Below are 87,779 nucleotides of genomic sequence, written 5' to 3'. Positions count from 1 at the left end.
CTTTTTTGCCCCCCCGCGCTTTTCCGGCCAGCGGTGCGCCCCCACACCACCCACACCCCCCCCAAACCCCCCGGGGGCCCCCCCCGCCGCGGGGGGGGGGGGGGGGGGGGGCCCCCCCCCCCCCCCCCCGGCCGAGGGCGGAGCCAATGGCTGCTCTACGGATAGGCCGTCAGGTTGGCCACATTGGTGCTGGAGTTGGACGGGCCTCCGGTGTTGTTGATGACATGGCTGATGGTGCCGGTGCCGCCGAGGGACACGGTCACCATGCTGGTGAAGCGGACGTTGGAATTGTTCGGGGCCTCGATGGCATGTGCGGCCACGACACTCGGGTTGACGTTGAAGTAGCAGTAGCTGCCCAGGCCGTACGCCTGGTGGCTGGTGACGGAGTCGGCGACCTTGTAGGCGGCGTAGCCCTGAGTGGAGCCGTTCATCCAGGCCGCTTGGTTCGGTGGGTCGTACGGCATCTCGTTCTGGTAGAAGTACGTGCGGCCGCCGTTGCCGTTCCAGACGGTCTGGTACTTCTGGAAGTGCTCGACGAACAGGCCGTACATGGTGACGTTGTCGCCATTGACGATCAGGCCGGTGTCCGCAGTGTTGCTGGTCCAGCCGACGCCGCTGCCGTGGTCGGCACGCCAGATCCACATGTGGTCGCCGATCACGTTGTCGCTGTTGACGACGAGGCTCGTGGTGGCCTTGCCGACGCCCGCGCCGCCGACGCGGAAGTACACGTCGTGCAGGGAGGTCGGGTCGGCCGCGTGCGAGGCGGACGCGTTCGACGGCCCGACCTCCATCAGGCTCGGCGAGTTGGTGGTGCCCGCGTCGAAGAGCAGGCCCGCGACCTTCACGCCGTCGACGTCGGCCACCTTCATGGCGGTGATGCCGTTGTCCGGGACGAAGGTGGCGAGGCCCAGGCCGAGGACGACGGTGTCGGCGCGGTTCACCTGCAGGGTCTGGTCCAGGTGGTAGACGCCCGGAGTGACCAGCAGGTTCTTTCCGGCGGCGAGAGCGGCATTGATCTGGGACGCGGTGGCGCCCGGCTTGACGACGTAGAAGGTGTCCAGGGACAGCGAGCTGCCCGAGGGGCCGCCCGCCCAGCTGGTCGCCGTGGAGTTGGACCGCAGGGACGGTACGAACACCTGGTAGGCGCCGTTGCCGTCGACGTACAGGAACGGCTTCTCCCGGCTGACCGGGGTCTGCGCGACAGTGGTGTCGGGCGGGCTGGGGAAGCTGGTGCCCGGAACGCCCTGGCTGCCGACGAAGACCATGTTCCAGTTGGATCCGGTCCAGCTGCCGAGCTGGGAGTTGCGGGTCAACCACTGTTGCTGGCTGCCGGAGTTGACCTGGCCGTCGACCTTGCTGTCCGCGATATAGCCGCCGCTGGACCAGCCGCCGTCGTCCAGGGCGAGATTGCCGCGCAGGTGCATACGGCGGTACGACGCCGCCTGCGAGACCGCCCAACGGTCGCTCCCGCTGGTCGGATTGACCGACAGGTTCTCGGCGCCGCGCCAGAAGTTCTGGGTCGCGTTGCCCTGGAACCAGTCCGCCTCCGCGTGCACCGCGCCGTTGATCGTCACCGCGTCGGGCGACAGGCCCAGGCCCAGCACCTGGGTGTAGAAGCCGACGTTGACGTCGGCGCTGTAGGCGCCGGGCTTGAACAGCACGGCCTGGCGCTGGGAGCCGAACTGGTTGGTCTCCTGCTGCTGGAAGATGCTGTTGAGCTTGCTCTGGATCGTCGAGGCGGACATCGAGGGGTCGAAGACGGCGACGTTCGGGCCGAGGTCGGGGTTGGCCGTCGACGGGGTCACGGGTACCACCTGGAAGCGCTGGGCGGCGGTGCCGTTGCAGGTGTACTGCACGAACTGCACGCTGTCGGCGGTCGAGGCGCCGGGGTCGTCGAGGCACTTGCCGCTGTTGCGGTTGACGAAGTGGTAGGCGCCGCCGCCCTCGTCGACGGGCAGCCACTGCTGGTTGGCGCCGCCACCGTAACTCCACAGGTGCACCGGCGCGTTGTCGGCGTTGGAGACGTCGGCGACGTCCACGACCTGGCCGGTGGCATTGCCGTTGTTGATCCGGACGTAGCCGTCACTGGTGGCGGTGAAACTCCATTGCTGGGCGGTCGAGTTGTTGCAGGAGTACTGCTGCACGACGGTGCCGTTGGCGGTGCCGGCCGCCTTGGCGTCGAGGCATCGGCCGCTCGCGGCGTTCATGACGGTGGCGAAGCCGGTGGGCAGGGCGGTGGTGGCAGCGTGCGAGGGGGCCGCGGTCAGCAGGGACGTGGCGGCAACGGCGAGCACGGTGAGGGCCGTTGATCTGCGGCGCCGGGGGAGGAGTGGCACGGGTTCTCCTTGCGGGAAGAGTGGGGGGTCAGCCGGTGTACGCGGCGAGGACTCGGGTGTAGTCCCAGTCGGACTGACCCACACCGGAGCAACTGTCGGCGGGGCCGCCGGTGCAGGGCCGGTCGCGGTTGACGGACCAGAACGTCAGCCGTGCGAGGTGGTGCTGCTGGGCGTAGGCGAGGATGGTGCGGAAGTCGGCCACCGTCACGGTCTCGTTGTTGTCGGTGATGCCGTTCATGGACGAGATGCCCATGTCCCGGTAGGCCTGGTCGTCGCTGTAGCCGTAGGCGTTCTTCAGCGCGTTCTTGAGGCCCTCGGCCGCCTGTGTGGTGAGGTTGCCCATGTTCTGTCCCGCACCACCGAAGTCGAAGGGCATGATGGCCCAGGCGTCGACGGTCAGCCCGGAGGAGGCGGCCCGGTTGATGAGACTCGTGTCCGGCCCGCTCTGTCCGGTGCCGATGGTGACGTACACCTTCAGGCCCGCGTTGTTGGCCTTCACGGTCTTCAGCGCGTCGACCGTGCGCTGCTGGACGGTGGGGTTGCTGTAGGCGTCCGCTTCGAGGTCGATGTCGATCGCCTTGAGACCGTAGGCGTTGATCACCTTCTGGTAGGCGGCGGCGAGTTCGCCCGCACTGGAGCAGGAGCTCTCCAGCTTGTTGCCGCTGTAGCCGCCGAAGGACGGGATGACGTCGCCGCCGTTCGCCCGGACGGTGTTGATCGTCTGCTGGTCGACGCCTCCGGTCAGCGCCCGGCCGCCGTCCCACTGGGGGTTGCAGTAGCCGTTGCTGAGCACGAAGGCGAGGGTGAAGTACTTGACGCCGGTGGCGTTGGTGACGGTGGTGGGGCTCGGCGGACTGCCCCAGCCGTTGTAGAGGTACGGCGCCACGGCCATCGGAGCGGAAGGGGTGGTGCCGTCGCCGGGGGCGGGCGCGGTCCACTTCTGGTTGGCGCCGCCGGTGCAGCTCCAGATCTGGGCGCGGGCGCCGTTGGCGGAGCTGTTGCCCGTGACGTCCAGGCACTTGTTCGCCTGCGGGTTGACGATGTCGTGCGCCGCGGAGACGGTCCACTTCTGGTTGGCGCCGCCGGAACAGGTCCACAGCTGGGCCCGGGCGCCGTCGGCGGTCGAATTGCCGGTCACGTCAAGGCACTTGCCGAGGGCGCGGAGTGTGCCGTCGCTGCCCACGGTCCACTGCTGTGCGGCGGTGCCGTTGCAGTCGTAGAGCTGTACGGCCGTGCCGTCGGCGGAGTTGGCGCCGGCGACGTCGAGGCACTTGCCGGCGAGGCCGGTGATGGTGCCGGTGGCGGCCTGCGCGGGTGAGGCGGTCAGCAGGCCGGTGGCGAGGGAGAGTGCGGTGAGGGAGACAGCCGCGGGGAGAGTTCTGGGCATGAGCACAGGGGCCCTTCGTGGGGGATGAACAACGGAGGCTGCGTTCACCTCGTGAACGGCGAGTGCGCCTCACGGTGCGTGGCTGACCCGTGAACCTAAAGGTATGGACCACTTCCGTCAAGAGGTGAAGTAAGCAGTGAAGGAAGTGGGTTGCGGCATCTGGTCGAGCTGAGTGCGAGGGTCTGGCCCATTGGACCGTCCGATTCGTTCGAGCAGGTCTCATGCGCGTCCACTGGAGTGCAGGTCCTATATGATTTTACGGATCCACTCCGAACCTGCGTGTACCGCTCCAGCTCACCGTTGCCGCCGGGTAAATCCCGTGCCAGTGAGGGGCTTTCGCGAGATTCTCTCCGCTCGGTCCCGACGTGGACCTTGACGGGACAGGCGCGGCTCCCTCAGGCTCACGGCAGTGAAATCCTATCTGATTACGAGTGGGGCGCTGCCATGAGCCGTTGCAGAACCGCCGCGTCAGCCGCCGTCATGCTGGTGTTTCTGGCCATCGCCCCAACGGCCTGCACCATCAAGAACTCGGACGAGCCGGCCGCCGCCGGCGCCGACACCGCGCGGACCGGCAGCGGGACGGCCGAGCTGGCCGATGGTTCGGGGACGAAGGTCGCGCTGGTACCGGGCGGCGCCCACCCCTACTTCCAGCCCTGGAAGCAGGCCGGCGCGGAGGCGAAGAAGACGCTCGGACTGGGGGACGTCACCTTCGACGAGACCGCCGAGTGGGACCAGCAGAAGCAGAACAACCTGCTCTCGACGCTGGCCGCCCGCGGCTACAACGCCTTCGGCATCTTCGGAGTCTCCCCGACCGACATCAACACCACTTTCGCCGACCTCAAGTCCCAGGGTTTCGCCGTGGCCTCGCTGGCCTCCTGTCCGGCAGGCGACACGAACGAGGCGGACTTCTGTCTCTCGACCGACGTCGAACTCGCCGCGTACAAGGCCGCGCAGTCCGCCATCAAGGCCATGGGCGGCAAGGGCGCGCTCGTCCACCTGACGGGCAACAACGTCGACGCCAACACCCAACTGCGCAAGAGGGGCGTGGAGAAGGCGGTGCGGGAGACGGGCGGCAGGGTCACTCTGCTGCAGACGATCACCGACATCGACACGGATCTCCAGACCGCGCAGAAAGCCGTCTCCGACCTTCTCGCCGCCAAGGGCGACCAGATCAAGGGCCTCGTCTCCACCGCCTACAACCCGGCGGTCGCCGCTGCCGAAGCAGTGCAGGAGTCCGGCTCGAAGGCCAAGGTCGTGGCCATCGACGACGACGCCAAGATCCTCTCCTCGATCAGGAACGGCTCCGTGGCCGCCACCGTCGTACAGAACCCGGTCGGCCAGGCGGAGATCGGCACCTGGGCGCTGGCCCTGCTGCAGACCAAGCAGTGCACCATGAAGCACCCCGGCGAGATCATCGACTCCGGCTCCTTCGTGGTCACGAAGGGCAACGTCGACAACTACGACAGCGCGCGCAAGGCCAAAACCGCCGCACTGAAGAAGCAGTTCGCCGACGACGTCCTCTCCTGCGGCTGACCGCCCCCGGCACGAACCACGGAAGGCGGCACACACGCATGACCATCATCACCTGCGCGACGGCCCTACTGGCCGACATCGACGTGGAGACCGACCGCACCGACGCGGTGCAGTCGTTCGTCAAGCAGGAGACCGTTCTCGTCACGCTCACCACGGCCGACGGACTCGTGGGAACCGGCTACGCCTACACGATCGGCACCGGCGGGAGTTCGGTGCTGGCGTTGCTGCGGGACCACCTGCTGCCCCTCCTGGCCGGCCAGGACGCCCGCAACGTGGAGGGGATCTGGCAGTCCCTGTTCGCCCACACCCGCGCCACCACCACCGGAGCCGTCACCTCGCTGGCACTCGCCGCCGTCGACACGGCCCTGTGGGACCTGCGCTGCCGACGCGCGGGCGAGCCGCTGTGGCGGCTGGCCGGCGGTCACCGCCAGGAGACACCCGTCTACGACACCGAGGGCGGCTGGCTCCATCTCGGCACCGAGGACCTGGTCACGTCCGCGCTCGCGGCGAAGAAGGCGCAGTTCTCCGGCGTCAAGATCAAGGTCGGCAAGCCGCATGTCGCGGAGGACGCGGAGCGCCTCGCTGCCGTCCGAGAGGCGGTCGGCCCGGCGCTGCACATCATGACGGACGCGAACCAGTCGCAGTCGCTGTCCTCGGCCGTGCAACTCGCCGCGGCCCTCGAACCTCACGACCCCTACTGGCTTGAGGAACCCATGCCCGCGGACGACATCAGCGGCCATGCCCGGCTCGCCCGCTCGACCAGGGTCCCCATCGCGGTCGGCGAGTCCATGTACTCGCCCATGCAGTTCCGCTCCTACCTGGAGGCCGGCGGCGCCTCCGTGGTGCAGGTCGACGTCGCCCGCGTCGGCGGCATCACACCGTGGCTGAAGGTCGCCCACCTCGCGGAGACCTTCAACGTCCAGGTCTGCCCGCACTTCCTGATGGAGCTGCACGTCAGCCTGGTCGCGGCGGTGAGCAACGGCGCGTACGTCGAGTACATACCGCAACTGCGCGCGGTGACGCGGGCCGAACTGGTGCTGCGGGAGGGCCGTGCCGTGGCGCCGGATGTGCCCGGCATCGGCATCGACTGGGACATGGACGCCGTGGACGACCGGAGGGTCGCATGAAAACGGCCGTCATGGAGACCGCCAGTCACACGGAGGGCGCCCGCCCCACCCACCGTCTGCCGTTCTGGGTGAACCAGCGGCTGGGACTGCTGGTGCTCGTCATCGCCCTCGCCGCCCTGTTCGGCGCGGTGCGCCCGGCCTTCTTCGACGCGCGGCTGGTGCTCTTCCCGCTGTTCAGGGACATCTCGACGCTGACCGTGGTGGCACTCGCGCAGATGGTCGTGCTCTCCGTCGGGCACATGAACCTGGCCGTGGGGCGCATGGCAGCCTTCGGCGCCTTCGCCGCCGGGTTCGGTTACGACCGGCTCGGACTGCCGCTGCCGTTGGGCCTGTTGCTGTGCGTGGTGGCCGGCTGCGCCGTCGGGGCACTGACCGGCTGGATCATCGCCCGCACGGGCGTGAACTCCTTCGTCGTGACGCTGGCCATGGACTTCGCCCTGCTGGGGCTGGTCTCCCTCCTGTATTCCTCCCACACCGACAACGCAGCGTTCACCACGCGACCGGACGGACTGTCGGAACTGCGCTCCTACTCACTGGCGGACATCTGCGTCGGCCCCGTCTGCGGCTCACCGGCCATCCCGCAGCTGGCCCAGTTCACCGTGCTCGCCCTCGTCGGCCTCGGCTTCCTCTACGCCCGTACCCGCATGGGCCGCGAACTGCTGCTGACGGGCGCCAACCCGGCCGCCGCGGAACTGTCGGGCATTCCCACCGGGCGCAGGATCGTCCTGGCACACGCGCTGTCCGGGCTCCTCGCCGCCCTGGCCGGCTTCATGGCCGCCGTCGGCACCGGCACGTTCAGCGCCTCGATCGGCGCCGACTTCATGCTCCCGTCGTTCCTCGGCGCGGTGCTCGGCGGCACCCTGCTGACCGGCGGTGTCGTCTCCGTCGTGGGCGCCCTGCTCGGTACGTCCCTGGTCGGTGTGATCCGCAAGGAACTCGATCTGCTCGGGGTCGGTCTGGAGAGTCTCAACATCTGTCTCGGCTGTGTGCTTCTGCTGGCCCTGTCCGCGGACCGGGTGCGCACCGTCGTGTCCTATCGCAAGGTGGTGCGCTCCACATGACGACGCTCCGCGACACCTCAGAGGCGGTCCTGCGACGCTTCTCCCAGTCCACGACGATGACCTTGCTGTGCGTGGTCGTCGTCGGCTACATGGCCCTCGGTATCGCCTCGTCCGGCTCCTTCTTGGAAGGGTCCTCGCTCCGCACGTTCCTCCAGTACCTCGCCACACCCATCGTGATCGGCCTGGCCCAGATGGTGGCCCTGTGCGTCGGGCAGCTCAATCTCGCCGTCGGCGCCCTGGGCGGGTTCACCGCCTGTCTGATGGGCGTGCTGATGGCCGATCACGGGGTGCCCGCTTTCGTGGCCGTACTGACCGGCGTGGCCACGGCCACCCTGATCGGCCTAGTAACGGGTGTGTTCATCGTCGCCACCCGCATCAACGGCTTCATCGTCACCCTCGGCACGATGACCGTCCTGCTCGGGGCGCAGTACCGGCTCTCCGGCACCCGCACCATCGACGGGTACTCCGCCGCACTGCGTGACCTCGGCCGCTCCGCGCCGCTGAACATCCCTCTCGTGTTCCTCACCGGGCTCGCCGCGGCGGCGCTGCTCGCCGGGTTCATGTACCGCACCGTCCCCGGGCGGCGGCTGCTCGCGGCCGGCGGCAACCCCCTCGCGGCACGGCTGTCGGGCATCTCCACGGACCGTCAGATCGTCGTCGCGCACACTCTGTCCGCACTGCTCGTCGGCATCGCCGCCGCCCTGGCCACCGCCTCGCTGCCCGGCGTCAACCGCAGTGTCGGCGGCGACTGGCTGCTGCCCAGCTTCGCGGCCCCGATCATCGGCGGCGTCGCGCTGACCGGCGGGTCCGTGGCGGTGCTGGGGACCGTGCTCGCCGCGTTCGTCATGCGGCTCATCGACACCACCCGGGCCCAGTTCTCGCTCGATCCGAGCTGGGTGAACTTCCTGATCGGGTTGGTTGTTCTGGGCACGGTCGTCGGCGGCCGCATCCACCAGACCCACCTGGAGAAGAAGGGCAGAACGCCCGCCCTGTCGACGACTGCGGGAGGCACCCCATGACCAACGTCCTGCTGGAATGCGAGGACATCGTCAAGGTCTTCCCCGGAGTACGCGCCCTCGACGGCGTGGGCCTGAAGCTGACCGCCGGTTCCGTGCACGCCCTGCTGGGGGAGAACGGCGCGGGCAAGTCCACCCTGATCAAGGTGATCACCGGCGTTCATCCGCCCGACGGCGGCCGACTTCTCCGGCGCGGCGAGGAGATCCACCCACGCTCACCGCTGGAGGCCACCCGGGCCGGCATCGGCGTCGTCCACCAGGAGCGCAACCTGATCCCCGGGTTCACGGTCGCGGAGAACATCACCCTGCAGAGCCCGCCCTCGTGCCGGGGCCTGTTCGACCGCGCGGCCATGACCGCACCCGCCGAACGCTGCCTGGCCGAAATCGGCCTGGACCTCGACCCGCACCGGCCGGTGCGCGAACTGTCCGTCGCCCAGCAGCAGTTGGTGGAGATCGCCAAAGCCCTGCACACCGAGAGCGAGGTGCTGCTGCTCGACGAGCCCACCGCCTCCCTGTCCCCACAGGAAGCGGAACGCCTCTTCGACGTCGTCCGCCGACTCACGGCCCGCGGCAGGTGTGTGGTCTTCGTCAGCCACAAACTGGAGGAGGTCTTCACCCTCTGCGACACCGTCACCGTGCTGCGCGACGGCCGCTCGGTGCTCGAATCGGCCCCGCTTGCCGACCATGCCCAGGACGACGTGGTCACCCTGATGGTCGGCCGCGCCCACTCGGTGGCCGACATGCCCTCGCGCACGGTCGACACCACCGCCGAACCGGCCCTCTCCCTCTCGGGGTTGTCCACCGCGTCCGGCCACCGTGACATCAGCCTCGACATCCGCCCCGGGGAAATCGTCGGCCTGTACGGCTTGGTCGGCGCCGGCCGCAGCGAAGTGGTGAAGGCGGTGTTGGGCCTCGACCGGGTCACGGGCGGTGAGATCAGGGTGCACGGCGAGAACGTGCGGATCGGCTCCCCGAGGGAGGCCCTCCACACGTACGGCATCGGCTACTTGACCGAGAACCGGAAGGAGGAAGGCGTCTTCCTGGAGCAGCCCGTCGTCCGGAATGTCACCGTGACGGTGTGGCAGAAGCTCGGCCGTTTCCTCGGCGACATCTCGTCCCGACAGGAGAAGGCGGTGGCCCGGGACCTCGTCGACCGTCTCGGCATCCGCGTCTCCGGCCTCGACCAGAATGCCGGTGAACTCTCCGGCGGCAACCAGCAGAAGCTGAGCCTGGCCAAATGGCTCGCGGCCGACACACGGCTGCTGATCGTCGACGAGCCGACGGTCGGGGTCGACGTGCGCACCAAGGACGCCTTCCACGAGCTGATCTGGGAACTGACCCGAGGCGGTCTCCCCATTCTGCTCATCAGCAGCGACCTCACCGAGATGATCAGGCTGGCCGACCGGGTCGTCGTCATGGCCGACCACCGCATCCGCGGCGAGGTGGACAACGACCACGACTACGACCGCATGAGCGGGAAGATCATCCGGATCATCCACGACCGTGCGACCTCGGCCGTGACCGCGAGGAGCGGTGCCGCGTGAGGCGCGTCGCCCAGGTGATCCGCGTCCCGCCGCACAGGGCGGACGCCGAGGAGACACGGAGTTGCCGGCCGCCGTGAGCTGCCGGGCCCACATGGGCGACCTCCTCGGGGCCCGCGGCGAGCGTGCTCACCCGGCCGCTCCGAGCCGGACACCGGCGGCCGGGGTCCGCGTACGGTCTGAGGTCGTCGACCGTCCACGACGTCCAGTCGGCTTCGGTCACCCTTCCCGAGAGCCTGCACACTGTCGACCGGCACAGACGCCGGTTGACCGAGCGGGAGGGTGGTCGAGCCGGTCGTCGCTGGTTTCACCGCTGGTCGAACCGGCTCAGCTGGCGCTCCAGACTGCGGGTCAGATGCTCGGTCATCGCCTCGGCGGCGAGTTCGGCTCTACGGCGGAGGATTGCGCGCAGGATGCGGTCGTGCTCGTTCAGGGTCGGATCGCCCGCGTCCTGCACGCTGCTGAGGCGGAAGACGTGCAGGTGCGCGTGGAGCCGCTCCACCGCGTCCGCGAGCAGCGGCCGGTGGGCGGCTTCCGCGACGGCGTCGTGGAAACGCTGGTCGAGTGCGGCGAAGTCGCGGTAGGAGGCGTACGGCCCCGTGGTGGGACCGGGGTGGGCCTGCATGGCCTCCAACGTCGCCTCGATGGCGTCGAGTTGACCTTCGTCGGCATTGCGGGCGGCCAGCGCCGCGGCGCGCGGCTCCAGGAGCAGCCGCATCTCGAACAGCTCCTCCACTCCCTGGCGGGTCAGCAACTCGGTCGCCCGGTACCCGGACAGCGATCGCTTGACGACCAGTCCGTCGGCCTCCAGTCTCGCCAAGGCCTCGCGCACGGGTGTCGGTGAGACGTTGAGCGTACGAGCCAGTGCTTCCATGCCGACCCGTGCGCCCGGGGCGATCTCGTGGTCCATGACCATGGCCTTGATGTCCTCGTAGACACTGTCGGACAAGGCCTGTCGAACCGGCGGCGTGGCCGGCTCACTCACCCGGGCCGAGCCGGCGGAGACGGACGGGTCGTGCGCCGACATCCGGCTCTCCTCGTTGCTCAGTGTGCTGCGGCCACCAGCAGTTTAGCGATGCGGGGCAGGACCGTTCGGGCCGCGAGACCAAATGACGGCCGGTTGCAGAGGGGAGACCGGTGGTGCCGATGAGGTAGGTGGCCAGGTGGGCGTCTGCCGGGTCAACCGGTCCTGTGACACCAGCGCGGTCCGATCTGTTCCCACTCCCTGCCCCAGGCGTCGATACGGCGCCGGTCCAGACGCCAGCGAGCCGCCGCGCCGACGCCGTACACACCGCCCGCGAGCGCCAGCGCCGCGGCCATGCCCATCAGGGCCGCCTCGAAGCCCGCCTCCACGGGGCCCGGCGGTTCGGTGGTGAGTCCGCCCTTCGCGTCCAGCCACACGACGACGTGGGCTCCGGCCTTCTGGCCGGTGTCGACCAGTGTCCTGCCGGTGCGGGCCGTGCCGTCGGGCAGCGTCCAGCGGACCTTCGCGAGGGCCCGGTCACTGCTTGCCCCGGCCGACGCGGTACCAGGAACGTCGGTCAGGAGTAGTGCCGACGAGGAGTGGCGCTCGGCGCGTTGCCGGGTGAGTACGTTGTCGCAGGCGTGGGCGGTGACCAGGCCGACGATCGCTCCGCCCACGGCGATGACCATCCACATGGCCAGCACGATCCACGCCTCCACCTTGTCGTCGTGGCGGCGCAACGGGCTGCTCCTCCACCGCCAGAGCCGCTTCCTCCCACGCTTGCCGGTCATCGGTCCGCACCTCCTTCTCGTGGTCCGGTACAACGGTGCCGCCCGGTGAGTCGTCGTGCGATGAGCCGGTCAGGCATGACCAGGGGGCCGACCGGGTCCTACCCCTTTGCGGGGAGGGGCCGTTCAGCCCCGCGCCGCTCCAAGCCGTGGGCGGGTCGGCCCGACGGGGAGGCCACAAGGTCGGACAACTCGGCGCACACCTCGAAGACGCCCGCCAGACCCACAGGACGGAGCATCCGCAGGAGACCCGGACTGTCCGTGACCAGGCGCAGCCGCCCGTGACGGGCGGTGACACGGTTGCGGGCGCGGCAGAGCATCCCCAGCCCGGAGCAGTCGATGAAGGTCACGGCACTCAGGTCCACCACCAGGTCGGGGTGCCCTTCGGCGGTCAGCGCGTCGAACCGTGCCGACAGCGATCCGACCGCGAACAGGTCTATCTCCCCGTGCAGCGCCACGACGGTCCTGTCGGAGACGGTGGGCACCGTGTGGATCCGCGCGGGGACGGAGTGCGTTTCGGCCATGGTCAATGGAAACCGGAGGCGCCGGGCGTGGAGTAGAGCCGTTCGGTCCAGTCGACCCAGGGCCATGTGGGCCGGGTGGGGTCGCCGCGGCTCGCAGGGAGCGGTCACGGGATCCCGTCCGGCACCCGCCCCTGGAGCACCACGCGAAAAGGGCTGTTGTCCGGCTTGGTCGGGACTGATGGCCCTTAGTCCGTCGCCATGTGCCGCGAAAGATGGACTTGCACTCCTGTACCGCTGCACCCGGCGGCGGACGACGGGCCGAGAGACGGTTGGCTGATGTACCCCAACGACGGATTCCGCGAACTCGACCGGCACGAGTGCCTGCGGCTGCTGGCACAGGCACCCGTCGGCCGGATCGTTCACACCCGCCAGGCCCTGCCGGCGGTCCTGCCGGTCAACTTCTGTCTGGACCAGGACGGCGCCGTGCTGTTGCGCACCTCGGCCGCCTCGGAGCTGGCCGGCGCGATCGACGGCGCGGTGGTCGCCTTCGAGGCCGACGAGGTCGACGCGGCCGCCCACTCCGGCTGGAGTGTCGTCGTCACCGGCGGCGCCATGGTGGTCACCGACCCCGCCGAGCAGAAGCGTCTGGCCCGTACGGGCCCCCGCTCGTGGGTGGCCTCACCGGACGAGATCTTCGTCCGCATCGAGCCGGAGTTGGTGACCGGACGCGAACTGGTCGCCGGACGCACCTTGTACGGGGTGGACCTGGACCACTCCGGCTGAACGGGGGCGACGGCCTCCTGGCATGGGGACCGGACGGCCCTGCACAAAGAGGCCGTACGGCGCCCGGTCTGGTTCCGGGGGCCCCTGCACCGGGCGCTCACGCGGGACGAGCATCGGGCTCGGAGCCGTAGTAGGACCCCGCGAACCGCCCGGCGGCGTACGCGTCCCGGTCCCGACGGCCCCCTTTCGACCGCACGACAAGGGCACGGCACAGAAGGGAAACGGGACCATGACTCTCCACCACGTGACCGTCGGAGTGGACGGCTCACTGCTCGCCGTGCGGGCACTGGACCGGGCCGCCGACGAGGCCGCACGCCGCCACACCGAACTGCGGGTCGTCTGCGCCGTATCCGACTGTGACGAGGCCGGGCCGATCCTGGCGTCGGCCGTCGCCCGGGTTCACGGACACCACCCCGGTCTGCGGGTGGTGACCAAGGCCGTAGAGGGCTCCGCCGTGCGGGTGTTGACCGATGAGAGTACGTGCGCCGCCCTCACCGTCGTGGGCACGCGGGGGCTCGGCGGGGTCGCCGGCACCCTGTTCGGCTCGGTCAGCCTGCGGCTCGCCGCGCACGCGCACGGTCCGCTGATGGTCGTACGTGAGGACCACCCGTGCGACAAGGACACCGCGTCGTCCGGTGACGGACCGGCAGTGCTGCTCGGGCTGCAGAGCGACTCCGACGTGGAGGCGGCCGCCTACGCGTTCGCGGAAGCGGAGCGCCATGGCGGGCAGTTGAGTGTCCTGCACGCGCAGAACCACCGTCACATCACCCCCGAACTGCCCTCGACGCTCCCCGCGACCAGCCCCGGCCAGCAGCGCATGGCACGGCGGGACCGGGCCGAGGGGGCCGTACCGCGCTTCAGCCTCTCCCGTCTGCAGGAGCACCATCCCACCGTGAGCGTCGAAGCCCGCACGGTGCGCAGGAAGCCTTCCCACGCCTTGCTGGAGGCGACTCGACAGGCCGCCGTCGTGGTGATCGGCGCCCACCACCGGACGGGTCGCCTGAGCCCGCACCTCGGCCCGGTCGCGCACACCCTGCTGCATCGCTCGCACTGCCCGGTCGTACTGGTGCCCGCGCACCGGTGACGGCCCTGGCGGCACCGCGGGAGCGGCTGTGGACATAGCCTCGTCCATGTTGTCGGCGCACAGGTGAGTGGGCCGCACGGTTCCCCTGACGTCTCGCCGCCTCGGGGAGGAGCGGGCCGAGCGCATGCTGAGGGAGGTCCGGGTCGCCTTGAGGCACCGGCAGGGGGATGTCGTGGTCGGGCGCAGGAACCGTGGCGCCTCGGCGGCCGGCTCGCCGATCGGGTCCGTGACGTACGAGCTGCTCCGGCACAGGAGCCCCCGTGGCCGTCGTACCGCACGACTGACCGGGGGCCTGGCCGCGACCGCCGCCCCGCCCGCGCCGGCCGTGCTCAGCCGGCGGGCGCCAGCCGGATGCCGGTGATCAGGTCTGGATGGATGCGGACCGCGTAATCCATCGCACGGCTCACCCAGGGCCGCAGCAGCGCCTGGTAGCGGGCCAGGTCCCCGGCGTCGGTGACCAGTCGGGCGTAGCCGGTGACCACCACGCTCCAGCCCAGATGGGTGACGGGGTCGATGGCGTCCGCCTCATAGGCGACCACCACGCCCGGAGCCTCTGTCTGGCGGGTACGGGAGGTCAGGGCCGCGGCCTCGTGGGTGCGGATGACGATGTCGCCGTTGTCGAGGACATGGTTGACCGGCCTGACGGTCGGCAGAGCATGCTGCGTGAAGACGACCCTTCCGAAGGAGACGGTACCGAGCAGCCACAGAGCCTCCGCGGAGTCGAGCTGCACGCTCTCGCGAGGGCCCGGCGGGACCGGCTGTGCTTGGTCGAGTGCCATGGGCGGCTTTCCGTGTGTTCCCGTCTACGGGGTGGTTGTGTGCGATCAGATCAATCGAACGGGGAGGGCACCCTCCGCACTAGGGCCGTTCGGGCCTTACCCGGGGCCCGGTGGGCCCTTCATGAATCACCCCTTCCCTCCGCTGCGGGCCGAACGTTCCTGTGCCCCGCCCGGTAGGGCCGATGCCGGACCGGTCCCGTCGAGCACACGCCGGGAGTGCACCCCGGATGGGGCCGGGCACCCACGACACCTCGCTCACGATGGACGGGCACCGGATCGCCGTCACCGCCGAGCGCGACCCCGCCCGGCTCGCCTGGGGCGACCTCGGTGTGCAGGGGCACGGAAAGTGCTGCTGTCCGTGCCCGGCAAGGACGTGGACACGACCGTGGTCATGGGCGTCGACGAGGGGCGTACGACCCCGACCACCACCAAGTGGTGTCCTACGCGTCCTTCGCCACCCACCGCGTGGCCCCGATGGTCAGGGTCCTCGACGCCGACGGGCCGCTGAAGGGCGTCCTGCGGGTGTCCGACGCCCCGATCGTCTCCCGCGACATCGTGGGCGACACCGCGTCCTGCGTCCTGGACGCGCCGCTCACCCAGGCGCACGGCGAACTGGTCGAGGTGTTCGGCTGGTACGACAACGAATGGGGCTGCACCAACCGGCTGTTCGACCTCACCGAACACGTGGCCGCCGGGCTCACCGGCCGCTCACCGCCTCGGGGGACGTCGAACCAGGCCGGATTCCGTTTCCTCCCCGCGCCCGGAACGTTACTGTGACCGGACAGCCGCCTGTCGGCACGGCGCGGGATGATCGGGAGGATCACCGGTGGCACGCTCCGAGGAGTCCGGAGAGGCTCGTGTGCGGCTGCCCCAGCTGCGGCTGGACGAGCTGCTGGAGGAGCTGCAGGCCCGGCTGGACGCGGCTCGCGGCACCCGGGACCGGGTGCACAGTCTGCTGGAGGCGGTGCTCTCGGTCGGCCGGGAGCTGGAGCTGGAGCAGGCGCTGCACAGCATCGTCGAGGCCGCCGCGGTCCTGGTCGACGCCGAGTACGCCGCGCTCGGCGTGATCGGCCCCGACGGAAGGCGGCTCTCCGCCTTCCACACGATCGGGGTGAGCGCCGAGCAGATCGCCGAGATCGGCCCGTACCCCGAAGGCCACGGCATCCTCGGGGAACTCATCCGCAACCCCGAGCCGCTGCGGCTGACGAAGATCTCCGAGCACGCGGCCTCGTACGGATTCCCGGCCCACCACCCTCCGATGAACACCTTCCTCGGAGTCCCCATCCGGGTCCGCGACCAGGTCTTCGGCAATCTGTACCTGACCGAGAAGAAGGGCGGGCTGCAGTTCGACGAGGAGGACGAGTCGGTCCTGTCCACCCTGGCGGTGGCGGCCGGCGTCGCGATCGACAACGCCCGCCTCTACGAGGACTCCCGGTTGCGGGAACGCTGGCTGCAGGCGAACGCCGAGATCACCCACAGACTGATGTCCGGCGGCGAAGGGACCGAGGTCCTCGGGCTGATCGCGGAGCGGGCCGGTGAGATCACCGGATCGGCGCTGGCCGCGGTCGGGTTGCCCATGGAGGGCACCGGGTCGCTCGCCGTGGAGATCGCCGTAGGGCTGGACGCCGAGGCGCACCAGGGGCTCGTGCTGTCCCTGGACCGGAGCCTGATGGGGCTGGCCTACTCCGGGGCCGCCCCGGTCACCAGCGCGGATGTCGGCCACGACGAACGGATCTCCCTGGAGCCTCCTCGCTTCGGAGGACTCGGTCCTGCCGTGGCGGTGCCCATCGGCACGGGTGACGCCGGTCCGCGGGGCGTGCTCCTGCTGGCGCGGGAGGCCGGTCGGCAGCCCTTCTCGGAGACGGAGACCGAGACCCTGCAGGGCTTCGCCGCGCAGGCCGCCGTGGCGATGGAACTGGCGGAACGACGCCAGGACGCCGAGCAGATCGCGGTGCTCCAGGACCGCGACCGCATCGCCCGGGACCTGCACGACCTGGCCATCCAGCGGCTCTTCGCCACCGGCATGACGCTGCAGAGCGCCGGCCGGTTCATCGAGCACGAGGAGGCCGCCGAGCGCGTGGTGCGCGCGGTGGAGGACCTCGACGAGACCATCAAGATCATCAGGTCGACGATCTTCGGACTGCGGGCGCGTGACGGAGGCGCGGGGACCGGCCTGCGGGCGCGTGTCGTCAGGGCCGTCGGTGAGGCGGCCCCGGTCCTCGGCTTCGCGCCCAGTGTGCGCATGGAAGGCCTGATCGACACGGAGGTCCCGAGGGAGATCGCCGATCACGTGATCGCCGTGCTCTCCGAGGCCCTCACCAACGTCGCCCGGCACGCGCGGGCCCGACGCGCCGATGTGGCCCTGGAGACCGACGGCCGCGAGGTACGGCTGACGGTGACCGACAACGGGGTGGGCATTCCGGCCGAGGGGCGCCGCAGCGGACTGCGCAACATGGCCGAGCGGGCCGAGCAGCTGGGCGGCTCGTCGACGATCGACTGCCCCGAGTCGGGCGGCACTTCGCTGGTGTGGCGGGTGCCGGTGGGGGAGCGGTGACCGGTCGGCTGAACGGGCGGCGACCTCAAGTCGGGCCTCACGGCAACCCGTTGTGACCGGGCGGCCCATCGTCGTCCCCAGTTCACCGGACCGCGTTGCTGAGCGGGACTCCGGACGGGAGCCCGCACCGGCTCGGACGGAGGACAGGGCCGCGGCACGTGGGCGACCGCCGCCGGCGCCACGGATCCGGCGGTGAAGCCGCCGAAACCGCTGAACGCACGACTTCCCGACACCGGCAACGCGGCCTGCCGCACGCGGTGACCAGTCCTCCGCGGTGGACTGCGCGATCTGGTCGGCGCTCAGGTAGATCTGCGGACACCGCTCGTCGATCCGGTCCATCGCGTCGCGCAGACCACGCCGCGCCCGGTGGAGGGGCGCCGCCGGCTCCCGCAGGTCGGACTCGTCGGGGGACAGCCTCTCGTCGGCGTGCACCAGCCGCGGCGGCAGTCCGCGTCGCAGCGCCTCCCGGGCCGCCCAGTCGGAGGCGGCCCGGGAGGCCGCCCAGTCGGAGGCGGCGAGGCTCACACGTGGACCGGCCGGTCCTACGGCAACGGGGCGCAGCACGGCCGACACCTCCCGGATCGATGCACACGCGGTCCGCTCCGGCACGGGCCCTCCGCTCTCGGCATCCGTGCGCGGAGGGCCACGTGGCCTCGGCGAGGGGCCGAAGGGCGTCATCCTCGCTCGGGCCATTGAGGTGGTTCAGCGCGCGGCCGGTACCGCCGTACGTCGGGTCAGCGCCCGCCGTACCTCGGTCCCGGTGAAGACCAGCGCGCCGGTCGCCACCGCAGCCAGCAGCAGCAGGCCCACCGCGTAGGAGCCGTACGAGCCGTACAGCGAGCCCATCACCAGCGGCGGGACGAAGCCGCCCAGGCCGCCCGCGGCGCCGACCATGCCCGTCACGGAGCCGGTGCGGTCGGGCGGGGCGAGCAGCGCGACGAGGGCGAACGTCGCGCCGCTGCCGGCGCCCAGCGCGGCCGCCATCGCCAGGAAGGCGACCGTGCCCAGCGGGGACAGAGACGGGGTGGCGGACTGCACCAGGGCGCCCGCGACGACCAGCGCCAGCGACCCGGTGAGCACGCGGGCGGGGCCGACGTGGTCCGAGAGCCAGCCGCCGACCGGCCGCATCGCCACCGCGAGCAGCACGAACCCGGCCATGCGGTTCGCCGCGTCGGCCTGGGCGAGTCCGTAGCCGTTCTTCAGGTAGGTCGGCAGATACACGGAGAAGGCGACGTAGCCGCCGAAGGCCACCGCGTACAACGCCGACGCCTGCCAGGTGACGCCGAGCCGCAGGGTGGCCGCCAGCCGGGTGCTCAGCGGCTCGGTCGGCACCGTGCGTTCCGGGGCGTCCCGCAGCGCCAGAGCGGCCACGACGGCGTAGCCGACCAGGACCGCGGCGGTGATCAGGAAGGGGGTCGCGACGCTGTGGGCCTTCACCAGCTTGACCGTGCTCAGTGCACTGATCGCGGTGCCGCCCATGCCCATCCCGAACAGGCCGATGGCCAGACCGCGCCGCTCGGGCGGGAACCAGGCGTTCACGAAGGGCACCCCGACCGCGAACGCGGTCCCGCCGATGCCGAGGAAGAAGCCGCCGATCAGCAGCGCCGTGAGTGAGGAGTTCCCGGCAAGTCCCAGGTACAGCAAGGGAATCACGGTCGCGGCCGAGACCAGCGGGAACATGATCCGGCCGCCGTACCGGTCGGTCAGCGCCCCCACCGGAATGCGGCCCAGCGAGCCGACCACGACCGGCACGGCGACCAGGAGCGACTGCTGGAAGGCGGACAGTCCGAGGGAGTCCTTGAAGCGTGGGCCGAGCGGGCTGATCAGTGCCCACGCCCAGAAGTTGACGGCGAATCCGACAGTGGCCAGGGCCAGCATCAGCCACGCCCGCCCCGGGACCGGGGCAGACGGCGTCTGTTGCGGGTTCTTCGACGGCTGGAGCATGGCTCAAGTCCCTTCTGGGGGTGGGTGACTGAAGCCAGACTTCTGGATCACCCCGATCCGTGGCGTGGGCCGAAGGCCCTCGTGACACGGCCGGTCGGGCCCCCTCCGGGGCCGTTCGGCCCAGGGCGGTGCGGTCGCGACCCCGCATAGCGTCCCGGTCCATGGAGAACGAGAAGACGGCACGGGGTGCCGAGAGCTGGCCGCTGGCCACGCGGCGCCTGCTGACGCGCCGTGAGGTGTCGGCGGACGGCCGGGCGGTGTTCGGCGATGCCGACCCGAAGTGGGAGGGCTTCTACCGGGACCGCTGGGCACACGACAAGGTGGTGCGCTCCACGCACGGGGTGAACTGCACCGGTTCCTGCTCCTGGATGGTGTACGTCAAGGACGGCATCATCACCTGGGAGCACCAGGCCACCGACTACCCCTCGATCGGCACCGACTGTCCCGAGTACGAGCCGCGCGGCTGCCCGCGGGGCGCTTCCTTCTCCTGGTACACCTACTCGCCGAGCCGGGTCCGCTACCCGTACGTGCGGGGCGAGTTGCTGAAGCTGTGGCGTGAGGCGCGGCGCAGGCTCGGTGACCCGGTCGCGGCCTGGGCGGAGATCACCGGCGACCCCGCGAAGGCACGGGCGTACAAGCGGGCCCGCGGCAAAGGCGGTCTGGTGCGCGCCGACTGGGACGAGGTGAGCGAGCTGGTCGCCGCCGCCCATGTGCACACCGTCAAGACCTACGGACCGGACCGCGTGGCGGGCTTCTCCCCGATCCCGGCGATGTCGATGGCGTCGTTCGCGTCCGGGGCACGCTTCATGTCGCTGATCGGCGGCACCCTGCTGTCCTTCTACGACTGGTACGCCGACCTGCCGATCGCCTCGCCGCAGGTCTTCGGCGACCAGACCGACGTACCGGAGGCGGCCGACTGGTGGAACGCGGGCTACCTGATCATGTGGGGCTCCAACATCCCCGTCACCCGCACCCCGGACGCGCACTTCCTGACCGAGACCCGCTACAACGGCACCAAGGTCGTCGCGGTCAGCCCCGACTGCGCCGACAACGTCAAGCACGCCGACGAATGGCTCGCCCCGCACCCGGGCACCGACGGCGCGCTGGCCATGGCCATGGGGCACGTGATTCTGCGCGAGTTCCTGGTCGACCGCGAAGTGCCGTACTTCCAGCAGTACTTGAGGACCTACACGGACGCGCCGTTTTTGGTGACCCTACGCGAACACGCACACGGACTGGTCCCCGACGGTTTCCTCACCGCCGCTGATCTCGGCCGGGACGACGAGGAGCACGCCGACTTCAAGACCGTCCTCCTGGACCGGGCCACCGGAGAACCGGTGGTCCCGGGCGGCTCGCTCGGCTTCCGCTGGGGGGAAGCCGGGCGAGGCCGATGGAACCTCGAACTCGGTGACGTGGAGCCTGAGTTGAGCCTGCTGGAGCGGGCCGAGGAAAACGTGGAGATCGTCCTGCCCCGCTTTGACGAGGGCGCCACCGAGGGCGGCTCGACCATGGTGCGCGGTGTCCCGGTCCGCAGGATCGGCGGCCGTCTCGTCACCACCGTGTTCGACCTGATGCTCGCCCAGTACGGTGTCCACCGCCCAGGCCTGCCGGGCGGCTGGCCCACGTCGTACGAGGACGCGTCGCATCCCTACACTCCGGCCTGGCAGGAGACCGTCACCTCGGTCCCGGCCGAGCAGGCGGCGCGGATCGCTCGCGAGTTCGCCCGCAACGCCGAGCGCACCCAGGGCCGTTCGATGATCGCGATGGGCGCCGGCACCAACCACTGGTTCCACTCCGACACCATCTACCGTGCTTTCCTGGCCCTGACCACGATGACCGGCTGCCAGGGCGTCAACGGCGGCGGCTGGGCGCACTACGTCGGCCAGGAGAAGATCCGCCCGATCACCGGCCTGCAGCACCTGGCCTTCGCCTTCGACTGGCAGCGACCCACTCGGCACATGGCGGGCACCTCGTACTGGTATCTCAACACCGACCAGTGGCGCTACGAGGCCTTCGGGCCCGATGAGTTGGCTTCCCCGCTCGGTGAGGGCCGGTTCACCGGCAGGTCGACCGCCGACTGTCTGGCGCAGGCGATCCGTCTGGGATGGACTCCCGGCCACCCCGGGTTCAACCGCAACCCCCTGGACCTCACGGACGAGGCAGCGGCCGCGGACCGCCCGGTCGCCGACCACATCGTCGACGAACTCAAGGCCGGACGGCTGCGGTTCGCCGCGGAGGACCCCGACGACCCCGCCAACTTCCCGCGTGTGCTCACCGTGTGGCGCGCCAACCTGCTCGGCTCCTCCGGCAAGGGCAACGAGTACTTCCTGCGCCATCTGCTCGGCACCGACGCCGCGGTCCGCTCCCAGGAGACACCTCCCGAGGGCCGCCCCCAGGACGTGGTGTGGCGGGACGAGGCACCCGAGGGCAAGCTCGATCTCCTGGTCACCATGGACTTCCGGATGACCTCCACCGGCCTGCTCGCCGACGTCGTCCTGCCGGCCGCCACCTGGTACGAGAAGGACGACCTGTCCAGCACGGACATGCACCCCTTCGTGCACGCCTTCACCCCGGCCATCGCCCCGCCCTGGCAGGCCCGTACCGACTACGACGCCTTCCTGACGATCGCCGACCGGTTCAGCGAACTCGCGCGTGAGCACCTCGGCACCCGTACCGACGTGCTCGCCGTGCCACTGCTGCACGACACCCCCGACGAACTCGCCCAGCCCGGCGGGGTCGTACGGGACTGGAAGGCGGGGGAGTGCGAACCGGACCCCGGCCGCACCATGCCGAAGCTGGTCACCATCGAGCGGGACTACCCGGCCGTCGCCGAGAAGATCCGCGCGGTCGGCCCGCTCCTGGACCGGCTCGGCACGACGACCAAGGGCGTCACCGTCCAGGTCGGCCCCGAGATCGAAGACCTGCGCCACCGCTGCGGCACCGTCCGTGAGGGCATCGCCGAAGGCCGCCCTTCGCTGGCCACCGCCACCCAGATGTGCGAGGCGATCCTGGCCCTCTCGGGAACCACCAACGGCCGGCTCGCCACCGAGGGCTTCCGTCGGCTCCAGGAACAGACGGGCAGCGAGGGCCTGGTGGAGCTCGCGTCCGAACGCGAGGCCGAGCGCATCACGTTCGCCGACACCCGCACCCAGCCGCGCGCGGTGATGACCTCCTACGAGTGGTCGGGCTCGGAGACCGGCGGCCGCCGCTACTCGCCGTTCGTCATCAACACCGAGCACAAGAAGCCCTGGCACACCCTCACCGGCCGCCAGCACTTCTTCGTCCAGCACGACTGGATCGCCGAGCTCGGTGAGCAACTCCCGGTCTACCGGCCCCCGTTGAACACCCACCGGCACTACGGCGACGAGCACCTGCACGAGGACGGCCGGGCGGAGGTCACCGTCCGCTATCTGACCCCGCACTCGAAGTGGTCCATCCACTCCGAGTACCAGGACAACGCCTACATGCTCGCCCTCTCCCGCGGCGGCCCGGTGATCTGGATGTCCACCGCCGACGCCGAGAAGATCGGCGTCAAGGACAACGAGTGGATCGAGGCGTACAACCGCAACGGCGTCGTCGCCGCCCGCGCGGTCGTCACACACCGGATGCCCGAGGGCACCGTGTACATGTACCACGCCAAGGACCGCACCGTGAACGTCCCCAAGACCGAGGTCAGCGGCAGGCGCGGCGGCATCCACAACTCCCTGACCCGGCTGCTGCTCAAGCCCACCCATCTCGCGGGCGGCTACGCGCAGTTCACCTACGCCTTCAACTACTACGGCCCGACCGGCAACCAGCGCGACGAGGTCACCGTCATCCGCCGCCGCTCCCAGGAGGTCGACTACTGATGAGGGTCATGGCCCAGATCGCGATGGTGATGAACCTCGACAAGTGCATCGGCTGCCACACCTGCTCGGTCACCTGCAAGCAGACGTGGACCAACCGCACGGGCGTCGAGTACGCCTGGTTCAACAACGTCGAGACCAAGCCCGGCGTCGGCTACCCGCGCCGCTACGAGGACCAGGAGCAGTGGAAGGGCGGCTGGATGCTCGACAAGCGGGGCCGCCTGGTCCTGCGCTCGGGTGGCCGCGTCAAGCGCCTGCTGTCCCTCTTCTCCAATCCGGACCTGCCCGCCATCGAGGACTACTACGAGCCGGTCACCTACGACTACGACAACCTGGTCAGCGCCCCGGCCGGCAAGGACATCCCGGTCGCCCGCCCCCGTTCCGTCCTCACCGGCAAACCCACCGCCATCACCTGGGGCGCCAACTGGGAGGACGGCCTCGGCGGCGCTCCCGAGAACGCGGGCGGTGACCCCAACCTGAGCGGTGAGTGGGCGGAGAAGGTGAAGTTCGAGTTCGAGCAGACCTTCCTCTTCCACCTGCCCCGCCTGTGCGAGCACTGCCTCAACCCGGCCTGCGTGTCGGCCTGCCCGTCGGGCGCGATGTACAAGCGAGTCGAGGACGGCATCGTCCTGGTCGACCAGGACCGCTGCCGCGGCTGGCGCATGTGCGTGACGGCATGCCCGTACAAGAAGGTGTACGTCAACCACGCCACCGGCAAGGCGGAGAAGTGCACCTTCTGCTTCCCGCGCATCGAGGCCGGCCAGCCCACCGTCTGCTCCGAGACCTGCGTCGGCCGACTGCGCTACCTGGGCCTGCTGCTCTACGACGCCGACCGCGTCGGCGAGGCCGCCGCCAGCCCGGACGTACAGGACCTCCTCGACGCCCAGCGCGGCGTCTTCCTCGACCCGAACGACCCCGAAGTACGGGCCGCCTCACGGGAGTCCGGAATCCCTGAGGACTGGCTGGAGGCGGCCCGCCGCTCCCCGGTGTACGACCTGGTCATGCGCTACAAGGTGGCGCTGCCGCTGCACCCGGAGTACCGGACGATGCCGATGGTCTGGTACGTGCCCCCGCTCTCCCCGGTCCTGGACGCCGTCACCGGCGCGGGCGGCGACCAGGACGACCCCGACCACGTCTTCGCGGCCGTCACCCGGCTGCGCATCCCACTGGAGTACCTGGCCGAACTGTTCACCGCCGGCGACACCGACGTCGTCGCCGGCGTGCTGATGAAACTCACCGCTCTCCGCTCCCACATGCGCACCCGCACCCTCGGTGAGGAGGCCGACGAGAGCGCGTTGACGGCGGTCGGGCTCACCCCACGCGAGGCCGAGGACCTGCACCGGCTGCTCGCCGTAGCCAAGTACCAGGACCGGTACGTCGTCCCGGCCGCCCACAAGGAGGACGCGGCCGCGCTGAGCGCGATGGAGAACCGCTGCCCGGTGGACTACGGCGACGCGCCGTCCGAACGCCGGGTCCTGCTCGGCATGCCCACCCTGCGCCGTTCGACCGACGGAGGCCACCCGTGAGCCCGCTCCCCGCCACCATCCCGGCGATCGTCCGCACCCGCATCCGCGCTGCCTCCCGCCGCCGTACCGTGCCGACACCCGAGGAAGCCGAGCGCCGCGCCCTGCAACTGCGGCTGCTGTCGTTGCTCCTGCAGTACCCGGACAGCGAACTGACGTCCCGCAGGCGGCAGTTGGCCGCCGCTGTGACCGCCCTCCCGCCGTCACCCGCCGCCACCGAACTGACCGCCTTCATGGCCTGGTTCACGGCAGAGGAGCCCGAAGCTCTGGAGCGGCACTACGTCGAGACGTTCGACCTGCGCCGCAAGAGCAGCCTCTACCTCACCTACTACCTGCACGGCGACACCCGCCGCCGCGGGATGGCCCTGCTCGCCCTCGCCCAGCGCTACCGGGCCGCCGGCTGGGAGATCGACGGCGGCGAACTGCCCGACCACCTCCCGGTCGTCCTGGAGTTCGCGGCGCTCGGCGGACCCGGACGCGGCGAGGCACCCCTTCGGCAGCACCGGCGCGGCCTTGAGCTGATCCACCATGCCCTCACGGACGCCGGCTCCCCCTATCACCACCTGCTCGCCGCCCTGAGCTCCCTGCTGCCGCCACCCACCGAGGCGGACCTCGCGGCCGTCGCGCAACTCGCCGCCGAGGGACCGCCCGCCGAGGACGTGGGCCTCGACCCCTACGGCAGCGGCGAGTTCGCCCCGCCCGGCACCTTCACCCCGCCCCAACAGGCCCCGCCGACCCGGGTCCCGCCCGCACGTCAGGACGACAGCCGATGAACACCTCCGCCGCCGACCTGCTGCTGTGGGTCGCCTTCCCCTACGTCTGCCTGGCTGTCTTCGTGGTCGGCCACGTCTGGCGCTACCGGCACGACCAGTTCGGCTGGACCACCCACACCAGCCAGCTCCTCGAACATCGCTGGCTTCGCTGGGGCAGCCCGCTCTTCCACCTCGGCGCGTTCGCGGTCATCGCCGGACACGTGGTCGGCCTCGCCGTGCCCGCCTCCTGGACCGAGGCCGCCGGCGTCTCCGAGCACACGTACCATCTCACCGCCGTCTGGCTGGGCTCCGTCGCGGGCGTCGCCATGGTCGCCGGGTTCGGCATGCTGTGCGCCCGACGGCTGCTCACCCGCAGGATCCGGCTCACCACCGACCGCAGCGACAAGCTGCTGTTCCCGCTGCTGGCCGGCACCGTGCTCCTCGGCATCTCGGCGACCGCCACCCACAACGTCTTCGGCGGTGGTTACGACTACCGCGAGACCGTATCCGTCTGGTTCCGCGGCGTGTTCACCCTCCAGCCGCAGCCGGACGCGATCAGCGGCGTCCCCCTGCTGTTCCAACTCCATGCCCTGACCGCCTGTCTCCTCTTCGCCGCTTGGCCCTTCACCCGCCTCGTGCACGTGTGGAGCGTCCCGCTCGGCTACCTGGTCCGGCCCTACCTGGTCTACCGGCGGCGGGCGGACGTGGTCCGGGTCGGCAGGCCCGCGCCCGGGGAGATGCGGTGATCGGTGCCGGGTGCGCATGCGGGTCGTCGCAGAAGTGCCCACAGGGGACCCGTATTGGGGCCACTCGGCCCATGTCCTCCCCGCGCCCGTGACGGAGCCTGAAGACAGGCCCCCACGCACCGCGCGACCGTAGGAGGACACCATGTCCGCCACCCCGCACACCGTGAGCGATGTGATGACCCCCACCGTGGTCGCCCTGATGAGCGGCGCTCCGTTCAAGGACATCGTGAGGACGATGAGGCAGTGGCGGATCAGCGCCCTGCCCGTGCTGGACGACGAGCGGCGGGTCGTCGGCGTCGTCTCCGAGGCCGATCTGCTGCTCAAGGAGGAGTTCCACGTAGGCGCCCTCGATCCCAAGACCCGGATGAACCGTTTCGCCGACCTCGCCAAGGCCGGTGCGAGGACCGCCGGGGAGCTGATGACGGCTCCCGCGGTCACGGTCGCGGCCGACGCGACGCTCGCCCAGGCCGCCCGGACCATGGCGCGGTACGGGGTCAAGCGACTGCCGGTCGTCGACCGGACCGGTCGGCTGCAGGGCATCGTCAGCCGCCGCGACCTGCTCCAGGTGTTCCTGCGGGACGACGAGGACATTGCCCGGGAGGTGCGCCGCGACGTCGTCGGGCCGCTCTTTCCCGATCCCGTCGAGCCGATCCAGGTGCATGTGCGCGACGGGGTCGTACGACTGACCGGCCGGGTCCGCAACACCGCGTCCGTACCCGTCGCCACCCGTCTGGCGCGGGCCGTGGAGGGCGTGGTCGACGTCGACTGCGCGCTTGCCGGACCGCCTCGCGTTCCGGACCTGGACCCGGATCTTCCCGACACCGGGGACCGCCCGGACCCGAAGGAGAGCCGGACGGCCCGCTGACCGGTGCTCGTGGTGCCGCGGCCGGGCGGACGACGCCGGCCCCGTGGTGCTGGCCGACGGCCCCTCGGCGGCGGCCCGCGCCGCGGCCGAGTTCACCTTCGCCGAGGCCGCGCAGCGGGGCGTGGAGCTGGTTGTGCTGCACACCCGGGGGCGCGGCGTCGGCACACAGGTGCTGTCGAAGCTGAGGGAGGAGCACCCGGACGTCAAGGTCAGCTTCCGAAGGATCAGTGGCCGTGCCCGCCGCGCCGCGACCGAGATCGGCGCCCGGGCCCAGCTCGCCGTGGTGGGCGTACGCGGGCACACGGGCTTCGTGGACGTCCTGTCGGGATCGGTCGGACGGGCGGTGCTGCGGCACGCGTCCTGCACCGTCGCCGTGGTCCCGGCCGGAGGCGTGCGGGCCTGAGCCCCGTACGGGGCTCAGCGCGGTGCCGACAGCGGGTCCCACTCCAGCGTCACCGCACGACGCGGAGAGGCCGGTCCTTCAGGGCCGTGGCCCGGACGGACCACCATCTGCGCGTGCGCTCGCCCGTCCTCCGGCCCGTGGACCAGTTCCCCGCGAAGGTCGGGCCACTCATGGCCTGATGCGGCAGCGAGGCCCGCACGCCGTGGACCGTGGCGGCGTCTGTGTCATGTCCTCGGCCGGGCGCCTGGCACGCATGCCTTGCGATCGCACGCTCCCCGACGCTCGTGCGCGCTCGTGCCGGGGCCCCATGACGGCGCGCGCTGATCCAGTGGCGGACATGACACAACGGGCGCTCCGCTCAGCGCCCGTGCGGGGTCCCCGGCTCCGGCTGCTCCAACTGCGTGGCGATCACCGCGGCCTGCACCCGGCGCTGGACGCCGAGTTTGGCCAGCAGCCGGGAGATGTGGTTCTTGACCGTCTTCTCCGACAGGTACAGCCTCTTGCCGATCTCGCGGTTGGTCAGGCCGTCTCCGATGAGCGCCAGGATCTCGCGCTCGCGCGGGGAGAGGCTCGCCAGCTCGGGCGCCACCTCCGGAGCCCCGGCCGGCTCCGCGCGCAGGGAACGCATCAGCCGGGCCGTTGTCGCCGGGTCGAGCATCGACTGGCCCGAAGCCACCGTGCGCACCGCCGAGACCAGGTCCGACCCCTTGATCTGCTTGAGGACATAGCCGGACGCTCCGGCCATGATCGCGTCCAGGAGGGCGTCCTCGTCGTCGAACGATGTCAGCATCAGACAGGCCAGCTCCGGCATGCCGCTGCGCAGCTCACGGCAGACGGTGATGCCGTCGCCGTCCGGGAGCCGCACATCCAGCACGGCCACGTGCGGCCGCACCGCGGGGGCCCGTACGAGGGCGTGCTCCACGTTCGCCGCGTCGCCGACCACGCTGATGTCCGGCTCGGCGTCAAGCAGGTCGGCCAGACCGCGCCGGACGACCTCGTGGTCGTCGAGCAGGAAGACGCGGATCGGGTCCTGCGCTGTGAAGGTGCGTGCCTCGGTCATGTCGACCCCTTGTTCCCCGGGTGTGAGACGTACGACGAACGCCTGTGCTCACGATCATCACTCGCCGGGGCCGGTCGCACTAGGGCCGACCGGCCCCACTCCGACCATGGCGCACCTTGAGAAATGGGGGAAGGGCACGGCCGAGCGCCGGGTCAGACCGAGGGCGGGGCCACTGCGTCGAGGGCGAACCGCACGTCCACCACCCCTTCGACGGCCCGGATCAGACGTGCCGCCACGGGCACCAGGGAGGTGTCGCGGACCCGGCCGCCGAGGGTCACGACGCCGTCGCCGACCTCCACCAGCACGGTCGAGTCCGGTGCGGGGAAGAGGTACGCCACCACTTCCCGGCGGACCTCCTCCGCGATCTCCTCGTCCTCACGCAGGAACACCTTGAGCAGGTCGGCACGGCTGACGATGCCCAGCAGCCGGCCACCGTCGTCGACGACGGGCAGCCGCTTCACGCGGGCCCGCACCATCTCCCGCGCGGCCTGCGCGAGGGTGGCGTCCGCCGACACGGCGAGGGCGGGCGAGGTCATCAGCTCGGCGGCCGTGACCGATCCGGCCTTGCGGAGGTCGGACAGCCTTCGCAGCTGTGTGTACCGGTCGGGGTCGCTGTCGCGGAACTCCTCCTTGGGCAGTAGGTCGGCCTCGGAGACCACCCCGACGACCCGGTCCGCGCCGTCCACCACGGGCAGTGCGCTGACCTTGCGTTCCTGCATGGTCCGCACGATGTCCTTGAAGGCCGCCCCGCCCTCGACCGCGGCGACGGGAGTGGTCATCACGTCGCTCACGACGTGCGGGGATCCGGTCGTCATCGCAGACCCCCGCTGCCGTAGGGGCCGTACAGGTCCAGCAGCCGGGTGCGGGCCGCGCGCAGCCGGTGCGCCACGACCTGGCCCACCCAGCCGGCGACGCAGAGGCCGAACTGCGCATCCTCCCGGCACGCCGCCCGCACCGCCTCGGCGTCGAACTCGTACGCCCGCAGCGGGGTCACCGTCTCGGCGCCCAGGTGCCAGGCGTGCGGGGCGAACAGCCAGGACCAGCCGACCAGGTCGTTGTGTCCGAGGGACTCGATGACGGCCGCGCGGCGGCCGGGCACGCGCATGTCGAGGTCGACCGCGCCGGTGCGGATGATCCAGAACCGGTCCGCGCGGCCGTCCTCCTCGAAGAGCCGGGTGCCCTGGGGGTACGACACCTCGTGGGCCATCCCCATCAGCCGCTGCCGATGCTCGGGGGACAGCGCCCGCGGCATGCTCGTCGTCACGGGAGCGTTCATGGCGTGCCTCCAGTAAGGCGTACGGAACTGCCACCCCCAGCGTGTGCCCGGGTCACGGCACGGACCATGGGCCACCCGGCCCCACCGGCGGGCCACCTGGCAGGTCCTGTCCCCGGACGTCATCGGCCGTGGAATGCCCGGGACAGGACCGGATCAGGGGCCGACCGGCCCCCGGTCCGCACCCGGACAGCCCATGGGAGCGCGGCCCGTTCCGGTGGACGCTCGAAGTGCAGACAGACCTGGAAGGGATTCCGCGATGACGCACGACGCGCTCAGCAGGCCCACGGTCCACGCCCTGCTCGCGGGCGCGGTCCAGAACGAGGTCTTCGGACCGCTGGTCCTGTTCGGCCTCGGCGGCAGGGCCACGGAGGTGCTCGCCGACCACGCCGCACGGCTCGCCCCGCTCACCGACCACGACGTGCACGAACTGATCACTTCCCCGCGCTGTGCCCCGCTGCTGTTCGGCGCGGACGGCGCGGACGGCGCGCGGCCCGTCGACCTCGAAGGCCTTGAGCAACTGCTGCCGAGGCTGTCCCGGATGGCGAGCGACCTGCCGCAACTGGCCGAGGCCGACTCCAACCCTGTTCCCGCGACACCGGGCGGAGTCACCGTGCTCGATGCGCGCGTGCGCCTGCCGCCCCGCAGGCCACAGGACCCCAATCTGCGCCGACTCCGCTGAGGCTGAGGAGGAACACCATGAAGCACAACAAGGTCGGCTCCGTGATGATCACGGACGTCGTCCGCGCCGAGTACGCGACGCCTTTCAAGGAGGTGGCCCGGCTCCTCGGTGAGCACCGCATCAGTGGGCTGCCGGTGGTCGACGAGGACGACAAGGTCATCGGAGTCGTCTCGGAGACCGACCTGATGATCCGTCAGGCGGCGACCCCCGACCCCTACGAGCCCAGGAAGCACTCCCGGCTCGCCGCCCTGACCCGTAGGGGCAGGACACGGGACGCGAAGGTCAGGGCTCGCACCGCCGGTGACCTGATGACCACGCCGCCCATCACGGTGTACGCCGACAACACCGTCGTCGATGCCGCCCGGACCATGGCGCATCACCACATCGAGCGGCTGCCCGTCCTCGATGAGGAGAACCGGCTCGTGGGCATCGTCACCCGCCGCGACCTGCTGAAGGTGTTCCTGCGGCCCGACGCGGAGATCCGCACCGTGATCCTCGAAGAGGTGCTGCAACGGGCGCTGTGGCTGCCGCCGCACAGCATCGACGTCTCCGTGGTCGAAGGAGTGGTCACGCTCGCCGGCCGGATGGAACGCAAGAGCGAGACGGAGATCGCCGTCTCCATGACCCGTCAGATCGACGGGGTGGTCGGGGTCGTCGACAAGCTCGTCCATCGGCTGGACGACTCGCACCTGCGGCCGGACCAGCCGGCCTTCCACGGGGTCGCCGACGACTGGCTGCGCAAGCTGTGAAATGAAGGGAGGCGAACCGCCATGCCCGCAAGCGTGTTGGTCGCCTACGGAACGAAGAACGGATCGACGGCGAGGATCGCCGAGGCGGTGGCCGACGTCCTGCGCAAGGAGGGCGTCACCGCCGAGACGGCACCCGCGGCGACCGTTTCCGACGTCACACCGTACGGCGCCGTCGTGATCGGCGGCGCCCTGTACGCGGGGCACTGGCACAGGGACGCCCGCCGTCTCCTGCGCCGGCACCGCCGCGACCTGGCCGAGCGGCCGCTGTGGCTGTTCAGCAGCGGCCCGCTCGACGCCTCGGCCTCGGAGAGGGACATCCCACCCGTGCCCGGCGTGCGGCGTGCCCTGACCCGGCTCGACGCCCGCGGTCATGTCACGTTCGGCGGCTGCCTGGAGGAAGGCGCCAAGGGGCGCATGGCCCGGATGATCGTGCGAAGCGGAAAGGGCGGAGACTTCCGCGACTTCCCCGCGATCGAGGCGTGGGCGGCACGGATCGCCGACGAGCTGCTCAAGGAGCGGAAGCCGACCTGACAGGACAACCTCGTCGACGGTTGGTGCACCCGGTCGTCGTCGCCGTGGAAGCGCCGTACGGTCGTGTCGGCCTCCCGGCCGACGAGGGGTCCGCGGCGGCGACGGTGGGGGAGAGGCCGGTGCCGAACTCGCTGTCGGCGCCTTCCACGGCGTAGACGCCGGCTGTCCGGCGTCCAGTTCGAGGCGGTGCACGCGTCCGGGGGTGCCCGGGTGGGGGCGGCTGCGTCCACGACCACGGCGAGACGGGCGCCCACCCACAGACCGAGCAGCCGCTGAACGGACCTGTTCGCCGGGCCGACCCGCCCCGCGGGGGGCTCACGACGGCACAACGGCGACCGGGCAGCGGGCGGCGGCCAGCACGGATCGTGCCGTGCCACCCGAGCGTCGGCCGAGCACCAGCAGCTCCGCGTGCGCGGAGACGTGGCTCAACGCCTCTGCGGGAGGAAAGAGCAGGACGTCCTCCAGAACGTCCACGTCCGGATACTTCGTCCGCCACGGCCGCAGCGCGTCGGACAGCAGTTGGACCTCCTGGTCCTCCCAGCCGGCCCGCTCCTCCTCCGGGACGGCGAAGGGCCAGTCGCCGGCCTCCTCGGGCAGCGCCCAGGCGTGCACCGCCCGCAACCGCGCCCCGCGCACGAGGGCCGCCTCGAAGGCGAACGCGACCGCGGGGCCCGCCGGGTCGCGGGCGTCGAGGCCGAGCGCGACTTCGCCGTGGAGACGCGGGGGAGCCTCGGGGACGAGCACCACCGTGCGGGAGGACGCGGCGGCCGCCACCCGCCCTTCGGCCGTGTTCCGCCCCAGGACGACGATCTCCGCGTCGGCCGGAACGTCGTACTTCACCACGCGCAGTGCCGCCCCGCGCAGTTCGGCCTCCCGGGTCGCCCAGTCGACCGCCGCACGGCCCGCCGCCGACCCGTCGTCACCGGCGATGACCACTCGCTCCATGCCGAACCGCCTTCCGAACCGATGGGACCACCACCGTGCCCGCCGGCCGTCGGTACGGGGAGGGACCGAACGGACCCGGTTGCGGTCCCGGCGGCCCCTACCCGGCGAGCGGCCCGAGAAAGACGCTGACACCGACAGCAGTCAGAGCGCAGGAGGTGCCTGTGTACGAGATCGCCCACGGCAGGTCGGGCACGTCGGTCCGGCCGGACCTCACCGATGACTGAACACGGCCACGGGGGAGAGGCCCTGGGCCGGGCGGACGGCGGAGCAGGGCCGTACGGCCCCCGCCGCGGCCCTGGTCGGCACTCCTCAAGGCAAGGACCACTCAACAGGATCGGAAGTGGAAGACGCATGCGCGCAGGAACGAGCATGAGAGGGAACCGGCGATGACCGTCACCGTGACAGCAGACAACCGGACGGCCGGCGCCTGGCGAGGCTTCGCGGGGAACGGATGGCGCGAGCGCGTCGACGTCCGCGACTTCATCCAGGCCAACTGCACGCCGTACGAAGGCGACGCGTCGTTCCTGACCGGCCCCACGAACCGCACACGCCAGGTGTGGGAGAAGGTCGGCGCGCTGTTCCCCGAAGAGCGCCGCAAGGGCGTGCTCGACATCGACACCGCCACCCCCTCCACGATCACCTCGCACGCCCCCGGCTGGATCGACCGCGACCGCGAACTCGTCGTCGGCCTGCAGACCGACGCCCCGCTGAAGCGCGCGATCATGCCGAACGGCGGCCTGCGGATGGTCGAGAACAGCCTCAAGGCGTACGGCTACGAGCCCGACCCGTTCGTCACGCGGGTCTTCGGCACCTACCGCAAGACCCACAACGACGGTGTCTTCGACGCCTACACACCCGACATGCGCGCCGCCCGCAAGGCCGGCATCATCACCGGGCTTCCCGACGCCTACGGCCGAGGACGGATCATCGGCGACTACCGGCGTGTGGCCCTGTACGGCACGGACCGGCTCATCGAGGCCAAGAACGCCGAGCGGGCCCTGCTGGACGGCCGGCCGTCGTCCGAGCACGTCATCCGGGACCGGGAGGAACTCGCCGAGCAGATACGGGCGTTGGGCGAGCTCACCAGGATGGCGGCCACGTACGGCTGTGACGTCACCCGCCCCGCCGCGACCGCCCACGAGGCCGTGCAGTGGCTCTACCTCGGCTATCTCGCCGCCGTGAAGGAGCAGAACGGCGCCGCGATGTCCCTGGGCCGCACCTCGACGTTCCTCGACGTCTACCTGCAACGGGACCTGGCGGACGGGCTCCTCGACGAGACCCGCGCCCAGGAACTGATCGACGACTTCGTGATCAAGCTGCGGATCGTACGGTTCCTGCGCACCCCCGAATACGACGCCCTGTTCTCCGGCGACCCGACCTGGGTGACGGAGTCCATCGGCGGTATGGGAGCCGACGGGCGGACCCTGGTCACCCGGACCTCCTTCCGCTTCCTGCAGACCCTCTACAACCTCGGACCCGCGCCCGAACCCAACCTCACGGTGCTCTGGTCGCCCCGACTGCCCACCGGCTTCAAGGAGTTCTGCGCCCAGGTCTCCATCGACACCAGCGCCGTCCAGTACGAGTCCGACGAGCTGACCCGCCCGCGCACCGGCGACGACACGGCGATCGCCTGCTGCGTCTCCGCCATGGCGGTGGGACAGCAGATGCAGTTCTTCGGCGCCCGCGTCAACCTCGCCAAGGCCCTGCTCTACGCGGTCAACGGCGGCAGGGACGAGATGACGGGCGCTCAGGTGGCGCCCACGGCACCCGCGTTGACCGGGGAGTACCTGGACTACGAGGAACTGTCGGCGGCCTACGATCGCGTCCTGGACTGGCTGGCGCAGACGTATGTCGACGCCCTGAACGTCATCCACTACATGCACGACAAGTACGCGTACGAACGCGTCGAGATGGCCCTGCACGACCACCCCGTGCACCGTTTCATGGCCTGCGGCATCGCCGGCCTGTCCGTCGCGGCCGACAGCCTGTCCGCCGTGAAGTACGCGCGCGTGAAGGTCTTCCGGGACGCCACCGGACTCGCCGTCGACTTCCGCACCGAGGGAGACTTCCCGGCGTACGGCAACAACGACGACCGCGCCGACAGCATCGCCGTAGGACTGGTCGAGTCCTTCATGGCGAAGGTGCGCAGGCACCCCACCTACCGGGAAGCCGAGCACACCCAGTCCGTGCTGACCATCACCTCGAACGTCGTCTACGGCAAGCACACCGGCAACACCCCCGACGGCCGCCGTGCCGGACAGCCCTTCGCACCCGGTGCCAACCCGATGAACGGCCGCGACCGGCACGGGGTCGCCGCCTCGGCGCTCTCGGTCGCCAAGCTGCCCTACGAGCAGGCCCGCGACGGCATCTCGCTCACCACGACCATCACCCCGGAGGGACTCGGCCACTGCCCCGGAGAGCGAGCGGGCCACCTGGTCGGCATCCTCGACGCGTACATGGCGGCGGGCGGTTTCCACATGAACGTCAACGTGCTGGACCGCGCCACGCTGCAGGACGCCATGGAGCACCCGGAGAAGTACCCCGACCTGACCATCCGCGTCTCCGGATACGCCGTCAACTTCGTCCGCCTGACCCGCGAGCAGCAGCTCGACGTGATCAGCCGCACCTTCCACGGAACGCTGTGAGCGCGATGGCGACCACCGGCCGGATCCACTCCTGGGACCTGTCCACCGGCGTGGACGGTCCCGGAACCCGGTTCGTCCTGTTCACCTCCGGCTGCCCGCTGCGCTGTCTCTACTGCGCCAACCCCGACACCTGGCACATGCGCGACGGCAAGGAGACGACCGCCGACGAGGTGATGGCGGAGATCGAGAAATACCGGCCCTTCATCACGACGGCCGGCGGCGGGGTCACGATCACCGGCGGCGAACCCCTCCTGCAGCCCGCCTTCACCGCCGAGGTCCTGCGCCGCTGCAAGGAGACAGGACTGCACACCGCTCTCGACACCTCGGGCTTCCTCGGCGCCCGCGCCACCGACGAACTCCTCGCCGACACCGACCTGGTCCTCCTGGACATCAAGTCCTTCGACGTCCCGACCTACCGCCGGCTGACCGGCGGTGGAGAACTGGCACCCACCCTGAACTTCGCGACGCGTCTCGACCGGCTCGGCGTCCCGATGTGGATCCGCTACGTCCTGGTGCCGGGATGGACGGACGATGCGGAGTCCGTGGAAGGGCTGGCCCGCTTCGTGGCGGGACTCGGCTCGGTCGACCGTGTGGACGTACTGCCGTTCCACAAGCTGGGCGCCGCGAAGTACGACGCCCTGGGGGTGCCGTTCGCGCTGTGTGAGACCCCGAGCCCGGCACGCGAGTCGGTCGAGCGGGTGAGGGAGCAGTTCCGCGCGCACGGCTTGACGGCTCACTGAACTGCCGCCACCGCAGGGCTCACTGGCTCACGGACCGTCAGGTCGGCGTCGAACGTCCGGCGGCAGGTGTCCCCGGGACCCGTCCGCCCGACCCCAACGGCCTCTGAAGGAAGGGCCGTTCGGCCCAGCGTCCACAGACCTTCGGCATCCGGTGCCGACCGTTGCGGGCGACGAGAGTAAGCCGTGTCAGGCAATGCCCCGCCCCTCGAAGGGAATGACGACCATGGCCGTGCACGAGCACCCTCACCGGAGCCCGGGCTTCCACCTGCCGTCCATCCGCAGGAACCGGACCGCCTCCGCCTCCGAGTCCGCCGTGTCGGCACGCACCGACACGCACACCGCTCGGGCCTATGCCTTCGCGTCTCTGCGTCTGCTCACCGGGTTCGTCTTCCTGTGGGCCTTCCTCGACAAGACCTTCGGCCTCGGCTACGCGACCCCCACCGGCAAGGGCTGGATCGACGGCGGCTCGCCGACGAAGGGTTTCCTGAGCTCGGTGGCCGCCGGGCCGATGGAGTCCACGTTCCACTCCTGGGCGGGCGACACCTGGGCGGACTGGCTGTTCATGCTCGGGCTGCTCGGTGTCGGTGTCGCGCTGATGGCCGGCGTGGCACTGCGGTTCGCGGCCGTCGCGGGCACCGTGATGATGGCGCTGATGTGGGTCGCCGAGTGGCCGCCCGCGAAGCATCTCTCGGACGGCTCGCCGAGCATGTCGACGAACCCGTTCGTGGACTACCACCTCGTCTACGCCGTCGTCCTGATCGCCCTGGCCGCCGCCTCCGCCGGTGACACCCTCGGGCTCGCCAGGGTCTGGGCCAAGCTCCCGCTGGTTCGCCGCAGCCGCTGGCTGCGCTGACCGTGGGAGGCACGGCGGGCCCCACCCCGGCGCGGGTCCGCCGTGCCGAAGACCGGACTGGGCCGGTCGGCCCCGTGCAGGGACATGCGGCCCCTGCCCGGAGCGTCATGCGAGGACGAAGCTCGAATCGGAACCACCCATCCTGGAGGCAGAGATCATGATCCGCACCGTCGCCGTCGGCCTCGACGGCTCCCCCGAAAGCCGCGCGGCGGCCGAGTGGGCGGCCCGCGAGGCGCAGCTGCTCGGCCTGCCCCTGAAGCTGGTCCAGGTCTGGGAGCCGGTACCGGCGCCCATGGCGCAGGCACCGCTGCTCGGCGCAGAGACGCAGGCGCACTGGACCGAGCGGATTCCACGTGAGACCGCCGACGGCATCCGGCTGCGTCACCCGGGCCTGGACGTGAGCACCGAACAGTTCTCCGGTCAGCCCGCCGACGTCCTGGCGAGCGCGGCGAAGGACGCCGAGCTGCTGGTCCTCGGCTCGCGTGGACTGAGCGGGATCGGCGGGTTCATGCTCGGCTCCGTGGGCCTGGCGGTCGTGGCGCACGCCGAACGGCCGGTCGTCCTGGTCCGCGCCGGGGAACAGGCCGCCGACGAACACGAGATGGACCCGGTCGGCATCCCGTCCGCCGCGACCCCGTTCCGGCCCGTCGTCCTCGGCCTCGACATCGAGAGCCCGGACGAGGAGCTGATCGCGTTCGCGTTCGCCGCCGCCGCCCGCCGCGGCACGTCCCTGCGGGTCGTGCACGGCTGGAACCCGCCCCCGTACTACGCCTACGGCCTGTCCGTGGACCTGGAACTCCACGGCGAGCTGGCCCGGCGGGAGACCGCCGCCCTGAGTGAGGTCCTGGCCCCGTGGCGCACGAAGTTCCCGACGGTGGAGGTCACCGAGGAGTCCTCCTACGGCACCCCCGCGAGCCACCTCGTCGACGCCTCCCGCGAGGCCTCGCTCGTGGTCGTGGGCCGCCGCATCCGCCGCAGCCCGTTCGGCACCCACATCGGGACCGTCACCCACGCCGTCCTGCACCACTCCACCGCCCCCGTCGCCGTAGTCCCGCACAACTGACGGAAAAACCTGAGGAGTTGAACCCATGAAGGCAGCCGTCGTCCGAGCCTTCGGTGAGCCCCTGGTCATCGAGGAGCGCCCCGACCCCGAGCCCGGCCCCGGCCAGGTCCGCGTCCGTGTCGAGGCCAGCGGGCTGTGCCACACCGACATCCACGCCGCCCACGGCGACTGGCCCGTCAAGCCCACCCCGCCCTTCGTGCCCGGCCACGAGGGTGTCGGTCTGGTCGAGAAGCTCGGCGACGGCGTCACCCACCTCGCCCTCGGACAGCGGGTGGCCGTGCCGTGGCTCGGCAAGGCCTGCGGGCGGTGCGAGCACTGCCTGTCCGGCTGGGAGACCCTGTGCGAGCAGCAGGTCAACACCGGTTACGGCTGCGACGGAGGGTACGCCGAGAAGATGCTGGCCTGGGCCGACTTCGCCCAGCCGGTACCGCACGGCGTGAGCGCCGTCGACGCCGCCCCGCTGACCTGCGCCGGCGTGACCACGTACAAGGCCCTCAAGGTCGCCGGTGTACGGCCCGCGCAGCTCGTCGCGGTCTCCGGCATCGGAGGACTCGGCCACCTCGCCCTCCAGTACGCGAAGATCGCCGGAGCCCAGGTCGCCGCGATCGACGTCACCGACGACAAGCTCGAACTCGCCGCCGAACTCGGAGCCGACCTCGTCATCGACGCCCGCAAGGACGACGTCGGCGAGGTGCTCAAACGGTACGGCGGGGCGCACGCGGCGATCGCCCTGGCGGTGAACGAGGACGCCTTCACCGCCGTCAACTCCGGGCTGAGGCGCGGCGGGAAGCTCGTCATGGTCGCCCTGCCCGCGCACGGCACGATCCAGGTCCCGATCTTCGACACCGTCCTCAACGGCACCAGTGTGATCGGCTCCATCGTCGGCACCCGCCAGGACCTCGCCGAGGTGTTCCGGCTCCACGCGGCCGGCCGTACCCGGGTCATCTCCGAGACACGCCCGCTCGACACGGTCAACGAGTCCATCGACGACGTGCTGCGCGGTCAGGTCAGGGCACGGATCGTCTTCGATCTGGGAGCCGGGCGATGAACGCGAAGTCGATGGATCCGCCGGTCGTCGTCGGCGTCGACGGCTCCGAGCCGAGTCTGCGCGCCGTCGACTGGGCGGCCGACGAAGCCGCCGTACGAGGTCTGCCGCTGCGCCTGGTGTATGCCTCGCTGTGGGAGCGGTACGAGGGCACCCAGCTGTCGCACGACCTCGGCAAACCCTCCGAGCAGGTACAGGCCGAGGACATCGTCGAGACCGCCGCCCGGCGCGCCCGGCTCCGTCGGCCCGATGTGCTGGTCTCCACCGACGTGCAGGCCGAGGAACCCGAGTACGCGCTGGTCCGGGCGAGCCGCGAAGCCTCCCTGCTGGTGACGGGCACCCGCGGCCGCAGCGGCCTCGCCGAGGCGCTGCTGGGTTCGGTGAGTCTGACCGTGGCCGGACACGCCCACTGCCCGATGATCGTCGTCCGGGGCAACCACGACAACCAGGCAGCCTCGCCGGTCCACGGCCGGGTCGTCGTGGGCGTGGGAGAGAAGCCGACGGGCTCGGCGGCGGTGCGCTTCGCCGTCGAGGAGGCGCGGCGGCGCGGTGCGGTCCTGGAGGCGGTACGGGCCTGGCGGTGCCCCGCACATGAGAGCACCGACCATCCGCTGCTCGCCGGGGAACCCGCGCGACTGCACCAGCAGCAGGCCGCGGAAGCCCTGGAGACAGCCCTCCAGGGCATCCCCGGCGACATCGAGGCGCACCGCCGCACGGTCGAGGGCTACGCCCGAACCGTCCTGGAGAACGCCTCCCGCGACGCCGACCTCCTGGTCGTCGGAGCCAGGCGCAGCGAACGGCACTTCGGGCTCCAGCTGGGCCGGGTGGCCCACGGCGTGCTGCACCACTCCGCCTGCCCGGTCGCCATCGTGCCCGAACAGGAACCCGTGTGACGGCCGACTGCTCCACCGTCACAGTGAGCTGTCCAGCCGACGGCCATGCCCCCACCGCCCACGACTGATCCAGGGAGTCAATCCATGTCCAAGGTCGAACACCAGGACGCCACTGCACCTACCGACGACGAACTGCGCACCCTGGACGCCCACTGGCGGGCCGCCAACTACCTGGCCGCCGGACAGATCTACCTGATGGCCAACCCCCTGCTGACCGAGCCCCTGAAGCCGGAGCACATCAAGCCGCGACTGCTCGGCCACTGGGGCACCTCACCGGGTCTGAACCTCGTCTACACCCACCTCAACCGCGTCATCAAAGCGCGCGGGCTCGACGCACTGTGCGTGTGGGGCCCCGGCCATGGCGGGCCGTCCGTGCTCGCCAACTCCTGGCTGGAGGGCAGCTACAGCGAGACCTATCCCGACGTGCCGCGTGACGGACAGGGCATGGAGCGGCTGTTCCGGCAGTTCTCCTTCCCCGGCGGGGTGCCCAGCCATGTCGCCCCGGAGACCCCCGGTTCCATCCATGAGGGCGGCGAGCTCGGCTACTCACTGGCCCACGCGTACGGCGCCGCCTTCGACAACCCCGACCTGCTCGTCGCCTGCGTCATCGGCGACGGCGAGGCCGAGACCGGACCGCTCGCCGCCGCCTGGCACTCCAACAAGTTCCTCGACCCCCTCCACGACGGTGCCGTCCTGCCGATCCTGCACCTCAACGGCTACAAGATCGCCAACCCGACGGTGCTCTCACGTCTCCCGGAGGCCGAACTCGACGCGCTCCTGCACGGATACGGCTATGAGCCCATCCATGTCACCGGCGACGACCCGATGCGCGTGCACCGGGCGATGGCCCGGGCCTTCGACACCGTGCTGGACCGCATCGCGGTGATGCAACGCTCCGCCCGCGAGGACGGTGTCACTGAACGCGTGCACTGGCCGGTGATCGTGCTGCGCACCCCGAAGGGCTGGACCGGCCCCGCCGAGGTCGACGGTGTACCGGTCGAGGGGACCTGGCGCGCGCACCAGGTCCCGCTGGCCGCCGTACGCGAAAACCCGGAACATCTAAGGCAGTTGGAGGCCTGGCTCCGCTCCTACAAACCGCAGGAGCTCTTCGGGCCCGGTGGGCGCCCCACCGCCGACGTCCTGGCCTGTGTCCCCGACGGCGCCGGGCGGCTCGGCTCCAACCCGCGTGCCAACGGTGGCCTCCTCGTCCGTGACCTGCCCATCCCGTCCCTGGACGACTTCGCCGTACCGGTCGAGAAGCCGGGCACGACCCTGCACGAACCCACCCGCGTCCTGGGCGATCTCCTCGCCCGCGTGATGAAGGACACCGGCAGGCGCCGGGACTTCCGGATCGTGGGTCCGGACGAGACCGCCTCCAACCGGCTCCAGGCCGTCTTCGACGTCAGTGGCAAGGCCTGGCAGGCCCAGCACCTTCCGGTGGACGAACACCTGGAGCATCACGGCCGGGTGCTGGAGATCCTCTCCGAACACACCTGCCAGGGCTGGCTGGAGGGCTATCTCCTCACCGGCCGCCACGGCCTGTTCTCCTGCTACGAGGCCTTCGTCCACATCGTCGACTCGATGGTCAACCAGCACATCAAGTGGCTGAAGACATCAAGGGAGTTGGCGTGGCGGGCCCCGATCGCCTCCCTCAACTACCTGCTCACCTCGCATGTGTGGCGCCAGGACCACAACGGCTTCTCCCACCAGGACCCCGGCTTCGTCGACCACGTCCTCAACAAGAGCCCCGAGGTCGTCCGCGTCTACCTCCCGCCGGACGCCAACACCCTGCTGTCCGTGGCCGACCACGCGCTGCGCAGCCGCGACTACGTCAACGTCGTGGTCGCCGGCAAGCAGCCCTGCTTCGACTGGCTGTCCATGGACCAGGCACGCGCGCACTGCGCCCGCGGCGCCGGGATCTGGGACTGGGCCGGAACCGAGAACGGCTCCCGCGAGCCCGATGTGGTGCTGGCCTGCGCGGGCGACGTACCCACCCAGGAGGTCCTGGCCGCCGCCCAGTTGCTCCGCCGACACCTGCCCGACCTCGCCGTCCGCGTGGTCAACGTCGTCGACATGACCCGGCTGCTGCCGCGCGAGGAACACCCGCACGGGATGAGCGACTTCGAGTACGACGGCCTGTTCACCACCGACAAGCCGGTGATCTTCGCCTATCACGGCTACCCGTGGCTCATCCACCGGCTCGCCTACCGCCGCACCGGCCACAAGAACCTGCACGTACGCGGCTACAAGGAGTCCGGCACCACGACCACACCCTTCGACATGGTCGTCCGCAACGACCTGGACCGCTACCGCCTGGTCATGGACGTCATCGACCGCGTCCCGGGTCTCGCCGTGCGCGCCGCCGCCGTACGCCAGCTGATGGCCGACGCCCGCACCCGCCACCAGGCCTGGATCCGCGAACACGGCACAGACCTGCCGGAGGTCGCCGACTGGGCCTGGAACGCCTGAACACCCGCCGCTGCCGACCGAAGCAGAGGACCCGTCCGGCCGGCAGCGGGGCTGGACGGCCCAAGCGAAACGTTCGATGACCCGACAAGATGGACTTATGGGGCAATTTCGACACCCGACGTGCGAATGGTGAGGAGTGTCATGAAAGGCTTCGTCTTCCACGGTCCCGGGCAGTCCGCCTGGGAGGACGTCCCGGATCCCGGCATCAAGGAGCCCACCGACGCCATCGTGCGGGTCGTGGCCGTGACCATCTGCGGCACTGACCTGCACATTCTCAAAGGCGATGTGCCCGAGGTGCGCCCGGGCACGGTCCTGGGCCATGAGGCCGTCGGCGAGATCGTCGAGGTCGGCAGCGACGTGCGGACCGTACGGCCGGGCGACCGCGTGCTGGTCTCCTGCATCAGCGCCTGCGGGCGCTGCCGCTACTGCCGCGAGAGCGCCTACGGCCAGTGCCGGGGCGGCGGAGGCTGGATCCTCGGCCACCTCATCGACGGCACTCAGGCCGAGTACGTCCGCGTCCCCCACGCCGACCTGTCCGTGCACGCCCTGCCCGGCTCGGTCGACAGCAAGGACGCGGTGCTGCTGGCGGACATCTTCCCGACCTCCTACGAGGTCGGCGTGATCAACGGGCGGGTACGTCCCGGCGACACCGTCGCCGTCGTGGGCGCCGGTCCCGTCGGCCTCGCCGCGATCGCCACGGCGCGCCTGTTCAGCCCCGAGCGGATCGTCGCCGTCGATCTCGCCACGTCCCGGCTGGAAGCCGCCAGGCGGCTCGGTGCCGACGCCGTGGCCGACGCCCACGAGGGCCCCGAGCAGCTGATCGCCGATCTCACCGACGGACTCGGCGCGGACGTGGTCATCGAGGCGGTCGGCGTTCCCGAGAGCTTCGAACAGTGCACGCGCATGGTGCGGCCCGGTGGCCACGTCGCCAACGTCGGCGTCCACGGGAAGCCCGCCACGCTGCACCTGGAAGAGCTGTGGATCAAGAACGTGACCATCACGACCGGTCTGGTGGACACCTACTCCACGCCCACACTGCTGCGCATGGCCGCCGCGGGCCGACTGCCCACCGCGGAGCTGGTCACCCACACGTTCCCGCTGGACAGCATGGAGGAGGCGTACGACGTCTTCTCCCGGGCCGCCGACACCGGCGCCCTCAAGGTGGTACTCGGCGAGCCCTCGCACGAGGAGATCGCCGTCCGTACGGCCTGACGAGAGGACGTGACTTACCAGGCACAGGGACGCGTTCCCGGGCCGTTTCGTGCCGCTGGGCCAAGTAGGGACCAATGGCCCTACCAGTAAGGGAGGTTCGGCCCGGTCGGCCACCCCGCGGCAGGGCCGCCGACACCGGCGGGTGCGCCCTCTCGGCCCTGTCCGGCGGCTGCACGTGGGGGGGCGACCTGTGCCGTACGTCGCGATGCCTCAAGGGGTTCGCGCACGCCGGCATGGAGCCGTGCATCGAGCCACCCCCCCCGCAGCAGCAGACCACTCGGGCTGGGAGCCCGTGCACCGTCGGAGACGGTGGAGCAGGTCGAACAGACCCGTGGGTACTTCTCGGTGAAGGTCAGGACCACCGCGGCGGGAGAGCCGCTCGGGGTAGGCGATGTCCAGCCGCGCCGGGTAGTCGGGTTCCTCGCCCAGGCTGAACGGCGGACAGCGGTCGGTGCCGAGAGTCCCGTACGAGTAGAAGGGGACTCGCCAACTACAGCACAGCCGCGTTCACCCGGACCGGACGGTCCGGTACGCCGGCAAGGGTTGTCATGACGATCAACTCCTTCTGGCCGAACGGCGCGCCAGGTGCCCTGTCAGGGTGACCATGCCCTCCCACACCGAGACGACCACGGCGTTCGACGGAAGGCGCACGGTGCGGCTCAGGACGTCGTCGAGGACCGGAAGCACGGCCCGACCCGGGCAAACGGAGCCACTCCCACGACCCTGTCGTCGTGGCCCCTGCTTCCTTCCCGTCCGCCGGGTGGGCGCGGAGGGCGACGGAGCGATGTGACACGGCACCGCGGTGAATTCTCTGCCTGGGCGACGCAGTCCGCTCTGTGTCCCGGTTCGTCACCGGCTGTCGCTGACCCCTGTCTCGGGCAGGGCTGCCCGGCCGGCTTCCAGGCGGGCGACCGGGACGCGGAACGGCGAGCAGGAGACGTAGTCGAGGCCCGCCGCATGGAAGAAGTGGACGGAGTCCGGATCCCCGCCGTGTTCGCCGCAGACGCCGATCTTCAGGCCGGGGCGTGCGGCGCGGCCCTCGTCGACTGCGATCCGGACGAGCCGGCCCACGCCCGGGCCATGGGCCCAGAGTGGGAGCACACCTGCGGACGGTTGCGGGGCCGTCGTCAGCGGCCGGGGACAGCCAGGTCGCCCTCGATGTACTGGGCACGACCGAAGCCGAACGACCAGTCCTGGGGACCGTTCTCGATGATGCCGATGAAGACGTCCTCGCCGGGGATGCCGAGGGCGTCCAGGTGCTTGGTGATGGTCTTGAAGAGTTGCTGCTTGACCTCGGTGGTGCGTCCCGACTGGGTGAAGATCTGGATCATCACGAGTCGTTCGGAGCGGTCGAAGCCGAGGCCGGCGTCGAGGGCGATGACGTGGTCGGCGTCGTGCTCGGTGATGACCTGGAATCGGTCTCGCTCGGGGACCTGCAGCACGTCCAGGATTCCCTGGTGGGCCGCGTCGGCGATCGCCCTGATGTCCTCGGGACGGCGTCCGCGGATGAGATCGATACGTACGAAGGGCATGACTTTCGTTCCTTGCTTGTCTGTCGGTGGGGTGGGTCAGGAGGCCAGCGGCACCCATGTGCCATGGGGCGCGATCCGTAGCAGAGCGGACAGGCCGGCCTCGTGGAAGGCAAGCTCGGTCTCGGCCGGCCCTTCGGAGAAGTGGGCCCAGCCGTCGTGGTGGGCCGGGACGACGATGTCCGCGCCCAGGACGGCTGCCGCCGCGGCGGCTCCGCGGGCGGTCAGGGACAGGGGGCGCCCGTCGAATTTCGCCGGGACGCGGGCCGCACCGGCATGCAGGACGGCCACGTCGATGTCCGGCACCCGGCGGGAGATGTGCGCGACCGTGCGGATCGAGGCGTTGTCGCCGCTGACGTACACGGTGGGAAGGCCCTGCCCGAACAGCACGAACCCTGTGACCTCGCAGTTCACGTTGCCGTCGGCATCGCGCTCGCCGTCCTCGGGACCGTGGACGGCGGGCACCGCCAGCACGGTCAGATCACCGCCGCCGTCCGGGCGGGGCACGGCGTGGGCGGTCCAGGGGGAGAGGCCGGTGGCCGGTGCACCGAGGCGCTGGGCGGCCACAGGACCGGTGAGGACCAGCGGAGCGGTCTTCGCGAACGCACGGCCACGCTCATCGAGATTGTCAGGATGGGCTTCGTGGCTGACCAGGACCAGGTCGACCGGACCCAGACCGTCCTTGTCGACGGCCGGACCGGCCGTCTTGGTGAGGTAGCCCTGGGGGCCGGCCGGGTCGAACGTCGGATCGCTGACAATGCGCAGTCCGCCGATGTCGATGACAGCCGTCGGGCCACCCAGGACGGTGATCGCGCAGTCCTGCCGGGACAGCCCTGTACTCATCGCCGCCCTCGCAGCATGGTCCTGATCGTTTCGCTCACACCGTCGACGCTAACGATGACCCGGTGCGGCGTGAAATGCCTGTCCTGGTGCATTCATGCGCGGGAGGCATGGATGCTGCTCACCGGCTGGCCGAGGCGGGCGTCAGTTTGATGCCGTCTGTACGGCGGCCTCCAGAAACCGTCGGATCAATGACCGCTGGCCGTCGGGCAGGTGGACAAGGGTGACCGGGCTCGGCGGCGCGTTGATGAGGGGGACGAAGCGCACGGCGGGGTGCTGGGTGCGGCGCTGCGCGACCTCCGGGACGATGCCGATGCCGCGGCCCGCGGCCACGGACTCCAGCCACTCGTCGTAGTTCGTCGTCTCGATGATCCGGTCCGGGCGCTGGTCCACCGGCCAGGACCAGGGGCCGGTCGTGCCGCTGACGGTGTTGACGACCAGGGTCCAGTGCTGGACATCTGCCCAGTCCAGATGGTCGAAGCGAGTCAGCTCGGAGTGCTCGGAGCACACGGCGATGCGCGGTTCGTCGAACAGATGCAGAGTGCGCGCCCCTCTTGGTACGTCGACTATGGGAGCCTCGACGTCGCCCCGGACCACGGCGATGTCGAGCGTGTGCTGACGCAGCGCCTGCAGGGGATCGTCGATCCGGGTCAGAGCGACCGACGCTCCCGTGCTCTCCTCGAAGCGGCTGACGGTCTGCTGCGCCCAGGGATCGGGCAGCAGCCAGCTGAAGCCGAGCCGCAGGGTCACGCGATGAGTCGCGACGGCCAGGGCCTGGTCCAGGGTCGCGAGGACCCGCTCGACGTGGACGAGGAACTCCGCCCCGGTGTCGGTCAGTTCGACGTGCCGGGAGGAACGGTCGAGCAGGCGGACATTCAGGTTGCCCTCCAGCTGCGCGATCGTACGGCTCAGCGCCGGCTGGGTGATCAGCAGTTCCTCGGCGGCCCGGGAGAACGAGCGGTGGTGGGCCACGGACGTGAAGGCCCGCAGGTGACGCAGCTCGACGTCCATGCTCATCGCGCCCCCTTCCGGGATCCATGCCTGCTGTGCATAGCGGCAGCTTAACCGGCATTTCACAGGTCCACGCGGGCTGCCTACGGCGAGGGTCGGCCCGCTGAACAGACTTTGCCGGGCGGTTCGATGGCCGCCGTGACGTAGGCTCCCTGCCCCCGCCTTGCACACCGGGCGACTGGTCGTTCGGCTTCGGCCGCGCCCAGAACGTCGAGGGCGGCCTGAGAATCCCTCCCCCGCAGCACACGCTTCCCGCTAGCGATGCCGAGTGGAGGCGGCCGAGTTACCGTTGCAGAGGATGAACGGATTCCTGTATGCGGCTCACCGGCAGTGACCAACAGCGCGAGGCAACGCCACGCACCCTCGGCGTTGTCCTGCAGGACCTGCACAATCCGATCTTCGGTGAGATCGTCTACGGCGTTCGGGACGCGGCGGACAAGGCCGGGTACCACGTCATCATCACCACCGGGCGAGCGCGCCCAGAGGTCGAGATGGAGTCGATCGAGACCTTTCTCGCGCTCGGCATGGCCGGGATCATCGTGGTGGCGCCGTTGATGGCCGACGCACAGCTCGCTGCCATGGGCAGGGCTGTCCCCCTGGCGCTCGTCGGCCGAGAACTCGCCTCGGCCACCCTGGACTCTGTACACACCAACGAGTACATCGGCGCCCGGCTCGCGGTGGAACACCTCCAGGGCCTCGGCCATGAGGACATCGCGTACATCGACATAGCCGAAGGTGCGGAGGAGCCCTACAACGCCGAACGGCGCGCCGGCTACCACGACGCCATGCGCGACGCCGGCCTGAGTGCCCGCATACGTGCCATTCGAGCGGGTCCCGCGCATGACGGGAGTGTCGCGTTTCGACGAATCCTCGCCGCGGGCAACGTACCCACGGCGCTCTTCGTGTACAACGACCTCGCGGCGCTCGCCGTACAGGACGAGTGCGTGCACTCCGGGTTCGAGGTCCCTGACGAGATATCTCTGGTGGGCTTTGACAACACCTTTCTCGCAGGTCTCGAACACGTCTCACTGACCTCCGTCGACCAGCAGGCACGCCATACGGGCGGGCTCGCCGTCGAGTTCGTCCTCGAACGCCTGGCGGGGCGCACGGAGCCCCGTCATGAGATCGTCGCCCCCACCCTCGTCACGCGCGACAGCACGGCGCGATGCTCCACCCGTGAGCGCCGGGCCGCACTGACCCTGCAGCACAGTCTGATGCCGCAGGGGTTGTCCGCCGGCTCGGCGTTGGATGTGGCCTCACGCTATGTGCCGGCGAACGCCCCGAGCTCGGCGGGCGGAGACTGGTTCGACGTGATCCCCGTGTCCGGAGCGCGCGTCGCCCTGGTCGTGGGGGACGTGGTCGGCCACGGTACGAACGCGGCCGCCGCCATGGGCCTGCTCCGCACGGCGGTGCGCACACTGGCCGCCCTCGATCTCCCTCCCGATGATCTCCTGGCCCACCTGGACGACCTGGTCATCAGCCTCGGCGAGGAGAGTGCGCGCAGGACGGTCGACAACGAGCAGCGCGACGTGGCCGCCTCCGTCCTGGGAGCGACCTGCCTGTACGCCGTGTACGACCCTGTCGCCGAGTCGTGCACGGTGGCCCGGGCCGGACACCCGCCGCCGGCGATCGTCGCCGTCGACGGCTCCGTCACCTTTCCCGATCTGCCGGCCGGGCCTCCCCTTGGTCTGGGCTTCCTGCCCTTCGGGTCCGCCGAGCTGGAACTGCCCAGGGGCACGCTGCTCGCCCTGTACACCGACGGCCTGGTCGAGGCACGTGACTGGGACATCGAAGTGGGGATGTCCCACCTCGCCGATGCCCTGACCGACGCCGGGCCGATGCTGGACGAGGTGTGCGACAAGGTGGTCGCGGCGTTGGTGAAGAGTTCACCTCCGGACGACGCCGCGCTGCTCGTGGCTCGACCCCACGGCCTGGACGGAGCGCGGGTCGCAACCCTGGAACTGTCCACCGACCCGGCCGTCGTGGCCGGCGCCCGCGCCCTGGCGAACCGCAAGCTCACCGAATGGGGCCTGGAAGAGCTGCAGTTCACCACGGAACTTCTCGTCAGCGAACTCGTCACCAACGCCATCCGATACGCCGGCGCGCCGATCCGCCTACGGCTGATCCATCAACCCGATGTCCTGATCTGCGAAGTCTTCGACGCCAGCAGCACCTCACCCCGTATGCGCCACGCTCGCGCCACCGACGAGGGCGGCCGGGGGCTGTTCATCGTCGCGCAGCTCACCCAGCGGTGGGGCACCCGATACACCGCGGCCGGCAAGGTCATCTGGGCCGAGCAGAGAACTCCCCCCAGCGCGACGGCGAGCGTCCCCGCACTCCCCTGATGCCGCGCGGGATCTCGGGGTCCGCGACTGGTCCGGGAGAGCGGGTCAGGAGCCTTCTCATGCGCCTAGAAGAAGCCCAGCTTCTTCGGCGAGTACGACACCAGGAGGTTCTTCGTCTGCTGGTAGTGCTCCAGCATCATCTTGTGCGTCTCCCGCCCGATCCCCGACTGCTTGTACCCGCCGAACGCGGCATGCGCCGGGTACGCGTGGTAGCAGTTCGTCCAGACGCGGCCCGCCTGGATCGCGCGGCCCGCCCGGTACGCCGTGTTGATGTCCCGGGTCCACACGCCCGCCCCGAGACCGTACAGCGTGTCGTTGGCGATCTTCAGGGCGTCGTCGAAGTCGTCGAAGGAGGTCACCGAGACGACAGGGCCGAAGATCTCCTCCTGGAAGATGCGCATCCGGTTGTCGCCCTCGAAGATGGTCGGCTGGACGTAGTAGCCGCCCTTCAACTCGCCGTCGTACTCGATGCGTTCGCCGCCGGTGAGGACCTTCGCGCCCTCCTGCCGGCCGACGTCCAGATAGGAGAGGATCTTCTCCAGCTGGTCGTTGGAGGCCTGGGCACCGATCATCGTGTCGGTGTCGAGGGGATGGCCCGGCTTGATGAGTTCGGTGCGGGCCACGGCCGCCTGGAGGAAGTCGGTGTAGTTGCCGCGCTGGATCAGCGCCCGGGACGGGCACGTGCAGACCTCGCCCTGGTTGAGGGCGAACATCGTGAACCCTTCGAGCGCCTTGTCGCGGAAGTCGTCGTCGTGGGCCCAGACGTCGTCGAAGAAGATGTTCGGTGACTTGCCGCCGAGTTCGAGGGTGACCGGCTTGATGTTCTCGGAGGCGTACTGCATGATCAGCCGCCCCGTCGTGGTCTCGCCGGTGAACGCGACCTTGGCCACGCGCGGGCTGGAGGCGAGCGGCTTGCCCGCTTCCACCCCGAAGCCGTTGACGATGTTCACCACGCCCGCCGGCAGCAGGTCCGCGATCAGGCTCATCCAGTAGTGGAGGGAGGCTGGGGTCTGCTCGGCGGGCTTGATGACGACCGCGTTGCCCGCCGCGAGGGCCGGGGCGAGCTTCCACACCGCCATCAGGATCGGGAAGTTCCACGGGATGATCTGCGCGACCACCCCGAGCGGCTCGTGGAAGTGGTACGCCACCGTGTCGTCGTCGACCTCGCCGAGCGAACCCTCCTGCGCGCGGACAGCCCCCGCGAAGTACCGGAAGTGATCGATGGCCAGCGGGATGTCGGCCGCCAGCGTCTCCCGCACCGGCTTGCCGTTCTCCCAGCTCTCCGCGACGGCGAGCTTCTCCAGGTTCGCCTCCATGCGATCGGCGATCCTCAGCAGGATGCCGGACCGCTCGGTGACCGAGGTCCGGCCCCAGGCCGGGGCGGCGGCGTGCGCGGCGTCCAGTGCCCGTTCCACGTCCTCCGCGGTGCCCCGCGCGATCTCGGTGAACGGCTGCCCGTTGACCGGCGACGGGTTCTCGAAGTACTGCCCGCGCGCCGGCGCCACATACTCGCCGCCGATGAAGTGGTCGTAGCGCGCCTGGTAGGAGACGATCGCGCCCTCGGTGCCGGGTGCCGCGTAACGGGTCATGCTGGCCAGCCTCCTTCAGCAGCGCCGCCCGCCCTTGGGCAGCTCTGGACGCGAGGCTAGGAGCGCGGACGTTGCAACCACGTTGCCGCCGGGGCGGCCAGCTCCGACTCCAGCGCGGCCAGGCGGCCTCGGACGCTCGCCGTGGGACGCACGGCCGCCAGCGCCCGCCATACGTCGACGTCCTCCTCGCCCCACGACGTGTGCGCCCAGTCGGCCAGCAGGTCGGGATCACGGCGGGCGATCAACGCCGTCCGCAGCTCGTCGGCGACCCGGCGCCTGAGCCGCACCACCGCCGGAGCCTGCGAGGCCGGCAGCAGCGGACCGGTGTAACCGCGCGCCGCCTCGGTCACCGCCCCGCTCTCCAACCGCCGCTCGACGAGGGCCACGTCGGACTCGACCGGCACCGTCAGCCGGTACGGCCGTGAGGCGAGCAGCCCCGGTCCGAGCAGCCTGCGCAGTCTCGCCAGTTCGGCCCGCAGCGTCACCGGCGGCACCGACTCGTCCTCGTACAGCGCGCACAGCAGCTCGTCCCCGGTCAGTCCCTCCGGGCGCCGGGACAGCAGCACCAGGATCTCGCTGTGCCGACGGCTGAGCCTGATCCTGCGCCCGCCGCTGACCAGCAGAGCCTCGTCCCGGCCCAGCGCGCTGAGCTCGGGGATGTCGGAGGCGGGCCGCTGCGGGAGGAGCAGCGCCAGCTGGGACTCGGCGGCCCGCGCGACCGCCTGGACGAAGCCCAGACTGTGCGGATGCGCCAGCCCGTCCCCGCCGGTGATGTCCACGGCCCCCAACAGCCGCCCGGTCCGCGGATCGTGCACCGGTGCGGCCGCGCAGGTCCACGGCTGCACCCGGCGGATGAAGTGCTCCGCCGCGAACACCTGCACCGGCCGGTCCACCGCGACGGCGGTACCCGGCGCGTTCGTCCCGACGGCGGTCTCCGACCACCGCGCACCCGGCACGAAGTTCATCCGCCCCGCCTGCCGCCGGGTCGAGGCATGACCCTCGACCCAGAGCAGTCGGCCGTGCTCGTCGCACACCGCGAGGAGATGCTCCCCGTCGGTGGCGAACGTCCCCATCAGCTCACGGAACAGTGGCATGACCCGCGCCAGCGGATGCTCGGACCGATACGCGCCGAGTTCGCCGTCACTGAGCTCGACGCTCGCCGTCCCGTCGGGCCCGACCCCGGCCCGCGCCGACCGCCGCCACGAGTCGGCCACCACCGGGCGCACCGGCCGCTGCACCATGCCTGCCTCGGTGAACGTCTTGTGCGCCCGACGCAGCAGCCGAACATGCTCGGCAGGGTCGGCCCCCGGCTCCAGGGCCACCCATGGATCGGTCAACTCGGCCTCCCCGGAACGCGATGCGGCTGGGACCATCGTCACTCCGGGTACGCGCGCAAACAACCTCTCGGACCGTCGTCACCCCAACGATGTGTCCCCCCCCGTGCGGTTCACGCGAGTTCGACCATCCTCATGTAGCGCGTCCAGTCCCAGTACGGCCCGGGGTCGGTGTGGTCCGTACCCGGCACCTCGTAGTGCCCGATGATGTGAGTACGGTCCCTGGGGATGCCGTATCTCTCGCACAGGTCCGCCGTGAGCATCGCGGACCGCTCGTACAGGGCGTCGGTGAAGTACGCGGGCTTGTCCACCCACCCCTCGTGCTCGATGCCGACGCTGCGCGTGTTGTACCCCCAGTTACCGGCATGCCAGGCGACGTCGGCCTCCCGAACGCACTGCGCGACATGTCCGTCGGCCGATCGGACGACGTAGTGGGCTGACACCTGCTTCGCCGGGTTCCGGAAGATGTCCAGGGTGCCGGTGTAGGGGGTCTGTGTGACGTGGATGATCACCCGGTCGATGCGGTACGACGCGGGGCGGTCCGAGCTCGTGAAATTGGAGGTGGTCGCGGGCTGCCACTCGGCGAGCGAGTGGTCGACGGGCTGGGGAACGGCCCCGGCCAGTGTCTCCGGCAGCAGCGCGTACGGTACGGCGGCGAGGACGGCGCCCTTCAGCAGCCGCCGTCTGTCGAACAACGTTCTTGCGCGTTCCAAGGATCAAGTGCCTTTCCTGTCGGCGGACTTCAGTCCCGCAGGGGCGCCGCGGCCTCACGGAGCCTGTCGTGCGCCCCGCGGTGAGTCTCGCGCGCGAGCAGCCATTCCTTGCGGATGTTCGCCATGCAGGTGTGGTTGGTGTCGCAGACTCGATCAAAACCTGTCCCCCCGGATTCCTGCCGTTCGCGCCAGCTGTGTGCCTCGCGTGAATCACGGTACGGCGGCTGCCGGTTGGGCAGGAGGGCGCTGGGTGTTTCGGTGGACAGCCTCGGAACTGTGGATAACTCGCTCACCCGATGGGGTGGCGCCGCGCGGGCTCAGGCCCGCTCGCCCACAACCGCCGGGTCGTCCAGCACCGCCCGCACCACCGAGTGCGCGGCCCCCAGCAGCGGCCCCTGCGAACCCAGCCGCGACACGGACACCGGACAGGCCGGACCGGCCGTGCGCCGGGCCAACTCGTCCCGCAGCGACGGCAGGAGCCAGGGCGCGAGCCCGGCAAGCGCACCGCCGAGCACCACGGCTTCGGGGTCCAGGAGATTGACCGCTCCGGTCAGCGCGATGCCGAGTGCCTCACCCGCCTCGCGCAGAGCACCTCGTACGTCCTCGTCGCCGTCCGCCGCGTGCTGCGCGAGGAGACCGACGCGATCCTCACCCGGCTCCAGGCCGGCCGCCCGCAGCACCGCTTCCTCACCGGCGTACTGCTCCAGACAGCCTCGCCCGCCGCACGCGCAACGGGGGCCGTCCGGACGCACCGGCACATGGCCAAGCTCGCCCGCGAAACCGCGGGTGCCGCGCAGCAGTTGCCCGTCCACCACGAGCGCCGCGCCGATGCCGATCTCAGCCGAGACGTGCAGGAAGTCGCGGGGCGTGCCCTCCCCGAGCCAGAGTTCGGCCAACGCGCCGAAGTTGGCCTCGTTGCCCACGGTCAGCGGGAAATCCTCGGGCAGCACGGTGCCCAGGTCCGTGTCGTGCCAGTCGAGGTTCGGGGCGCGTACGACGGTCCGGGCGTCGCGCGCCACCAGACCGGGCACCGCCACCGCGAGTCCTGCGGGCCACAGGCCCTCGCCCTCCGCCTCTGCCACCACCCGGCGTACCAGGGAGGTGAGTTCGGCGATCACCGGCTCCGGGGAGCGGCCCCGGTTCGCGCCGTATCGCACCACCCGCGCGCGTACCTGTCCGCGCAGATCGACCGCGCAGACCGCGAGGTGGTCCACGCCGACCTCGGCGCCTATCCCGGCCGGACCCCGCCCGCTGACGGCCAGCGCGGAACCCGGCCTGCCGACCCGGCCGGGACGCTCGGGGCCCAGCTCCTCGAGCAGCCCCGCGCGTATGAGTTCGTCCACGAGGGTCGACACCGCGGCCCGGGTCAGCCCGATGCGCGAGGCGACCGCGGCGCGCGACAACGGTCCCTCGGCGCTGATGGTGTGCATGACGCGGGCCAGGTTGCGGCGGCGCATGCCCTGCTGGGTGTCGGGCAGGCCACGCCCCGGACCCGCCGGGTGGGCGTCGTGCAGCGGTGCGGTCATGCCTCCCTCACTCCTCAGAGGTCCCCCGCTCCAGCAGCGGCGCCGCGTCGGAGAGTACCCCGGCGATCCTGGCCAGCGTCTGGTCGTCCCGCTCCACTGCCTCCAGCACGGGCCCGGCGGCCGTGTTCCAGCGCCGGGCGACCGCGGCAGGGTCCTCGCCGGTCAGCAGGCCGGCCGCCTGTGCGGCGGCGCCGAGCGCGACCAGCTCGCTTGCCTCGGGCACCTGGACGGGACGGCCCGAGAGCCGTCGTACGGTCTGCTGCCAGGCGGTGCCCCGGGCGCCGCCGCCGATCAGCAGCAGCGGGGTCGAACGGTCCGCGTCCTCGTCGAGCACCAGGTCCAGCGCGCCGAGCAGTGCGTGCACGGCGCCGTCGTAGGCGGCCTGGAGGAGCTGGCCGCCGGTGGTGTCGTGGCGCAGCCCGTGCAGCAACCCCGAGGCGTTCGGCAGGTTCGGGGTGCGTTCCCCGTCCAGGAACGGCAGCAGAGTGACCCCGGTCACCGGCTCCACGGCCTCGCGGTCCAGGCCCAGCAGGGTGGCGACCCGGTCGACGGCGAGCGTGCAGTTCAGAGTGCAGGCCAGCGGCAGCCAGTCGCCGTGGGCGTCCGCGAAGCCCGCGACGGTGCCGGTCGGGTCGGCGGGGCGGTGCTTCGAGACGGCGTACACCGTGCCCGAGGTGCCCAGGCTCATCACCGGCGTCCCGGGACGCAGTCCGAGGCCCAGCGCGGCGGCCGCGTTGTCGCCAGTGCCGGGGGCGACCAGAGTGCCCTTGGAGAACGGCAGGTCATGGCCGTCGCGCACGGTCCCGGCTACCTCGCCGGGCCGGACCACGCGGGGGAGCAGCGCGGGGTCGAGCCCCACATGCGCGAGGACCTCGCTGTCGTACGACTCCGTCGCCGATGCCCACCAGCCGGTGCCGGAGGCGTCGCCGCGGTCGGTGGTGCCCTGGCCGGTGAGACGCTCGGTGAGGTAGTCGTGGGGCAGGCGCACGGCCTTCGTGGCGCGCAGCGCCTCCGGCTCGTGCTCGGCGAGCCAGGCCCACTTCGTGACCGTGAAAGAGGCGCCCGGCACGCTACCGGTCCGCTCCGCCCAGGCCTTCGGGCCGCCCAGTTCGTCGATCAGCCGCTGGGCCTGCGGTGCCGAGCGCACGTCGTTCCACAGCATCGCCGGGCGCACCGGCTCGCCCCGCCCGTCCAGGGTGACCAGACCGTGCTGCTGGCCGCCGATCGACACCGCCGCCGCCTCGCGGGCCGCGTCCCCGCACTGGCGCAGTGCCTCGGACAGCGCGTCCCACCACTGGCGCGGGTCGCTCTCCCGGCCGGCTCCGGAGGACACGGTGTGCGGTGCCTGGCCACGTGCGACGACCTGGCCGGTGGCTGCGTCGACCACCAGTGCCTTGGTGGACTGGGTGGACGTGTCCACGCCGACGACGAGCGGACCCTCGGCTGCTGACATCGGGCTCTCCCTTTTGATGTGGCTCGTGTCTCCACCCGGAGACACCTTGTCTCTTCCCAGAGACGTGTGCGCATACTAATTTGTAAACCGCCATGACGAAATAGTCCGGAGCAGCGAGGAGCCGCGTCATGAACTACCAGCCCACCCCCGAGGACAGGTTCACCTTCGGCCTGTGGACTGTCGGCTGGCAGGGAAGGGACCCCTTCGGCGACGCCACCCGCCGTGCCCTCGACCCCGTCGAGACGGTGCAGCGCCTGGCCGAGCTCGGCGCCCACGGCGTGACCTTCCACGATGACGACCTGATCCCCTTCGGGTCCTCGGACAGCGAGCGCGAGGGGCACATCAAGCGCTTCCGCGAGGCCCTGGACGCGACCGGCATGAAGGTGCCGATGGCGACCACCAACCTCTTCACACACCCGGTCTTCAAGGACGGCGCGTTCACCGCCAACGACCGCGACGTGCGCCGTTACGCGCTGCGCAAGACCATCCGCAACATCGACCTGGCGGTCGAGCTCGGCGCCGAGACCTACGTCGCCTGGGGCGGCCGCGAGGGCGCCGAGTCCGGCGGTGCCAAGGACGTACGCGTCGCGCTGGACCGCATGAAGGAGGCCTTCGACCTCCTCGGTGAGTACGTCACCGAGCAGGGCTACGGCCTGAAGTTCGCCATCGAGCCCAAGCCGAACGAGCCGCGCGGCGACATCCTGCTGCCCACCGTCGGCCACGCGCTCGCGTTCATCGAGCGCCTGGAGCGCCCCGAGCTGTACGGCGTGAACCCCGAGGTCGGCCACGAGCAGATGGCCGGGCTGAACTTCCCCCACGGCATCGCGCAGGCCCTGTGGGCGGGCAAGCTCTTCCACATCGACCTCAACGGTCAGTCCGGCATCAAGTACGACCAGGACCTCCGCTTCGGCGCTGGTGATCTGCGGGCCGCCTTCTGGCTCGTCGACCTCCTGGAGAGCGCCGGTTACGCCGGACCGAAGCACTTCGACTTCAAGCCGCCGCGGACCGAGGACTTCGACGGCGTCTGGGCGTCGGCCGCGGGCTGCATGCGCAACTACCTCATCCTCAAGGAGCGTGCGGCCGCCTTCCGCGCCGACCCGCAGGTCCAGGACGCGCTGCGGGCCTCGCGTCTGGACGAGCTGGCACAGCAGACAGCGGCCGACGGCCTGAAGTCGCTGCTCGCGGACCGCAGCGCCTTCGAGGACTTCGACGTGGAGGCGGCCGCCGCGCGCGGGATGGCTTTCGAGCAGCTCGACCAGCTCGCCATGGACCACCTGCTGGGCGCGCGCGGCTGAACGAAGCCCACACGCGCGTGCGTTTCACAGGTCAGGGCACGCGCGTGCGGTTCGGCGGCAACCCCCGCGTGGAATGTTCCGGAATCATGCGATCCACGGCATGAGGCCGTATCAACTTCCGCGCGGGGGTCGCCCCATGACCGGTTCGAGGCGACTCTGGACGGTATGGCCATGCCGCCGGTACCGCCCCAGCCGCCCGGACCGCCGGGTGACACACCGCCTCCGGGCGGTGGCTTCGGACCACCTCCCGACGACTTCGGGCACAACGGCCCGAACCAGTACGGCGGTCTGCCGTCGACCCAGCCGATGGGTCCGGTCGGCGACCCCGGCCCGAGCGGCCCGAGAAGGCGCCGGAGCCCGCTGTTCGCCGTGCTCGCCGTGATCGCGGCGGCCCTGGCCGTCGCCCTCGTCGTGGTCTTCATGGCCTCGGGGAACGACGACTCGCCGGACAAGAGCCCGGCCCCGGAGACCAGCACGAGCGGATCCCCCAAGCCGTCGTTCAGCCTGCCCACGCGGCTTCCCAGCGAGTTGCCCAGCGAGCTCCCGTCGCAGTTCCCGACCGACATACCCAGCGAGTTCCCGAGCGACCTGGAATCGCTGCTGCCGTCCCTGATCGGCTGACGCGGGCCTCAGAGGCCGTGCGGCAGCCTTCAGAGGCCGTGCGGCAGCCTGACGTACGTCACCGTCGTCTCCACTCCGCTGTCCACCAGCCGGCCGTTGGCGTCGAAGGCCCCGGTACCGTCCGTCATCCCGAAGTCGTTGTCGTTGATCAGGGCGAGCGTGTCGTGGTCCACGCGCGCGACGCCCTCGATCTTCCCGGGCACTCCGGCGACGGTACCCAGGTCGACGACCAGCTTCTTGGCGAGCACGGGCACGCCCGAGGCGGCCGGGTCGTCGAGCTGCTCCAGGGACGGAGACGTCGTGTCGTCGTCCCAGGCGCTGCCGAGGATGTTCGAGGACCGCTCCAGACGCACCAGTTGCAGCCGCGCGGCCTTGTCGGTGCGCTCCTCGACCAGTAGCCGGTCACCACCCACCGCGACCACCGAGGAGATCTTGAGCTCGGAGGTGTCGTCCTCGCTCGGGTCCACCACGTTCACCGGGTCGAAGCGGTACGCGTACTCGGCGGTGACCGCCTTCTTCTTCGGCGAGAAACGCAGCAGCCGGGTGGTCCGGGAGGCCTCTCCGGCGTCCGCGTCCGGCAGCGACAGCGGACTCTGCACCGCCAGCACCAGGTCACCGCCCGGCAGTTGGGCGAGCCCCTCGAAGCCCCGGTTGATCTTCCGGTGCAGCAGGACGGCGGGGAGCGCCTCCACCACCGGGTAGCCGGCACCGGTGAGGTCGAGCCCCTTGGGGACGTAGCGTGTGAGGACCCTCCCGCGCGCGGAGACGTGGACAAGGCTCGGCCCGTACTCGTCGATGAGCCAGAAGGTCCCGTCCGAGGCCCGCACGATGCCCTCGGTGTCCAGGCCGTTCGGGTTGTACGACAGAGCCGTGAGCGCGTTGTAGTCGTACGGCGCCTCGTCGCGCCCCTGCTGGTTGGACAGCCCCGTGACGGCCTTCCCGGAGGAGGTGGTGATCGGGATCGCGTCCAGCACCTTAACGGTGTCCCCGGTGACGCGGATCTTCACGATCGCCGGGTCGAAGCCCGGCACCGGGAACGTACGGCGCTTCGTACCGCCCACCTTGATCTGGCCGTTGGGGCCACGGTCGGTGACGGTCCAGAACTCGCCCTTGCGGCCCGCCGGGTAGATGTCACTGCCGATGCCGCCGAGGTCCACCCCGCGGTCGTCGGCCACCGTGCCCGGCAGCAGCTTGTTGCTGAACGCCCCGAGCGGGATGTCGCCGAGCGTCGCCGTCCGCACGACGCGGGCCTTGCCGTCGGAAGCGCCCACGGCAGGGCCCGCCGCGATCAGGGCGGCGACCAGCGCGAGGGGTACGCCTGCCGCGGCGGTGCGTCTGGCGGTGCGTCGGCCGTCGGCGCGCGGGGACATGGGGCCTCCTGGTGACCAAGTTCGGTGACAGCGGCCAGATTTGGGCCCCGTCCGGAACGCCGTACGACCGACGGGTGAACGCAAGGAGTCGGCCGCGCGTCGGACCGACATCGCGGCACGCACGCGTGCCGCCCCGTGAGGCGCCCGTTCATCCGGGGTAGTCGCGGGGTGCCCGGTGCGGTCCCAATCCCTGGAGGACATCGCCGAGTTGGTCCGCTGTGAGCGCGGGGCAGGGGAGGGGTGGAGCGGAGGGCGAGGCGCGTAGACCGTCGAGGAGCCTCGCCCGAGGCCGCGACCGCCGCCGCGGCCTCACTGACCGGGTACCTCGCCGAGCTGGTCGCCCCAGGACGCGAACCGCGGGCCGTGCTCGGCGACCTCGCGGCGGCCGGCGACCTCAGCTCCGAGGAACTGCTCGGTATGGCCTTCCTGATCCTCGTCGCGGGCCATGAGACGACCTTCGACCTGATCTCGGGAACCGTCCACGCGCTGCTGGCACACCCGGACCAACTCGCCCTGCTCCGCGCCCGACCGGGCCTGACCGACGCCGCAGTCGAGGAGTCCCTGCGCTACAACTCACCCGTCCACGCCACGGCGTTCCGTTTCGCGGCCGAACCGCTCGACCTCGGCGATACCCGGATCGAGGGGGCGACTCCGTTCTGGTCTCCCTCGCCGCCTCCCGCGATCCGCTGCGCTTTCCCGACCCCGACCGCTTCGACCTGCTGCGCCCCACGCGCGGGCACCTGGGATTCGGCCACGGCCCGCACCACTGCCTGGGGGCCCCGCTGGCCCGCGCGGAGACGGCCGTCGCCCTGCGTCTGCTGCTGCGCCACCGGCCCGCGCTCGCCTTCGCCACCGATTCCGACACGCTGACCTGGCGCAGCAGCACACTGCTCCGAGGACTGGCCGAACTACCCCTGAGGTTCGGCTGAGACGACCTCCGGTGAGGCCAGAGCCGTCGCCGGATCCAGGACGGGCGGGCCCGCGGGCACCCAGTGCCCCCGCTCGTTCCGGTACGGCCACCAGCGCCCGTCCCGGCCCAGGCGTATCTGGGCGGGCCCATCGACGACCGTCCACCGGTTGCCCGTTGCCCTGAGGGACGGCCGCTCGTCCTCGTCCCAGGCCGAGTCCAGCGCGGCACGCGCGCGTGCGAGTGTGTCGCCCGAGGGCACCCACTCCTCCTCCAGCACGGACAGCGCCGCCGCGCCTCCGAGGCCCCACGCACGCGTGGCGTGCGCCAGCGAGTCGAGGTCGCGTCCCGACCCGGCGGCGAGGCGTTCCGTCACCGCCTGGCCGGGCGCCGCCACAGCCAGCCGCGCCGCGTCCTGGGGGACCGTCAATTCGGCGATCGGAGAGGGCTGTTCGGTGGCCTGCCGCAGGGACTCCACGAGCAGTCGATGGGCCTCTACGGCGGTCCGGGCGGCCAGATGTCGGACGGCGAGCGGGTCGACTCCGGGTCCCGGCGGGGCCTCGGTGTCCAGCGAGGGCGGCAGGCCGGGACCCTCGGGCAGTTCCGGCGATGAAGGCAGGGGCGGCAGGATGCCGCCTGCCGCGTACGCCTCGGCGGCGTCCACCCCGTCCGTCCTCCCGGACGCTGAAGGCTCCTCCGCGGGCGCGGCGCCGCGGGCCTGGAGGTCGTCCAGAAGGGCCTGCTCGCCACGGCCGCGCATGAGCAGCAGCACGAAGGGATCCTGGTCCAGCAGCCGGGCCACCTGGTAGCACAGGGCCGCCGTGTGACCGCAGTGGTCCCAGGTCCCGCAGTCGCACTCCGGTTCCAGATCGCCCAGGCCCGGCAGCAGTTCGATGCCGGCGTGCGCCGCGTCCTCCACCAGGTGCGGCGGCATCTCGCGGTCCAGCAGTGCGGCGACGTGACCGGCCTGTTCGACGGCCATGTCAACGAAGCGGTCCCACTGTTCGGCCGACAGCTCGGACAGCAGGACATCCGCCCGGTGCGTGGTGCGGTCACGGTCCTGGACGACGGCCGTGATACGCCCCGGACGTACCGACACCGCGCCCACCGCACCCGCGCGGGCGAGCCCGCGGCCCGTCTTGACCTGCCCCGAGTCCATCGCGGCGTCCTCCAGCGCCCGCAGCCAGGCCAGGCCCCACCACGTCTGTGCGAAACCCCGCCCGTGCGCGGGCGGCAGCGCCGCGAACGTGCGCTCGCTTCCTGTGTCGTGTCCCGTCATCGCGCGCCCCCTCGCAGTTCCACCAGATCGGCCAGCTCCGCGTCCGTCAGCTCGGTCAGTGCCGCCTCGCCGGCACCGAGCACCGCGTCGGCCAACTCCCGCTTGCGGGCCAGCATGTCGGAGATACGGTCCTCGATGGTCCCCTCGGCGATCAGCCGGTGCACCTGCACGGGGCGGGTCTGGCCGATGCGGTACGCGCGGTCGGTGGCCTGCGCCTCGACGGCCGGGTTCCACCAGCGGTCGTAGTGCACGACGTGCTCGGCCCGGGTCAGGTTCAGACCGGTGCCCGCCGCCTTCAACGACAGCAGGAAGACCGGGACCTCGCCCTCCTGGAACCGGCGCACCATGGCCTCGCGTGCGGCGACCGGTGTCCCGCCGTGCAGGAACTGCGAAGGCAGGCCGCGCCCCGTCAGATGGCGCTCGACAAGACGGGCCATGCGCACGTACTGCGTGAAGACCAGGACACTCGCACCCTCGGCGAGGATGGTGTCGAGGAGTTCGTCCAGCAGCTCCAGCTTGCCGGAGCGACCGGCGATTTTCGGCCGCTCCTCCTTGAGGAACTGCGCCGGGTGGTTGCAGATCTGCTTCAGCCCCGTCAGCAGCTTCACGATCAGTCCGCGCCGCGCCATGCTGTCCGCCCCGGAGATCTCAGCGAGCGTCTCGCGCACCACGGCCTCGTACAGACCGGCCTGCTCCGGGGTGAGCGACACGGCACGGTCCGTCTCCGTCTTCGGCGGCAACTCGGGGGCGATTCCCGGATCCGACTTGCGGCGCCGCAGCAGGAACGGGCGGACCAGCCGGGCGAGGCGCTCCGCGGCGGCCGGGTCCTGGCCGCTCTCGACGGCCTGCGCGTACCGGGCGCGGAAGGTGCCGAGCCGGCCCAGCAGGCCGGGAGTCGTCCAGTCGAGGATGGCCCACAGTTCCGACAGGTTGTTCTCGACCGGGGTCCCGGTGAGCGCCACGCGTGCGCGTGCCCCGATCGAGCGCAGCTCGCGGGCGGTCGTCGAGTACGGGTTCTTCACATGCTGCGCCTCGTCCGCCACGACCATCCCCCAGGGCACGTCGGCCAGCCGGGGCGCGTCCAGACGCATCGTGCCGTACGTGGTCAGCACGAACTCCCCGTCGGCCAGGGCGTCGAGCTCGCGCCGCGGACCGTGGAAGCGGCGCACGGGCGTGCCCGGCGCGAACCTCTCGATCTCGCGCTGCCAGTTGCCCATGAGGGAGGTGGGACACACCACGAGAGTGGGGCCGTCGGTGGCCGTTTCGGTCTGCCGGTGCAGATGCAGCGCGATCAGGGTGATCGTCTTGCCGAGACCCATGTCGTCGGCCAGACAGCAGCCGAGTCCCGAGGACGTCATTCGGGCCAGCCAGTTCAGACCCCGGCGCTGGTAGTCCCGCAGGGTGGCAGCGAGTGCGGCCGGTTGCGGGACCGGCTCCTGGGCCTCCGGATCCATGAGCCGGTCCCGCAGGGCCGCCAGCCATCCGGTCGGCTGTACGTCGACCCTGCGGCCGTCGACCTCGGCGGAGCCCGTCAGAGCGGCGCTGAGCGCGTCGACGGGTGTCACCTTGTGGTCCTGTCTGGTCCGGGCTCTGCGGACCTCGTGCGGATCGACCAGTACCCACTGGTCGCGCAGCCGCACGACCGGGCGGTTGGCCTCGGCGAGCCGGTCCAGCTCCTCCCGTGTGAGCTGCTGGTCGCCCAGGGCGAACCCCCAGTCGAACGCGAGCAGTGCGTCGGCGGACAGGAAGGACGGAGAGTCCGAGGCGACCCGGTCGTCGCCGTCGGGCGGGCCGACAGTCGCGCGCGTGGTCAGCTTTCTGGCCAGTTCCTTCGGCCAGTGCACTTCGACGCCCAGCTCGGAGAGACTCCGCGAGCCCGCTCCGAGCAGATCGGTGATCTCCTCGTCGGCGAGTTCGATCGCATCCGGCACGGCCACCGAGAGCAGCGGTGCGAGCGGGGGCCACGCGCGTGCGGCCCTGCGGAGCGCGAGCAGGGAGTCCATCCGCGCGTGCGGGCCGAGGGCCGCGGCACCCGCCCAGATGTCGGCGGCGTCCGCGACCAGCGTCGGATCACTCACGCTGTGCACCTGGGGAACGGCCCGGAACGATGCCACCTCGTCAACGGCCAGGCCGTCCACCTCGATCCGCAACGAGACACGTACGCCCGCGTCGTGGCCCGCGGCGACATCCGCCGCCCACGCGCGCTGTTCGGGCATGTGCTGTGGTTCCCGGGCGGCGTAGGCGGGGCCACCCGTCACGAGGGGCGCCGCGGGGGAGCGGGGCAGGGTGTCGGCGACCGCGTCCAGGAAGGCGAGCAGCAGCTGTTCGGGGTCGGGCAGCCGGAGCGGCTCGGTGGTGTCCAGCGGGACGGCGTGGGCCTCGGGCGGCATCGCGGCGGCGAGCCGGCGGACGCGCTCGACGTCCGCCGTGCCCAGTGGTCCCATCCGCCAGGCGTCATGATCCGTGGGGGACAGACCGGGCAGCAGCAGACCGCGTGCCACGCACTGCAGGGCCAGCACGGCCGCGGCACCCCAGAACACCGTGGCCCGGTGGCCTTGCGAGGAGGTAGGCGCACGCGTGAGGACCGGCAGGGCGGCGCGGACCGGCAGCAGCACGGCGGGCAGGCTCACCAACTCCACACCGTCGGCAGCGGGTACCGCGAGCGTCAGGTCCTCGACCGTCCCGGCCGCGACAGCGGGAGGAAGGGCGCCGTCGGACATCCAGAAGGCCACGCTGCCCGCGCGGGCCGGGTCGCCGGGCATGAACACGGCTCGGCAGGAGGCCAGTTCGGAGATCTCGGACGGTGTTGCCGCGGGGCACCTCTGGACAGAGATCGCGGTACTCCTCAAACTTGACTACTCGGTCGGGGTGGTCGAGGGTACAACACTCCTCGGGCCTGCCGGACCATGTCCTGAGTCGCATCTGTGCGGGGGGTGTTGCCAACCCCCCTGTGCGCCAGGTGCCGGCCCCCGGATAGACACGGGGGGTTGCCGCATGGTCGCGACACGTCACCAGTTCGTACGTTTCCTCAGGTCAGCAAGTTTTCCTGAGAGAGCCGGAGTCCGGACATGCCTCAGCCCACCGCGACCGTCGTGGTTCACCCGCGTGATTCCTTCGGCTCCCCGCCCGGCGGAAGCGAGTTCGCCCCCCTCCTGCGCGCGGTGAAGCGGCAGGGCCTCCTGGACCGCCGTCACGGGTGGTACGCCCGGGCCATCACCCTGAACGCGCTCGCCCTCGCGGGCCTCGTCACGGCCGTCGCCCTGTGTGGCGACTCCTGGCGGACCCTGCTGCTGGCCCCCTTGCTCGCCGTGTTCTCCGCCCGCACAGCCTTCATAGGCCACGACGCAGGCCACGCCCAGATCACCGGCGACAAGGCGACCGGCCGCGTCATCGGCCTCGTCCACGCCAACCTGTTGCTGGGGATGAGCTACTCCTGGTGGAATCACAAGCACAACCGCCACCACGCCAACCCCAACCACATCGCCAAGGACCCCGACGTCGTCGCCGACGTCCTCGTCTTCACCGGCGAACAGGCGAAGGGCCGCACCGGCTTCCGGCGTTGGCTCACCCGCCACCAGGCCTGGCTGTTCTTCCCGCTCACCCTCCTCGAAGGCGTCGCCCTCAAGGTCCAGGGCTTCCGCGACCTGCGCCGGCAGACGCCGGGGGAGCGCGCCGTGGAGGGCACTCTCCTGGTGAGCCATGTCGTCGCCTACGCCACGCTGCTGCTGACCACCATGTCCCCCGGCAAGGCACTGGCCTTCGCGGCGATCCACCAGGCGCTGTTCGGCCTGCACCTCGGAATGTCGTTCGCCCCCAACCACAAGGGCATGGAGATGCCGGACCCGGACGGCGAGCCCTGGGGCCATCTGCGCCGCCAGGTGCTCACCTCCCGCAACATCCATGGCGGCGCCTTCACCGACTGGTTCCTCGGCGGTCTCAACTACCAGATCGAACACCACCTGTTCCCCAGCATGCCCCGGCCCCATCTGCGCCTCGCCCGGCCGCTGGTGCGCGCCCACTGCCGGGATCTGGGTACCCCCTATACGGAGACCGGACTCGTCGACTCCTATCGGCAGGCACTGAGCCATATGCACGAGGTGGGCGAACCACTCCGGGCGGACCACCAGGCGTAGGGCATCCGGGACGTCTCAGGGCGCAGTCTCAGGGATGTCTCAGGGTCGCGGTTCGGAACTGCCGGGGGCGCGGACCCGTTTGTCTGGACAGAGAGCGGCAACCGCCGCGAAGGAGGCGACGCACATGTCGAAGAACGCGAAGATCGCCGCAGGGGGTGTGGCGGTCGGGCTGCTCCTGTGGATCTGGCTGCCCTGGTGGGCCGCCCTCCTGATCGTCCTGGGAGTCCCGGCTGCCGCATACCTCACCCTGGACCCCTCGCAGCGGCGCAGGCTGCGTCGGGCCACCCGCAAGGAACTCGGCCGCTGACACCATCGCACCGGCCGGGAGCACACGAGGCCCGGCCGGTGCGGCGCGAGGGCTCAGCTGGGACGTACGGCCATCTTGTCGAGCGCTTCCAGAAGCCCCGGAAGCTCCGGACCCCGGCCCACCGGCAGGACCTCCCCCGGCTCGTCGTCGAGAAGCACGAACGCGATGTCGTCGGTCCTGGCCACCAGCGACCAACCGGGACCGTCGGCGCGCAGGGTCCGTGCGTCGCCCGGCGCGAAGGACGACCGGACCCGACCGAGGGGCGGCGGCGTCTCCACATAGGCGCGGGCCTCAGCGAGGACGCGCCGAATGCCGGTGTGGCCCTTCGGCGCCTCCTTCTGGGCGCTGCCCGCGACCTTGTCCCCGGAGGGCTCGTTGCCCGCGTCGTTGTCCCCGGGCGCCGCGTCTCCCGGGGCCTGCGCGCCCGAGGGCTTGTTACCCGGGGCCCGGCCGCTCAAGGCATCGCCGCCATCGCCGTCGCCGGCCCGGTCTGCCGCTGCCCCGTCGTTGCCGCCGGACCCGCCGTTCGGGCTCGGGAACTCCGCGTCGTCGATCTGCTCCCGCCACATAGCCCACTGGAGCGCGATTTCGTCGGCACCCAGACGCCGTTGAGCCGATCCCCACCTGGAGGTGTCCGGCGGCGTCAGCGCGGGCCCGTCGCCGGCCTCCGGGTCGGGGTCGTGCGGCGCCGGCACACCGGGCGCGGCGACGGCGACCGCGAGGGGCCAGCCGGGCAGCGCGGCCACGACCGTGCGCTCGTCGGGCGACAGGTCGTACTCCATGCCGCAGTCCCAGGACGCGATGGCGACGGCGACCAGTGAGACGTCGTCGATGACGACCGTCCACCGGGCGCCGCTGCCGTCCTGGCCGATCACCAGGCCGTACCCGTCGGCCAACGGTGCCAGACCGAGCGCCGCGCAGGCCTCCGGATAGTCGTCGCCCAGCACGCTCGGGAACTTCGCCGGCGTCAGCAGCACCGCCGTCAGCACATAGAGCGCGTCGTCCTCGGCGGCGACGGCGTCCTCGTCCGTCCCGGCCATCCCAGCCTCCCCATCGGTTCGTCCAACGGCGCGCACCCTAGTGCGCGAGGAAGGCGCTTGTCACGACTCCCAAGCACACCCGGAGCTGCAGTTTTCCGGCTGGACGGGGCGAATCGACCATGATTTGCCGACCGGTCAGGCCGTCGGCAGTCCGAGGAGCGCACGTGCCACCGTACGCGGCGACTCGTCGCGCTCCCGCGCGAGGGCGATGACAGCCCGGCACGCGAGCTCGTTGACCCCGAACGACAGTGCCTCCGGCGAGACCCACCCCGAAGCCTCTTCGATCCGGTCCTGGTCGTCCTCCGCGCAGGCCGAGACATACGCGGCGGCGGCCTCGAACAGATTGTGCGTGCGGGCCTCCCGGCCGGCGTCCTCCTCGATCCGCAGCGCATTGACGACTCTTGCGCCGGACTTTCGGATCCTGCCCCACATGGCGACCACCTTCCCCCTCAGTGACGTGGTCCTGCCGAACGTTCATCCTCTGCCCTTCAACGTAGAGTTGGAGCCCTGGCGGCAGAAGGGGGACGGTGCGGTGAAGCCCGTCCAGCGCCCCGAACGACACGTCCCGTGCAACTGATCGTCGAGGTCTTGAGCCGGCGGTTGGACAGTGGTCCGCAGCGGGGCCAGACCCTTGCATACGACCCTCCCAGTACGAGGGTCAGGGCGCCCGGCGTCACGAGCAGGACGCCCCTCGCTGTGTGCCCGAGGCGGCGGAGAGGAACGTACGACGGACGCCGCGTGGCGAGCGGGTGGACCGCCCGTCCCGGCCCCCGCCTACGCCACCCCGCTCCGCCCCACGATCGTGCCCGCCCGGTCGATGCAGATCACGTCGACCGCGACGGGTGCGCCACGCAGTACGGCCAGGGCCTCGTCGCGGGCGGCGACCGCCACCAGGTCGCCAAGCGGAACCCCGGCCGCCGCACACGACTGGAGCGCGGCGAGACCCGTGTTGGCGCCCGCCACCTCGGCGGCCAGGACCTCGTCCGCGCCGCCCCGCCGGGCCAGCCGGGCGAGGAGCCCCTTGTCGACCTGCGAGCGGCCGGAGTGCAGGTCCAGGTGGCCCGCCGCCAGTTTGGACAGCTTGGCGAAGCCGCCGCAGATCGTGAGGCGGTCGACGGGATGGCGGCGGACGTACTTGAGGACCGCGCCCGCGAAGTCGCCCATGTCGAGGAGCGCGTCCTCGGGCAGGCCGTACACGCCGACGACCGTCTTCTCCGAGGTCGAGCCGGTGCAGCCCGCCACATGCGTGCGCCCGGCCGCCCGCGCCACGTCGACACCCCGCCGGATGGAGTCGATCCACGCCGAACACGAGTACGGCACCACGATCCCCGTCGTGCCCAGGATGGACAGTCCGCCGAGGATGCCGAGGCGCGGGTTCCAGGTGGAGCGGGCGATCTCCTCGCCGTGGTCGACGGAGACGGTGATCTCGACGTCGCCGGTGCCGCGGTACCGCCGTGCGACCTCGGCGACGTGGTCACGCATCATCTGGCGCGGGACGGGGTTGACAGCGGGTTCGCCGACGGGGAGGGGCAGGCCGGGGCGGGTGACCGTACCGACGCCCGGGCCCGCCTTGAAGACGACCCCGGCTCCGGCCGGCAGTGGGCGTACGGACACGCGGATCAGAGCACCGTGGGTGACGTCCGGATCGTCGCCCGCGTCCTTCACGATCCCCGCCATGGCCGATCCGGCGCTCAGCTCCTCGGCTGCCAGGGCGAAGGACGGCGTCTGCCCCTTGGGCAGTGTGATCGTCACCGGGTCGGGAAACTCCCCGGTCAGTAGCGCGGTGTACGCCGCCGTCGTCGCCGCGGTCGCGCAGGCGCCGGTGGTCCAGCCGGGCCGTAGACCGGTGTGCTTGAGTTGGGCGCCGCGACCACCCTGGGGCTCATTCATGAAGGGAACCTCGTGCACGTACTGATCCTGGGCGGGACCATGGAGGCCCGCCGCCTCGCCGAACTCCTGACGGCCGGGACCGGCCTCAGGGTGACGACCTCCCTGGCCGGACGGGTGGCCGCGCCCCGGCTGCCGCCCGGCGAGGTGCGCGTGGGCGGTTTCGGCGGGGTCGAGGGGCTCGCCGGGTGGCTGCGTGAGCACGAGGTGGACGCGCTCATCGACGCCACGCACCCTTTCGCCGGACGGATCAGTTTCAACGCGGCGAAGGCCGCCGCCGCCACCCATGTTGCCCTGCTCGCACTCCGCCGTCCCGGCTGGGTCCCCGTGGCCGGGGACGACTGGCACGAGGTCCGCTCGCTGGAGGGCGCCGCGGAAGTGCTGCCGACGCTCGGCCGACGGGTGTTCCTGACCACCGGACGCATGGGGCTGGCGGCCTTCGCCGCCCTGGAGGACCTCTGGTTCCTCGTTCGGTCCGTCGACGCGCCAGAGCCCCCGCATCCGCCCCGCATGGAGGTGCTGCTCGACCGCGGTCCGTTCACCCTCGACGGGGAGCGCGAGGTGCTGAGCCGCCACCGCATCGACGTCGTCGTGACGAAGGACAGCGGGGGAGCGGCCACCGTGCCGAAACTGACGGCCGCCCGCGAGGCCGGGCTGCCGGTGGTCGTGGTGCGCCGGCCTCCGGTGCCCGAGGGGGTGCCGGTCGTGACCGGGCCCGAGCAGGCCGTCGGCTGGATCGCCGAGCAGACCGGTCTTCCGGACGCCTGCCGAAACCTGACCTGAGTTTTGCCGCATCTATTCATTACCTGCAACTCATGTGCAGCAGCCTGGAACGTGTGGCTGAAACGAACGAACCGCTGAACCGGCACCGCATACGCATTTCGATGACCCGCAAGGAGTGGGCGAGTGCCGGTGGGATGGCCGCGTTCATCCTGGCCCTGCACATCATCGGCTGGTTCACGCTGGTGGCGATCGTCGCCCCTGAGCACCACAGCCTGGGCACCAAGTCCTTCGGCGTCGGCATCGGCGTCACCGCCTACACCCTCGGCATGCGCCACGCCTTCGACGCGGACCACATCGCGGCCATCGACAACACCACCCGGAAGCTGATGAGCGAGGGGCAACGGCCGCTGTCGGTGGGCTTATGGTTCTCCCTCGGCCACTCGTCCATCGTCTTCGCGCTCGCCTTCCTGCTCTCCCTCGGCATCAAGGCGCTGGCCGGACCGGTCGAGAACGACGACTCCACGCTGCACAGCGTCACCGGCTGGATCGGTACGACCGTCTCCGGGACCTTCCTCTACGTCATCGCGATCATCAACCTGGTGATCACGGTGGGCATCTGGAAGGTCTTCCGACAGATGCGCAGCGGCCACTTCGACGAGGCCGCCCTGGAGGAACAGCTCAACAAACGCGGCTTCATGAACCGGCTTCTCGGCCGCGTCATGAAGTCGATCACCAAGCCGTGGCAGATGTATCCGCTGGGTCTGCTGTTCGGCCTGGGCTTCGACACGGCGACCGAGATCGCGTTGCTCGTCCTCGCGGGATCGGGCGCCGCCTCGGGCCTGCCCTGGTACGCGATCCTCTGCCTACCTGTCCTCTTCGCGGCGGGCATGTCGCTGCTGGACACCATCGACGGCTCGTTCATGAACTTCGCCTACGGCTGGGCTTTCTCCAAGCCGGTCCGCAAGGTCTACTACAACCTCACCATCACCGGCCTGTCCGTCGCCGTCGCGCTCATCATCGGCACGGTGGAACTGCTGGGCCTGATCGCGGACAAGGCGGGGCTGCACGGCGCCTTCTGGGACTGGGTCTCCGGCCTGGACCTGAACATCATCGGCTACGTCATCGTCGGCCTGTTCTTCGCCACCTGGGCCGTGGCCCTGCTGGTGTGGAAGGTCGGCCGGATCGAGGAGAAGTGGACGGCGGGCCTGGCGCGGGGAGCCGCTCCCGCCGCACAGGGTGCCCTGGAGGTGACACCGGGGACGGCCCCGGTGTCGTAGCTCGCTCAGCGATGACCTCGACGGCCCATGTGGTCATCAGGAACAGGCCCGTCATCAGGAACAGGCCTGTCACCGGGGACTGGCCAGAGGGACCGGGTCCTGTCACCGTGGAGCTGGTCAGTCACTCTTCCTCGCTCGCGATCGCGTTGAGCGCCGCGGCGGCCATGGCACTGCCCCCGCGACGGCCGCGGACGATCAGGTACTCCAGTCCGGACCGGTTCGCGGCCAGGGCGTCCTTGGACTCGGCGGCGCCGACAAAACCGACCGGGACGCCTATGACGGCGGCCGGGCGGGGCACGCCCTCCTCGATCATCTCCAGGAGGCGGAAGAGCGCGGTGGGCGCATTGCCGATGGCGACGACCGAGCCTCCCAGCCGGTCCCGCCACAACTCCAGGGCGGCAGCGCTGCGCGTGGTGCCCATCCTCGCGGCCAGCTCGGGGACGGCCGGGTCGGAGAGCGTGCAGAGCACGTCGTTGTCGGCGGGCAGGCGCTTGCGGGTCACACCGCTGGCCACCATCCGCACGTCGGTGAAGATCGGCGCTCCGGTACGCAGGGCCTCGCGGGCGCGAGCCACCACGGCGGGCGTGTGGACGAGGTCCCGCACGAGGTCGACCATCCCGCAGGCATGGATCATGCGGACCGCGACCTGGCTGACGTCGGCGGGCAGACCCGCGAGGTCCGCCTCCGCGCGGATGGTGGCGAAGGACTGACGGTAGATCGCCGCGCCGTCCTTCTCGTAGTCGTACGTGGTCACGGTGATGTTCTCGCTGCTCTCGGTCGTCGTCATACGGCTCATGAGGTGATCGCCGCCAGGGCGGTGGTGAGATCGGAGGGGCGCTCGGAAGGCGTCGGCCCGGTGAGGGGAGGCCGCAATCACCGCCAGGGACTGCGTCCGCGTCGATCCGGTCGCGCCGGGGTGGCCACAGCCGGTCCCACGGAGGGGAGAGCGGCCACTGTGACCTGGGGCGATGGGCGGAGGGCAGACGTGGACATGGCGGCGAGCATACCGACCGTCGTCCCGGGTGACAGCGCGGCCGAGGCGCTCGCACGGCTCGGCGTGGTACCTGGGGCCGGGTGGCGGAGCGGTCCCCCGGCGACCCGGTCGTGGGCCGGGCCTTCCGCTCGGTGCTGATGCTTTCGGCGCCTGTCACAGCCCTGTTCGCTACACCCGTGGCCCGGGCCGTTCTCTTCCGTCCCCCCGGGCTGACGCCCACGGCCCGCAATGTCATGTTCGACAACCCGGACGCCTTCGTGGCGGCCGTCGCCGGGGCGGAGTGAGCGCCGTCAGCCTTCGCGGACGGCCAGGGCCAGGAACCGGGCGTCCTCGTCGACGTACGACGTCATGCGCCACCCCGAACCGGCAAGCAGCGGGCGGAGGTTGGGCTCCGCGCGCAGGTCCTCCGGGGTGATCTGCCGGCCGTGGCGTGCGGCGAGCGCCGCCCTGCCGATCGGGTGGAACAGGACCAGGACGCCACCGGGCCGCACCACCCGGGCCAACTCTCGGAGATTCTCGGCCGGTCGGGGCAGATGGGAGATCAGGCCCGCCCCGAAGACGGCGTCCAGCGACCGGGAGCGCAACGGCAGCGCGGCCACGTCGGCGAGCAGCAACTGTCCGTCCCGGTCCCTGCCGGCCCGTACGGCTTCGTGCAACATGGCCGGGGTCAGATCGGCCCCGAGGACCACTCCCGAGGGCCCCACGGCCGTACGCAGAGGCGGCAGGGCCCGTCCGGTCCCGCAGCCCGCGTCCAGAACACGGTCACCCTCCCGCAGCGCGAGTTCTGCGACGGCGGTGGCATAGGCGGGGCCGTCGTCCGGGAACTTCCTGTCCCAGCCGGCGGCGCGGGCCGAGAAGAACTCCTGGACATGTGTGTGGTCGTCGCTCATGTTCCGCATGATCCCTCACCGACACGGATGAACCCCCGTGTGCACACGTTCGAGCGTGACGCGATCGTTCAGATGCATCTCTGCGTCATATTCCAACACCTTTCGAAATGCGCCCTCTTTGTGCGCCCCTGCCCCGACTAGCGTCCCTTGGCCATGGGACACCTGGACCACGCAGCCCTGGGCTGGCTGACGCCCGCGCTCTCCTACGTCATGGCCTGTATCGGCTCCGCGCTCGGCCTGCGCTGCACCGTGCGGGCGCTCGGTGCCACCGGACGCTCGCGCCGCAACTGGCTCATCACCGCGGCCTCGGCCATCGGCACCGGCATCTGGACCATGCACTTCGTGGCCATGCTCGGCTTCAGCGTCAGCGGTACCGACATCCGCTACGACGTACCACTGACCATCGCGAGCCTCATGGTCGCGATGGTCGTCGTCTCCGCGGGCGTCTTCGCGGTCGGCTACGGCCGTGACCGGGTCCGCGCGCTCTTCCTGGGCGGACTCACCACAGGCCTGGGCGTGGCGAGCATGCACTACCTGGGCATGGCCGCCGTAAAGCTGCACGGCGGCATCGACTACGACCCGGTGCTCGTCGGACTCTCCGTCCTCATCGCCGTTGTCGCGGCGACGGCGGCCCTGTGGGCGGCGCTCAACATCAAGTCACCCGTCGCCGTCACCATCGCCTCCCTGATCATGGGGGCCGCGGTCAGCAGCATGCACTACACCGGGATGTTCGCGGTGAGCGTGCGGGTCTCGCCCTCCGGCGCCGTCCTGCCCGGGGCCACGGCGATGCAGTTCATCTTCCCGCTCGCCGTCGGCCTCGGCTCCTACCTGTTCCTGACCTCGGCCTTCGTCGCCCTGTCGCCCACGACAGGAGAGCGCGAGGCCACCGCCTCGCCCCAGCGGACGGTCGAGAGCGTCCCCTCCTAGCGGCGGTCGAGAGCGTCCCCTCCGGGCGGCGGAGCCGAGCCCTGGACAGCCCCGACGACACGCCCCCGAACCACTCCCGAGCGAGGAGGCCATGCGTACACCGCGTAGGACCCCCACAGACGGCGCCCAGTCGCCGCTCCAGACACCCGCGCGCGGGCGTCGCGCACACGCCGGACCACCGGCCGACGAAATCCCGGACGACCCCGTAGGCCCGGTGCCGGAAGACATTCCCGCGCGCGCGGGACACTGGCGGATACGCCCCCGCACGGTCCGCGCCAAGATCGTCTGCCTGCTCATGGTGCCCGTCGTCTCGCTGCTCGCCCTATGGGCGTACGCCACCGTCAGCACCGCCCAGGACGTCGCCCGGCTGCGGCAGTTGCAACGCGTGGACGACACCGTCCGCTCTCCCGTCGCCGCCGCGGTGACCGCCCTCCAGGCGGAACGTGCCGCCGCGGTGCGCTACGCCACCGATCCGACCGCCGCGCGCAGCGACGACCTCCGCACCCTCGCCGAGCGCTCCGACCAGGCCGTGGCGCGGCTGAGGCTCGGAGACGACAACACCGTCGCCGACAGCGAGGAGCTGCCCGCAGGTGTCGCCCAGCGACTCGAAGCCTTCGTGACCGGCGCCGAGCAACTGCGGCCCCTGCGCGCCGCCGTGCTGGACCGCAGCGCCGGATGGGACGAGACGTACGGCCGCTACACCAGGACCATCGCCGGTGCCTTCGCGGTGGGCGGTGCCCTCACCGGCATCCAGGACGCCGAGCTCGGCTCCGACGCGCGCGTGCTGCTGGAGTTCTCCCGCGCGGGCGAGTCCCTGGCCCAGGAGGACGTCGTACTGGCGAGCGCGCGCCTGGCGGGCGCCCTGGCCGGAGAGCGGCTGCGGCTGTTCACCGGGGCCGTCGACACCCGCCGGGCCCTCACCGAGGGCGCCGTGGCCGACCTGCGCGGCTCCGACCGTGCCGCCTGGCAGAAGGTCGCCGGCAGCGGCGCCTACGCCACCGTGACCTCCGCCGAGGACCGGGTGCTCGCCGCCGCCCCCGGTGTCCGTGCCGTCGAGTCGACTCCGGAGACCACCTGGCAGGCAGCACACACACGTGTGCAGAGCGGCATGCGGACCGTCGAACTGGCCGCCGGAAGCGGCGTCGCCGACCGCGCCGACCCGTTCACCCGGGGCCTGCTCACCCCGGCCGGTGCCGCGGTCCTGCTCGGCCTGATCGCCGTCGTCGCGTCGCTCGTCATCTCGGTGCGCATCGGACGCGGCCTCGTCATCGAACTCGTGAGCCTGCGCAACAGCGCACTTGAGATCGCCCGCCGCAAACTCCCCGAGGCCATGGAGAGACTGCGCGCCGGCGACGAGATCGACATCCGGTCCGAAGCCCCGCCAGGACCGCCGGCAGAGGACGAGGCCGGTCAGGTCGCCGAGGCCCTGAACACCGTGCACCGCGCCGCGCTGCGCGCCGCTGTGGAGCGCGCCGAACTCGCCAGCGGCATCTCCGGGGTCTTCGTCAACCTCGCCCGCCGCAGCCAGGTCCTCGTCCACCGTCAGCTGAGCCTGCTCGACAGCATGGAACGCCGCTCCGACGACCCGAACGAACTGAGCGACCTCTTCCGGCTCGACCACCTCACCACCCGTATGCGCCGCCACGCGGAGAGCCTGATCATCCTCTCCGGGGCGGCACCCGGCCGCGCCTGGCGCATGCCGGTGTCGCTGACCAACGTGGTCCGCGCCGCCGTCTCCGAGGTCGAGGACTACGCGCGCGTGGAGGTACGTCAGCTGCCCGACGCGTCCGTCGTCGGCGGAGCGGTCGCCGACCTCACCCACCTGCTCGCCGAGATCATCGAGAACGCCGCCCAGTTCTCACCGCCCCACACACGTGTGCGCGTCACCGGCGAACCCGTCGGCAACGGCTACGCCGTAGAGGTCGAGGACCGCGGCCTGGGCATGGGCAAGGAGACCCTCACGGAGGCCAACCGCCGCATCGAGCAGTCCGAGGCGCTCGACCTGTTCGACAGCGACCGGCTCGGCCTGTTCGTGGTCAGCAGGCTCGCCGCCCGGCACGGCATCAAGGTGCACCTGCGTACCTCGCCCTACGGCGGCACCACGGCCGTGGTCCTGCTGCCCACGGCGCTGCTGCACATCAAGGCGGCGGAACGTTCCCCCGCCAGGGCCGCGGACCGGGAACCGCTCACAGAACGCGAGTACGCGCGCGTGCCCGCCGCCGAACGGGACCACGAGTCCGTTTCCGCCCAAGCCGAGCGGCCCGCCCTGGTGGCCCCCGTGGCCGCCGCGGCCGACAGGGGAACGACGGACACACCGCCCCCCGGGGTCACCGCCTTGCGCTTGCACCGCCCGCCCGACGAGCCCGAGGAGGCCGACGACCTCCCCCGCCGGGTACGGCAGGCGCACCTCGCTCCCCAGCTGCGCGAGCAGCGCGCCGAGGAAGCGGCTCCGACAGCCGCCCGCAGGGACGACGACCGTACGCCCGAGGTCGTACGGGACCGGATGGCGGCATACCGGGACGGCTGGGCGCGCGGGGGCGGCAGGCAGCCCGGCCGCGGTGCCACCCCGGATGCCCCAGCGGACAGAGACAGCACCGAAGGAGACCGAGGATGATCCAGGATCCGAGCATGAGGGCCGCCCAGAGGTCCGGGGAACTCGACTGGCTGCTGGACGACCTGGTGCTGCGCGTGAGCGAGGTGCGGCATGCCGTGGTGCTCTCCAACGACGGCCTCGCTGTCGGGTCGTCGACGGATCTGCGCCGCGAGGACGCGGAACACCTCGCCGCGGTCTCCTCCGGCTTCCACAGCCTGGCCAAGGGGGCGGGCCGGCACTTCGGGGCCGGAGGCGTGCGCCAGACCATGGTCGAGATGGACGACGGCTTCCTGTTCGTGGCCGCCGCGGGAGACGGCTCCTGCCTCGCCGTCCTCACCGCCGTCACCGCGGACATAGGTCTGGTCGCGTACGAGATGGCACGGCTGGTCAAACGAGTCGGCGAGCACCTCTACACGCCGCCGCGCGTGGGCGCGCGGCCGCCCGCCGCCGGATGAGAGGGAAGGGCGGTCGGTACGGATGACCGAGGACATGGCGGGCGTCCCGCACGAGCAGGGCAGCCAGTGGTACGACGGCGAGGCCGGGCCCCTCGTCCGCCCCTACGCGATGACGGGCGGACGCACGAAACCCGGCCCCACCGGAGTGCGTTTCGACCTGATCGCCCTCGTCACGCTGGACGTGGGCGCACCCGGCGTCGGCGAGGACACCGCGCTCGGGCCGGAACACCGGGCACTGATCGACCTGTGCCGCACGGAGACGCAGTCGCTGGCCGAACTCGCCGCGGGCGCCGACCTTCCCGTGGGGGTGGTCAGGGTGCTCCTCGGAGACCTCCTGGAACTCGGCTGTGTCACCGTCAGCCGCCCGGTGCCACCGGCGCAGCTTCCTGACGAACGAATTCTGCGCGAGGTGATCGAAGGGCTTCGGGCGCTGTAGATGAACGTTCAGAACCGGGCAATAAGCGGTCCAATCCCCCGAAGGGGAGCCTCAGTTGTCATGATGCTGATTTCGCGACCCCTGATTGACGTCGCCGCTCGTCGCCGACCCTCCCGAGAGAAGTGATCGATGGTCTCCGAGAACTCCGACGCCCAGGACGGCGACACGACCGCCCTCGCGCTGAAGATACTGGTCGCCGGCGGTTTCGGCGTGGGCAAGACCACCCTGGTGGGCGCGGTCAGCGAGATCAGGCCGCTGCGTACCGAGGAACTGCTCAGCGAGGCGGGCCAGTTGGTGGACGACACCGACGGTGTGGACCAGAAGGTCACCACGACGGTCGCCATGGACTTCGGGCGCATCACCATCCGCTCCGGCCTGTCCCTGTATCTCTTCGGCACGCCGGGGCAGGATCGCTTCTGGTTTCTGTGGGACGAGCTGTCACAGGGAGCCCTGGGTGCCGTCGTCCTCGCCGACACCCGGCGCCTGGAGGACTGCTTCCCGGCCGTGGACTACTTCGAGCACCGGCACATCCCGTTCGTCGTGGCCGTCAACTGCTTCTCAGGTGCCCGGACCTACGGCGCCCACGACGTCTCCCGCGCCCTCGATCTCGACCAGGGCACCCCCGTGGTGCTGTGTGACGCACGGGACCGCGACTCGGGCAAGGAGGTGCTGATCCGGCTGGTGGAGTACGCCGGGCGGATGCACACCGCCCGGCTGCTCGACTCGGTGGGCTGACTTCGGGGAGCAGGGCGCCCACCGGAAGGTCACTCCGACACGGCCTTCTGCGCCAGCACCTTGTCGATCTTCACACGGACGAGGAGTTCTCCCGGGACGCCGTTGCGGGCGCCGAACTCCTCCGCCCGTTCCTCGCCCATGTACCGGGCCCCGATCCGGCCGGCCCAGTGCCGGACCTCGTCGAGGTCCTCCGTCACCCGGGCCTGTCCCTGCAGCACCACATAGGCGAAGGGTGGCCGGTCGTCGTCCACACAGAGGGCGACCCGGCCGTCCCGCGTCAGATTGCGCCCCTTGACAGTGGTCTTCCCGGTGTTGAACACCACGTCGTCGCCGTCCAGCACGAACCAGATCGGCGCCACATGCGGACTCCCGTCTGCCCGGACGGTCGACAACTTGCCGGTGCGGGTGCCGTGCGAGACGAACTCCCGCCATTGCTCATCGGTCATCTTCTGCGCCATGTCCCCATTCTCCTTGCCCCGTTGACGGTCCTGGGGAAGGCTTGCGAGGAGATCCTCCGGGCAGGAGGAGACGTCACACGGGGAGACGGGACCACATGCCGGAAAAGCAGGGCCTCGGCTGGCTGCTGGACGACCTGACCGAGCGCGTCGACCATGTGCGGCACGCGCTGGTGCTGTCCAACGACGGCCTGGTGACGGGCGCCAGCACAGGACTGCGCCGCGAGGACGCGGAACATCTCGCCGCCGTCTCGTCCGGACTGCACAGCCTGGCCAAGGGCTCGGGACGGCACTTCGGTGCGGGCCAGGTCCGGCAGACGATGATCGAGTTCGACGACGCGGTGCTGTTCGTCACCGCGGCTGGCACCGGCAGCTGTCTGTGCGTGCTCAGCGGCTCGGACGCCGACATCGGCCAGATCGCCTACGAGATGACACTCCTCGTCAACCGCGTCGGCGAGCACCTCGACGTGGACGCCCGCCGACCCGAGCGGAGCCCGGCGACAGACGTCTGACCTGCGCGTTCTTGGCCCTTCATGGAGTTATCCACAGGCTCGCCACGCGTCTCGCCCCCACCGGCTACGGTTTCTGTCACGGCGAACGCACACAGCGTGAGCATCGACTCCACGGGGGAGAGCGACCATGTCGGGCAGCACGATCACCCAACTCCAGCGGCATTCCTGCACACCCAGCCGCGCCGCGCGGGAACTGGGCCTCAAACGCAGCGAGTTCGACCTCGCCGTACACCTCGGACAGATCCGGACCATCCCCGACGAGGGAGGCGGGGGGCGACGTGTCGCCAGCGTCGAGATCGACCGGCTCCGGGCGACGGACGGCTTCCCCGACTCGCTGCGCCAACGTGTGCGCCTCGTGGGCACCACCGAGGGCGCGAAGGCCATGAAGGTCCCCGTCGGCAGGTTCACACGCCTGGCCCGCCTAGGCCTGTACTCGCCGGTGCGCTTCTATCTCAACCGGTACCGGGCCGTCGTGTGGCTGTACCTGGCCGAGGAACTCGAGCAGTTCACGACGGTCGAGAAGAACACCCCGCTGCTGACGGCACGGCGCATGCCCGAGGGGCTCCGCGACATGCTGGACGAGGGCGTGGATCTCCGCGCTCGCAACTGGCGCCAACGCCACCGCGGGTTTCTCCTGCGCCTGGCCGAGGACCCCTGGGAGAGCGCAGGCGTCCTCGCCGCCTTCCTCGGCTCCGTCCAGATCGCGGAGATCGTCCCGGACCCCTACGAGCGGTCCCACCTGCTCCGTTTCCAGCCGGGACCGCCCACCCACGGCACACAGGGCACGCCTGCCGCGCATCTCATCGAGAAGATCATGACAGCGGACCACCCCGACGAGATCGAGTGGCTGCGGACCGAGCTGACCCGGGTCCTGGAGGACGCCCGAAGCCTTCGGCCCGCGCCACGCCCCACGGCCCGGCGGACACCCTCCGCCCGGCCCCAAGACACACCGACGCCCCAGGAGGAACCGGCGCGCGGCCTGCTGGGCTGGCTCCGGCGCAGAAGCGCCTGACCTACAGCGCCCGGAACAACCCCTCCTGGACGACGGACACCAGCAGCCGTCCCTCCAGGTCGTAGATCCGGCCACGGGCAAGTCCGCGTCCACCCGTCGCGATCGGTGACTCCTGGTCGTACAAAAACCACTCGTCCGCCCGGAACGGCCGGTGGAACCACATGGCGTGGTCCAGCGACGCGATGTCGAAGGTCCGCCGGCCCCACAGGGGCTGGACCGGAAGACGGACGGCGTCCAGGAGGGTCATGTCGCTGGCGTAGGTCAGCGCACAGGTGTGCACGACCGGATCGTCGCCGAGCGGTCCGACCGCGCGCATCCACACCGCGCTGCGTGGCTCGGCGTCCTCGATCTCCTCGGCGCTCCAGCGCAGCCGGTCGACATACCGGATGTCGAAGGGCTGGCGGCGCGCCATCCGTTCCAACTGCTCGGGCAGCTCGCCCAGATGCTCCCGGATCTCGTCGCCGACCCTCGGCAGCGACTCCGGGTCCGGGACCTTGCGGGTGGGCGGCAGCTGGTGCTCGAAGGGACCTTCCTCAGGCTTGTGAAAGGAGGCGGTGAGATTGAAGATCGTGCGGCCCTGCTGCACGGCGGTGACCCGGCGCGTGGTGAACGACCGTCCGTCCCGCACCCGTTCGACCTGGTACACGATCGGCACCCCGGGCCGGCCCGGGCGCAGGAAGTACGCGTGCAGCGAGTGCACGGGGCGGTCGCCCTCCGTGGTGCGGGCGGCGGCGACCAGCGCCTGGCCCGCCACCTGGCCGCCGAAGACCCGCTGGAGGGATTCGTGCGGGCTTCGGCCACGGAAGATGTTGACCTCGATCTGCTCCAGGTCGAGCAGGTCGACGAGTCTCTCGGCCGGGTTAGTCATGGGTGGGATTCTCCTTGGCTCACAACTGGCCTGCGCCTCACAACTGGCCTGTGGCTCACAGCTGTCCGACATCGGTGATCCGGACGACCGCGCGGCCCTCCGCGTCGGAGGCAGCGAGGTCGACCTCCGCGGTGATGCCCCAGTCATGGTCGCCGTTCGGGTCGGCGAAGGTCTGCCGTACGCGCCACAGCTTGTTCTGCTGCTCCTCCTCGATCCGCAGCAGTTTGGGACCACGGGCGTCAGGGCCGGTACCGAGGTCGTCGTACTCGTCCCAGTACTTGTCCATCGCCTCGCCCCACGCGTCGGCGTCCCACCCGGCCTCGGCATCCATCTCGCCGAGTTCCTCGACATGGTCCAGGGCGGCGAGTTCGACACGGCGGAACAGGGCGTTGCGGACCAGGACACGGAAGGCGCGCGCGTTGGTGGTCACCGGCTTGACCTCGTCGGCCCGCTCCTGGGCCTCCTCGGCGGTCATCTCCTCCGGGTTGGCGAGCTGCTCCCATTCGTCCAGCAGGCTGGAGTCGACCTGACGGACCGTCTCACCGAGCCACTCGATCAGGTCCTGCAGATCCTCGGACTTGAGGTCGTCCGGGATGTTGTGGTCGAGCGCCTTGTAGGCACTCGCGAGGTAGCGCAGGACAATGCCCTCGGTGCGGGCAAGCTCGTAGAAGGACACCAACTCCGTGAAGGACATGGCCCGTTCGTACATGTCACGGATGACGGACTTCGGGGAGAGCGGATGGTCGCCGACCCACGGGTGGCTCTTGCGGTACGTGTTGTACGCGTGGAAGAGCAGCTCCTCCAGGGGCTTCGGGTACGAGACGTCCTGGAGGCGCTCCATGCGCTCCTCGTACTCGACGCCGTCCGCCTTCATCGCGGCCACCGCCTCGCCCTTCGCCTTGTTCAGCTGGGCGACGAGGATCTGGCGGGGGTCGTCCAGCGTGGACTCCACGACGGACACCATGTCCAGGGCGTAGGACGGCGATTCGGGGTCGAGCAGCTCGAACGCGGCGAGCGCGAACGTGGACAGCGGCTGGTTGAGCGCGAAGTCCTGCTGGAGGTCCACGGTGAGACGGACGATCCGACCGGAGGCGTCGGGCTCATCGAGCTTCTCGACGATGCCACCGTCCAGCAGCGAACGGTAGATGGCGATCGCCCGCCGGATGTGCCGCAGCTGCTGCCTGCGCGGCTCGTGGTTGTCCTCCAGGAGATGACGCATCGCCTCGAAGGCGTTGCCCGGGCGGGCGATCACCGACAGCAGCATCGTGTGGGTCACCCGGAACCGGGACGTCAACGGCTCCGGCTCGGAGGCGATCAGCTTCTCGAAGGTGTTGTCCGTCCAGCCCACAAAGCCCTCGGGCGCCTTCTTGCGGACGACCTTGCGGCGCTTCTTCGGGTCGTCGCCGGCCTTGGCGAGCGCCTTCTCGTTCTCGATGACGTGCTCGGGAGCCTGGGCCACGACAAAGCCCGCCGTGTCGAACCCGGCCCGGCCCGCACGGCCCGCGATCTGGTGGAACTCGCGTGCGCGCAGAGTGCGGACGCGGTTGCCGTCGTACTTGGTCAGCGCCGTGAACAGCACGGTGCGGATGGGCACGTTGACACCGACGCCGAGGGTGTCCGTGCCGCAGATGACCTTCAGCAAACCGGCCTGGGCGAGCTTCTCCACCAGCCGCCGGTACTTGGGCAGCATGCCGGCGTGATGGACACCGATGCCGTGCCGGACGTAACGGGAGAGGTTACGGCCGAACTTGGTGGTGAAGCGGAAGTTGCCGATCAGCTCGGCGATCTGGTCCTTCTCCTCGCGCGAGCACATGTTGATGCTCATCAGCGCCTGCGCCCGCTCCACGGCCTGCGCCTGTGTGAAGTGCACGATGTAGACGGGCGCCTGCTTGGTCTCCAGAAGTTCCGTCAGGGTCTCGGTGAGCGGAGTGAGCTTGTACTCGTAGGAGAGCGGGACAGGGCGGGTCGCCGAGCGGACCACGGACGTCGGCCGGCCGGTGCGCCGGGTGAGGTCCTCCTCGAACATCGAGACGTCGCCGAGCGTCGCCGACATCAGGACGAACTGCGCCTGGGGGAGCTCCAGGATCGGGATCTGCCAGGCCCAGCCGCGGTCCGCCTCGGCGTAGAAGTGGAACTCGTCCATGACGACCTGACCGACGTCCGCCTGCTTGCCGTCGCGCAGCGCGATCGACGCGAGTACCTCGGCAGTGCAGCAGATGACGGGCGCGTCGGCGTTGACGGAGGCGTCACCGGTCAGCATGCCGACGTTCTCGGTGCCGAACATCTTGCACAGCTCGAAGAACTTCTCCGACACGAGGGCCTTGATGGGGGCGGTGTAGAAGGTGACCTCGTCGCGGGCGAGAGCGGCGAAGTGCGCGCCCGCGGCGATCATGCTCTTGCCGGAGCCGGTGGGCGTCGACACGATCACGTTCGCGCCGGAGACCACCTCGATCAGCGCCTCCTCCTGGTGGGGGTAGAGCGTGAGACCGCGCTCCTCGGCCCACGACTCGAAGGCTTCGTAGAGGGCGTCGGGGTCGGCGGTCGGCGGCAGCTGATCGATGAGGGTCACGGACCCATCTTGCCTGGCGTCTTCCTCTATGGGGGAATCGGTTGTCGGCGGGAAGATCACGACCAGTACGCTGTGTCGCCGACGGAGCGTCAGCGCACCCGGTCAACTGGACAGTGGCACACGAGGAATGGGGCGGGCAACGCCGATGATGGGACCAGCACACTCACTGTCGGGCGCCGCGGCCTGGCTGGGCGTAGGAGCGGCCGCCGCCGCCACAGGGCACACCATGCCATGGCCCGTACTGCTGGCCGGAGCCCTGATCTGCGCGGGCGCCGCGCTCGCTCCCGACCTCGACCACAAGGCGGCCACGATCTCGCGGGCCTTCGGGCCGATCTCGCGAGGCCTGTGCGAGATCGTCGACAAACTTTCGTACGCCGTCTACAAGGCGACGAAGAAGCAGGGCGATCCGCGTCGCTCCGGCGGCCACCGCACGCTCACCCACACCTGGCTGTGGGCCGTGCTGATCGGCGCGGGCGCCTCGGTGGCGGCGATCACCGGTGGCCGCTGGGCGGTGCTGGCGATCCTGTTCGTGCACATGGTGCTGGCCATCGAGGGTCTGCTGTGGCGGGCGACCCGCGGCTCCAGCGCCGACGTCCTGGTCTGGCTGCTGGCCGCGACCAGCTCGTGGATCATCGCCGGTGTCCTGGACAAGCCGGGCAACGGCTCGGACTGGCTGTTTGCGCAGCCGGGCCAGGAGTATCTGTGGCTGGGGCTGCCGATCGTGCTGGGCGCGCTCGTGCACGACATCGGGGACGCGCTGACGGTCTCCGGCTGCCCGGTCCTGTGGCCGATCCCGGTGGGCCGCAAGCGCTGGTACCCGATCGGCCCGCCGAAGGCCATGCGGTTCCGCGCGGGCAGCTGGGTCGAGCTGAAGGTGCTGATGCCGGCGTTCATGCTGCTCGGGGGAGTGGGCTGCGCGGCTGCGCTGAACTTCATCTGAGGCCGGGGCGCTGGGCCCGCTGGTCCCTGCGCCGGTCAGCTGCCCTGATCGGCGGCCCCGCCTCCGTAGCGCCGCTCGAAGGCGGCGACGCGTCCCTCGGAGTCCACCGTTCGCGCCTTGCCGGTGTGGAAGGGATGGCTCTCGGAGGAGATCTCCACGTCCACCACGGGGTACGTCTCGCCGTCGTCCCACTCGATGGTCTGTTCGCTGGTCGCGGTGGACCGGGTCAGGAAGGCGTAGCCGGCGGCCCGGTCGCGGAAGACGACCGGGCGGTAGTCGGGGTGCTTGTCCTGCTGCATGGCTGCTCCTCGGGCGGGACGGCGGGGCGGGGGACCGGTCCGTCAGCCGGACAGGGACTCCTCGTCGACGATGTGCATCGCTGCCTCCTCCGCGGACGCGGCGGCACCGTCGATGCCCACGTCCGTGGCGATCAGCGCGCTCTCCTCGTCCTCGTGGGCCCCTTCGTCGGGGGCCACGAGACGGCCGGAGCGCAGCGCGCCCACCTCGTTGTCCAGGGGCTCGCCGTCGGTGCCGTCGCAGTCGCCGATGCCGTCGCCGTCGGACGGCGCGAGGTCGGGCAGCTCCTCGGCGAGCCGTTGGTCCAGGGTCTCGCCCTGTCGGCGCTCCGCGGCCGTCACACCGCTGTGCTCCACGGCCAACGGTCTGTCCGGCGGGGACCAGCCGCGGTCGAGGGGGTCGCCGACTCCGTCGTCGTCCAGGGTGTCCTCCGCGTCGAGCAGCCCCGCGTCGTCCTGGATCTCGGATCCGTCGGGCTGGTAGACGTCGTCTCCCCATCCGTCGGAGCTGTCCACGGGTACCTCCAGGTGAAGGGGGACGGACCCGTTCTTCCCGCGGCCCGGGGCGGGCCACGGCCTCACGGGGCACTTGCCGCGCCCGCCGGCGAACCGTGCCGTCCGCGGGAGCTCCCTGAGCCGGTGCTGCCATCCAGCCTTCCACCCCCCTTCGGGACCGCGCAACGGCACGGGGCGCTGCGTGGGCAGGAGCGGCGGAGATGGGATGCCGGGATGCCGGGCGCGACCGGTCCGGCGACCTCGGCCACACACCGGAGCGATCTCGAACGGCGGCTCCGCGAGTATGCGGTGGCCGAGCCGCCGAGCCGCCGAGTGGCCAAGCCGCCAAGCCGCCGAGTGCTCTCGTGGCTGTGGCACCGAGCGGCCGGTCTCGACCGAGCCCCCGCCGCCCCGCCCTCCCGTACTGCCCCGCTCTCCGGCGGTGCCCCGCCCTCCGGCCCCGCTCAGCCGCTCATCCCGGAACCGCCCCCTGCCACCCCTCACCCGCACCAAGCACCGACTCGTGAACCGCCCAGCCCCGCCCTCACCCGTGTCAGGACCTCACCCGTGTCAGGACCTCACCCGTGCCAGGACCTCCACAGCGACGCGTACGCCCCGTCCGCCGCGACCAGCTCGTCATGGCTGCCCAGCTCGCTGATGCGACCGTTCTCGACGACGGCGATGACGTCCGCGTCGTGGGCGGTGTGCAGCCGGTGGGCGATGGCGACCACGGTGCGGCCGTCGAGAACGCGGGCCAGGGAGCGTTCCAGGTGACGGGCCGCCCGCGGGTCGAGCAACGACGTCGCCTCGTCCAGGACCAGGGTGTGCGGGTCGGCCAGCACCAGCCGGGCCAGCGCGACCTGCTGGGCCTGGGCGGGAGTGACGGTCAGACCGCCCGAGCCGACCTCGGAGTCCAGGCCGTCGTCGAGCGCCCGCGCCCACCCGTCCGCGTCGACCGCGCCGAGGGCCGCCCAGAGCTCGGCGTCGGTCGCGTCCGTCCGGGCAAGCAGGAGGTTGTCGCGCACGGAGCCCACGAAGACGTGGTGCTCCTGGTTGACCAGGGCGACGTGCTCACGCACCCGTTCGGCGGGCATCCGGGACAGCTCGGCGCCGCCGAGGGTGATCCGCCCGTCCCGGGGCGCGTAGATCCCGGCCAGGAGGCGGCCCAACGTGGACTTTCCGGCACCCGAGGGTCCGACCAGTGCCAGCCTCGTGCCGGGGGCGACCTCCAGGGACACCTTGCGCAGCACGTCCACGCCCTCCACATAGCCGAAGTGCACACGGTCCGCGTGCACGTTCCGCCCGTCGGGAGCGAGCTCCGTGTCCCCGGCGTCCGGCTCGATGTCCCGGACCCCGACCAGCCGGGCCAGCGACACCTGGGCCACCTGGAGCTCGTCGTACCAGCGCAGGATCAGCCCGACCGGGTCGATGAGCATCTGCGCGATCAGCGCGCCGGTCGTCAGCTGGCCGACCCCGATCCAGCCCTGGAGCACGAACACCCCGCCGACCATCAGCACCGACGAAAGGATCATCACGTGGCTGACGTTGATGCACGGGAAGAGCACCGACCGCAGCCACAGCGTGTACCGCTCCCAGGCGGTCCACTCCTTGATCCGCCGTTCCGACAGCTCGATGCGACGGGCACCGAGCCGGTGCGCCTCGACGGTGCGTCCGGCGTCCACGGTCTCCGCGAGTGCGGCGGCCACCGCGGCGTACCCGGCGGCCTCGGAGCGGTAGGCGGACGGCGCCCGCTTGAAGTACCACCGGCATCCGACGATCAGCGTCGGCAGGGCGAGCAGTACGGCGGCGGCCAGCGGAGGGGCCGTGACCACGAGCCCGCCGAGCAGCAGGGCCGCCCACACCACACCGATCGCCAGCTGCGGCACGGCCTCGCGCATGGCGTTGCCGAGCCGGTCGATGTCCGTGGTGATCCGGGACAGCAGATCGCCGGTCCCGGCCCGCTCCAGGACGCCCGGCGGAAGGCCGACCGACCGTACGAGGAAGTCCTCGCGCAGGTCGGCCAGCATCTGCTCACCGAGCATGGCACCGCGCAGCCGCACCTGCCGTACGAAGACGGCCTGGACGACCAGCGCGACCACGAACAGCCCGGCCGTGAGCTCCAGATGGAGTTCGCGAGCCCCGTCCGACACCCGCTCGACGAGGTCGCCGAGAAGCCAGGGCCCGACCATGGAGGCCACGACCGAGATGGTGTTGACGCCGACGAGGAGCACGAAGGCACGGCGGTGCCGACGGAACAGTTCGGCCACGTAGGCACGTACGGTCGCGGTGGCGCCGACGGGCAGGGTGTTCGCCGTCGTCGGTGCCGCCGGATCGTACGCCGGTGGCGCCACGCCGATCATGCTGTCTCCTCGATCTCTTCCAGCTCGTGCAGGACGTGTTGTTTGTTCAGTACGTCGTCTTGTTCGTTCAGTGCGTCGTGGAGCGCGGCCTCTTCGTCCGTCTCGCGGGTGACGACGGCCCGGTACCGCGGTTCCTTGTACACCAGTTCTCGGTGCAGGCCGACTGCCGTGACCTCGCCTTCGTGCACGAGCACGACCCGGTCGGCGTGGTCCAGGAGCAGCGGTGAGGAGGTGAACACCACGGTTGTGCGTCCGGCGCGCAGATTCCGTACGCCCTCCGCGATCCGCGCCTCGGTGTGTGAGTCGACGGCGGAGGTCGGTTCGTCCAGGACGAGTACCTCCGGGTCGGTGAACAGTGACCGGGCCAGGGCGAGCCGCTGGCGCTGGCCGCCCGAGAGAGACCGGCCG

At 70.9% G+C, this 87,779-nt stretch carries 74 protein-coding genes and 5 pseudogenes; 43 read left to right on the top strand and 36 right to left on the bottom strand.

The genetic code is table 11. The features are described from left to right. Positions 1–155: 155 nt before the first annotated feature. Entirely contained in the window at positions 156–2,336 is a 2,181-nt protein-coding gene (locus tag ACI2L1_RS35745) for an RICIN domain-containing protein (RefSeq protein WP_404743586.1), read from the bottom strand. Positions 2,337–2,364: 28 nt separating this feature from the next. Continuing rightward, positions 2,365–3,723: a lectin gene (locus tag ACI2L1_RS35740; RefSeq protein WP_404743585.1), complete on the bottom strand. Its 1,359-nt coding sequence runs from the start codon at positions 3,721–3,723 to the stop codon at positions 2,365–2,367. Between the two features lie 444 nt (positions 3,724–4,167). Here ACI2L1_RS35740 and ACI2L1_RS35735 point away from each other — a divergent pair, with 444 nt between their 5' ends. The 5 genes from ACI2L1_RS35735 to ACI2L1_RS35715 are packed head-to-tail and all read left to right on the top strand — an operon-like array spanning position 4,168 to position 10,004. Beyond that, positions 4,168–5,256, top strand: a complete 1,089-nt coding sequence (locus ACI2L1_RS35735; RefSeq protein WP_404743584.1) for a sugar ABC transporter substrate-binding protein — start codon at positions 4,168–4,170, stop codon at positions 5,254–5,256. Positions 5,257–5,294: 38 nt separating this feature from the next. Continuing rightward, positions 5,295–6,383: a mandelate racemase/muconate lactonizing enzyme family protein gene (locus ACI2L1_RS35730; RefSeq protein WP_404743583.1), complete on the top strand. Its 1,089-nt coding sequence runs from the start codon at positions 5,295–5,297 to the stop codon at positions 6,381–6,383. Beyond that, positions 6,380–7,444 (top strand): ABC transporter permease, encoded by a 1,065-nt coding sequence (locus ACI2L1_RS35725; protein ID WP_404743582.1) that lies wholly within the window; start codon positions 6,380–6,382, stop codon positions 7,442–7,444. Before ACI2L1_RS35730 ends, ACI2L1_RS35725 begins: the two co-directional genes overlap by 4 nt. Next, positions 7,441–8,463 carry an ABC transporter permease gene (locus ACI2L1_RS35720; RefSeq protein ID WP_404743581.1) on the top strand — a complete coding sequence of 341 codons (1,023 nt, stop codon included), beginning with the start codon at positions 7,441–7,443 and terminating at the stop codon, positions 8,461–8,463. Before ACI2L1_RS35725 ends, ACI2L1_RS35720 begins: the two co-directional genes overlap by 4 nt. Further along, a complete protein-coding gene (locus ACI2L1_RS35715) occupies positions 8,460–10,004 on the top strand; it encodes a sugar ABC transporter ATP-binding protein (RefSeq protein ID WP_404743580.1) in 1,545 nt (514 codons plus the stop codon). Before ACI2L1_RS35720 ends, ACI2L1_RS35715 begins: the two co-directional genes overlap by 4 nt. A 304-nt stretch (positions 10,005–10,308) precedes the next feature. Here ACI2L1_RS35715 and ACI2L1_RS35710 read toward each other — a convergent pair whose 3' ends face one another. The 3 genes from ACI2L1_RS35710 to ACI2L1_RS35700 form a co-directional block, all read right to left on the bottom strand. After that, positions 10,309–11,028, bottom strand: a complete 720-nt coding sequence (locus ACI2L1_RS35710; RefSeq protein ID WP_404743579.1) for a GntR family transcriptional regulator — start codon at positions 11,026–11,028, stop codon at positions 10,309–10,311. A 152-nt stretch (positions 11,029–11,180) separates the two neighbouring features. After that, positions 11,181–11,756 carry a hypothetical protein gene (locus ACI2L1_RS35705; RefSeq protein ID WP_404743578.1) on the bottom strand — a complete coding sequence of 192 codons (576 nt, stop codon included), beginning with the start codon at positions 11,754–11,756 and terminating at the stop codon, positions 11,181–11,183. A gap of 98 nt (positions 11,757–11,854) precedes the next feature. Then, positions 11,855–12,277 carry an STAS domain-containing protein gene (locus ACI2L1_RS35700; RefSeq protein ID WP_404743577.1) on the bottom strand — a complete coding sequence of 141 codons (423 nt, stop codon included), beginning with the start codon at positions 12,275–12,277 and terminating at the stop codon, positions 11,855–11,857. Between the two features lie 276 nt (positions 12,278–12,553). Here ACI2L1_RS35700 and ACI2L1_RS35695 point away from each other — a divergent pair, with 276 nt between their 5' ends. Then, a complete protein-coding gene (locus ACI2L1_RS35695) occupies positions 12,554–13,000 on the top strand; it encodes a pyridoxamine 5'-phosphate oxidase family protein (protein ID WP_404743576.1) in 447 nt (148 codons plus the stop codon). Positions 13,001–13,229: 229 nt separating this feature from the next. Continuing rightward, positions 13,230–14,084: a universal stress protein gene (locus ACI2L1_RS35690; protein ID WP_404743575.1), complete on the top strand. Its 855-nt coding sequence runs from the start codon at positions 13,230–13,232 to the stop codon at positions 14,082–14,084. A gap of 329 nt (positions 14,085–14,413) precedes the next feature. Here the strand turns inward: ACI2L1_RS35690 and ACI2L1_RS35685 are convergent, their stop codons facing one another. Further along, complete coding sequence (locus ACI2L1_RS35685; protein WP_404743574.1) at positions 14,414–14,863, bottom strand: pyridoxamine 5'-phosphate oxidase family protein; 450 nt, start codon at positions 14,861–14,863, stop codon at positions 14,414–14,416. A 245-nt stretch (positions 14,864–15,108) separates the two neighbouring features. Here ACI2L1_RS35685 and ACI2L1_RS35680 point away from each other — a divergent pair. Continuing rightward, positions 15,109–15,562, top strand: a pseudogene (locus ACI2L1_RS35680) (type I glyceraldehyde-3-phosphate dehydrogenase); the annotation flags it as partial. A 127-nt stretch (positions 15,563–15,689) separates the two neighbouring features. Continuing rightward, positions 15,690–17,417 (top strand): GAF domain-containing protein, encoded by a 1,728-nt coding sequence (locus ACI2L1_RS35675; RefSeq protein ID WP_404743573.1) that lies wholly within the window; start codon positions 15,690–15,692, stop codon positions 17,415–17,417. Positions 17,418–18,119: 702 nt separating this feature from the next. Here ACI2L1_RS35675 and ACI2L1_RS35670 read toward each other — a convergent pair. Further along, on the bottom strand, positions 18,120–19,361 hold the full coding sequence (locus ACI2L1_RS35670) for a nitrate/nitrite transporter (RefSeq protein ID WP_404743572.1): 1,242 nt from the start codon (positions 19,359–19,361) through the stop codon (positions 18,120–18,122). 161 nt (positions 19,362–19,522) lie between these two features. Here ACI2L1_RS35670 and ACI2L1_RS35665 point away from each other — a divergent pair, with 161 nt between their 5' ends. The 6 genes from ACI2L1_RS35665 to ACI2L1_RS35640 all read left to right on the top strand — a co-directional run bounded on the left by ACI2L1_RS35665 (position 19,523) and on the right by ACI2L1_RS35640 (position 27,495). Next, positions 19,523–23,209 (top strand): nitrate reductase subunit alpha, encoded by a 3,687-nt coding sequence (locus ACI2L1_RS35665; protein WP_404743571.1) that lies wholly within the window; start codon positions 19,523–19,525, stop codon positions 23,207–23,209. Beyond that, positions 23,209–24,732, top strand: a complete 1,524-nt coding sequence (gene narH / locus ACI2L1_RS35660) for a nitrate reductase subunit beta (RefSeq protein ID WP_404743570.1) — start codon at positions 23,209–23,211, stop codon at positions 24,730–24,732. Before ACI2L1_RS35665 ends, narH begins: the two co-directional genes overlap by 1 nt. Continuing rightward, positions 24,729–25,502, top strand: a complete 774-nt coding sequence (gene narJ / locus ACI2L1_RS35655; RefSeq protein ID WP_404743569.1) for a nitrate reductase molybdenum cofactor assembly chaperone — start codon at positions 24,729–24,731, stop codon at positions 25,500–25,502. Before narH ends, narJ begins: the two co-directional genes overlap by 4 nt. After that, positions 25,499–26,227, top strand: a complete 729-nt coding sequence (narI, locus tag ACI2L1_RS35650; protein ID WP_404743568.1) for a respiratory nitrate reductase subunit gamma — start codon at positions 25,499–25,501, stop codon at positions 26,225–26,227. The genes narJ and narI overlap by 4 nt, the downstream gene beginning before the upstream one ends. A 142-nt stretch (positions 26,228–26,369) precedes the next feature. Then, a complete protein-coding gene (locus ACI2L1_RS35645) occupies positions 26,370–27,092 on the top strand; it encodes a CBS domain-containing protein (RefSeq protein WP_404743567.1) in 723 nt (240 codons plus the stop codon). Between the two features lie 43 nt (positions 27,093–27,135). Continuing rightward, entirely contained in the window at positions 27,136–27,495 is a 360-nt protein-coding gene (locus ACI2L1_RS35640; RefSeq protein WP_404743566.1) for a universal stress protein, read from the top strand. A gap of 358 nt (positions 27,496–27,853) precedes the next feature. On the opposite strand, the gene ACI2L1_RS35635 is transcribed toward ACI2L1_RS35640, so the two are convergent. The 3 genes from ACI2L1_RS35635 to ACI2L1_RS35625 form a co-directional block, all read right to left on the bottom strand. Continuing rightward, positions 27,854–28,555 (bottom strand): response regulator, encoded by a 702-nt coding sequence (locus tag ACI2L1_RS35635; RefSeq protein WP_404743565.1) that lies wholly within the window; start codon positions 28,553–28,555, stop codon positions 27,854–27,856. A gap of 152 nt (positions 28,556–28,707) precedes the next feature. Further along, complete coding sequence (locus ACI2L1_RS35630) at positions 28,708–29,370, bottom strand: CBS domain-containing protein (RefSeq protein ID WP_404743564.1); 663 nt, start codon at positions 29,368–29,370, stop codon at positions 28,708–28,710. Beyond that, positions 29,367–29,831 carry a cyclic nucleotide-binding domain-containing protein gene (locus ACI2L1_RS35625; protein ID WP_404743563.1) on the bottom strand — a complete coding sequence of 155 codons (465 nt, stop codon included), beginning with the start codon at positions 29,829–29,831 and terminating at the stop codon, positions 29,367–29,369. The genes ACI2L1_RS35630 and ACI2L1_RS35625 overlap by 4 nt, the downstream gene beginning before the upstream one ends. Before the next feature lie 295 nt (positions 29,832–30,126). Here ACI2L1_RS35625 and ACI2L1_RS35620 point away from each other — a divergent pair. From ACI2L1_RS35620 to ACI2L1_RS35610, 3 genes and pseudogenes are all read left to right on the top strand, one after another. After that, positions 30,127–30,510: pseudogene (locus ACI2L1_RS35620) on the top strand (acetate--CoA ligase family protein); the annotation flags it as partial. 17 nt (positions 30,511–30,527) lie between these two features. Continuing rightward, positions 30,528–31,259, top strand: a complete 732-nt coding sequence (locus ACI2L1_RS35615) for a CBS domain-containing protein (RefSeq protein WP_404743562.1) — start codon at positions 30,528–30,530, stop codon at positions 31,257–31,259. A 21-nt stretch (positions 31,260–31,280) separates the two neighbouring features. Next, positions 31,281–31,790: a flavodoxin domain-containing protein gene (locus ACI2L1_RS35610; protein ID WP_404743561.1), complete on the top strand. Its 510-nt coding sequence runs from the start codon at positions 31,281–31,283 to the stop codon at positions 31,788–31,790. A gap of 315 nt (positions 31,791–32,105) precedes the next feature. On the opposite strand, the gene ACI2L1_RS35605 is transcribed toward ACI2L1_RS35610, so the two are convergent. Then, positions 32,106–32,735 carry a universal stress protein gene (locus tag ACI2L1_RS35605; protein WP_404743560.1) on the bottom strand — a complete coding sequence of 210 codons (630 nt, stop codon included), beginning with the start codon at positions 32,733–32,735 and terminating at the stop codon, positions 32,106–32,108. 386 nt (positions 32,736–33,121) lie between these two features. Here ACI2L1_RS35605 and pflB point away from each other — a divergent pair, with 386 nt between their 5' ends. The 8 genes from pflB (at position 33,122) to ACI2L1_RS35565 (ending at position 43,655) form a co-directional block, all read left to right on the top strand. Then, a complete protein-coding gene (pflB, locus tag ACI2L1_RS35600; protein ID WP_404743559.1) occupies positions 33,122–35,380 on the top strand; it encodes a formate C-acetyltransferase in 2,259 nt (752 codons plus the stop codon). A gap of 5 nt (positions 35,381–35,385) precedes the next feature. Then, entirely contained in the window at positions 35,386–36,120 is a 735-nt protein-coding gene (gene pflA, locus ACI2L1_RS35595; protein ID WP_404743558.1) for a pyruvate formate-lyase-activating protein, read from the top strand. Positions 36,121–36,343: 223 nt separating this feature from the next. Next, positions 36,344–36,973 carry a hypothetical protein gene (locus ACI2L1_RS35590; RefSeq protein ID WP_404743557.1) on the top strand — a complete coding sequence of 210 codons (630 nt, stop codon included), beginning with the start codon at positions 36,344–36,346 and terminating at the stop codon, positions 36,971–36,973. A gap of 157 nt (positions 36,974–37,130) precedes the next feature. After that, complete coding sequence (locus ACI2L1_RS35585) at positions 37,131–38,036, top strand: universal stress protein (RefSeq protein WP_404743556.1); 906 nt, start codon at positions 37,131–37,133, stop codon at positions 38,034–38,036. A 25-nt stretch (positions 38,037–38,061) separates the two neighbouring features. After that, positions 38,062–39,084: a zinc-dependent alcohol dehydrogenase gene (locus ACI2L1_RS35580; RefSeq protein WP_404743555.1), complete on the top strand. Its 1,023-nt coding sequence runs from the start codon at positions 38,062–38,064 to the stop codon at positions 39,082–39,084. Then, entirely contained in the window at positions 39,081–39,974 is an 894-nt protein-coding gene (locus tag ACI2L1_RS35575) for a universal stress protein (protein WP_404743554.1), read from the top strand. The genes ACI2L1_RS35580 and ACI2L1_RS35575 overlap by 4 nt, the downstream gene beginning before the upstream one ends. Before the next feature lie 84 nt (positions 39,975–40,058). After that, positions 40,059–42,443, top strand: coding sequence for a phosphoketolase (locus ACI2L1_RS35570; protein ID WP_404743553.1), 2,385 nt, complete (start codon positions 40,059–40,061; stop codon positions 42,441–42,443). A gap of 141 nt (positions 42,444–42,584) precedes the next feature. Next, entirely contained in the window at positions 42,585–43,655 is a 1,071-nt protein-coding gene (locus ACI2L1_RS35565) for a zinc-dependent alcohol dehydrogenase family protein (RefSeq protein WP_404743552.1), read from the top strand. Between the two features lie 366 nt (positions 43,656–44,021). Here ACI2L1_RS35565 and ACI2L1_RS35560 read toward each other — a convergent pair. From ACI2L1_RS35560 to ACI2L1_RS35540, 5 genes and pseudogenes are all read right to left on the bottom strand, one after another. Next, positions 44,022–44,147 (bottom strand): annotated as a pseudogene (locus tag ACI2L1_RS35560) (DUF4389 domain-containing protein); the annotation flags it as partial. Positions 44,148–44,504: 357 nt separating this feature from the next. Then, positions 44,505–44,729, bottom strand: a pseudogene (locus tag ACI2L1_RS35555) (putative PEP-binding protein); the annotation flags it as partial. 53 nt (positions 44,730–44,782) lie between these two features. Continuing rightward, the gene (locus ACI2L1_RS35550) at positions 44,783–45,187 is read right to left on the bottom strand and encodes a tautomerase family protein (protein WP_404743551.1); all 405 of its coding nucleotides are present in this window, start codon (positions 45,185–45,187) and stop codon (positions 44,783–44,785) included. A 36-nt stretch (positions 45,188–45,223) separates the two neighbouring features. Further along, entirely contained in the window at positions 45,224–46,027 is an 804-nt protein-coding gene (locus ACI2L1_RS35545; protein ID WP_404743550.1) for an MBL fold metallo-hydrolase, read from the bottom strand. Positions 46,028–46,168: 141 nt separating this feature from the next. Beyond that, positions 46,169–47,041: a LysR family transcriptional regulator gene (locus tag ACI2L1_RS35540; protein WP_404743549.1), complete on the bottom strand. Its 873-nt coding sequence runs from the start codon at positions 47,039–47,041 to the stop codon at positions 46,169–46,171. A 308-nt stretch (positions 47,042–47,349) separates the two neighbouring features. On the opposite strand from ACI2L1_RS35540, the gene ACI2L1_RS35535 reads away from it, so the two are divergent. Then, a complete protein-coding gene (locus ACI2L1_RS35535; RefSeq protein WP_404743548.1) occupies positions 47,350–49,380 on the top strand; it encodes a SpoIIE family protein phosphatase in 2,031 nt (676 codons plus the stop codon). Between the two features lie 65 nt (positions 49,381–49,445). Here the strand turns inward: ACI2L1_RS35535 and ACI2L1_RS35530 are convergent, their stop codons facing one another. From ACI2L1_RS35530 to xylB, 5 genes are all read right to left on the bottom strand, one after another. Further along, positions 49,446–50,969 carry an aldehyde dehydrogenase family protein gene (locus tag ACI2L1_RS35530; protein WP_404743547.1) on the bottom strand — a complete coding sequence of 508 codons (1,524 nt, stop codon included), beginning with the start codon at positions 50,967–50,969 and terminating at the stop codon, positions 49,446–49,448. Between the two features lie 56 nt (positions 50,970–51,025). Next, a complete protein-coding gene (locus ACI2L1_RS35525; RefSeq protein WP_404743546.1) occupies positions 51,026–52,306 on the bottom strand; it encodes a GAF domain-containing protein in 1,281 nt (426 codons plus the stop codon). Between the two features lie 110 nt (positions 52,307–52,416). Next, positions 52,417–53,016: an N-acetylmuramoyl-L-alanine amidase gene (locus tag ACI2L1_RS35520; RefSeq protein WP_404743545.1), complete on the bottom strand. Its 600-nt coding sequence runs from the start codon at positions 53,014–53,016 to the stop codon at positions 52,417–52,419. A 317-nt stretch (positions 53,017–53,333) separates the two neighbouring features. Next, complete coding sequence (locus ACI2L1_RS35515; protein ID WP_404743544.1) at positions 53,334–54,542, bottom strand: ROK family protein; 1,209 nt, start codon at positions 54,540–54,542, stop codon at positions 53,334–53,336. Between the two features lie 7 nt (positions 54,543–54,549). Then, the gene (gene xylB / locus ACI2L1_RS35510) at positions 54,550–55,995 is read right to left on the bottom strand and encodes a xylulokinase (protein WP_404743543.1); all 1,446 of its coding nucleotides are present in this window, start codon (positions 55,993–55,995) and stop codon (positions 54,550–54,552) included. 128 nt (positions 55,996–56,123) lie between these two features. Here xylB and xylA point away from each other — a divergent pair, with 128 nt between their 5' ends. Next, complete coding sequence (xylA, locus tag ACI2L1_RS35505) at positions 56,124–57,290, top strand: xylose isomerase (RefSeq protein WP_404743542.1); 1,167 nt, start codon at positions 56,124–56,126, stop codon at positions 57,288–57,290. Positions 57,291–57,455: 165 nt separating this feature from the next. After that, positions 57,456–57,911: a hypothetical protein gene (locus ACI2L1_RS35500; RefSeq protein WP_404743541.1), complete on the top strand. Its 456-nt coding sequence runs from the start codon at positions 57,456–57,458 to the stop codon at positions 57,909–57,911. A gap of 29 nt (positions 57,912–57,940) precedes the next feature. On the opposite strand, the gene ACI2L1_RS35495 is transcribed toward ACI2L1_RS35500, so the two are convergent. Further along, the gene (locus tag ACI2L1_RS35495; RefSeq protein WP_404743540.1) at positions 57,941–59,281 is read right to left on the bottom strand and encodes an esterase-like activity of phytase family protein; all 1,341 of its coding nucleotides are present in this window, start codon (positions 59,279–59,281) and stop codon (positions 57,941–57,943) included. 279 nt (positions 59,282–59,560) lie between these two features. Here ACI2L1_RS35495 and ACI2L1_RS35490 point away from each other — a divergent pair. Next, positions 59,561–60,210 (top strand): annotated as a pseudogene (locus ACI2L1_RS35490) (cytochrome P450); the annotation flags it as partial. Here the strand turns inward: ACI2L1_RS35490 and ACI2L1_RS35485 are convergent. Further along, entirely contained in the window at positions 60,190–61,467 is a 1,278-nt protein-coding gene (locus tag ACI2L1_RS35485) for an SWF or SNF family helicase (RefSeq protein ID WP_404743539.1), read from the bottom strand. The pseudogene ACI2L1_RS35490 and the gene ACI2L1_RS35485 sit on opposite strands and share 21 nt — an antisense overlap. Next, positions 61,464–64,229 (bottom strand): DEAD/DEAH box helicase, encoded by a 2,766-nt coding sequence (locus ACI2L1_RS35480; protein WP_404743538.1) that lies wholly within the window; start codon positions 64,227–64,229, stop codon positions 61,464–61,466. Before ACI2L1_RS35480 ends, ACI2L1_RS35485 begins: the two co-directional genes overlap by 4 nt. A 306-nt stretch (positions 64,230–64,535) precedes the next feature. Between ACI2L1_RS35480 and ACI2L1_RS35475 the strand changes: the two genes are divergently transcribed. Further along, a complete protein-coding gene (locus tag ACI2L1_RS35475; RefSeq protein ID WP_404743537.1) occupies positions 64,536–65,600 on the top strand; it encodes a fatty acid desaturase family protein in 1,065 nt (354 codons plus the stop codon). Between the two features lie 124 nt (positions 65,601–65,724). Further along, positions 65,725–65,907 carry a hypothetical protein gene (locus ACI2L1_RS35470; protein WP_404743536.1) on the top strand — a complete coding sequence of 61 codons (183 nt, stop codon included), beginning with the start codon at positions 65,725–65,727 and terminating at the stop codon, positions 65,905–65,907. Between the two features lie 53 nt (positions 65,908–65,960). On the opposite strand, the gene ACI2L1_RS35465 is transcribed toward ACI2L1_RS35470, so the two are convergent. The 3 genes from ACI2L1_RS35465 to ACI2L1_RS35455 form a co-directional block, all read right to left on the bottom strand. Further along, the gene (locus tag ACI2L1_RS35465) at positions 65,961–66,947 is read right to left on the bottom strand and encodes a hypothetical protein (RefSeq protein WP_404743535.1); all 987 of its coding nucleotides are present in this window, start codon (positions 66,945–66,947) and stop codon (positions 65,961–65,963) included. Between the two features lie 135 nt (positions 66,948–67,082). Next, the gene (locus tag ACI2L1_RS35460) at positions 67,083–67,379 is read right to left on the bottom strand and encodes a hypothetical protein (RefSeq protein WP_404743534.1); all 297 of its coding nucleotides are present in this window, start codon (positions 67,377–67,379) and stop codon (positions 67,083–67,085) included. Between the two features lie 342 nt (positions 67,380–67,721). Then, positions 67,722–68,837, bottom strand: a complete 1,116-nt coding sequence (locus tag ACI2L1_RS35455; protein ID WP_404743533.1) for a cobalt-precorrin-5B (C(1))-methyltransferase — start codon at positions 68,835–68,837, stop codon at positions 67,722–67,724. A gap of 12 nt (positions 68,838–68,849) precedes the next feature. On the opposite strand from ACI2L1_RS35455, the gene ACI2L1_RS35450 reads away from it, so the two are divergent. Further along, entirely contained in the window at positions 68,850–69,617 is a 768-nt protein-coding gene (locus ACI2L1_RS35450) for a cobalt-precorrin-6A reductase (protein ID WP_404743532.1), read from the top strand. 101 nt (positions 69,618–69,718) lie between these two features. Continuing rightward, positions 69,719–70,834 (top strand): HoxN/HupN/NixA family nickel/cobalt transporter, encoded by a 1,116-nt coding sequence (locus ACI2L1_RS35445; protein ID WP_404743587.1) that lies wholly within the window; start codon positions 69,719–69,721, stop codon positions 70,832–70,834. 121 nt (positions 70,835–70,955) lie between these two features. Here ACI2L1_RS35445 and ACI2L1_RS35440 read toward each other — a convergent pair whose 3' ends face one another. Then, positions 70,956–71,630, bottom strand: a complete 675-nt coding sequence (locus ACI2L1_RS35440) for a precorrin-8X methylmutase (RefSeq protein WP_404743531.1) — start codon at positions 71,628–71,630, stop codon at positions 70,956–70,958. A 278-nt stretch (positions 71,631–71,908) separates the two neighbouring features. Between ACI2L1_RS35440 and ACI2L1_RS35435 the strand changes: the two genes are divergently transcribed. Continuing rightward, a complete protein-coding gene (locus tag ACI2L1_RS35435; RefSeq protein ID WP_404743530.1) occupies positions 71,909–72,112 on the top strand; it encodes a hypothetical protein in 204 nt (67 codons plus the stop codon). 6 nt (positions 72,113–72,118) lie between these two features. Here the strand turns inward: ACI2L1_RS35435 and ACI2L1_RS35430 are convergent, their stop codons facing one another. Then, positions 72,119–72,718, bottom strand: coding sequence for a class I SAM-dependent methyltransferase (locus tag ACI2L1_RS35430; RefSeq protein ID WP_404743529.1), 600 nt, complete (start codon positions 72,716–72,718; stop codon positions 72,119–72,121). A 153-nt stretch (positions 72,719–72,871) separates the two neighbouring features. Between ACI2L1_RS35430 and ACI2L1_RS35425 the strand changes: the two genes are divergently transcribed. The 5 genes from ACI2L1_RS35425 (at position 72,872) to ACI2L1_RS35405 (ending at position 77,864) form a co-directional block, all read left to right on the top strand. After that, the gene (locus ACI2L1_RS35425) at positions 72,872–73,645 is read left to right on the top strand and encodes an MHYT domain-containing protein (protein WP_404743528.1); all 774 of its coding nucleotides are present in this window, start codon (positions 72,872–72,874) and stop codon (positions 73,643–73,645) included. A 91-nt stretch (positions 73,646–73,736) separates the two neighbouring features. Then, entirely contained in the window at positions 73,737–76,259 is a 2,523-nt protein-coding gene (locus ACI2L1_RS35420) for a nitrate- and nitrite sensing domain-containing protein (protein WP_404743527.1), read from the top strand. Continuing rightward, entirely contained in the window at positions 76,256–76,693 is a 438-nt protein-coding gene (locus ACI2L1_RS35415; protein ID WP_404743526.1) for a roadblock/LC7 domain-containing protein, read from the top strand. The genes ACI2L1_RS35420 and ACI2L1_RS35415 overlap by 4 nt, the downstream gene beginning before the upstream one ends. A 22-nt stretch (positions 76,694–76,715) precedes the next feature. Then, complete coding sequence (locus ACI2L1_RS35410; RefSeq protein ID WP_404743525.1) at positions 76,716–77,129, top strand: DUF742 domain-containing protein; 414 nt, start codon at positions 76,716–76,718, stop codon at positions 77,127–77,129. Between the two features lie 129 nt (positions 77,130–77,258). Next, the gene (locus tag ACI2L1_RS35405; RefSeq protein WP_404743524.1) at positions 77,259–77,864 is read left to right on the top strand and encodes a GTP-binding protein; all 606 of its coding nucleotides are present in this window, start codon (positions 77,259–77,261) and stop codon (positions 77,862–77,864) included. A 29-nt stretch (positions 77,865–77,893) separates the two neighbouring features. Here ACI2L1_RS35405 and ACI2L1_RS35400 read toward each other — a convergent pair whose 3' ends face one another. Continuing rightward, complete coding sequence (locus ACI2L1_RS35400) at positions 77,894–78,322, bottom strand: PPOX class F420-dependent oxidoreductase (protein ID WP_404743523.1); 429 nt, start codon at positions 78,320–78,322, stop codon at positions 77,894–77,896. A 95-nt stretch (positions 78,323–78,417) separates the two neighbouring features. Here ACI2L1_RS35400 and ACI2L1_RS35395 point away from each other — a divergent pair, with 95 nt between their 5' ends. Together ACI2L1_RS35395 and ACI2L1_RS35390 are read left to right on the top strand one after the other, a co-directional pair. Beyond that, complete coding sequence (locus ACI2L1_RS35395; protein WP_404743522.1) at positions 78,418–78,831, top strand: roadblock/LC7 domain-containing protein; 414 nt, start codon at positions 78,418–78,420, stop codon at positions 78,829–78,831. A gap of 127 nt (positions 78,832–78,958) precedes the next feature. Then, entirely contained in the window at positions 78,959–79,843 is an 885-nt protein-coding gene (locus ACI2L1_RS35390; RefSeq protein WP_404743521.1) for a DUF6397 family protein, read from the top strand. A gap of 1 nt (position 79,844) precedes the next feature. Here ACI2L1_RS35390 and ACI2L1_RS35385 read toward each other — a convergent pair whose 3' ends face one another. Together ACI2L1_RS35385 and ACI2L1_RS35380 are read right to left on the bottom strand one after the other, a co-directional pair. After that, the gene (locus ACI2L1_RS35385; protein WP_404743520.1) at positions 79,845–80,711 is read right to left on the bottom strand and encodes an acyl-CoA thioesterase; all 867 of its coding nucleotides are present in this window, start codon (positions 80,709–80,711) and stop codon (positions 79,845–79,847) included. A gap of 55 nt (positions 80,712–80,766) precedes the next feature. Then, on the bottom strand, positions 80,767–83,280 hold the full coding sequence (locus ACI2L1_RS35380) for a DEAD/DEAH box helicase (RefSeq protein WP_404743519.1): 2,514 nt from the start codon (positions 83,278–83,280) through the stop codon (positions 80,767–80,769). 145 nt (positions 83,281–83,425) lie between these two features. Between ACI2L1_RS35380 and ACI2L1_RS35375 the strand changes: the two genes are divergently transcribed. Beyond that, complete coding sequence (locus ACI2L1_RS35375) at positions 83,426–84,220, top strand: metal-dependent hydrolase (protein WP_404743518.1); 795 nt, start codon at positions 83,426–83,428, stop codon at positions 84,218–84,220. Between the two features lie 35 nt (positions 84,221–84,255). On the opposite strand, the gene ACI2L1_RS35370 is transcribed toward ACI2L1_RS35375, so the two are convergent. From ACI2L1_RS35370 to ACI2L1_RS35355, 4 genes are all read right to left on the bottom strand, one after another. Further along, entirely contained in the window at positions 84,256–84,519 is a 264-nt protein-coding gene (locus ACI2L1_RS35370; RefSeq protein ID WP_404743517.1) for a type B 50S ribosomal protein L31, read from the bottom strand. 42 nt (positions 84,520–84,561) lie between these two features. After that, positions 84,562–85,032, bottom strand: a complete 471-nt coding sequence (locus tag ACI2L1_RS35365; RefSeq protein WP_404743516.1) for a DUF5709 domain-containing protein — start codon at positions 85,030–85,032, stop codon at positions 84,562–84,564. A gap of 557 nt (positions 85,033–85,589) precedes the next feature. Then, entirely contained in the window at positions 85,590–87,371 is a 1,782-nt protein-coding gene (locus ACI2L1_RS35360) for an ABC transporter ATP-binding protein (protein ID WP_404743515.1), read from the bottom strand. Next, positions 87,368–87,779, bottom strand: a 412-nt coding sequence (locus ACI2L1_RS35355; protein ID WP_404743514.1) for an ATP-binding cassette domain-containing protein, incomplete at its 5' end; no start/stop codon positions are given. The genes ACI2L1_RS35355 and ACI2L1_RS35360, both read right to left, overlap by 4 nt.

The organism is Streptomyces sp. NPDC019531, assembly GCF_044903305.1.
Classification (GTDB): domain Bacteria; phylum Actinomycetota; class Actinomycetes; order Streptomycetales; family Streptomycetaceae; genus Streptomyces.
Note: the sequence above shows the minus strand (reverse complement) of the source record. Positions and strands in the feature narration are given on the sequence as shown.

Coding starts and splice junctions, on each gene's coding strand:
- ACI2L1_RS35425 (WP_404743528.1), top strand. CDS start 72,872: ATGGGACACCTGGACCACGCAGCCCTGGGCTGGCTGACGCCCGCGCTC.
- ACI2L1_RS35395 (WP_404743522.1), top strand. CDS start 78,418: ATGCCGGAAAAGCAGGGCCTCGGCTGGCTGCTGGACGACCTGACCGAG.
- ACI2L1_RS35705 (WP_404743578.1), bottom strand. CDS start 11,756: ATGACCGGCAAGCGTGGGAGGAAGCGGCTCTGGCGGTGGAGGAGCAGC.
- ACI2L1_RS35540 (WP_404743549.1), bottom strand. CDS start 47,041: ATGAGCATGGACGTCGAGCTGCGTCACCTGCGGGCCTTCACGTCCGTG.
- ACI2L1_RS35415 (WP_404743526.1), top strand. CDS start 76,256: ATGATCCAGGATCCGAGCATGAGGGCCGCCCAGAGGTCCGGGGAACTC.
- ACI2L1_RS35570 (WP_404743553.1), top strand. CDS start 40,059: ATGTCCAAGGTCGAACACCAGGACGCCACTGCACCTACCGACGACGAA.
- ACI2L1_RS35530 (WP_404743547.1), bottom strand. CDS start 50,969: ATGACCCGTTACGCGGCACCCGGCACCGAGGGCGCGATCGTCTCCTAC.
- ACI2L1_RS35615 (WP_404743562.1), top strand. CDS start 30,528: ATGAAGCACAACAAGGTCGGCTCCGTGATGATCACGGACGTCGTCCGC.
- ACI2L1_RS35430 (WP_404743529.1), bottom strand. CDS start 72,718: ATGAGCGACGACCACACACATGTCCAGGAGTTCTTCTCGGCCCGCGCC.
- ACI2L1_RS35575 (WP_404743554.1), top strand. CDS start 39,081: ATGAACGCGAAGTCGATGGATCCGCCGGTCGTCGTCGGCGTCGACGGC.
- ACI2L1_RS35480 (WP_404743538.1), bottom strand. CDS start 64,229: ATGCCCGGCGACCCGGCCCGCGCGGGCAGCGTGGCCTTCTGGATGTCC.
- narI (WP_404743568.1), top strand. CDS start 25,499: ATGAACACCTCCGCCGCCGACCTGCTGCTGTGGGTCGCCTTCCCCTAC.
- xylA (WP_404743542.1), top strand. CDS start 56,124: ATGAACTACCAGCCCACCCCCGAGGACAGGTTCACCTTCGGCCTGTGG.
- ACI2L1_RS35535 (WP_404743548.1), top strand. CDS start 47,350: ATGCGGCTCACCGGCAGTGACCAACAGCGCGAGGCAACGCCACGCACC.
- ACI2L1_RS35545 (WP_404743550.1), bottom strand. CDS start 46,027: ATGAGTACAGGGCTGTCCCGGCAGGACTGCGCGATCACCGTCCTGGGT.
- ACI2L1_RS35630 (WP_404743564.1), bottom strand. CDS start 29,370: ATGACGACCGGATCCCCGCACGTCGTGAGCGACGTGATGACCACTCCC.
- ACI2L1_RS35715 (WP_404743580.1), top strand. CDS start 8,460: ATGACCAACGTCCTGCTGGAATGCGAGGACATCGTCAAGGTCTTCCCC.
- ACI2L1_RS35585 (WP_404743556.1), top strand. CDS start 37,131: ATGATCCGCACCGTCGCCGTCGGCCTCGACGGCTCCCCCGAAAGCCGC.
- ACI2L1_RS35445 (WP_404743587.1), top strand. CDS start 69,719: ATGACCCGCAAGGAGTGGGCGAGTGCCGGTGGGATGGCCGCGTTCATC.
- ACI2L1_RS35725 (WP_404743582.1), top strand. CDS start 6,380: ATGAAAACGGCCGTCATGGAGACCGCCAGTCACACGGAGGGCGCCCGC.
- ACI2L1_RS35420 (WP_404743527.1), top strand. CDS start 73,737: ATGCGTACACCGCGTAGGACCCCCACAGACGGCGCCCAGTCGCCGCTC.
- narH (WP_404743570.1), top strand. CDS start 23,209: ATGAGGGTCATGGCCCAGATCGCGATGGTGATGAACCTCGACAAGTGC.
- ACI2L1_RS35495 (WP_404743540.1), bottom strand. CDS start 59,281: ATGTCCCCGCGCGCCGACGGCCGACGCACCGCCAGACGCACCGCCGCG.
- ACI2L1_RS35385 (WP_404743520.1), bottom strand. CDS start 80,711: ATGACTAACCCGGCCGAGAGACTCGTCGACCTGCTCGACCTGGAGCAG.
- ACI2L1_RS35740 (WP_404743585.1), bottom strand. CDS start 3,723: ATGCCCAGAACTCTCCCCGCGGCTGTCTCCCTCACCGCACTCTCCCTC.
- ACI2L1_RS35610 (WP_404743561.1), top strand. CDS start 31,281: ATGCCCGCAAGCGTGTTGGTCGCCTACGGAACGAAGAACGGATCGACG.
- ACI2L1_RS35580 (WP_404743555.1), top strand. CDS start 38,062: ATGAAGGCAGCCGTCGTCCGAGCCTTCGGTGAGCCCCTGGTCATCGAG.
- ACI2L1_RS35665 (WP_404743571.1), top strand. CDS start 19,523: ATGGAGAACGAGAAGACGGCACGGGGTGCCGAGAGCTGGCCGCTGGCC.
- ACI2L1_RS35390 (WP_404743521.1), top strand. CDS start 78,959: ATGTCGGGCAGCACGATCACCCAACTCCAGCGGCATTCCTGCACACCC.
- ACI2L1_RS35735 (WP_404743584.1), top strand. CDS start 4,168: ATGAGCCGTTGCAGAACCGCCGCGTCAGCCGCCGTCATGCTGGTGTTT.
- ACI2L1_RS35590 (WP_404743557.1), top strand. CDS start 36,344: ATGGCCGTGCACGAGCACCCTCACCGGAGCCCGGGCTTCCACCTGCCG.
- ACI2L1_RS35455 (WP_404743533.1), bottom strand. CDS start 68,837: ATGAATGAGCCCCAGGGTGGTCGCGGCGCCCAACTCAAGCACACCGGT.
- ACI2L1_RS35485 (WP_404743539.1), bottom strand. CDS start 61,467: ATGACGGGACACGACACAGGAAGCGAGCGCACGTTCGCGGCGCTGCCG.
- ACI2L1_RS35500 (WP_404743541.1), top strand. CDS start 57,456: ATGGCCATGCCGCCGGTACCGCCCCAGCCGCCCGGACCGCCGGGTGAC.
- ACI2L1_RS35410 (WP_404743525.1), top strand. CDS start 76,716: ATGACCGAGGACATGGCGGGCGTCCCGCACGAGCAGGGCAGCCAGTGG.
- ACI2L1_RS35470 (WP_404743536.1), top strand. CDS start 65,725: ATGTCGAAGAACGCGAAGATCGCCGCAGGGGGTGTGGCGGTCGGGCTG.
- ACI2L1_RS35635 (WP_404743565.1), bottom strand. CDS start 28,555: ATGACCGAGGCACGCACCTTCACAGCGCAGGACCCGATCCGCGTCTTC.
- ACI2L1_RS35700 (WP_404743577.1), bottom strand. CDS start 12,277: ATGGCCGAAACGCACTCCGTCCCCGCGCGGATCCACACGGTGCCCACC.
- ACI2L1_RS35710 (WP_404743579.1), bottom strand. CDS start 11,028: ATGTCGGCGCACGACCCGTCCGTCTCCGCCGGCTCGGCCCGGGTGAGT.
- ACI2L1_RS35405 (WP_404743524.1), top strand. CDS start 77,259: ATGGTCTCCGAGAACTCCGACGCCCAGGACGGCGACACGACCGCCCTC.
- ACI2L1_RS35360 (WP_404743515.1), bottom strand. CDS start 87,371: ATGATCGGCGTGGCGCCACCGGCGTACGATCCGGCGGCACCGACGACG.
- ACI2L1_RS35670 (WP_404743572.1), bottom strand. CDS start 19,361: ATGCTCCAGCCGTCGAAGAACCCGCAACAGACGCCGTCTGCCCCGGTC.
- ACI2L1_RS35605 (WP_404743560.1), bottom strand. CDS start 32,735: ATGGAGCGAGTGGTCATCGCCGGTGACGACGGGTCGGCGGCGGGCCGT.
- ACI2L1_RS35695 (WP_404743576.1), top strand. CDS start 12,554: ATGTACCCCAACGACGGATTCCGCGAACTCGACCGGCACGAGTGCCTG.
- ACI2L1_RS35460 (WP_404743534.1), bottom strand. CDS start 67,379: ATGTGGGGCAGGATCCGAAAGTCCGGCGCAAGAGTCGTCAATGCGCTG.
- xylB (WP_404743543.1), bottom strand. CDS start 55,995: ATGTCAGCAGCCGAGGGTCCGCTCGTCGTCGGCGTGGACACGTCCACC.
- ACI2L1_RS35625 (WP_404743563.1), bottom strand. CDS start 29,831: ATGAACGCTCCCGTGACGACGAGCATGCCGCGGGCGCTGTCCCCCGAG.
- ACI2L1_RS35515 (WP_404743544.1), bottom strand. CDS start 54,542: ATGACCGCACCGCTGCACGACGCCCACCCGGCGGGTCCGGGGCGTGGC.
- ACI2L1_RS35475 (WP_404743537.1), top strand. CDS start 64,536: ATGCCTCAGCCCACCGCGACCGTCGTGGTTCACCCGCGTGATTCCTTC.
- ACI2L1_RS35565 (WP_404743552.1), top strand. CDS start 42,585: ATGAAAGGCTTCGTCTTCCACGGTCCCGGGCAGTCCGCCTGGGAGGAC.
- ACI2L1_RS35685 (WP_404743574.1), bottom strand. CDS start 14,863: ATGGCACTCGACCAAGCACAGCCGGTCCCGCCGGGCCCTCGCGAGAGC.
- ACI2L1_RS35690 (WP_404743575.1), top strand. CDS start 13,230: ATGACTCTCCACCACGTGACCGTCGGAGTGGACGGCTCACTGCTCGCC.
- ACI2L1_RS35550 (WP_404743551.1), bottom strand. CDS start 45,187: ATGCCCTTCGTACGTATCGATCTCATCCGCGGACGCCGTCCCGAGGAC.
- ACI2L1_RS35400 (WP_404743523.1), bottom strand. CDS start 78,322: ATGGCGCAGAAGATGACCGATGAGCAATGGCGGGAGTTCGTCTCGCAC.
- ACI2L1_RS35440 (WP_404743531.1), bottom strand. CDS start 71,630: ATGAGCCGTATGACGACGACCGAGAGCAGCGAGAACATCACCGTGACC.
- ACI2L1_RS35375 (WP_404743518.1), top strand. CDS start 83,426: ATGATGGGACCAGCACACTCACTGTCGGGCGCCGCGGCCTGGCTGGGC.
- ACI2L1_RS35645 (WP_404743567.1), top strand. CDS start 26,370: ATGTCCGCCACCCCGCACACCGTGAGCGATGTGATGACCCCCACCGTG.
- pflA (WP_404743558.1), top strand. CDS start 35,386: ATGGCGACCACCGGCCGGATCCACTCCTGGGACCTGTCCACCGGCGTG.
- ACI2L1_RS35465 (WP_404743535.1), bottom strand. CDS start 66,947: ATGGCCGGGACGGACGAGGACGCCGTCGCCGCCGAGGACGACGCGCTC.
- ACI2L1_RS35730 (WP_404743583.1), top strand. CDS start 5,295: ATGACCATCATCACCTGCGCGACGGCCCTACTGGCCGACATCGACGTG.
- ACI2L1_RS35370 (WP_404743517.1), bottom strand. CDS start 84,519: ATGCAGCAGGACAAGCACCCCGACTACCGCCCGGTCGTCTTCCGCGAC.
- pflB (WP_404743559.1), top strand. CDS start 33,122: ATGACCGTCACCGTGACAGCAGACAACCGGACGGCCGGCGCCTGGCGA.
- ACI2L1_RS35720 (WP_404743581.1), top strand. CDS start 7,441: ATGACGACGCTCCGCGACACCTCAGAGGCGGTCCTGCGACGCTTCTCC.